Raw genomic sequence first — 111608 nt, 5'->3', positions numbered from 1 at the left:
GCCTCGCGGCCACCTGTTCCATCCTCGCGGTCGAAGAGGTCGATCTCGCCCGTCAGCCGGTCGAGCGACGAACGCGCGGTCTTTTCATCGGCGCTGCCGCTTTCTGCCGAAACGTCGTGGGCGGTAAACCAGCCATCGGGCGTGCCCGATGCGCGGGCCGCCGCGATCAGGATCGGCCAGACGCTGCGCACTTCGGGCCGCTGCAGATGCGCCTGCACCCGGCGGGGAAGCCCGGAATTCCATTCCGCGAGCACCGCTTCCGTGCCGGCGATGACATCGCCCTCGCTCACCGCCTGGCGCCCGTCGTCAAGCGCGCGGCCGGCGGCGCGGTTGCCCAGCAGCCGGACGAGATAGGGCGAGCCGCCCGACATGCGGATGATGAGGGCGCGCGCCGACGGGGCGAACAGCATGCCGGTCGCATCCTCGGCCCGTTCGAGGATTTCGGCCAGTTCCGCCTCGGCCATCGGGCCGACATGCAGCCCCACGATGTTGCGCCGGATCGATGGGGTGAAGCCGATGAGCTCGTCGAGGTTGGACGCTACGCCGGTAAGGATCAGCTGCACCCGTGCGGCCCTGTCGGAGAGGTTCTTGATCAGCTCCGCGATGTCGCGCCGGAAGGCCTGGTCGGCGACGCGGTCATATTCATCGAGGATGAGGATGACCCGCGTTCCGACGATGCCGGAGAAGATTTCCGCCAGTTCGCGCGGACCGACCGGGCCAGGCCCGATGAGGTCGGAGAAGCTGCGGTTATGCTCCCTCTCGTCGGCAGTCGGGGATACGGCGGCATGGTAGAGCAGGGGGATCTGCTCCGCGAAGGCGCGGAACATCTCGTCGAATTTCGCTTCGACACCGCAGCTTCCGTAGAGCACGAGATAGCGTGCTTCCTCGGCGGTTTCGGTGAAGACATGGATCAGGCTGGTCTTGCCGATGCCGCGCTCGCCATAGAGCACCACATGGGCGCGCTGCTGCTCGATCGCGGCGATCAGTGCGGAAAGCACATCGTGCCGGCCGGCAAAGCGGCTGCGGCTGGTGACGGGCTGCGAAGCGGACAGCGCATCGGCAAGCGCCAGACGCGCCCGCTGGGGCGTCTGGCCGGGCAGGCCTGCGGCGGCGTCGCCCACCTCGTCGGTTGCGGCAACGGCAAAGCGGGGCAAGCCGCCGCCCGAGGCGCGCTCGCCATGGGCGGCACGGGCGCGGGCCTGGCCGAAAAGGCGGCGGCCGCCCTTGTCTTCCTGGCGGGCGCCCTGTCCGCTGATATCCTGGCCGGGGCCGCCGCGATCGCGTCCGAAGATCATGCCGTCATCTCCGCCTGCTGGTCGATGCATGCGACAGCGCCTGGCTGGTGCCGCGGTGTCGTGATGCTGTTCGGTTTCAAGGCGAGATCTCCCGTTCGTTCCGTGCGCGCCATGCTTCGCCGGGGTTCATTCCCGGCACGACTCCGGCATGCGGTCAAACCGCCCCGCCGGAACTGCCCCTCTACCTGCCATTAACATGTTCGCAGCCAAAGCCCATATGTTGGCCGCGCAACAATGTTTCGCCTTTTGTCAGGCTCAACGCCTTTTGATTCGCGATCCGTGAAAGGCTATGGAAAAGGGCGTGGAAGACGGCGCTGCGTCTGGGTTTTTCTTGCCTGGTATTTCGTTACCGGGCCGTGACTTGCCGGCGCGGACAGGTTAACAATTCCATCCGGGCAGTCTGCCGCGCTTGCGGCGTGCCTGCTTTCGGGGAGAGGCGCCGGTGCATCCGGCCTGACTGGGGTCGTAGCGTGAATGACAAGCAAGGGGAATTCGGCATGGCGGTTTCGCGGGCGATGAATGTGGACATGGCCTGCGGGAAAATCCGCGCCTTTGCCGGGCTGCCGCTGATGATGGGTATTGCCGGCCTGCTGGGCGCCGGTGCTGCGCATGCGCAGACCCTGCCGCAATCGACCGCGCCCACCGGGGTCGAGATCGATCCGAACCGCGTGTTCGGCGATGATGCGCCCAGCGCGCGCGGTCTCGATGTGCTGGCCGGCTTTGGTCTTGGCGTTTCGGCCTCGCTCGTCACGGAATGGAGCGACAACGTCGTCCGCCGTTCGGATGAGCTGCAGCTCCAGGGCGGCTATGAATCGCGCTCGGACTGGGTGTTCCGCCCCAATCTCAGCATTAGTGCCGGCCGACCCATCGGGCGGCAGCAACTGTTTGCGAACCTGAGCGTCGGCCGCGACTTCTATGCCCGCAACACCATTCTCAACCGCAGCCGGGCCGATGTGAATGGCGGTGTCGCCTGGAATCTCGGCGTGCGCTGCAGCGGCCGGGTGCAGGGCGGTTATGCCACCCGCGGCACGCAGTTCGACCTGTTCGAGGATGTCGTCCCATCCACACAAAATACGGTGAATTTCTTCGCCAACGCCAGCTGCAGCACACCTGGCGGCCTGACCCCGAGCATCAGCTATGACTGGTACAAGACCAGCAACAAGACTGACAGCGGCTTCCTGGACAGGGATTTCGCCGATGTCCGTTCGCAGGGAATTTCGGCTGGCCTCGGCTATCGTCTCTCCACCCGGGGCGAAGTGGGCATCCAGGGTCAGTGGCGCACCCTGACCTATCCGAACCAGTTGCTCATCACGGGTGAAACCAACGGAACCAAATACTGGGGCGGCAGCGCCTATGCCAATTACCGCATTGGTCCGTCCCTGTCGTTCAACGGCAGCCTTGGTTTCACCAAGGTCGATCCGAAATCGGAATTCTCGGACGATTTTTCCGGAACGACCTGGAATGTCGGCCTCAATTACAGCGGGCCAAGGCTGGGTGCGAGCATTTCGGGTGGCCGCAGCGTCAGCGGGTCCAGCGGCGGTTTTGCCAATTACCAGATCGCCACGAGCTATGGCGCCAATGTCAGTTACAAGGCCGGCACACGGATGGGCGTGTCGGCCGGCTTCAACAAATCACAGACCGAAAGCCGCGGCGCTCAGGACATTCCGCAGTCACAGTTTCTCACAGAATATGATCTCGATCGCTGGTATGCTGGCATCGACTGGCGCTTCAACCGGCTGCTGTCGGCGAGCCTCGATCTGAACCATCAGAAAAGGACGTCCGTGCCCGCGGATTTCAACTATGATGCGACGACCGTGTCGCTTGGCCTCCGGGCGAGCTTCTAGGCGGCTTTCGCCGGCCTTGCCGGCAGTGCGTAACATTTCGCCGGCCTTGCCGGCGGGGGATGGAGAGCAGGACATGACAAGGACAAGAACCGGAACGGCAGGCTTGGCAAGCTGGATGCTTGCCCTGTTCGGCATGATCGCGTTGGCCGTTTCGGCGGTCTCCGGGGCGCCCGCTGCGGCACAGGGGGCGCAGGGTTCTGTCGCTTATGTGCTTGGGCCCAATGACGGCATCAACGTCATCGTTTACGGCCAGAGCGAATTCAACGTCCAGACCCGCGTGAAGCCCGATGGTTCCATCGTGATGCCGCTGATCGGGAAGGTTCAGGCTGAAGGGCGCACCGTGATCACCCTCGCCGACGAGGTGACCCGGCGCCTGGTGTCGGGCAACTTCCTCAAGGATCCGATCGTCAACGTCGAGGTTACCGATTACGCCAGCCGCTATGTTCGCGTGGCCGGCAAGATTTCCCAGCCCGGCCTCATTCCGCTCGAGCGTTCGAACCGCATCCTCGACGTGCTGCTGCGCGCCGGCTGGGTGCGCGAAGGCGCCTCGCAGTTCGTGACGCTCAGGCGTGCGGCCGATGGCAAGGAAGTTCGCATCGACACCGATGCGCTTGGCCGCGGCCAGTCCGACGACATCGCGCTTCAGGCGGGCGACACGCTCTTCGTGGCCGATGCCGAGCTTGTCTATCTTACCGGCCAGGTCAACCGTCCCGGCCCGATCCAGCTCCGCCCCGGCATGACCGTGAGCGAGGCGCTGGCCATGGCTGGCGGTGTCGGCGCGAGCGGCTCCTCCAATCGTGTCGGGCTGCGCCGCGAGGGCGAGAAGGAGCGCGATGTCGACCAGCAGACCGAACTCAAGGCTGGCGACATCATCAATGTCCGCGAGCGGCTCTTCTAGGAGGCAGGACCCATGAGCTTCATTCAGTTTCTCCGGATCCTCGCCGCACGCTGGCGGCTGATCCTCGGCACCATGCTGGCCTGTTTCCTGGTTGCCACGGTTGTCGCCAACCTTCTGCCCAAGCGGTATCCGGCAAGCGCGCGCGTGCTGCTCGACATCGTGAAGCCTGACCCGGTGACGGGCGAGATGATCGCCGGGCGCGATGCCCGTGCCTATGTCCGCACCCAGGTCGAGCTGATCCGCGACATGCGGGTTGCCGGCAACGTGGTCGACCGGCTGGGTCTCGCCAATGATCCGGCGACAATCGCCGCTTATGAAGCCAGCGGACGTTCCGCTGCGGACGGCGGTATTCGCCGCTGGCTCGGCCAGCAGATCATCAACAACACGAGCGCAGGCCTCGTTTCGGCATCGAACATCCTGGAAATCCAGTACCAGGCGTCCGATCCGGAGCGGGCGAAGCAGATCGTCGCCGCCATCCGCGAAGCCTATGTCGACACGGCGCTTCAATTCCGCACCGATTCCGCCGGCCGCACCGGCGAATGGTTTGGCGAGCAGGCCGAGAAGGCCCGCCTGCGTCTCGACGAAGCCGAAACGACGCTTTCGGAATTCATGACGAAGAACAACCTCGTCATCGTGGGTGGCGTCGATAGCGAAACGGCAAGGCTGGCCTCGCTCCAGGCGGCGCTCCAGCAGATCCGTGGCCAGCAGACCACGACCGACGTTGCCGTTGCCGGACGCCTTGCCAACGATCCGGTCGTAGATCAGCTTCAGGTGCAGCTGTCCACCGTGGAAGACGAGCTGGCGCTTGCCGGTTCGCGTCTTGGAACGGCGCACCCGACCTACAAGGCCATCGAGGCGCGGCGGAACACGCTGCGCAACGAAGTGGCGCAGGCCCGTGCCAAGTCGCAGTCCGGCGTGTCGGCGCTCTCTGGTGCCGTGCGTCGTTCGGCCGCCGAAATCGAGCAGGAACTCGCCGCCCAGGAGCAGAAGGTGCTGGCCCGCAAGCCGGTCCTCGATGAGCTGGTTCGCCTGAACCGGGAAGTCGAACTGCGGCGCGCCCAGTATGAGCAGGCCAATGCGCGCACTGCCTCGCTGCGTCTGGAGGCCGATGTGTCCGAGGCCGGGCTTGTCATCCTCGGTGACCCGACGTCCTCGACGACTCCGTCCTTCCCGAAGGTGGGGATCATCATGGGCCTGTCCGCCGTGTTCGGCCTTGGCCTTGGCGTGCTCGCGGCGGTCATCTTCGAATTCATCGCCCGCCGGGTGCGTGGCGAGGAAGACCTGGCGCATGCCACCGGTGTCCCGGTGATGGTGACGGTGGGGGCCTCCTCGGCCTCGCCGCTCCGCATCCGGCTCCAGAAACTCCTTGGCCGCCGCGGTCCCGCGGATGGCGAAGGCGAAATGCAGGCGATCTGACCATGAGCGACATCGAAACCATCCCGGCGGATCCCGCCACCTCCGACGCCCTGCTCCAGACGGGCGCCCTGACCGATGATCAGGCGCGGCTCGTGGCCGAGCACCAGGCGCGGACCGGCCAGTCCTTCGATCAGGCCGCCGTGGCGCTCGCGCTCGCCACCGAAGAGGATGTGGCGCTTGCCCGCCAGGCTGTGCAGGGCAGCCTCGCGCTGCAGCTCAGCCCGTCCTCCTCGATCTCGGAAGAGATCGTCGTGATCTCGGACCCGGCCAGCCCGCGGTCCGAATCGCTCAGGCTGCTTCGCACGCAGATCATCGCGCAGCATGTGGGCGCCGGCCGCCGCGCCTTTGCAGTGACCGGGGCGACCGATGGCGCCGGGGCGAGCTTCATCGCCGCCAATCTGGCGGCGGCCCTGTCCCAGGTGGGCATCAAGACCCTTCTGGTCGATGCCAATCTGCGCAATCCCCGCATTGATGCCATCTTCGGCATCGATCCCAACGGGCCGGGCCTTTCGACCTATCTGTCGATGGAAGCGAACCGGCCCGAGCGTGTCGTCTATGCCAATGTGCTGCCCAATCTTTCGGTCGTGCCGGCAGGCCCGCCGGTCGGGCGGCCGCAGGAACTGCTTTCGGGCGCGCGTTTCCGCACTGGAGTCGATATCCTTCTGCGCCAGTATGACGTGGCGATCTTCGACACGCCGGCCACCAACGAGAATGCCGATGCGCTGACGGTTGCGGGTGTCCTGGGCTATGCGCTTGTCGTCGCCCGCCGCAACCATGCCTATCTGAAGGATGTGCAGGTGCTGACTCAGCAGCTCACCTCTTCAAGGGCCACGGTCATCGGCTCTGTCCTCAATGATTATGACTGAACAAGCCTGACTGCGCAAAGCAGGGGGAGACGCGCTTCACATGACTGCCGCCACCAAGTCCACCAGCGCCGCATTCATGGCGCTGGTCCGGCGCAGCCCTTTGCTGGTGCTGGGTCTGATCGTCACGGGTGTGCCGACCATTCTTGCCATGGCAGGCGAGAGCTGGACGCGCGAATCCGGCGTGCACGGGCCGCTCGTGCTGGCGACGGCCGTGTGGCTCATCTGGCGGCATTGGGACGAGATCCTGGAACAGGCGGAAAATGGCAGCCTGGCCATCGCCTTTCCCGTGCTGCTGCTCTCCGCCGGTTTCTATGTCTTCGGCCGGGCCTATAATTTCCTGCTGATCGAAGTCGGGGCGCTGCTTCTCGGCCTGCTGGCGATCGCCTATGCCTTTGTCGGCCACAAGGTTCTGATGAAGCTGTGGTTTCCCATTGTTTACATGGGCTTCCTGATACCGCTGCCGGGCTGGTTCCTCGATACTCTCACCCAGCCACTCAAGATCATGGTGTCCGATGTCGTCACCTGGATGCTTGCGGCGGTCGGTTACCCGATCACCCAGGTGGGGGTGACACTCTACATCGCCCAGTATCAGCTGCTGGTCGAGGATGCCTGCGCGGGCCTCAATTCCATCATCAGCCTCACGGCAGTCGGCCTGTTCTACATCTATCTCCTGCACAATGCGTCCTGGCGCTACTCGCTCCTGCTTCTGGCCTTTCTGCTGCCGGTTGCGATTGCCGCCAATGTCGTGCGCGTCATCATCCTCGTGCTGCTGACCTATTATGCCGGCAATGAAGTGGCACAGGGCTATCTTCATGACTTCGCAGGGCTTGTGACCTTCGTGTCGGCGCTGCTCCTGATCTTCCTCCTCGACAAGATCCTGACCCCCATTCGCCGCAGGCTGGCGCCAAGCGGTGCGGAGACTGCCCATGCTTCGTAGGCGTGACCTATTGCTTGGCCTGCCGCTTGTGGTGGCGGCGGGCGGGGCCCTTGCCCTGACCCCGCGCGACCGCATGAACCTGCTCGGCGATCGCGACCTCGAAAAGCTCGTGCCGCTGTCCTTTGAAGGCTGGGAGGTGACGCCTTCCAATGCCATGATCCTTCCGGAGGCGGCGGAAGGAAGCCTGGCGGACCAGCTCTACAGCCAGACGGTCAGCCGGCTCTATGTTGCGCCGGACAAGATCCCGGTGATGCTGGTGATCGCCTATGGCAACACCCAGTCCGACCTGTTGCAGCTGCACCGGCCCGAGGCCTGCTATGTCGCCGTCGGTTTCCAGATCAGCGGGTCCGAGCGTGTGGAGATTCCCCTGCGCGGCGATGCCAGGCTGCCGGCGCGGCAGCTGATCGCCACCAGCAATGACCGCACCGAGCCGATCCTCTACTGGACCCGTATCGGGGATTATCTGCCGACGAGCGGAAATGAGCAGCGCGTGATGAAGCTGCGATCCGAAATGCGGGGGGTGATCGCCGATGGCGTTCTTGTCCGCATGTCGACCGTGGGCGACCCGACACCCGAAGCCTTCGCCTCCTTGCGCGCCTTTGCCGGCGCCATGCTCGCGGCGATGGAGGATGATGCCCTTTCAACCCTTATCGGCCGGCCGCTGGCTTCGGAAATGGCTGGGTGAACCTGATGTCCTGCCCGGAACTGCGCAAGATTGCGGAGGGGAATGGCTGTGCGCCGCAAAAAGCGCCGCAAAGGCCGCCGCAAAGGCCGTCGATGGCCATTGCGGCCATCCGGGCGGAAAGCGCCGTTCCGTCAGTCGTCTTTGCTGAAGGGGCGCAGAAAATACTGGATGAAGGCCAGGATTGCGGCAATTCCGGCAACCGAGATGAGATGGTAGAGGATTTCGCCCGTTTCGATCGCGTGGTTGCCGACCTGGTTGATGACGGCGCAGGCTACGGAAGCCGCGAAATAGGGCCACATCTGGTCCCGTTCCGGGCCGACGGATCGCTGCAGGAAAAGAACGATCAGCCCCGCGAAGATTGCCACCGTCACCCAGTCGTACACGGTTTCCATACGCTTTTCCCTCAGCTCCCCACAGAATGGGCCGGCATTGCCCCCTTATCGGGAGCTAGCCGTCACAGAGCCTTGCGGCAACTGCAATATGTGGTGAATGAGATGGCCGAGAATGATGTAACATCTGTTTACGCATTGCGAGCCATGCTCCGGGGGGCTGTCGCAGCGTGAACATCAAGGGCAGCAGTGCGCGGCAACAGGGCGTCGTGCGTCCGGGCAGAATGCCGGGTAGCACCGGCATTCCGATCGATCTCGCCATCTTTGCCGTGCGTGTGGTCGAGTTCCTCACCATCATTCTGGGCGGAATCGTCGCGCTCACCCTGTGGGCCGACAGCATCCCGGTCGATCTCGTGCCCAACTACGGCCGCGCTGTCCTCGGCGGGGCGCTCATCTTCGCGCTCGTGGTGGAAATCATGGGCGGTTATGATGTCGACTGTCACTTCTCCCTTCGGCGTGCCTGGCAACGGGTCACGGGGGCATGGCTTGTCACCGGGCTGTTCCTCATCACCATGGGCTTCCTGCTGCAGCTCACGCAGGATTTCGACCGCGGCTGGTCCGTCACCTGGTTCGTCACATCCGCGGTCATGCTGGGCGGCACGCGCGCGGCCTCCACGCTCTGGATCCGCCGGCTGAAGAGCCAGGGCGTGTTCAACAGCCGGGTCGCGATCTACGGGGCCTCCGCGCAAGGCCAGCGGCTGGCGAAATATATCAGGGGCAATAGCAAGCTCACCATCAGCCTTGTCGGTTTCTTCGATGACCGGCGCGATGGCCGCGTGCCTGTCACGGTGGATGACCTGCCGGTCTTCGGCACGACGGACGACCTCATCGCCATGATTCGCGAAGGGCTGATCGACCAGGTGATCGTGGCGCTTCCATGGTCCGCCGAGGCGCGGATCCAGCAGGTGGTGCAGAAGCTCGCCCTGACGCCGGTGCGGATCCGCCTTGCGCCCGACCTTGCCAGCTTTGCCTATTCCCACCGGCCGCTGGTGCTTCTGGGCGACCTGCCTGTCATCACGCTGTTCGAGCGGCCGATTTCCGGCATGGACGCCATCGTGAAGCGCGCCGAGGATCTCATCCTGACAATCGGCATCCTGGCCTTCATCTGGCCCATCATGCTTCTCGTCGCCATTGCCGTGAAGCTCGACAGCCCCGGCCCGGTCTTCTTCCGTCAGCCACGGGAAGGCTTCAACAACAAGCCCTTCCACGTCTTCAAGTTCCGCTCCATGGCGCATGACAAGTGCGAGACCGATTCCGTGCAGCAGGCGACAAAGGGGGACATGCGGGTCACCCGTGTCGGTCGCATCATCCGCGCCACATCACTCGATGAGCTGCCGCAGTTCTTCAACGTACTGCAGGGCCACATGTCCCTCGTGGGGCCGAGGCCGCATGCGCCCTCGACACGGGCGGCAGGGCGGCTCTTCCACGAGGTGGTGCAGACCTATGCGGGGCGGCACAAGGTGAAGCCCGGCATCACCGGCTGGGCACAGGTATGCGGCTGGCGCGGCGAGACGGATACCGAGGAAAAGCTGATCAAGCGCCTCGAGCATGACCTCTACTATATCGAGAACTGGTCGGTGAGCTTCGACCTCTACATCCTCTTCCGGACAATTTTCGCGGTGATCTTTCCCAAGAACGCCTTCTGAAGCCGGCTCTGCCACAGGCGGCCCTGGTCAGAATGGGCCAGGGTCATTCGGGCCATTTATCAGCGAGGCGGCTTACTCAACCTTTGAGCCCTGCATGGGCGGCCAGCGCGCGGGCGCGGGCTTCGCCATGGTCCACAATCGGTGGCGGATAGCCCTTCCAGCCGCGCGGGAAGGGGCCGTGGACGGCATCGCCCTTCAGCGCCGAAAGCTCCGGCACCCAGCGGCGGATATAGTCGCCCGCGTCGAACTTGCTGCTCTGCCCCAGTGGCGCGAAGATGCGATAATAGGGTGAGCTGTCCACGCCGGACCCCATGACCCACTGCCAGCCCATGGCGTTGTTGGCGAGGTCGGCGTCGACCAGCGTGTCCCAGAACCAGCGTTCGCCTTCGCGCCAGTCGATCATCAGATGCTTCACCAGGAAGCTGCCTGCCACCATGCGCACGCGGTTGTGCATCCAGCCTGTCGCCCACAGCTGGCGCATGCCGGCATCGACGAGGGGGTAGCCTGTCCGCCCCTCGCGCCAGGCACAGAACAGGGCCTTGCCCGCCTGTGTCGAAAGATCGGTCCAGGGCATGCGGTCATATTCCGGCCTGTGCGGTCTGGTGGCGGATTCCGGAAATTGCGCCAGTGTTTCGTGGGCGAAATCGCGCCAGACAAGCTGGCGCACCCATGGCGTGGCGGCCTCGGGGCTATCCGATACGGCGGCATGCCATGCCGTGGCGGCTGAGACTTCCCCGAAGTGGAGGTGCGCCGACAGGCAAGAAGTCGCCGGCTCGGAGGGAAAGTCCCGCCGTTCGTCATAGGCAGGCAGGCGCGGCAGGAAGGTTTCGAGCGCTGCTTGCGCCCCGTCCTCGCCGGGCTGGTGGATGGAAAAGCCCGTAGCCCAGTCAGGCTTCACGGGCAGAAGGCCCCAGTCTTCAAGCCTTGCGCCGGCAAGCGCCGCATCATCCGGCCATGCCGCAAAGGCAAGGCTGGCCGGTGCGGGGCGGGGCAGGGGGGGGGCGCCATGGGCCTGGTGCTGGCGCCAATAGGGCGTGAAAACCCTGAACCGCCCGCCAGTCTTCGTGCGCAGGATGCCCGGCGGCACCAGTGAACTGCCTTCGTGCAGGGCAAGGCGCTGGATGCCGCTTTCGATGGCCGGCCACCAGGGTTCCGGCTGGCGGATGGCGTGGATGGCGCTGGCCCCGGTTGTGGCAGCCAGCCTCTCAAGCATGGGCGCGGACTGGCCGCGCAGCAGCAGGAGCCGTCCGCCGCGTGCGCCAAGCGCTGAATCGAGCGCCTTGAGGCTGTGGTGAAGCCACCAGCGGCTGGCGCCCCCCGGTGGGCGAACACCGGGGCTTTCCTCGTCCAGGATGTAGACGGGCAGGACAGGCCCCGATGCGGCTGCGGCGATGAGGGCGGCCTGATCCTTCAGACGCAGGTCGTTGCGGAACCAGAGAATGGCGGGTGCGGACATGCCTCTTTCCTTGCCGAGGTGATTGCGCAGGGCAACTGCGGCTTCTAATCCCACCCCATGCCTGCCCTTGCCTATGTGAATGGCCGCTACGCGCCGGTCTCAGATGCTGTCATCCCTGTCGAGGATCGCGGCTTCCAGTTCGCCGATTCGGTCTATGAGGTGGTCGCCTTCCTCAACGGCCGCTTCCTCGATCCTGAAAAGCATCTATGGCGGCTGCGCCGGAACCTCGCCGCGCTGCACATCGAGGGGGTGGCCGGCGATGCGGCGCTGCTATCCATCGCGAAGCGGCTGGTGGCGCGAAGCCGGCTGCGGGATGGAATTCTCTACATCCAGGTGAGCCGGGGTGTCGCGCGCCGGGATCATCCCTTTCCCGCCGCCACCCGGCCGACGCTGGTGATGGTGGCCCGCCGCTTCGATTTCGCCCAGCGAATAGCGCAGCAGAAGCTGGGCGTGGCGGTGATTTCCCTGCCGGAGCAGCGCTGGGCGAGGGCCGATCTCAAGACCACCGGATTGCTTCCCGCCGTGCTTTCGAAGCAGGAAGCGCGCGATGCGGGCGCCTTCGAGGCGATGCTGGTGGCCGGCGACGGCAGCGTGACGGAAGGCGCTTCGACCAACCTCTGGATGGTGGACAATGCCGGCTGCATCCGCACTCACCCGCTTTCGGCGCGCATCCTGCCCGGTGTCGCCCGGGATACGCTGATGGCGCTGGCCCGTGCCGACGGGCTTCGGATCGAGGAGCGGGCATTCACGCTGGAAGAGGCACGGTCCGCCGCCGAACTCTTCCTGACATCGACAACCGCCCCCATATTGCCCATCGTGAGCCTTGACGGGGCGCCGGTGGGAACGGGGGTGCCGGGGCCTGTGGCGGCGCGGCTTGCGGCGCTGACATGGACCGAGATCAGCCGCCAGACCGGCTGGGGCCAGGCCGGACCTGCCGCCTGAATGCCCGGCGGGCCGCGTTTGAGAGGGGAGCACGCATGACCATGGTCGTTCATCACAATCCGAAATGCGGCACTTCGCGCAATGTGCTGGCCGCCATTCGCGCCACCGGCCAGGAGCCGGTGATCATCGACTACATGAAGGAAGGCTGGACGCGGCCGCAGCTTCTGGGTCTGTTTGCCGCTGCCGGCATTACCCCGCGCGAAGCCCTGCGCGACAAGGCGCCCGAAGCCGAAGGGCTGGCGGATGCGGATGACGAGGCGCTGATCGCCGCCATGATTCGCCACCCTGTCCTGGTGAACCGCCCCATAGTCTGCTCGCCGCGCGGCGTTCGCCTCTGCCGCCCTTCCGAACGGGTGATCGACCTGCTGGAAGCCCCGCTTCCCGGTGACTTCGTGAAGGAAGACGGAAAGCCGATGCTGGCTGCTGGTGCTGCCAGATGATGGTGCCGTTCAGCCCTTCGGCCTGGCGTCTTGCTCCCGCTGCCGTTCTGGCCAGCCTTGCAGTGGCGGGGTGTATCGCCCCGTCCGGCTCCGGCAACAGCGCGGCTGCAACGGGGCTTGCAGCTGACAGGGCCTTGCCTGCCGCCGGCGCCCAGCCAGCCGGTGCTACAGCCCTTCCGGCGCGGGCGGAATCGCGGCAACCGGTGCAACAGGGGGCGCCGGTTTCCGAATCGGCGCCACTGCCCCAGACTTCGACCAACGCCTTCGGTGCGGAGCATGCGCCCGCGCCAGACCCCGCCGCCGATCCACTGGGCCCGGAGCCCGCCCCCGACGCCCCGGCCCTGCCGCCCGGCGAAGGGCCAGATTGAAGGAGCCTGCATGTCCACCACCTTCACGCTCGACACATCGACGTCGCGTGCCCACCCTGTGCCGGAACCCGTGCGCCGCCTGACCGTGCCATCCATCCGGGGGCGAAAGAAGAATGGCGAAACGGCCGAGCCGATCGTCATGCTCACGGCCTATACCGCGCGCATGGCGCAGCTGCTGGACCCTCACTGCGACATGCTGCTCGTGGGCGACAGCCTGGGCCAGGTGATATATGGTCTCGACACGACCGTGCGCGTTACCCTTGACCTGATGGTGGCCCATGGCGCGGCCGTCGTTCGTGGCAGCTACCGGTCCGTCGTGGTGGTCGATCTTCCGTTCGGAACCTACGAGGCTTCGCCCGAACAGGCCTTCGAATCTGCATCGCGCGTGCTCAGGGAAACGGGCTGCGCCGCCGTGAAGCTGGAAGGCGGTGAAGTGCTGGCCCCGACCATCGCCTTTCTGGTCCAGCGCGGCATTCCCGTTGTCGCCCATGTCGGGCTGACGCCGCAGGCCGTGAACGCCCTGGGCGGCTATGGCGCGCGCGGCCGCAGCGAGGCGGAGGCCGCCAAGATCCGGGCCGATGCCCGCGCGGTGGCCGATGCTGGCGCCTTTGCAGTCGTGATCGAGGGCGTGATGGAACCGCTGGCCCGTCAGATCACCGGCGAACTTTCCTGCCCCACCATCGGCATCGGCGCATCGCCGGCCTGCGACGGGCAGGTGCTGGTGGTGGATGACATGCTCGGCATGTTCGAGCGTGTGCCGCGCTTCGTGCGCCGCTTCGATGATCTGGCCGCGCGCATCGACACGGCGGCGGCAAGCTATGCCGGGGCCGTCCGTGACCGCAGCTTTCCCGGGGAAGCCGAACTTTACATCCCGAAGGCGAAAGCGGCTGGCTGAGCCGGGCATTCATCGCCGCGCAAGCCGCCTGCGGGCACGGCTGATTGCGGCTGTGCCGGGGGGCTTTGCGCTTTGGCCGCGGCCTCTCTAAAGGAAGCGACGAGGCGCCGGCCCGATGGCATGGCGCACAGGAACTCAGGGATCAGAACTTGGCCAGCAATCCGCCTTCCTCTCCATCACCCGGCAAGCCCGCCGACCCGCGGGACGACGCCTTCATCCGCGAAGTCGACGAAGCCTATCGCGAGGACGAGCTGAAGAAATTTGCCAGCCGCTACGGCCGCTGGATCATCCTCGCCGTGGGCCTGATCCTCGCGGCTGTCGGCGCCACCCTTTTCTGGAAGTCGGAACAGACACGCAAGGTCGAGACGATCTCGGAACAGTTCAGCGAGGCCCTCAACAAGACCGAAAGCGGTGCGACCACCGAGGCGGCCGAGCAGCTGGACGCCATCATGGAAGGCGGCAACCCCGCCTACAAGGCGCTTGCAGCCTTCACCCGGGCCGGCATCGCCATGAACGGTGGCAACCGCGACGAGGCGCTAGCCCTTTACCGTGGCGTTGCCGACGACAAGGCGGCGCCGAAGGCCCTGCGCGATGCCGCCACGCTGAAGCTGGTGCGGCTGGAATTCGATACGGTGGAACCCGCCGAAATCCTGAAGCGCATGGCGCCCTACATCGAGGGGGACAGTCCCTGGTTCCCCATCGCCGGCGAAACGGCTGCCCTTGCCCATCTCAAGGCCGGAGACCGCGACAAGGCCGGCGCGCTGTTCCTGCGTATCGCCTCCGACGCGCGTGCGCCCGCATCCCTCAGGGCACGGGCAGAGCAGATGGCCGCCGGGCTCGGGCAGGACGTGAGCCGCCTTGCCGAGCAGCTGGCGAAGGCAGGCGAGGATGCAGCGGACCCGAATATGGCGACCGCACAGGATGCGGCAGCCCCGGCCGCCGAAGTGGAGACTGGTGAATGACGCGCGCGGACGAGAGCAACATGACCGCGCGGACGGGCAGCAGGCTGCCGACCGCCATGCTGCTGCTGGCGGCGACGGCGCTTCTGGCGCTGCCGGGCTGTGGCGTCTTCAAGGGCGACGGCGGCAAGAAGCCCCGCACCCTTGGCGAGCGCATCGCCGTTCTCGATTTCGAGAGTCAGGTGGAGGCAGAGCCCGAGCTGCAGGGCGTCGACGTCCTGCTGCCGACGGCCGAGGTCAACCCGGACTGGACCCAGCCCGGCGGCAATGCAGCATCGAACATGGGCCATCTCGTACTGTCGGCCGAGCCTTCTCGCCAGTGGCGGGTTTCGATCGGCGCCGGTTCGGACAAGACGCGGCGCCTGAATGCGACCCCGGTGATCCAGGAAAACCGCCTCTTCGCCATGGACAGCGAAGGCCGTGTCTCCGCTTTCGAAGCGTCCAGCGGCCGCTCCTTGTGGAGCCGCAGCCTCGAGGTCGAGGGGCAGAGCCGCCGCGCCGCCTTCGGTGGCGGTGTCAGCCTTGGCGAGGGCAGGCTTTATGCCACCACCGGCCATGGCGTCGTGGCAGCGCTCGACCCGGCGACCGGCGCTGAAATCTGGCGTGTGACCATGCCGACGCCGCTGCGCGCGGCCCCGGCTGTCGATGGCGGACGCATCTATGTCAGCAGCATCGACGGGCAGCTTTCCGCGCTCGACGCCAGCAGCGGCGCGACACTGTGGCAGGTCAATTCCACTGTCGAGCCGGCGGCGATCCTGGGCGCCGGCGCGCCCGCCGTCGCCCTCGACACGGTGGTCGCCGGCTTCGCTTCGGGCGAGCTCTTTGCCCTTCGGGTCGAGAATGGCCGCACCGTCTGGCAGGATCAGCTTTCCCGCACCGGCCGCACCACGGCGCTAGGTTCGCTGGCCGGCATCACCGCCGCCCCCGTCATCGACCGTGGACGCGTTTTCGCGATCGGCCATGGCGGCCGCATGGCGGCGCTGGAACTGGCAACCGGCCAGCGCGTCTGGGAGCGAGAATTCGCCGGTGTCAACACGCCCTGGGTCGCGGGGGACTGGGTCTTTGCCGTGACGGTCGATGCCCAGCTCGTCGCCATGTCGCGGGCGGACGGGAAGATCCGCTGGGTCACGCAGCTCGACCGCTGGGAAAAGCCAAAGTCGAAGAAGGGCGCCATCGAATGGTTCGGGCCGGTCCTCGCCGGCGACAGGCTCTATGTGGCTTCCTCGGGCGAAAGGCTCGTTGCCGTTTCGCCTGCCAGCGGTGCCGTCCTCAGGACCATCCGGCTTGATTCGCCGGCCTATCTTTCACCGGTCGTCGCCAACGGGATGCTTTACATCCTGACGGATGACGGAAATCTCGCGGCCTTCAGATGACCAGGCCGGGGCTTCCCAGGGTCGTCATTCTCGGCCGGCCGAATGTCGGCAAATCCACGCTGTTCAACCGTCTGGTCGGCAAGAAGCTGGCGCTGGTGGATGACCAGCCCGGCGTGACCCGCGATCGCCGGGAAGGCCATGCGCGCCTGTTCGACCTGGAGTTCACCGTGATCGACACGGCCGGGCTTGAGGAAGCGGAGGCCGGCAGCCTTTCTGACAGGATGCGCGCGCAGTCCCGCGCGGCGCTGGACGGGGCTTCGGCCGCGCTGTTCGTGATCGATGCCCGCGGCGGCCTGACGGAGGCCGACAGGCATTTCGCCCGCTGGCTGCGGCAGGAAGCGCCGGTTCCGATCGTGCCGGTTGCAAACAAGTGCGAGGGCAGGGCCGGGGAAGCCGGGCTGATGGAAGCCTTCGAACTGGGGCTGGGCGACCCGGTGCCGCTTTCGGCCGAGCATGGCGAGGGGCTTGCGGACCTTTTCGAAGCGCTCATGCCGCTTCTGCCGGGGCCCGGCGAGGTGGACGAAGCGGTGGAAGCGGAAGACAACCCCGACGCACCGCTGAAGCTTGCAATCGTCGGCCGGCCAAATGCCGGGAAATCGACCCTGATCAACCGGTTGCTGGGGGAAAACAGGCTGCTCACCGGCCCGGAGGCCGGGATCACGCGGGATTCCATCGCCATCGACTGGACATGGCGCGACCGTGCCGTGAAGCTGATCGACACGGCCGGGATGCGCCGCAAGGCGAAGGTGCAGGACAAGCTGGAAAAGCTGGCTGTGGCCGATGCCCGCCATGCCGTCGATTTCGCCGAGGTGGTGGTGCTGCTGCTGGATGCCACGCTTGGCCTCGAAGCGCAGGACCTGCGGATTGCCGACATGGTGCTGCAGGAAGGCAGGGCGCTGATCATCGCCCTCAACAAATGGGATTCGGCCGAGGACCAGAGCCGCCTGTTCAACGGCGTGAAGAAGGCGCTGGACGAGGGCCTCGCCCAGGTGAAGGGTGTGCCCTTGCTGACGGTTTCCGCGCTTACGGGCAAGGGGCTCGACACGCTCATGGAAGTCGCCTTCGAGACGCGGGCGCGCTGGAGCCGGCGTGTGCCGACGGCAGCCCTCAACCGCTGGTTCGAAGCGGCTCAGGAGCGCAACCCCCCTCCGGCGCCCGGCGGAAAGCGGATCAAGCTGCGCTACATCACCCAGGCCCGTAACCGGCCGCCGAGCTTCATCGTCTTCGGCACCCGGCTGGAACTCCTGCCCGACAGCTATTCCCGCTATCTGGTGAACAGCCTGCGCGACGATCTTGACCTGAAGGGCCTGCCGATCCGCATGACCATGCGCTCGAGGGCCAATCCATTCGACAGCTGAGATGCAGCGGATCGACCAACTTCTGGGGCGTGGCGCCCCGAATGCCCCGGCGCTCGTCGACCGGGACCGTAGCCTCGACTATGGCGAGATGGCCGCCCGGGTGGCGGCGATTGCCGGCGGCCTGTCGGCCCATGCGGCCCCCGGTGACAGGGTCGCCATCTGGCTGCCCAAGGGCCTCGAGGCGGTGCTGGCGCTCTTTGCTGTTTCGCGCGCGGGCTGCGTCGCGGTGCCGGTGAACCCGGTGCTGCGCGGCCAGCAGGTGGACCATATCCTCGCCGATTCCGGTGCGGCGCTTCTGCTGACGCATCGGCAGCGCGCCGCTGCGCTGGCGGCCCCGCCTTGCCCGCTGCTGCTGGTGGAAGAGGACTGGGATGCGCTGGAAGCCAGCCCCCCCGCAGGGGACGATGCGCCGGGCGGCGACAGGCTTGCGGCACTACTCTATACCTCGGGATCAACCGGCCTGCCCAAGGGCGTGATGGTCACGCATGCCAACATGCTGGTGGGCGCGCGCAGCGTTGCCACCTATCTTGGCACCAGGGCCGATGACCGCGTTCTGGCCGTGCTTCCGCTCAGCTTCGATTTCGGGCTGTCTCAGGTGACGACGGCCTTTCATGCCGGCGCCTGTGCCGTGCTGCTCGATTATCTGATGCCACGCGATGTGGTGCAGGCCGTTGCGCGGCATGGCATCACCCAGCTTGCGGCCGTCCCGCCGCTCTGGGTGCAACTGGTTGCGCTGGAATGGCCGGTTGGCGCGGTGGCGGGCCTGAGGACATTGTCGAACAGCGGCGGCCGCCTGCCCGTGCCCACGGTGCGCGCGCTGCGGGCACTTTTCCCCCATGCCCGGCTTCACCTGATGTATGGGCTGACAGAGGCGTTCCGATCCACCACCCTGCCGCCCGAACTGGCGGACAGCCACCCCGACAGTATCGGCCGGGCGATTCCCGATGCCGAGATCCTCGTCGTGCGGCCCGATGGCAGCCTGACGGACGATGGCGAACCGGGAGAGCTGGTGCATTGCGGCCCGCTTGTCAGCCTGGGCTATTGGCAGGACCCGGAGCGCACGGCGCAGCGTTTCCGCCCGGCGCCGCCCGCTTCCCGGCTGGGGGGCATGGCCGTCTGGTCGGGCGATACCGTTGTGCGCGATGCGGACGGGCTGCTGCGGTTCGTGGGCCGCGAGGACGAGACCATCAAGACAATGGGGACGCGCGTTTCCCCGACGGAAATTGAGGAGCTTGCCTATCAGAGCGGCGCCGTGGCCCAGGTGGTGGCGCTGGGCGTTGCCGATGACATGGCCGGCCACAGGATCCGGCTGGTGGCAAGCCCGGCCAAAGGCCTTTCGCCGGTGCAAGCCGAAAAGCAGCTGAAGGCTCATATGAAGCGCGAGGCCGCGCCCTATATGCAGCCGGCCAGCATCATCTGGCTGGAGCAATTGCCCGTATCCGCCAATGGCAAGCTCGATCGCGCGGGATTGCGATCAGCCTATGCGCAAACCATTGCCAGCGCGCGAAGAGGTTAGAGCAGGGCTTTAGGGGGCCAGATATCAGGGCCGGTAGGTGATGGGCCGGCAGGATGGTTCCGCCATGCTCGTGTGTCAGCCGCCGCGGATCCTGTCTCCAAGGGACGTGCCCTCGGTATGGCTGTTGGATGGCATCAGCAGCATGGCCGTTGCAGCGCCCGCAACAACGCCCAGCGTCAGGCCGATCAGCCATACAAGGACGACATTGCGCAAGCCTGTTTTTGGGCCTTCTGTCATGTGCCTTCCTTGTCCGCTCATGCGTTCTTTGTTGCTCGACTGCGACCTTCGTAATAGTATGCAACTATCGTGCCATAGTAATAAAACAAATTAAATCAGCATGTTGAAGATTTTGCGGCGCTGTGAATTGTAAAATCTGGCGACAGTTCAGCCATAATGCGCGCCGGTAAACCATAATCCGTCCGGCGGGGCGTTGAGGCGCAGCCTGGCGCGGTCGCGTGCCTCCAGCGCCGCCTTCACGGCATCGGGCATGGAATGGCCTTCCCCCACCATCACGAGCGCACCCACCATCGAGCGCACCTGGTGGTGCAGGAAGGACCGCGCGGCGGCATGCACATGCACCTCCCGCCCCCAGTCCGCCTCCGCTTCCACGACATCCAGCCGGTCCAGCGTCTTGACGGGTGAGGCAGCCTGGCAGTGGACATGGCGGAATGTGGTGAAATCATGCCGCCCCACCAGATGCTGGGCTGCTGCCCGCATCGCTTCGATGTCGAGCGGTTTCGGCCGCCGCCAGACAAGCCCCTGCTGGTGGGTCAGCGGGGCGCGGCGGCACAGGATGCGATAGGTGTAGCTGCGGCCGATACAGGAAAAGCGGGCGTGGAAATCCGGCGGCGCCGGGACGCAGTCGAGCACGGCAACAGCCGCGCCCGCCATCCGCAGCCGCGCGTTCATGGCCTCCATCAACCGGAAGGGCGCGATGGCCTTTGCGATGTCGGCGTGGGCTGTCATGGCGCGGGCATGGACGCCGGCATCGGTTCGGCCGGCTGCATGCACGGCGACATCTTCGCCGGTGATTTCGAAGATCGCCGTTTCCAGCGCCTGCTGCACCGATGGCCCATGGGCCTGGCGCTGCCAGCCCATGAAGGGCCTGCCGTCATATTCCAGCGTCAGCCGGAACCGCTGGCTCACAGCCGGTCGCCCACGGCAAGCCGCCGGCCCCGCCACCAGTCAGCCGCCGGCATGGCCCCCTTGCCGCCGGGCTGGACCGTGACAAGGCGGACAGCGCCCCGGCCGGTGGCGATCACGCCTTCGCCGAGCACCGTGCCCGGCTCGCCCGCGCCTTCGGCCAGGGTGGCCGACAGCAGTTTCACCCGCTGGCCCTGCGCGTTGAACCAGGCGCCGGGGCTGGGCTGCATGGCGCGTACCAGCCGGCATATGTGCTCGGCAGGCGCGTCCCAGTCGATCCGGGCTTCGGCCTTGTCGATCTTGTGGGCATAGGTGACGCCGTCGTCCGGCTGCGTTTCGGCCTGCACGTCGGGCAGGCGGGCCAGCACGTCCAGCATCAGGCGCGCACCGATCACAGCCAGCCGCTCTGTCAGTTCGCCTGCAGTTTCATCGGTGATGGCAATGGAGGCCTTTGCAAGCATCGGCCCGGTATCGAGCCCGCGTTCCATCTGCATGATGGTGACGCCGGTTTCATGATCACCGGCAAGGATGGCGCGCTGGATGGGGGCAGCGCCACGCCAGCGGGGCAGAAGCGAGGCGTGGATGTTGAGGCATCCGTGGCGTGGCGACTCGAGGATGGCGCGTGGCAACAGCAGGCCATAGGCCGCCACCACCGCCGCATCGAGGTCGAGTTCGGCAAAAGCCGCCTTTTCCGCATCGGGCTTCAGACTGAGCGGTGTGCGCACGGGAAGCCCCAGCGCTTCCGCCCGCTGGTGCACGGGGGTCGGGGTCAACCGGCCACGGTTGGCGGGGCGCGGCGGCTGGGTATAGACCGCCGCGATGTCGTGGCCGGCCTCCACCAGCGCATCGAGCGCGGTGACGGCAAAGTCGGGGGTTCCCATGAAGGCTAGTCGCATGGCAGGGACCGTTAGCTTCGATTGCGCATGGACAAAAGCCGCGTGGATGACGCCCTTGCAAACCTGACTGCCCTGATAGCCCGCCTGCCGGGCCTTGGCCCGCGTTCGGCGCGGCGCGTTCTCCTTTATCTGATGAAGAATCGCGAGACCATGCTGAAGCCGCTTCTCGCCGCGCTCCAGAAGGTGGACAGCAGCCTGGTGAGTTGCGTGGTTTGCGGAAATCTCGACACGACGACCCCGTGCCGGATCTGCACCGACCAGAAGCGCGACCCGGCGCTGCTGTGTGTCGTTGCCGATGTCTCCGACCTGTGGGCGCTGGAGCGCGGACGGCTTTTTCCCGGCCGCTATCATGTGCTTGGCGGGACGCTTTCGGCCTTTGATGGTGTAGGGCCGGAGGAGCTTGGCATCGACCGCCTGCTGGCCCGGCTTCCCGGGCCGCCGCCGGTGGAAGAGGTGGTGCTGGCCATGAACGCCACGCTGGAGGGTCAGACCACGGCCCATGTGATCGCCGAACAGCTGGAAGGCCGGGGCGTGAAGGTGACGCAGCTGGCCCATGGCGTGCCCGTGGGCGGGGAGCTTGATTATCTGGACGAGGGCACGCTGGCGCAGGCGCTGCGACTTAGGCGCCCGCTGGGCTGAAAGCGGCGTCCCCCGGCTTCATGGCTGGCCAGGCCGGCACCCAGGCCGACACCCAGGCCGACACTCTGGCCCACATCTTGACCGGCGGGGGCCTCGTGCCTAGCTATTCTGCATGGCTATCCTCCCCATCCTCGAAGTTCCCGATCCGCGCCTTCGCCGCATCTCGGAGCCCGTGCGCGAAGTGACGGACGAGATCCGCACCCTTGTCGCCGACATGTTCGAGACGATGTACGACGCACCCGGCATCGGCCTTGCAGCGGCGCAGGTGGATGTTCCCCTGCGGATTCTGGTGATGGACCTTGGCGACGGCCCCGAGGGAGAGGATGGCAAGCCCGGGCGCAACCCGCGCGTCTTCATCAACCCTGAACTCTATGACCCTTCGGAAGAGTATAGCGTTTACAATGAAGGCTGCCTTTCCGTGCCGGACCAATATGCCGATGTGGAACGCCCGGCCCGGATCCATGCCCGCTGGCTGGACGAGAATGGCGTGCAGCATGACGAGGCGCTCGACGGGCTGACGTCGACCTGCCTGCAGCATGAGATGGACCATCTGAACGGCGTGCTCTTCATCGACCATCTGTCGCGGCTGAAGCGCGAGATGGTGCTGAAGAAGCTGGAGAAACTGCGGGCCGACAAGGCGCGGCGCAGGGCTGCCTGATGGACAGGCTGGCGGCAGTCAGGCATGGCAAGCCGCCCGAGGACTATGCAGAACAGGAAAAGGCGCTTCAGGAACGTCTGTGGCAGATCCTGACGGCCTATCACCGCCAGAACCGGTCGGCCATCATCATCCTCGAAGGCTGGGACGCCGCCGGCAAGGGCGGGCTCATCAAGCGTCTGACCTATGAACTCGACCCGCGCTTCTTCGAGGTGGTGCCCATAGCCGCCCCGAACGAGATCGAGCGCCGCCAGCATTACATGGCCCGTTTCTGGTCGAAGCTGCCCGCCGCCGGCAACTGGACCATCTTCGATCGCAGCTGGTACGGGCGCGTCACGGTCGAGCGGGTCGAGGGTTTCTCCACGCCGGAGCAGTGGGGCCGCGCCTATGGCGAGATCAACCATGTCGAGGAAGCGCAGGTCAATCATGGCACGCGCGTTATCAAGCTGTTCCTGCATGTTGATCAGGAAACGCAGGACAAGCGCCTGCTCGACCGGCTGGAACAGCCCTGGAAGCGCTGGAAGGTGAGCACGGAGGATTTCCGCAACCGGGGCAAGCGCGACGCCTATATCGAGGCCTATGAGGAAATGTTTGCGCGCACGGACACACCGCATGCGCCCTGGCACATCATCGGCGCAAACCACAAGAAACATGCCCGGATCACCGGGCTCGGCATCATCGCGGACCGCCTCGCCCATGGCGTGGACCTGACGGACCCGCCGCTCGACCCGGCGCTGAAAAAGCTCGCCGAGCGTGAACTGGGGTGCAAGGTTAGCCCGCGCTGAGGCGATCATCAGCCGGGGTAGCGGATTTCCAGGACTTCCAGCTCCCGCTCGCCGGCAGGAAGGCGCACCGTGTGGCACTCGCCCACCCGCGCACCCTTCAGCGCGATGGCGACCGGGCTGTTCCATGCGATGCGCCCATTGCCGGCGTCCGCCTCGTCCCGGCCGACCAGCGTGAGCATCTGCTCATGGTCATCCTCGTCCGCCACGCGCACGCTTGCGCCGAAGAAGACACGGTCACGGTCCGGCTGGCGTGTCGGGTCCACCACGGACAGGGATTTCATGCGTCGTGACAGGTGCGCCAGTTCCCGGTCGATTTCGCGCAGCCGCTTGCGGCCGTAGAGATAATCGCCATTTTCCGAACGGTCGCCATTGCCGGCCGCCCAGCTCACCACCTCCACCATCTTCGGCCGCTCCTCCTGGAACAGCACATCATAGCGGGCCTTGAGCGCGGCCATTCCGGCCGGCGTGATCGGGTCTGTCGCCATGGTGGCCTATTTGTTCTTGAGCCAGCTCGACGCATGCGGCCGTGCGCCTGCGCGCTTGGGTTCGAGCAGGCTGTAGACCACGGCATTCTCGACCACCCGGTGCACATAGGTGCGGGTTTCGGAGAAGGGGATCAGTTCCACCCAGTCGATGATGTCGTCGAGACCGGCCGGGTCGCCATTGGCCGCAAGCCATTTCCGCACATTGCCTGCCCCGCCATTGTAGGCGGCGATGGCCTGCGCCGCCGTTCCGAAATTGTCCCGCCTGAGGCCGATGTAATAGCTGCCCAGCGAGATATTGTAGGCCGGGTCATCGAACAGGCGCTGCACGTCATAGGGAAGCCCGAGGCGGCGGGCGACATCCTGTGCGGTTGCGGGCATCAGCTGCATCAGGCCGCGCGCGCCAGCGTGAGACAGTGCCGTGCGGTCGAAGCTCGATTCCTGCCGCGCGATGGCATGGGCGATGATCCACTGCTCGGCCGGTACCGAGGCGCTGGCGGGAAGCCGCGGGTAGGCGAGGTCGAAGCTGCCGAAGTCGCCGCTCGGACGCGCCGATTTCCACGCCCAGACGCCAAGATCCAGCCGGCCGATCCGCTGCCCCAGTTCGGCGGCAATCCGCGTTTCCACCGGTGTTGCGGCGCTGCTGGCCAGCGCGCGGACGAACAGGGATTCGCGCTGCCTGTCCTCCATGGCGTTCAGCATCAGGAGCGCGCGGGCCAGCGGCGTTGCTTCGAAGCGTGCGCGTTCAGCCTGGCTGATGGCCGGCGGCGTCACGCGGGGCAGGGCCGGTGTTCCGCCCAGTTCCTCGGCGGCGAGCTGGCCATAGAAATAATCGAACTGGGCCGCGGCGCGCTTGAAGGCGGCATTGGCGGCAGCACCATTGCCGCGCGCCTTTTCCGCCCGCCCCAGCCAGTAATCCCCGCGGGACTGGCTGATCGGCGTGGTGACGGCCTGGTTGAAAGTGGTGAAGTGGCGCACGGCATCGCCCGCCCGCCCGATCCTCCGCAGCGCAATCCAGCCAGCCAGCCACTCGGTATCGGACAGGTCGATGCGCTCGGAAAGCGACAGCGCCGAAAGCTCGGTCCCTGCCGGGTAGGCCCTGTGGTTGGCAAGCAGGCGCCAGGCGGTCTGGTCGTCGCCCCGGCGCATGGCCGCGCGGCCCATGGTCAGCCGTTTTTCGAGCCAGGCTTCAGGCCGGCTGACCCCCGGCTCGATATCGCCGCGCGCGAGCAGGGCCTCGGCTTCGGACAGGCGGTTGCGCCGTTCGAGCCACAGGGCGCGATCGAATGTCAGGCCGGCGTCGCGCCGGTAGCGGGCGGGAACCGAGGCGACGCGGGCCTCGGCATCGGCAGCGCCTGTGCGCAGGGCGATTCGTGCCAGAGTGAGCGCGCGGGCTTCATCATCGAGAAGCGACAGAAGCCGCCCGGCAGCCGTGGTCTGGCCTGACCAGATGAGCTGATCGGCACGGCGTGCGTGATCGGCGCGGGTGAATTCGGGGCCGAAGCGCGCAAGAAGCTGTGCTTCCAGTTCCGGTGGAATTCCGGGGCGCACCCAGGCAGCGCGCGCCAGGCGAACGGCCTCCGCACCGGTCGACAGCATGGCAAGGCGCGCTTCCCCGGCCGCCGTTTGCGGTGGCAGCGCCCGGAAATAGACGCGGGCGTCGGCATCCGGGGTTTCAGGCTTCACGGCTTGCGCTTCGGCCCGGCGGCGCATGGCGGAAACGCCCGGCCAGTCGGCATGGGCGGTGATGAAGGCGGCCTGCGCTGCCAGCGGCGGCTCCTGCCCGGCGCGAGCCGGGCGGCGCAGCCATTCCCAGCGCGCGAGCGAGTCGGCCAGGGCGTCGGGCGCCCCGGCGGGGGCGGCACTTCCGCCGGCTGCATAAAGCGAAAATTGGCGGGCAAGCCATGCCCGTGACACGGGGTCGAAAGCGGCCGTCGTGCCGTCAGGCCGTGCAGCGGGGGCTGCCGCCTGTTGCGCGGCGGCTGGCTGAAGCGCCGGCAAAGGTGCAACAAGCGTGGCCAGGACAAGGATCGGAAGCGGAAGGGCCGCCATCAGGCGATGTTGCGCGGTCATGCCATTCTCTCTAGGGCAGAAGGCGGTGGCGCGCCAAGGCCGGTCAACCCGGCCATCGCACCGCCTGGCCTCGCCTCAACCGTCCCGAAGGTTTCGCAATGCTCAGCATCACCGGCTCCATTCCCGCGCTCGTCACGCCCTTCCGCGATGGCCGCGTGGACGAGAAAGCCCTGCGCGCCTTTGTCGAATGGCAGGTGGCCGAAGGATCATCGGGCCTTGTTCCCTGCGGCACGACGGGCGAATCGGCGACGCTTTCGATCGAGGAGCATGACCATGTCGTGGCCGAGACCGTGAAGGCGGCAGCCGGTCGGGTCCCGGTGATCGCCGGCTGCGGTTCGAACGATACGGCGGTCGCCCTGCACCACATGGAAAGCGCCGCGCGCGCCGGCGCGGATGCCGCCCTTGTCGTCTGCCCCTATTACAACAAGCCGGGACAGCGCGGGCTGCTCGCCCATTTCCGGCACCTGGCCGATCATGGCCCGCTGCCCATCATCATCTACAATATTCCGGGCCGCTCCGGCATCGACATGGCAACCGACACCATGGCTGAACTGTCGCAGCACCGGAACATCATCGGCGTCAAGGAATCGACCGGGGACATCAACCGCATCAGCGAGATACGCCATATGTGCGGGCGCGATTTCCTGATCCTGTCCGGCAATGACTACATGACGCTGGGCATCATCGCCCATGGCGGCCACGGCAGCATTTCCGTCACCGCCAATGTCGCGCCGCGTCTGGTGGCCGACCAGACCCGCGCCGCGCTCGAGGGGGATTTCCAGTCCGCGCTCGCCCTGCAGGATCAGCTCTGGCCGCTGCACCAGGCGCTGTTTTCCGATGCCTCGCCCGGGCCGACCAAATATGCGCTCGAACTGATGGGGCGCATGGCGGGCGATACCCGTCTCCCGATTCTGCCGCCCGCGCCGACCGCGCGCGCAATTGTCGATTCCGCCCTTGCCCATGCCGGGATCGCCCCCTGATGGCACGCCCTCGCCCGCAGGGCACCAAGGTCAAGGTAGTCGCGGAAAACCGGCGCGCCCGTTACGAATATGGCATCGAGGATGTGTATGATGCCGGGATTGTCCTGACTGGTACCGAGGTGAAATCCCTTCGTTTTGGCGAGGGAACCATCGCCGAAAGCTATGCCGAGGTGAAGGACGGCGAAATCTGGCTGATCAACGCCAACATCCCGGAATTCGCGCAGGGCAACCGCTTCAATCACGAGCCGAAGCGCCCGCGCAAGCTGCTGCTCACCCAGCGCGAGATCGCGCGGCTGCACGGCGCTGTCGCGCGGCAGGGCATGACGCTGGTGCCGCTTTCGATCTACTTCAACGATCGCGGCAGGGCGAAGGTGGAACTGGCGCTCGCCAAGGGCAGGAAGCTGCACGACAAGCGCGAGGCCGCGAAAGAGAAGGACTGGAAGCGCGAACAGGCCCGCCTGCTGCGCGATCGCGGCTGACAGCGCCGGACTAGCGCCGGAACGAGTGCCACGCGGGGCATCGCGGCTTGCGCGCGCGCCTGCGCGACCACATCTTGATTGTCTTAACTTTGCCGCAAAAGCCCTGCAGCGGGCATGTGGATCTTTGAGGAGGCTCCTGGGGCTGTGACGGGTTGGCTGAAACTGCCGACGCGCGAGGAACTGGAACGCAGCCGCTTGCTGCGCCCCTTTGCCGCGCGCCTGTCCAGCCCGCTCGTCTGGCGGTTGAACAGGCGTGGCGTGGCGCGCGGGGTGGCGCTGGGGCTGTTCGCGGCCTTTGCCGTGCCCGTGGCGCAGACCCCCTTCGCGGCCCTGTTCGCCATGGCGGCCCGCGCCAATCTGCCCGTCGCGGCGGTGTCTACCTTCGTCACCAACCCGCTGACGGTGCCTTTCGTCTATTATCTGGCCTTCATCGTCGGCCGTAGCGTGTTGCGGATCAAGGATGACGCGTTCCTGGCCATCGCGCCCGACGCCGGCGCCGTGGAGCGCAGCCTGACATGGGTCGTCTCTCTGGCAGGGCCGACCTATGTGGGCCTGCTGCTTTTTGCAGCCGTCGGCGCGGCGATCGGCTACATGGGCGTGCATCTGGGCTGGCGGATATGGGTCAGGCTGAGGTGGCAGCGCCGCTGCCGGCGTCGTGGCCGCCCGCAAACGGAGATCATCGCGTGACGGATTTCAACGAAAAGCTGACCGCCGCAAAACAGGCATGGGCGCGGGCAGGGCGCCTGCTGACCGGCAAGCCCGATCCGGACAAGGCCTATCGCCTGCCCCCCGGCCAGCGGCTCGTCACCAACTGGCCGGTGCTCGATCTGGGCGTGCAGCCGCATGTGCCGAAGGAAAGCTGGCGGCTGGAGATCGACGGCCTTGTCGAAAACCCCGCAACCCTCGACTGGGATGCCTTCATGGCGCTGCCGCAGTTCGAGGATGTATCCGACATTCACTGCGTCACCCAGTGGAGCCGCTATGACAACCGCTGGCAGGGCGTTTCCACCCGCACCCTGATCGAACTGGTGCGGCCGCTGCCCGATGCGGATCATGTCGTGCTGCACGGTCATGACGGCTATACCACCAATGTCGAGCTTCGGCATTTCGCCGAAGAGGATTGCCTGATCGCCCACAGCCATGATGGCGCCCCGCTGACGCGCGAACATGGCGCCCCCGCGCGCCTCGTCATTCCGCGCTATTATTTCTGGAAAAGCGCCAAGTGGATTAAGCGTATCGAGTTCCTGGCCGTTGACAGACCCGGTTTCTGGGAGGTCCGCGGCTATCACAATATCGGCGATCCATGGCTTGAGGAGCGTTACGGCTGACGATCCGTCCAGTGCCGGTGCCGGCGCCGAAGCCGGCGCCGGTGCCGCATCGGCTGCACGCCGGACAGCCGATGTCAGAACTGGTGCGGTGGGGCTGTTCGCGGCGGCCCTCGCCCATGATCTCAACAACATGCTGGCTGGCATCCTCGCCATTGCGGAACTGCTGGAAGCCCGCGCGGACCCCGGCAGTGCCGATGCCCGCGATCTCGCCGCCATCATCGATCAGGCAGGGCGCGCCGGCCGCCTGCTCGGGCAGGTTCTGGCCTTCGCCCGGCAGGACGTGCTGCGGCCTGTCTCCGCTGACCTTGCCGCCATGGTGCAGGCGCTCCTGCCGATGCTGCGGGCCCTGGCCGGGCCGGGCCTGAAGCTTGCCATGTCGGGCAGGGGGCCTTTGCCGGTCCGCCTCGATCCGGCAGCACTTGAGCGGGTGCTCACCAATCTCGTGCTGAATGCGCGGGAAGCCATGCAGGGCAATGGCGGCACGATCAGCATCGACCTGTTCCGCATCGACCCCGGCAGCATTCCGCCCGCCGGTCGCGCCTTCATGCCCGCGGCCCGGTATGCCGCGCTTTCCGTGACGGATGAGGGGCCGGGCATAGCGCCGGACATCGCCCACCGAATCTTCGACCCCTATTTCACCACGCGTGCCGACGGGCAGGGCCTGGGGCTGGCCACCAGTTTCGGCCTCGTCAAGCAGTCTGGCGGCTTTCTGCTTCAGGATGCCGGCCCGCGCGGCGGCGCGCGCTTCACCCTGTTCCTGCCGCTCGCGGCCGGCAGCGGCGAATCGGCGGGCCTTGCCGGAAGTGCTCCGGGGCCTGCTGCAGGCGTAGTCCGCGCTGCCGGGCAGGTGATCCTGCTGTGCGAGGATGACCTGCTGCTTCGCCTGTCTGTCAGCCGGGCGCTGGAGCGGCGCGGCTACAGGGTTCGCCAGTCTGCCGATGCGCAATCGGCCCTTGCCCGGCTGGCGCAGGAACGGCCTGACCTGCTGCTGAGCGACATCCGCCTGACAGGCATGGACGGCGTGGCGCTGGCCATGCGGGCGCGGTCCATGCATCCCGGCCTTCCCGTGCTGCTTACCTCGGGCCACGCCGGCCAGGCCCCCCTTGCGGCCATGCCGGGCCTTGATGTCGCCTTCCTGCCCAAGCCCTTCAGCCTGCACGCGCTGGGACGCTGCATCGAGAAACTGCTGTGCAATCCGCCTGCCGCAAGCTGACGGCGCCATCTGTTCTGAACGCCAGGCCGATGGCCCGGGGTGCCCACTTGCAGCAATGGAACAAAAAGGGTACGAGCTGTGCGACTGCCTCCGGCCTTGTGCCGTGGCGGGCCGGGCGGTAACGCTCGGCTTCTGGGTCGATCGCGCGGCGTCTGCCGCTGAAGCAAGGAACGGGAATGGACAGGGAAAAGGCGCTCGAAGCAGCACTGGCGCAGATCGATCGTGCGTTCGGCAAGGGCTCGGCGATGAAACTCGGCCAGCGCGAGACGCTGGAGATCGAATCCATTTCCACAGGCTCCCTCGGCCTCGACATCGCGCTGGGCATCGGCGGCCTGCCGCGTGGCCGTGTGGTCGAGATCTACGGGCCGGAATCCAGCGGCAAGACAACGCTTGCCCTGCATGTCATTGCCGAGGCGCAGAAGGCCGGCGGCATTGCCGCCTTTGTCGATGCCGAACATGCGCTCGACCCGATCTACGCCCGCAAGCTCGGTGTGGATACCGACAACCTCATCGTTTCCCAGCCCGACACGGGTGAGCAGGCGCTGGAGATCACCGACACGCTCGTGCGCTCCAACGCGATCGACATTCTGGTGGTCGATTCGGTTGCGGCCCTGGTGCCGCGTGCCGAAATCGAGGGCGAGATGGGCGACAGCCATGTCGGCCTGCAGGCCCGCCTGATGAGCCAGGCGCTGCGCAAGCTGACCGGCTCCATTTCGCGCAGCCGGTGCATTGTCATCTTCATCAACCAGGTGCGGATGAAGATCGGCGTGATGTACGGCAACCCGGAAACGACGACGGGCGGGAACGCACTGAAATTCTATGCATCCGTCCGTCTTGACATCCGCCGTACCGGCCAGATCAAGGATCGTGACGACATCATCGGCAACACTACCCGCGTGAAGGTGGTGAAGAACAAGGTGGCTCCGCCGTTCCGCCAGGTCGAGTTCGACATCATGTATGGCAGCGGCATTTCCAAGGTTGGCGAGATCCTCGACCTTGGCGTGAAGGCCGGGCTGGTGGACAAGTCGGGCGCATGGTTCTCCTATGACAGCACGCGGATCGGGCAGGGGCGAGAGAATGCGAAGAAGTTCCTGCTGGAAAACCCAGAGATGACGGCCCGCATCGAAGCGGCGATCCGGGCCAATGCGGCAGGCGTTTCCGATGCGCTGATGGCCGGCCCTGATCCGGAAGACGATATCTGAGGACTCTGCCTGCCCGGCGATCATGATCGGGTGAGCGGCCCGTTCGGGTGGTGGCAGGACCCTGTGGTCGGCAGGCGCCGTGCCTGATGGGCATGACGGGGCTGCCGCCAGCCTTCCCGGCCATGTTCTGCATCATGGGTTCGGCTGGCTGCCGGCCCGGTGGCCAGGGGGCTGATCATGGCGGCCCCGGTCCGGGCGGTGAAGTGTGGCCGGTAAAGTCTGGCTGATGAAGTCTGATCTGGGGTAAGCTGGCCCGTGCAGGCTGGCTTTTCAGTGCGGCGGGGCCTCGGTTCCTTGCAGCAATCTGTCTTTTCATGGCCCCCGGGGTGCCATGAGTGGCGCGACAGGGTGGAGTTTATGGCATTTTCATGCTACACAATATCCATCTGAAGCAGGTTCGGCGGATTTTGCCTGAAACCGCAACCGCTTTCCTGCCCAGATGTCGCCAACAGGTGGTGTTTCCCTGGGTCTCGCCGGGTCACCGCCCTGAACAGATGATGTCGTGCGAGACCGGTCTTGCTACTTAACTGCCATGTCTGCCGAAGTGATCCGCCACCCCCCGGCGTGAACCACATGAAGGCTGGCAGGGCATGACCTGCCCCTTTTGCAGGGGCGGGGTGCAGCCGGTTCTTGCCTTCTCAGAAAGGACCAGTCCAGGCCATGGCAACCAACGCGCTCAGCTTCCAGGTGGGTGACAATGTCGTGTATCCCAAGCACGGCGTCGGCCGCGTGATCGAAATCCAGTCCAGCGAGATCGCAGGCACCAGGCTCGAGCTCTATGTCCTCCGTTTCGACAAGGAGCGCATGACCCTCAAGGTTCCCACTGACAAGGCCGAGACTGTGGGTATGCGGAAGCTTTCCAGCGAAGCCACGCTGAAGGATGCATTGCTGACCCTGAAAGGCAAGCCGCGCGTCAAGCGGATCATGTGGTCGCGTCGCGCGCAGGAATATGAAGCCAAGATCAACTCCGGCGATCTCGTCTGCATTGCAGAGGTCGTGCGTGATCTTCACCGTGCCGAGGACCAGCCCGAGCAGAGCTATTCCGAGCGTCAGATCTTCGAAGCGGCGATCAGCCGCCTGGCCCGCGAAGTGGCGGCGATGAAGAATATCGACGAACCGGCAGCCCAGCGCGAAATCGAAAGCGTGCTGAAGGCCGCCTGACAGGTTCGGACAGCACCGGAACAGTTCCACCGGAATTGAAGGGGCGGCTGGCAGCAATGCCGGCCGCCCTTTTCCGTGCATGCCGCTCCTTTTCCTGCTTTTATCAGAGAAGGGAGAGGCCGGCCAGTTCCGCTGCAAGGTGCGGCGGCAGGCTGTCTCCGGCCGCCCGGTCCTCCGGCCAGTCGGCCTCTGACAGATAGCGCCAGCCCTGGTGCGCGCGGCAGGCGCGCGGCACGACCGGGATTGGGCCGCGCGCCAGCCTGATGATGGCGAAGGCGCCGTCCGCGTCCGTCTCCTCCTCCACGCCAAGGATGGGCTGGCGCGCCACGAGCGTGTGGCGAATGATCCAGAAGATGGAGCCGCCCGACAGATCGCGCCGCGGGATACGGCGTGACGTAAGCCTCACATAAGGTCCGTCAGGCCCCTCATGCGTGAAAAGGGCCTGGCGTCTGGCGATGTCTTCCATGGCACTGCAGCCAAAGGCGACGCGGGTCAGGCCGGTCCGTGCCATGCGGCGCTCCTCAGCCGACAAGGCCCGACAGCGTGGCCAGCCCTAGGAAGAGGAGGAAGCCCATCGAATCCGTGACCATGGTGACGAAGACCGATGAGGCGACGGCCGGGTCCACCCCCATGCGCCTGAGACCGAGCGGCACCATTACGCCGGCAAGCCCGGCGACCATGATGTTGAAGAGAATTGCCGTTGCAATCACCGCGCCAAGAAGAGCATCCGAAAAGATGAGGCCGACACCAAGGCCGAGAAAGACGGCCATGGTAAGCCCGTTCAGAAGCGCGATAAGCGTTTCGCGCCGCACCGTGCGTCCAGTGTTGGCATCGGTCATCTGGCCGGTGGCGAGCGCGCGGACGATGACGGCCATGGTCTGGTTGCCGGTGTTGCCGCCGATGGAAGCGACGATCGGCGAAAGGGCGGCCAGCACCACCATCTTCTCGATCGTCGCGCCAAAGGCCGCGATGATGCTGGATGACAGGATGGCGGTGCCCAGATTGGCTATCAGCCACCGGATGCGCGCCTTGTAGCTGTCCGCCACCGGCTCGAAGATGTCGCCGTCGCCGGCGCCCGAAAGCTTCAATATGTCCTCGCCGGCTTCTTCGGCGATGATGTGGACGATGTCGTCGGCGGTGATGACTCCGGCGAGACGGCCGGCGGAATCGACCACGGCGGCCGAAATCAGCGCATATTTCTGGAACCTGAGGGCGACTTCCTCCTGGTCCATGTCCACCGGGATCAGCGTCTGTTCCCGCTGCATCACATCCGATACCGGCAGCCAGCGCGGCGTGGTGAGTACCCAGGATAGCCGCATCGTGCCGACGGGGCGATGATCCGGCGACACGATGAAAATCTCCCAGAAGTCGGTCACCTCGTTCCCGTCGGAGCGCAGATAGTCGATCACGTCGCCGATGGTGAAATGCTCGGGCACGGCGACGAGCTCGCGCTGCATCAGGCGGCCGGCCGATTCCTCCGGATAGGACAGCGCCGTCTCGATCGCGACGCGGTCGTCGGCGGAAAGCTCGTCGAGCACCGCTTCCTTGTCGGCGGGTGCAAGCTCCTCGATCAGGGCGACGGCATCGTCCGTATCCATCTCGGAAACGGCTTCGGCGACCTGCGATGGCGCCAGTTCGCCCACCACCTCGTCGCGCACCCAGTCGTTCATTTCCGTCAGCACATCGGCCGTGAGATCGGGGCCAAGGGCGACGGCAAGTTCGGCGCGGCGGTCCGAGCCGAGCTGTTCGAAGAGATCGGCGATGTCGGCAGGGTGAAGCGGTTTCACCAGCGCGCGGACTTCGCCGTCATCCTGCTGTTCGAGGGCTGCCTCGATGGCGCGCAGAAAGCTCTGCTGGAGCCGGTTGTCGGCCACAGCCGGGCGGTTGATTTCGGTGTCCGCGTCGCTGCTCATCAGTCAGCAGGCTTGGCCCGTGCGGCGAGCGAAGGCAAGGCTTTGCGGCTGCTTTCAGCCCGCCATTCGCGCCGTCTGCAGGAGGATCAGCAGCAGCAGCCCGGCGCCGACGCTTGCCAGAAGCGGCCAAGCGGCCGGAAATCCGCGCTTCCAGCCACCGAGCACGAGGGCGAGCACCGCTTTCAGGAGATTGTTGGCAAGGACCGGAAGCGCCAGAAGCAGGCCGGCCATGCCGGGGGCCAGCGCATCCTTCGGCAAGGCGGTGATGGTGATGAGCGCGGCATCGACATCGGCAAAACCGGTAAGCGTGGCGATGAGGCCCACCCCCATGTCGCCGAACATGGCGGAAGCCCAGCGCGACAGAACCGCCAGCCCGGCAACCAGCGCGACAAGGACGAACGCGGCCTTCAGATCGAGCGGATTGCCCAGATCCACCTGCCCGCCGCCATTGCCGGCGCCCTTGCGCAAGGCGGGCAGGACAGGGATCAGCAATATGGCCCCGGCAGCCAGAAGGACCGGGGCAAGCGTTGCCAGGGCCTGCGGCATCAGCAGCGTGGCGAGCAAGAGGTAGCGCATGGTCATCACGGCGGAAGCAAGCCCGATGCCTGCCACCAGCGCGGGTTCGGCCTCTCCGGCGGCTGGGAGCCGCCTGGCATAGGACGCCGTGACCGCCGTGGACGATACAAGCCCGCCCGCTGCGGCTGCCGCCAGCAGGCCGCGCCCCGGATCGACCCGGCGGCTGATGACATAGCCAGCAAAACTGAGGCCCGAGACCAGCACGACAAGAAACCACAGCTGCCGCGGGTTCCAGGCATCATAGGGGCCGACATGCCCCGACGGGACAAGCGGCAGGATGACGAGCGAAATGATGGCGAATCGGCTGGCGGCCTCCAGTTCGGCCGGGCTGATACCCCGGATGACTTCGTGAAGGCGTGGCCGCATCGCCAGCAGCAGCACCATCACGGCAGCCGCCGCCAGCGCGCCGGTTGCCTGGCCCGACCCGGCAAGCGCGCCAAGCCCCATGGTGAGAAGCCCGGCTATGGCGCTCGTCGCGCTGTGTTCGCGCGCGTTGCTGGAAAGCACATAGCCCGCCAGAAGCGCCAGCGCCGCGCCGCCCAGGATGACGACGCCAAGTGCCAGCGGCAATTGCACCGCCAGACCGCCAAGCAGTCCGAGAAGCCCGAAGGTGCGAAAGCCGGCGACTCTGTGGCCAGCCGGCTCTGCCCGGGCCGTCCAGCCACGTTCCAGGCCAACGAGAAGCCCGATCGCCAGCGCGAGGGCAAGGGACTGGAGAAGATCCGGCATGATCATGGCCGCACGCTAGCGCCTGCGGCGCTGTGCCCCAAGATCAGACTGCGTTGCTGAACCGGCTGGGACCACCGGCACGATAGCTGTCGAAGCAGGCGGCGATGGCGCGGGCATAGGGCACCGCCTTGTCTGCAAGGCGAAGCACGCTGCCTTCGAGATCGCACAGGCCAGCGGTGATGAAGGGCTTCAGCCGCAATTCCGCAAAGCTGTCCGCCGGCAACTGGGAGAGGTCGGCCGGGCGGCCGCACAATATGTCCTCGATCACGAGGCCGCGTTCGCTGTCTTCCGGGCTGCGCATGACTCCAAGCGTCGCAGCCGGCTGCCCGCTCAGCACGCGCATCTGGTAGCGCCCATTGTTCTTTTCATTCTGGACAATGACACCGGGCAGACAGCTGATCGCCGTTGCCCCGACACCTAGCAGCACATCGGCGGGGTCGTCGGTGAAGCCCTGGAAGTTCCGCCGCAGCCGGCCTTCGCGCGCGGCGATAGCCAGCGGGTCGTCGGGCCTGGCGAAATGGTCGAAGCCGATGGCCTCCATGCCAGCCGCAACCAGCCGGGCATGGCCATCGGCTGCCTGGGCGAAGCGTTCGTCAACGCCGGGAAGGGCCGTGCCGTCGATCTGGCGCTGGCGCGGGATGATGTGTGGCACATGGGCATAGCCGAAGAGGGCGATGCGGTCCGGTTCCATCGCCAGCGCATCATCGAGTGTCCGGGCGAGGATGCCGGATGTCTGGCCGGGAAGGCCGTACATGAGGTCGAAGTTGAGGGAACGGATTCCATTGTCGCGCAGCATCTTCACGGAATCGACGATCATCCGGTGCGGCTGCACCCGGCCGATCGCGGCCTGGATGCCCGGATCGAGGGTCTGGACCCCGAGGCTTGCGCGCTCTGCGCCCACCTTGCCGAGCAGGCCCGCCCAGCCTTCATCGAAGGTGCGGGGATCGAGCTCCACCGAAATCTCAGGGCGCGCGGCCCCGAAGCCCGTCAGGATCCGATCGACGAGGCGTACGAAGCCGACCGGGTCAAGCGCATTGGGGCTGCCGCCACCGAAGGAGATGCGGCCCAGTTCCACCCGGCCCGCCACCTGCCGCACGAGCCAGTCAATCTCTGCTTCCAGGGCTTCCAGATAGGCGCTGACGCGGGACTGGCTGTTGTTGCGGTTGGTGTTGCAGCCGCAATACCAGCAGATGTCCTTGCAGAAGGGAATGTGCACATAGATGGAAGCGACTGTGCCATGGGGCAGGGCCTTCAGCGCATCCAGCATCTGGGAACCGCCCACCGCATCCGAGAATTCGGCAGCCGTCGGATAGCTTGTGTAGCGCGGTACGGGGCGCGCAAGCAGTTCGGGATGATAGGGCCACATTTTGTTACTATGGCCTTTATGCAACAGCGTCGCGTTGATCGAAGTCAAGAGCTTGTTTGGGCATGATCAAGGACCAGATCCCGATGGCCTGCCACAGGGCAGTCACAAATGGCCAGCCAAAGGAGACATAGTGCCATGACGTCCGCACTTCGGAATGCCGCCATCGGGGGGATCGTGGGGCTTGCTGCCGTTGCATCCGCCGTACCTGCCAGCGCCGCCGCCGGCGACTGGATCATCCGCGCCCGCGCCATCGCCGTTGCCCCGCAGGATGATTCCAGCGGCATCACGCCAGCCTTCCCGAACGAGGGCGTTTCGGTGGACACGGCCTATGCCCCCGAACTCGATTTCACCTATATGGCGACCGACAACATCGGCGTCGAACTGATCCTGGCCACCACCAAGCACAGCGTTTCCGGCCGCACCGGCGTGACAGGTGGCGTCGGCAAGCTGGTCGACACCTGGGTTCTGCCGCCGACGCTGACCGTGCAATATCATTTCGCGCCCGACGGCGCCTTCCGCCCCTATGTCGGCGCGGGCATCAACTACACCATCTTCTACTCCGAGCGCGCCTCGGGCAGCCTCGAAGCAGCCGTCGGCGAAACCGATGTGAGCCTGTCCGACAGCTTCGGCTGGGCGCTTCAGGCCGGTGTCGACGTGCCGCTCAACGACAAGCTCTTCGTGAACTTCGACCTGAAGTACATCGACATCGACACCAAGGCGAAGCTCAACACCGCAGCAGCCGGGCTGCAGCGCGTGAATGTCGACATCAATCCGCTGGTGATCGGCATCGGGCTTGGCATGCGCTTCTGAGCGCCTGACATGACGGCCGGGCCGGTGCGCCTCTTGAAGGTGCGCCGGCCCGTCTTCTCATGCGGGCCATGCCAGACAGAAGAAGGCGAGGCGCTGAACGGCTGATGGTGCCGGCTCAGTCCCCGGCGAGGGCCATCAGGCGCTTGCGGTCCTTGATATCGAGCGCACGGCGGCTCGGCAGGTCGATCACGCCGGAGGCCCGCAGCGAGGAAAGCTGCCGGCTGACCGTTTCGATGGTGAGGCCCAGCACGTCCGCGATCTGCTGGCGGTCGAGCGGCAGTTCGAAACTGTCGAGCGGTCCGGCCCCGTTGCAATGTGTTTCCCCGAGCCGCTGCGACATTTCCAGAAGGAAGCTCGCCACGCGCTCCGTCGCGGACTTGCGGCCCAGCAGCAGCATCCAGCGCCGCGCGCGGTCAAGTTCGTCCAGCGCACGGTTCAGCAGACGGTGTTCCAGCTCCGGATGCTCATGGGCGAAGCGGTCGAAGGCGGCGCGCGGGAAGAGGCACACGCGCGAGTCGACCAGGGCCGTCACGCTGTGCTGGCTTCTTTCGCCGAAGGGGCGGCCAATGAAATCCGAAGGATAGACGACGCCGACGATCTGTTCGCGCCCGTCGCTGGTGGAGGTGGAAAGCTTCAGCACGCCTTCGATCACATTGGCGACGAGCAGGGCGTCCTCACCCTCCCACACCAGAGTCTGGCCCTTGCGGACGGTCTGGATACGGCCTTCGCGACCGAGCATCTGCCGGTCTTCCGGCGCCAGCGCAGAGCAGATGGACCGGTTGCGGACGACACAGGTCTCGCAATGCTCGGCTTGCGCAACCATGCGCTGATCATGCACTCCGTTACGCTCCGATTTGGTCTGCTGCACGCAACCGGTTCCTCGCTGCCGCCCGAGGACAGGTATTGGAGAATTTCAGCCCACATGTAAATGACCCGGCTGCCCGCACCTGTCATGGCTGCCATGCCATCCAGCCATAAGGGCCAGCTGAGACCGGCATCAAGGGGAAGTAGCCGAGAAATGCAAAGGGCGGCAGCGATCATTGTCGCCGCCGCCCGATGCTGGTGCGATTTCCTGCGCCGAACCTGTCAGAAAGGCTTCACGGCACCAAGGAAACAGACCGTCGAGATGGTGATCCAGTAGATGTAAGCGGAGATGCGGGCCTGGGCGATTTCCCGCTCGAGGGCTGCTTCCTGCTCGGGGTCATCCCTCATGGCCAGGATGCGGAAGCGTTCGGTCCAGCGACGCATCACGAGCCGGAGAAACAGCCCGATGATGAGCGCGAAGCCGTAAAGCGCCATCTTCGATGGATACCAGTAGCTGCCTTCGCCGGAAACGATCGGGCCGCTGCCGTTGAAGGCAAGGAAGGCCGCTATGAACAGGGCTGCAATGAGCGGATAGCGCAGAAGCTCTTCCGTTCGTGTCACCTTGATGCCCATGTCTGTCTCGCGCTTAAAGAAGGCGGTCCAGGTCATGGCGAGCCAGACGATGAAGAACAGCCACATCCACCAGACACCATTGCCTTCGAGAATGGGCACGAAGCCGAACAGCTTGCCCATATGAAGACCCAGCGGAAGCAGAAGCACGATGCCCGTGCGCGCCAGAATGTCGATGCGATAGGCGGTTTCCATGTGCCTGCGTCGCTCTTCAAGCGAGAGGTTGCGGTTCGTCACATGATAGCTTGTCTGGAAAACGCCCCATTCGCCACCCAGCCAATAGACCATGGCGATGATGTGAACCCAGCGCAGTATGCTGAGTTCGTTGGCAGTGAGGAAATCCATGTCCGGCCCCTTCCTATACCCCGTATCGGCCTAAAGCCTGCCTCGGTCTTAACCTTGTGTCGGCTTTGCCTGTCTTTGCCGCGGTCCATGTCACGGATAATTTGTCTGGACAAATTTAGTGAATACAGCAAAAACCTGAAACTGCAACACCGCGCGTGCCGTGCGGACGGAAAAGGGGATTCAGGATGCAGCATCGCCTGATCGAGGGCCGCCTACGCTACACATCGCGCAAGCCCGGCAGGGAGGGACAGGAGCGCGGCTTCGAAACCTTCATGTTCACCCGCCATGCTGACGGCAAGGTCACCATGCGCGCCCATTGCGAAATCTACGAGCCCGAGCCCACGGTCATGCGGGACATCATCTATTCCATCGACGAGAACAAGCAGCCGATGGACCTGCATGTCCGGCTGACCGTAGGGGACCGCTTCATGGGCAGTGGCTGGCTGCGCTTCGATGGTGAAACAGTGGAATGCGAAAGCCATGGTCCGTCGATCGGCAGGCTTTCGCAGAAGGTTCGTGCGCAGCTTCCGCTGGATGGGTTTGGAACGCATCCGATCGTGTCGGATGGCTATCTTCTTTCAACCAAGCCCTGGAAGGAGGGCGAACGCAAGACCTTCAACCTCTATCTTCCATCCCCCGATCATCGCGGGGCGACGCCGCCGCAGATCGCCCACGTCCGCATGGACGCCATCTTCATCGGTCGCGAAGACGTTACAGTCGAGGCAGGCAGTTTCCAGGCCCGTCACTTCCAGTTTGTGGATGACGGCACGAGCGGCATGGCCGGGGAGCATCCGCCCTACGATCTCTGGATCACCGATGATGAGGACGGCATATTTCTGAAGGGTGGTGTCGGCGGTTACATGATGACCTGGTACGAACTGGTCGAACTCAGGCGCTGATCATGATCTTGCCGATGTGCCGCGCCTGATCCAGCGCGGCAAGGGCTTCCGGCGCCGAATCGAAGTCGAACCGTGCTTCGATCGGCGGCCGGATCCCGGTTCGGGCGACAAGGGCAACAAGATCCGCAAGCATTGCCCGACTTCCGGATGTCAGCCCCTTGAGCGTGATGTTCTTGCCGATCAGGCCTGACATGTTCGGGGCATGGCCGAGCGTGCCGGCAAGGCCGCCGATCAGCGCGATGCGCGCATTGGGGGCAGCTGCGGCCAGTGTCTGTTCGATCTGCGACAGTCCGATCGTGTCCACGATCACGTCTGCACCACGCCCGCCTGTGGCTTCAAGAAGGGCGGCTGCCCAGTCAGGCCTTTTGGCGTAGTTGATGCAAAGGTCCGCGCCGAGCGCGCGGCATCGTTCGAGTTTTTCGTCGCTAGAAGAGGTGATCGCGACAGACGCACCCAGCGCCTTTGCCAGTTGCAGGGCAAAGATGGAGACACCTCCCGTGCCCGGTGCGAGCACGAGGTCGCCCGGACCTGTTTTCGCGAACACGGAAATGGCGTGCCACACGGTTGTGCCGGCAGCGGCAAGCGTGGCGGCCGTTTCCACCGGCATTCCATCCGGCACGGGGACGAGGGATTTTGTCGGCAGGCAGATGTGCCCGGCCAGCCATCCATCCCGCGTAACGCCCAGATCCTGAGCGAAAATGGAGGGGGAGTAGGGGCCATCTGTCCATTGCACGAAATGCGGTGCGATCACCCGCTGACCGGGGGAAAGGCCATGCGACGCGCCTTCGATCTTCTCGATGACGCCCACGCCATCCGACAGGGCGACGCAGTCTTCCCGCTTGCGTGCGCCATACTGCCCGCGGAGTATAAGCAGGTCGCGATGATTGAGACAGGCGGCCTCGACCCTGATCAGCGCCTCACCCATGACGGGTTCCGGAATCGGCTTTTCCACCAGCCTGAGTGATTTCAGGCCATCCTGCGGGCCGAGTGTCCAGGCCTTCATGCAGCGCCCCTTTCTCCATAGGCAGCCAGTGGCAGCGGTGTGCCGCACTGCCTGATCAGCGCCTGCCGGCGGAAGAAGCGCAGGAGGCCGCTGTCACCCATGCGGCTTGGCCCCATGCCCGACATGCCGAAACTGGATTTCTCAGCCTCCCAGACGATCGCCGTGAGGGAGCCGTCATTGAGGGACACTGCGCCGACATTAAGGCGCTTGCCGACTGCTTCCGCTTCCTCGAGCGACCCGGCGAAGACCGCGCCCGACAGCCCGTAGATGCTGTCATTGGCAAGCGTCACGGCCTCGTCCACGCTGTCGAAGACTGTAACCGGAAGAATCGGACCGAAGCTTTCCTCACGGATCACGGCCATTTCGGGGGACACATCGACCAGCACGGTTGGGCGCAGATATTTGCCGCCACCCAGTGTCTCGACCTTGCCGCCCGCAAGCAGGCGTGCACCCCTAGCCACTGCCTCGTCGATGTGCGCCTGTGCGATTTCGGCCTGTCGGGCAAAGATGAAGGGGCCGATGTGGCCTTGATCGATGTCGGGATAGTTGAGTTCGGTTGCCTCGGCATTCCGGACAAGGGCTGCGATGAAGGGTTCGGCGATTTCGCGCGCGACATAGATACGCTCGATCGACTGGCATGCCTGACCGCTGTTGACGACGGAGGCGCGCAGCGCGGTGGCGGCGGCCTTTTCAGGGTCGGCGCTTGCAAGGACCAGCATGGGATCCTTGCCGCCCAGTTCGAGGCTTGCCGGTATGAAGGCGCTGGCCGCCGCTTCGGCGACCTTGCGACCAGTCGGCACAGAGCCGGTGAAGGCGATGTAATCCACCAGCGGCACGAGCGCCCCGCCAGTGGCGCCGTCGCCTTCCACCAGCGCGATAATGTCGGCGAGGTCCGGCACTTCGGCAATGGCTGCCATCAAGGGGCGAACGAAGCGCGGCGTCACTTCGGAAGGTTTGATCAGAACCGCGCAGCCCGCCATCAGGGCCGGGATGGCGTCGATCAGTGCGAGAATGAGCGGAAAGTTCCAGGGCGATATGACACCTACCAGTTGGTAGGGTACCAGCCGCACATCGGTCCGGATGGTCGGGTGTACTGTCTGGAAGCCGCTGACCATATGCCGCTCGATGAGACCGGGCGCCGCATTTGCCCAGCGGTTCAGCGACTGCACGGTGCTCATGACTTCCGTGCGCGAAATGCCGGCTCGTCCCGTATCCGCAGAAAGGGCGGCCGTGATCGCGTCGGAATGGCGGCTGACGGCTTCTGCCAGCGCCTTTAGGATCGTGCCGCGCTCTTCCGGAGAGCGTGCTGCCCATCCTGGCTGGGCCGTTCGCATGCGGGCGGCAAGGGCAGCCAGATCCGGTGGATCGAGCGCGGCGATCCTGTAGTCTGTTCTGCCTGTGCGCGGGTTCGCGATGTCGAGCAAGCGGCTCATGCTTGCGCCTTCCAGCTGTCAAGGATGTCGGAACCGGTCGCGAAGCCGATGGCCTGGTTTCCGGCAAGTCTTCGCACAAGCGAGTCAAAGGCGTCGATCCGGTATGGCAGGCCCATGATATAGGGTGTCAGATGCATCGGCAGCATGCGCCCGCCATGGCTGGCGGCCTCGGTCAGCAACCAGTCGGCTGCGTCTGCTATCTGTTGTGCATAGCTGTCCACCGACTGCTGCTGAACATTGAGGATCTGACGATCGGACAGCTCATGGTTCAGCGGGATGTTGACGATGTCGCCAGAGGCCGTTGAAAAGCGGTAGGGCAGCTCGTCGTTTACCCAGTCGCACATATATTCGACTCCCGAATCGACCAGATGCCGTGGCGTGGCGAAGCTCTGCGAGCGTGCGATGGAGAGCCAGCCGCGCGGCCTTCTGCCCGTCATGCGCTCCAGTGTATCGAGCGATTGCGTGATGATCGCCTTTTCGACATCGTCCGGCATGCCGCTGGCGATCGTGGCGTTCATGTCGGTCGCGTGCGCGATGATTTCATGTCCGCCCGCCAGAATGTCTTCGATCAGGGGCGGATAGCGCTCGGCAATGGCCGAATTGCAGGCGATGCTCACTTTTGCGCCGACTGCCTCGAAGGAATCGAGCAGGCGGTAGATACCGACCCGCGTTCCATATTCGCGCGCAGTATAATGGCGGTAATCCGGATACGCCGTCTGCATGTGACCGGGAGCCCGGAAGGGCTGGTCATTGGGCACCATCGGGAAATATTCGAGGCTGATGAGCGGCCAGATCAGCAGCTTCCTGCCTTCAGGCCACTGGATGGGCTTGCGGTCTGGAAATTTGCTGTACGGATAGTGATCATGGTCCATCCCGCGCCTGCGCATGGGATAGTCGAGATAGGCTGGATCGAGGCTCATGCCTGCTTCTCCCGCGTGATGGCGCCGGCGGCATCGGTGACAGCGCGATAGGCATCGACGATCTCGCCCGCGCGGGCGATCCAGGCCCGCCCGTCGGCCGCAATGTGGCGCAGCACTTCCTCGAATGGCCCGATGCGGTGGGGCTGGCCGATCAGGTAGCTGTGCAGCGGAATGCACATGACGGTGCCGGATGCCTCGCCTTCGCGTGCCAGACGCTCATACTGCCGGATCAGCGTGTCGGCATATTCGCGCGGGCTCATGTTGTAGATGAAGAAGCCATAATGGTCATTCACCTCGAGGCTGTAGGGAATGGCGGTCAGCCTGCCCTTGGCCACCTTGATGTCCGTCGGCTGGTCGTCGTGGTAGAGATCGCAGGTATAATCCAGCCCATAGTCCGCAATCAGGTCAAGCGTCCGAGGCGTATGGGTGAGGGCGGGTGCCAGCCAGCCCCTGATGCGCTGCCCGGTGGCATTCTGGACCGTGCGGATGCTGTCCTCGATGATGGCGCGTTCCTGTGCCTCGTCCATGCCGTAGCTGTAGCGCGTGTTGTAGATGCCATGGCTGAAGAATTCCCAGCCGCGCGCCGCCGCATCCTCGACCACTTCGGGAATATGGTCGCACAGGGCGACGGACAGGCTGACTGAGCCGGGGAAGCCGTGCCTGGACATCACGTCGGCCATGCGCCAGTGCGACACCCGGTTGGCGTGATCGCGATGGCTGTAGCCCACCACGTCCGGGTGTGGCTTCGCCCAGCTCTTGCGATGGGGGTTGGGCGCAGGGTCGAGTTCGTAGAACTCGAGGTTGGGCGCGACCCATACGGCACAGGTCTTGCCGCCTGGCCATTCCAGCTTCGGTCGCCCCCGCCAGGGGGCATAATCATAAAGCCCCGGATCTGATTTGCGTATTTGGCTCATGCTCTCTGTTCCAGCCAGTCGATCACAGCCTGTGCCGGTTCGACATCGGCATATTTCAGCTGCAGGTCGGTCAAATTCGCGAAATGATAGCTTTCATGCTTGTCGGCGCAGGTCTCGATGGGGACGATGGTGCGATAGCCGTGGCTCAGCGCGTCGACGGCGGTCGCGCGCACGCAGCCGGAAGTGGAGCCGCCCGTCACCACGACCGTATCCACCTTGTGCCAGACGAGATAGCTGGCAAGCGGGGTTTCGAAGAAAGCGCTGGGCATGCGCTTGGTGAATTCGAGATCGTCCGGCCCGATTGCGCAGCGCGGGTCATAGGCATGCCGGTCCGAACCGTATTTGATGTTCTGCAGGCTGTCCTCGGTATCGGTCCGCGTCCCCCACACACCGGCATCGCCGGCATCGGCCTTGTAGGCAACGCGACTCCAGATTACCGGCATCCCTGCCGCGCGCGCCAAAGCGGAAATGCGGTTGATCCATGCAATCTGATCCGGGTCAGTCTCATAGGCGGTCCGGAACATGTCGGTGCGGGTATAGGCCTGCTGCACATCCACGTTCACGATGGCGAGCTTCTCGCCGAAACCGAATTTCTTTCGCGCCGGATTGGCCATCACTTCCTCGAAGATCTGGCGGGCCGTCTTTCCGTCGCTGATCATTTTCGTGCCAACAAGTGTCATCTCGTGCGAACTCCTGTCTTGCATCCATTCTGGCCAAGCGTTACCGGGTTGTCCAGATAAATGTCCGGACAAATTATGCCATGCAGATAACCCGTCACTACCTCACCATCTCCACCGCATCCGGCCCGCGCCGTGTGCACTATCGAAAATGTGGCGAGGGGCCGCCGCTCCTGATGGTGCACCAGAGTCCTCGGTCCTCGGCCGAATATGAGCCGCTCATGCGGCAATGGGGTGAGCATTTCACCTGCATCGCGCCAGATACGCCGGGTTTCGGTCAGTCCGACAGGCTGGCGAAGCCTTCGCCCGACATTGCTGACTATGCCGATGCGATTGCCGAATTCGTCACTGCCATGGGGCTCGAGGGCTGCATCGCCTACGGCTTCCATTCCGGGGGAATCATCCTCGTCACGGCGCTGCGGCGCCATTCCGGCCTTTTCCGCGCCCTGGCCATTGGCGGTTATGCGGTCTGGACGGAGCAGGAAGTGTCCCTGTTCGGGAAGAGCTATCTGCCCGCGTTCCTGCCCAGTTCCTATGGCGAGCACCTGACATGGCTATGGAACCGCATGCTTGAGCAGAGCTGGTTCTTCCCCTGGTTCGATACCCGCCCGCAAACGCGGCTTCCGATGGCGCATGATGATCCGGCTCGCGTGCACGAGGCCATTCTCGAGATGCTCGATGCCGGCGATGCCTATCGCGACGGTTATGGTGCAGTCATCAATGCTCCACGGGACATTCCCGACGCCGTGGACAATCCGGCGCCCTGCCTGATCACGGCCTATGATGGGGACCCGCTGCAGGTGCATATCGACCGGCTGGGCGCGTTGCCGCCTGGCTGGGAGGCGCGCAAGGTGACGACGCCTGAAGCGCACCGTGCGGCGAGCATCGATTTCCTCCGGCCCCATGCCGGACCTTTCCGGGCCGACTTCCCGGAAGATGCCGATGCCGGCTTCCTGCCGGTGAAGACGCCGCATTTCGACGGACTTGTCCACTGGTCCGGAAAGCCGGGGGCGGAAACGCTGCTGGTTCATGCGCCCGCGCGTGAAGCGTCCCTGACCAATCATCAGGGTGTGCTTGCGATCGATCTGCCCGGCCACGGGCTTTCTTCCGGATGGGCCGGCCCGGCCCCGGACGACTGGTCTGCCTGGCAGGCCGTGATCGACGCCGCTGCGGCCGCGCTGGGTGCGCGCGCCTGCCAGTTCGAGCCGCTTCCGACGGGCGATCCGGACAGGCTTTATCCTGACCTTTCACCCGACAGGCATGGAAATTATCTGACAAAAGCGTGGAGCATCGCGCGCGCCGAGTGTTTCTTCTCGCCTTGGTATGTGGCTTCGGCTGCAACGGCAATCGCCTTCAGCCCGGTCGATGCCGCGCCCGAGCGGCTGGCGCAGGTTCATCGTGCCCGCCTGCGTGCAACGGCCGCGAAGGCCTGTCACTCGGCCAGGATCGCAGCAGGGCTTTCCTGACAATTCCACTTCATGAGGATCATGGACATGACAGACATCCGCCAGGCCATGCCGCTTCTCGCTCGCCATGAAGGCGTGTGGGATGGGGTTTACAGCTATTTCAATGCGCAGAACGAGAAGGTGGACGAGCATCAGAGCCGCCTGATCTGCCGCTTTCCCGATGAAGGCCCTTTCCCCTATCACCAGACCAACCATTACATGTGGGCTGATGGGCGGCGCGAAACCCGTGAATTTCCGGCCCTCTATCGCGACGGCCGCGTCTGGTGGGACAATGATCTGATCAAGGGCTGGGCCGCCGAGGTGCCGCTCGACGAGTACAAGCGCACTGTCATGCTCTATTGGCAGCGCACCGGCGATCCTTCGCTATACCTCTATGAGCAGATCCAGATTTCCGATTGCGGGCAATATCGTTGCCGCACCTGGCACTGGATCCGCAATGGCATGCTGGAAACCCGGACCGCCATCAACGAGCGTTTCGTGACCAGGGACTGGCACACTGTTGACGCCCGGATGCGGGAGGCCAACGCTGCCTGAGCCCCGAACTCTTTTCGCGAAGATCTGGGACGCGCATGTCATCGCCCCGCTGGGCGATGACGGCGCGATACTGGCGATCGACCGGATCTTCCTGCACGAGCGGACAGGCGCCGCCGCCTTGAACGCCCTTGCCGAGGCCGGGCGCAAGGTGGCGGACCCGTCGCGTGTCTTTGCCGTGACGGACCATATCGTCGATACGCGCCCCGGTCGTACCGACCAGACCCTGATGCCGGGCGGCCAGGCTTTCATCACCGAGACCCGTGCGGCGACGAAGGCGGCCGGCATACGCCTCTTCGACGTGAACGACCCCGATCAGGGCATCGTGCACGTGATTTCTCCCGAACTGGGCATCGTGCTGCCAGGCGTGACCCTGATCGCGCCAGACAGCCACAGCTGCACCCAGGGCGCTTTAGGCGCGCTGGCATGGGGTATAGGTTCGTCCGAGGCTGAACATGCCATGGCAACCGGCACGCTTCGCATGAAGCGGCCGAGTACGATGCGCGTCACGTTCGATGGCAGGCTGGCGCCTGTTGTCAGCCCGAAGGACATGATCCTTGCACTGATTGCAGCCCATGGTGCCGGCGGCGGGGCAGGGCATGCCATCGAATTCGCCGGCGGTGCGGTAGAGGCCCTTTCGATGGAAGGGCGGATGACCCTGTGCAACATGGCAACCGAATTCGCCGCCATGACGGGCATGATAGCGCCGGACCAGACCTGTTTCGATTGGCTGAAGGGGCGTCGGTACGCGCCATCTGGCGCCATGTGGGACAGGGCTGTTGCAAGCTGGCGATCACTGCGCACGGACGCAGGCGCCCGTTTCGATCGCGAGATCTACATGGATGCCGCATCGATCGCCCCGATGGTCAGCTGGGGCACCAGCCCCGAGCACAGCATCCCTGTTGACGGGACTGTCCCGCAAGGGTCCAGCCCGCAGGTTCATGACTATATCGGTCTTGCTCCTGGCCAGCCCGTTTCCGGTGTTCCCATTGACGCCGCCTTCATTGGCAGCTGCACAAACGCACGCCTTTCCGACCTGCGGGTCGCCGCCGCCATCCTGAAGGGTCGCAAGGTCGCGAAGGGGGTCAAGGCCCTTTGTGTTCCCGGCTCAATGCAGGTGCGGCGTGACGCAGAGGCCGAGGGGCTCGACAAAATCTTCATCGAAGCCGGTTTCGAGTGGCGGATGAGCGGATGCTCCCTGTGTTTTTATGCCGGAGGCGAGGGCTTTCCCAGCGGCGCGCGGGTCATTTCCACCACCAACCGCAATTTCGAGGGCCGGCAGGGGCCGGGTGTGCGCACCCACATCGCCAGCCCGGCAACGGTCGCGGCGAGTGCGCTGGCTGGTTGTATCGCCGACCCGAGGGGGATCGCCTGATGGCCGAACCATTCAAGACCCTTTCGGCAGTGCCTGCCCCGCTTTTGCGGGACAATGTCGATACCGACCAGATCATCCCTTCGCGCGAGATGAAGAGCACGGGCAAGACAGGCCTTGCCGATGGGCTGTTCGCTGGCTGGCGATACACGGAAGCCGGCGGTCGGGTCCCCGATCCGGCATTCGTGCTCAACGATCCGCGTTTTGCGCACAGTGCCGTGCTTCTGGCAGGCCGCAACTTTGGCTGCGGTTCCAGCCGTGAGCATGCGGTTTGGGCACTGGTGGAATATGGCGTGCGCTGCGTGATCGCCGAAAGCTTCGCGCCCATTTTCGCAGGCAATGCGGTGCGCAACGGCTTGCTGCCGCTGGCGCTCGACAAGGGTGCGATCGCCGTCATCACTGAAAGCCACGCACCCGTCACCATTGATCTGGCCGTGCAGAGCGTGACGGCGGGTGACGGCAACGCCTGGCATTTCGAGCTGGATTCGGAAGCAAAGGCGATGCTGCTTGAAGGGCTGGATGCAATCGACCTGACCCTGAAGCATGCCGATGCCATTTCGGCCTGGCAGGCATTGGACAGGCAGGAAAGGCCGTGGGTCTATTCCGGCGGCATGGAAGGAGAGGCGGCATGAGCCAGCGAATCCAGATCAGCGAAGTCGGCCCGCGCGACGGGCTCCAGAGCATAGACCGGGTGATGCCGACCGCGGCCAAGAAGGCGTGGATCGATGCATTGGCGGCTGCCGGTGTCAGCGAGATAGAGGTGGGCAGCTTCGTGCCGCCGAAACTTCTGCCGCAAATGGCCGATACGGCCGAAATCCTGACGCATGCGCTTGGAAAAGCTGGCCTTGCGGTCGTTGCGCTGGTGCCCAACCTGAAGGGGGCTGAAAGGGCGATTGCAGCCGGCGCGCACAAGATCTCCATCCCCTTCTCGATGTCCGAGACGCACAGCATCCGCAATGTGCGCAAGGATCATGCCGCGATGCTGGACGAGATCGCCGCTATCGCCACTCTGGTCGCAGAACAGCCCAAAGGGCGGCGCCCGCAGTTCGATGTCGGGCTTTCGACTGCATTCGGCTGCACCATCGAGGGGCCTGTGCCCGAGGATAGAGTTGTCCGGCTGGCTGAGGCGGTGATCGCCCGCGGTGTCAGCGAAGTCTGCCTTTCGGATACTACGGGTTATGCCAATCCGGCGCAGGTGCGCCGTCTCGTGCGGGCCGTGAAGGAGGCTACCGGGGCGGACAGGCTGAACACTCTGCATCTTCACAATACGCGCGGCCTAGGTCTCGCCAATGTGCTGGCCGGCCTGGATGAAGGGATCACCACCTTCGATTCGTCTCAGGCCGGGCTTGGCGGCTGCCCGTTCGCCCCCGGCGCGTCCGGCAATATCGTCACCGAGGATCTTGTCTTCATGCTGGAGGCGATGGGGCTTGATACCGGTATCGACCTCGATCGCCTGATCGCGGCACGCGCCATCATCAGCGAGGCTCTGCCGGGTGAGCCGCTTTATGGTTTCACGCCGGATGCGGGCGTTCCACTGGGCTTCAGAAAGGCCGCACAATGACTGACAGCGATGCCGACATGCCGTCACCCGGAATGACGCAGGCCGGGCCGGCCCCGCTAGCGGGCATACGGGTTGTCGAATTTACTCACATGGTGATGGGGCCGGCGGTTGGCGCCATTCTTGCCTCGCTTGGCGCCGAGGTCATCCGGGTCGAGCCAATCGGAGGCGACCAGACCCGGCGCCTGCTCGGGTCGGGTGCTGGTTATTTCCCGATGTACAACCGCCACAAGCGGAGCATCTGCCTCGATCTGAAGAGCGAGGACGGGCTTGCCGTGGCGCGTGATCTGGTCCGGAATGCCGATGTGCTGGTCGAGAATTTCAGGCCGAATGCCCTCGAAAGGCTCGGCCTTGGCCATGAGGCCATGAAAGCCATCAACCCGCGCCTCATCTATTGCTCGGAAAAGGGTTTCCTGCCCGGCACCTATGAAAATCGCACGGCGCTTGATGAAGTGGCGCAGATGATGGGCGGCCTTGCCTACATGACCGGCCCGCCGGGACGCCCCCTCCGCGCCGGCTCCAGTGTCATCGATGTGACGGGCGGGATGTTCGGCGTGATCGGAATCCTTGCTGCGCTCAACGAGCGACATCGTACCGGCGAGGGTCAGCTGGTGCAGAGCGCCCTGTTCGAGACAACCGTCTATCTCATCGGCCAGCACATGGCCCAGAAGGCTGTCACCGGGAAGGCTGCCGCGCCTATGCCGGCTCGGATTTCCGCCTGGGCCATCTATGATGTGTTCGAGACGAAGGACGACCCCATCTTTATCGGAGTCGTCTCGGACGGACTGTGGGAAAAATTCTGCAGGCTTTTCGCCCTCGATGACCTCTGGGCTGACCAGTCCCTGCGTGCGAACAATGCCCGCGTGCTGGCGCGCGACAGGCTGATGCCGCGCATTCGCGACCTGATCGCCGGTTTCACCCGCCAGGAACTTGTCGACCGGCTGGAAGGCACGGGGCTTCCCTTTGCTCCCATCGCCCGGCCCGAGGACATGTTCGACGACCCGCATCTCAATGCGGGCGGCGGCCTTGAGCCGGTAACGCTCGACAATGGCGCCGAGGCAAGGCTTCCGACATTGCCGATTACCCTGAACGGCCTGCGCCCGGGTTCAGCCAGCACCCTGCCGGAACCGGGCGCCGATACGGGCAGCATATTGCGCGCACTCGGCTATGATGACGAACGGATCGGAACCTTGAAGGTTGCGGGCGCTGTTGGTTGATGCGGCTGGCCAGCTTCGTGCCGCCGCCGCGCTTCAATAGGGCGGTGGCGGCACCCATGGCATGCCGGACAAATATGCCAATTCTGGCGGCAGCACCGGGGAATAGGGGGCATCGAAGCTGAACGGGGCCTCGTCGTCCGTCCAGACGTTGACATGCCGGCCACCGACGAAACGGATCAGGGAGACAGCCCCCCAGCGTGCCCCGAAGGGGCCATGGGCAATGCCAGCCGGCCGCCAGAAATAAGCGCCCGGATACATGGTGCCGTGCGGCCCTGTCAGCGAGCCGGAGATGCAATAGGCCTCCTCGACGACAGGGTGTATTTCCTTCGGTCCCTTGTTCCCCGGAGGGATCGCCTGTGGCAGGATAAGCGACAGGAACGTGCGTTCGCCCGTTTCGGGGTCGGTCCGGAGGTTCTTTCTGCCGATGCCCAGATGTTTCAGATTGGCGTCATTGAGGGCAAGATCCCAGGACATGGCAGTGACATCCAGATGCGGCACCGCTCGGGGCGAGCGCTCTGCGCTGCCGTCGCCAGCCAGCGGCATGAGCGTCGGTTCGCGGTTGTAGAAGGCGAGTATGACGCAGCCCTGCGTCGAATGCATCTCCGAGCGCGTCCAGCCGGCTGGCAGAAATGCATAGCTGTCTGCCGGATAGACATGGCCATCCATCACCAGCGAGCCATCGAGGACATAGAATTCCTCGTCCGCCGCGATATGCTCCGGCCCCAGCCGCGACCAGCCGGGCGGATAGCGCATCAGAACGGAGCAGGCGCCATCCGAGGGGTCGCGGCTCAGCATCCTGTATTCGACATCAGGCCGTGCGAGGCCATGTCCGATGCGCCGCCAGGGGAGCATCTGGGACTGGATGAATTCTATGTGTCCACGGCCTGGCATATGCCCCCTCTCCCATCGTGGTCAGCTTTGGTTCCTGCCCGAAACTAGGGCAGGAAAAAGGCAGCGTCATCCGGGATTTGCTCGCACAATCCCGGGTTGTTCACCATCAATTGCTGGTTGCTGGACTTTGTCCGGACAAAAGCACAGAAATTCATCTGAAACAGCAGGTGTGAGGAAGAGGGATGACGGGGAATCCATCAAGTCTTGTGCGGGCTGCGCTGCTTTCCGCAGCGATGCTCGCCATGCCGGTTCCGGCGGTTGCAGGGCAGCAGGCAGGAGGCGCCGCTGAAGGAAGCGATGCGCGTTCGCAGGCGCCGGAAGCTTTGCGCCTCTGGGTCGATGCGCGTGCCGGTACCGGCAAGCCGGTCCACTGGGTCGCGGAGGGCGGGGTCTATGATTACCCCAGCGGGCGCAAGCTTTTCGGCATGGTGGGCTTCGACAGCAGCAAGGTGATATGGCCTGAAAAGCCGGGGGATCCGATCCTGCACCTCACGCGCAAGACATTCGCCTACACGCACCCGGAAACCGGCGAGATCCTGAAGGAGTGGAACGGCAAGCCGGTCACGCCCATTGCCTACCCCTATCAGTTGATCCGCTATCGCATGGAAGACGGCCGCATCCATGCCGATGTGGAACAGGGTGCGGGTGATGACATCCGCCATATCCGTTCGGGCGAAGGCATGCGGATGCGCTGGATGGGGCGCGACACGCTTGCCGTTACGGCGCCTGTCTTCCTTGACCTGCCGCTGCCGGGTGGCGCGCGCTACGAAGCCTGGGAAAATTATGATTTCTTCCTCCACCGGCCGGGCACGGTCAGCCAGCCCCACCAGATGAGCTGGCAGCGCTATGGCGCGCTTCCGCCCTTCGCCGGCAAGGGCAAGGCCATCTACCACCTGTTGTCATGGCGCGTGGAACGTCATGAGGATTTCCCGCCAGCAATCCTGGAATGGGCGCGCAGGGAAAAGCCCATGTGGCTGGTGCCTCCGGCCGATGTTGCTGAAATCCGCCGTCTGCAGACTGTGAAGGCCGGTGAGGGCTGGGCGCAATGAGCGGTGTCGTTGAAAGCTTCGTTGGCGAATTGCGCTACACCAGTTCAGCGCCGGGCCGCGAAGGCGCCGAGCGCGGGCGCGAAAGTTTCCGCATGGACCTGCACCGCGATGGCTCGCGGGTTCTGGCCGCCCACGCCGAGATTGACGATGCGCCGCCCGTGGTCAGGGACGTGAACCAGCGCATCGGGCCGGATGGCTTGCCGCAGGACAGTTTCGTCCGCATTTTCGTCGATGGCCGCTTCCGCGGAAGCGGCTGGTTCCGTTTCGGCCCGACGATGGCGGAATGCGAGGCCATCACCACGGTGGAAGGGCGGCTTTCGCAGCGGCTGGAACTGGACAGCCCGCTGCTGGCTTTCGGAAACCATGCCATCATCAACGACGGCTTCCTCCTCAGCCTCTTTGATCTGGAGAAGGGGCCGGGTGACCAGCTTGTCGAGCGGCTTTATCTGTCTTCGCCCGATCATCGCGGCGCCACCGGGCCGATGTTCTTTCCGGTTTCGCTGATGATCCGCTTTCACGGCCGGGAAAGCCTGACAGTGGAGGCCGGCACCTTCGATGCGCTCCACTTTTCCTTTCCCGATGTGCCCGGCCTTCCGGAAGAGCATCCGGACTATCACCTCTGGTGCACGGCAGACGGGCATTACATACTGCTGAAGGCTGAAGTCGGTGGTTACATGCAGACGCGCTATGAACTTGGCGTGCTGCATCACATCAGGCACGGTCAGCCATGAACCCTGTCTGGATCCTCGTCGCACATATCGCCGTGCTGGGATACTGGCTCGGCTCCGAACTGGTGATCAATTCCACCTATCGCTACGTGAGCTACAGCAGGTCCATGCCGTTTGACGAGCGTGCGCGGCTGATGGAGCATGTCATGCATGTCGATCAGCATGTGCGCTACGCGCTTGTGCTGCAGGCCATGCTGGGAACCATGCTGGCGGCTGCCTACGGGCTTGTGCCCGGTGGTGACATGCTGTTGTGGGCAGCCCTTGGGGCGGGTCTCGTCTGGCTTGGCTTTGTCGAAGCCGTCCACAGGCTGCGGCACGCGCCCCTTGGCAAGCGGCTCGGCGCTATTGACCGTGGATCGCGCTATGTCCTCATGGCTCTGCTGCTTGCGCTCGCCTTCGGTGTCCTTGGCGGGGGCTGGGGCATGCCCTTGTGGCTTCGGCTTAAGCTGGGCCTCTTTGCCGGCGTGATGGCCTGCGGTGTCGGGATCCGCTTTGCCCTCATTGCCCATTTCCGCACCTGGGCGGAAATGGCGCGCGACGGCGTGACCGATGTCCGCAACCGCGTGATCGAACAGACCTATGTGCGCGCCACCTTGGTGCTGCTGCTGTTGTGGGTCTTCATCGCTGCCATCGTGGTGGTAAGCGTGGTGAAGCCGGCATGACGCAGGGCGCCCTTCTCGACCGTCTGCGCCAGATGTGCGGGGCTGATGCCGTCATTACCGACACCGTCCGGCTGGACGAGGCCCGCCACGATGTGCACCATAGCGGCTGTGCGCCGCTTGCCATTCTGGCGCCAGATGATGCCGACAGCCTGCCGCCCGCCATTGCCGCGATCACGGAGGCGGGGCTGTCGGTCGCGCCACGGGGCGGCGGTCTCAGCTATACCGCCGGTTATCTGCCGCAGACCGGGCGCACCATCCTCGTGGACATGGGCCGCCTGAGCCGCATCCTCGAGATCAGGCCGGATGACATGACGGTGACCGTCGAGGCCGGGGTCACCTGGAAGCAACTTTACGAGGCCCTGGCGCCACATCGCCTGCGCCTGCCTTTTTTCGGAACATTTTCGGGCAAGGGCGCGACTGTCGGAGGAGGCCTGAGCCACGGGGCGCTGTTCTTCGGGTCAGCGCGATATGGTTCTGCGGCAGACATGGTGCTGGGTCTCGATGTCGCCCTTGCTGACGGGCGGCTCATGCGGACGGGGCAGGGCATGTTGAAGGCCGCGCCGGCGAGCTTCCTGCGCAACCATGGGCCTGAACTGACAGGTCTTTTCCTGCACGACGGTGGCGCGCTTGGTGTCAAGCTGCGCGCGACCCTCAGGCTGATCCGCATGCCTGCGGCTTTCGACCACGCCAGCTTTGCGTTCCCCGGCATCGAACATGCCAGCGACGCCCTGTGCGCACTGGCGCGTGAGGGGCTGGCCGAAGACATCTACATCATGGATCCGGCGGCGACCGATCATCTCGATCTCGACAGCGCCGACATGATGCGATCGGCGATGGCGGTGGCCAGGGCTTCGGGCGGCGCCATGGGTGCCATGAAATCCCTAGTCGCGATGGGCAGGGCCGGCAAGTCCGTGATCCCCAGGGGGCATTATTCCCTGCACGTGACGGCCGCTGCCCGCTCGAAGGAGGCTGCCGCCGCCGACATATCGGATGCGGTCCGGATTGCCCGCGCCCATGGTGGCGAGCAGGTCACGGCAACGATCCCCATGGTGGCGCGCGCCGACCTCTTCGCCAATCTGAATGGCGTGCTTGGTCCGGAAGGCGGGCGCTGGGCTGCTCTCAACGCCAAGGTTGCCCATTCGGATGCCCGTCGCCTGATCGCGGCCTTCGATGCCATGATCGAGCCTCATGCTGCCGAAATGGCGGAAAAGGGGGTGCGCTACACGCGGCTTGCATCGGCGCTGTGGAACCATTGTTACAGTTTCGAGCCCGTATTCCACTGGCACGATGCCTGGCTGCCCTTGCATCGACAGGCGCCGGATCCGTCGCATCTTGCACGGCAGGCGGAACCGAAGGCAAATCCGGAAGCCCGCGCGCTTGTCGATCGCCTGCGCCTGGCGACAGTGGAACTGTTCCGGGATATCGGGGCTGTCTCCAACCAGATCGGCCGCGTCTACCCATATCTTTCCGCTCTGGAGGATGGACCACGCGACCTGCTTCTCACCCTTAAGCATACGCTCGATCCGGACAAGCGGATGAACCCTGGCGTCCTTGAATTTCCCTGATCCAGACAGACCCAGCCTGAAGGAGTCACACCATGGCCGACACCGAAAACCAGATCTACGTCATCCACTGCATCGACAGGCCCGACAGCAAGGACAAGCGCATGGAAGGGCTGAAGGCCCATCTGGCGCATGTCGACGAGGTGTTCGACCGCATCCACCTTGCCGGGCCCATGCATGACAGCGCGGGCGGCTTCATGGGGTCCCTGCTTGTAATCAGCGCGAAGGATGAATCCGATGCGCGCGCCTTTCTCGAATCCGACCCTTATTTCAAGGCGGATATCTGGGAGCGCATCACCATCAGCCGCATGGGCGTGAAGCTGGGAAGCTGGGTTGGCGGCAAGCCCTGGTAAGGGCTGTCGCACGCACGGGTTTAAGCCTCAGTCCGCCAGCGCCGCGAGCAGTGCGCGCGTGAGATCGTCCATGTGGGCGCGCTTGCGGCGCATGAGGTAGATGGGTGTCTGCCAAAGGCCATCCGCGAGATCGCGCCACAGGAGTTCCGGCATGTCCTGACAAAGGGAATGCGGCAGGATGGTGAGGTAGCGTGAAAAGCGCAGCGCGTGCAGCGAGAAGAGCACGGACGTCGTCATGATGCCGGGGCGCGGCACGCCGAGCCCCGCATCGACGAAGGACGCGGCAATCCTGTCATCGAGAAGCGCCGTGTTGCGCCCCAGGATCCAGCGGGCGTCGGCGAGATCGGCAAGGGTGCGCGCTTCCGCGAGAAGCCGATTGCTGATGCACCCTGCGACGCCCCAGCGTTCGTGCTGCAAGGGTTCCAGCAATATGCCTTCCGTTTCGGCGCCAAGCTGGGAGGACAGGGCGATATCGAGCTCGCCATGGTTGAGCATGGCAACGAAATCCGTGTCTATGCCGCCTTCCACGTCGATACGAATGGTGGGGTTTGCCTCGCTGAAGCGCGTGACCCGCCGGCCGAGGCTGCTTGCCGCGGCAATCGGACTGAGGCCGACGATGAGTCGTCCGCGCTGAAGCCCGAGTTCAGCCCTTGCGGCATTGCGCAGTCGGCCTGCGTTGGCGATCGTCTGCCGGGCATGCTCTGCAATGGCCTCGCCCAGGCGGGTCGGAACCATTCCGCGCGCTTCGCGTTCGAAGAGGCGGCCGCCCATATCCTCTTCAAGACGGGCAAGGCTTTTCGAAAGGGCCTGCTGTGTTACGCCCACGCGGATGGCGGCGGCGGTGATGCTGCCCGCATCGAGCACCGCGAGAAAATGGGATAGCTGGCGCAGTTCCATGGGTCACTACAAACATGGTTTGTGGATTTGGACAACCATTTGCTGGAATTTGGCCCGTCATTCCGCCTAGGAAAGTCCGGACAAATATTGGATGATCTCAGATCAGCGGGAGAAGACGATGGCGAGTCTGAAAAGTGTCGGCCAGTGGGATGATGTGGTCGATGTTCTGATCTGCGGCTACGGCTGCGCAGGGGCATCCGCCGCGATCGAGGCCCATGATACAGACCCCACGGCGCGCCTTCTGGTCATCGAGAAGGCGCCGCAAGCCTTCGCCGGGGGGAACTGCAGGGTTTCTGGCCAGTCGCTCCTGATTTCCAAGAACAAGGAATCCCTCAAGGATTACCAGCGCCGCATGAGCGCGGCGAACCCGGTGAACGAAGAGATGCTCGACGAATGGGCCGAGCGCATGGTCAACCTCGAGCCCTGGATCCAGCAGGTTGCAGCCGATGCTGGCCAGGAATTCCTGCGCGGAACCGGCTTTTCCAGCCGCGATGCCGTACTTGAATTTCCGGAGTTCGGCGCCCGTGACGCCGTCGCCTATACGGCGACCATTCTTCCCATTCCATCCGGTGTCTGGCTTGCGCTGAAAGCCAATGTCGAGAAACGCGGCGTACCGGTTCGCTTCGACACCCGCATCGTCGATCTCATCCAGGATCCCGACACGCTGGAAGTGTTCGGCGCCTGGGTCGAGGAAAAGGGTGTGCGAAAGGCAATCCGGGCCGAGCGTGGTGTCATCATGGCCGTCGGCGGTTATGAGGCCTCCCCATACATGCAAAAGAATTATTATGGTTTGTCCGATGTCGTGCCGCTGGGCACGCCCTATAATGAGGGCGACGGGGTGCGCATCCTTCAGAAGGCTGGAGCCGAGCTCTGGCATATGCGCAATCAGGGTCAGTCCGGCGGGATCTGGCCCGGCATTCGGCAGCCACATCAGCAGACATGCTATCTGCGCAACTTCTTCCTGCCGGCCTTCAGCTGGTTCGACATCGATAGCACCGGGCGTCGTTTCTACAACGAGGCCAATGAGCTGCAGTTGACCCACTACAAGGAAAAGAAGCACGGCCGTTTTGTCGACGTGCCCCTGCACCATGCCCATCCGGTCCACATGATCCTCGACGAAACCAGCCTCCAGGCCGGCAAGCTGGTTCTGGAAGTGATGACCTGGAGCGCAGTTGTTACGGCCGAACCCTGGAGCGAGGACAACAGCGCCGAGATCGCCTCGGGCCTCATCAGGAAGGCGGACAGCATCGCCGGTCTTGCAGCCCAGATCGGTATCGAGCCTGCCGTGCTGGAAGAGGAAGTTGCGCGCTATAATGCAGCTTGTGCCGCCGGCCGGGATGAAGCCCATGGCCGCAGCGCTGAAACCCTTCAGCCGCTGGCGAACGGCCCCTTCTATGCCGTGCCGATCACTCCGGCGATCGTCTGCACTGGCGGCGGAGCGCGGCGTGACATGGACGGCCATGTGTTCGACCATGACGGCAACAGGATCCCGCGCCTTTTCGAGGCGGGCGAACTCGGCTCCTTCATTTCCGATCTCTATCAGAATGGATCCTACCTCACCGAAGCGATGATTACCGGCCGGGCCGCGGCGCGGTCAGCGCTGGCACTCAAGCCGGTGCGCCTGCCCGAAGCGGCGGAGTAATCCGATGCTGGTCAAAACACCCGCAATCAAGCTGGGCGTGGAAGTGCGCGAGGTGAAGACCGAGGAGGACCGGCTGGTGCTCTCTGGCGTTGCCAATGCCATGCCCTGCACGGTCGAGATTGGCAGCGCGGAACTGGCCGCGCTTGCCGGCATGCTGATGCGGCCTGCGGTGATCGGCCTGGTGCTGAAGTCACTGTTCAGGCGCGATCGGAAGGCCTGACCATGGCGGACTTTCTTTCGGTATATGAACTTCAGATCCTGAAATTCCTGCACATCCTTGCCATGACCTACTGGCTGGGCGGGGAATGGGCGGTATTCCAGACTTCCTACAAGGTGGTGAACCCGGCGTTGAGCGTGCCGGAGCGTGTTCGTCATCTTGATACGGTCTTCCGCATCGATGTCGTTTCCCGGATCGGCATCATCTCGCTTCTGCCGCTGGGCCTGCACATGGGCCATCTGTGGGGCGTGCAGCCTTATGGCGGCACATTCCTGCTGCTGGTCTGGCTTGTCTGGGCTGCCTGGCTGGTCATCACCCTCCTTGCCTTCCGCGACAAGATGCAGAAGCAGAAAACAGTGTTCGGCATGCTGGAAGACTGGTCGCGCTACCTGCTGATCCCGTTGCTGCTGGTCGTGGGAGCAACCACGCTCATGGGCATGGGGCCGTTCGAAAGCGGTGAGGGGCAGAAATGGTATGGCATCAAGATCCTGATCTTTGGCGCCACCATCATTATAGGGCTTGTTCTTCGCCATTATCTGCATGAGTGGCCGGGCATCTTCGCAACGCTTGCAATAGGCCCGAACGAAGCGGCCGAGGCCCGGCTTGCCCAACTCATACGGGCAGCGAGGCGCGTGGCCATCCTCTACTGGATCGCTATCGCTGCCGCCGGCTTTGTCGGGGCGCTCAAATTCATCTGATGGCCATGAACCCGCCACCGGACTCCTGTTTTCATTCTGCCACGCGAGGCGCCCGGCCATTGGCCCGGGCGCCTTTTCGCCTTTCAGTGGCACGCCATGTCACTTTTCCATTCCAGTGCGCAGTCGCGCCGCAGCCAGAGGAACACCGGCATGACTTATCTGACCAGACGCAGCTTCATGGTCGGTCTTGGCTTGAGCGTTGCGGCCTGCGCCACGCCCCGCGCAGCCAGCGGACAGGATGCCGACGTCCTGGTCGTGGGCGCCGGGATCTCTGGCCTTCATGCCGCCCATCTGCTGGAAAAGGCCGGCCTTAAGGTCCTGATTGTCGAAGGCAGTGAGCGGATCGGCGGCCGGGCGCATACACTTTACGATCTGCCCGGGTCTCCGGATGCGGGCGGTGTGCAGATCGGATCCAATTATGCCCGCGTGATCGCAGTAGCAGAGCGTCTGGGCGTCGAACTCCACGAGCCGCCATCGCGCGGGTCCGGGCCGCTTTATCATGTGCGCGGCACTACGCTTACGGCAGAACAATGGCCAGAGTCGCCCGCCAACCGGCTCATGGGCGCGGAACGGGCCACGAGACCTGACAGGCTGCTTTCTTCCTTCATGCGGCATTTCCCGCCACTCGCTGGTGCGGAAGACTGGATGAAGCCTGAAAGTGATGCGCTCGATATCTCCGTTCGCCAGTTTGTCGAAAGCCGGGGTGCTTCTCCGGAAGCCCTGCGGCTCATTGGCTGTAATCTGAATGGTACGGACATGGAGAGGCTTTCGGCGCTGCATCTTGCCAGGAGCAGCGCAGTCTACCGCCAGGGCAGGGGGCCGGTGCGCTTCGTGCGCGGCGGCACGCAGCGACTGACCGATGCGATGTCAGCCGCGCTGGCATCCCCGATCATGACAGGAGATCCAGTCGTGGCCATGGCCGAGGAAGCAGGGCGCGTGCGGCTTGAACTTGCAAGCGGCCGGCGGCTGTCGTCCCGGCACGTCATCTGCACCGCACCTTTCTCGATAGTGCGAAAGATGCGGATCGACGCGCCGCTCAGCCCGCACACGCGGGCCATGATCGCCGAACTGCCCTACACGAAGGCGAGCTTCGCCTATCTTGCGGCCACGGAACCATTCTGGATCACCGATGGCCTGCCGCACGACATGTGGAGCGATCACCCGCATCTCGGCCGCATATTCGCGCTTGGTGCGGATCCGGCGGTTCTGAAGGTCTGGATCAATGGCGCCGATGCAGTGGCGTTGGACCGGATGCCCGACGCGGATGCGGCGGCAGCCATTATTGCCCGCATAGAGGCAGCCCGCCCGTCGTCGAAGGGCAAGCTTTCGCTGATCAGCATGTGGAGTTGGCAGAAGCAGCCATTTGCGCGCGGCATCTATGCCCATCTCGGTACCGGCCAGCGTGCCGCCATGGCAGCGGCTTGCAATGATCGTGCCGGTCGTCTGCAATTCGCGGGTGATCATCTGGGCCGTGCCTACAGCGGTTTCGAAGGCGCAATGGAAAGCGGCGAGGATGCTGTCAGGGCGGTGCTGGCAAGAGCCTGACAGCCCTCGGAAAGCAGATGTGAAAAGGGCAGGCCGTCTGAAGACGACCTGCCCTTTTTCATGCAGTCTTGCCGACTTTCAGGTCAGAAGGAACCGCTCAGGGTGACGCCGAACTGGCGCGGCATGGCAGGCGTGACCGCGAAGCCGCGCTGTGACAGGCCATTGAGCGAAGGGGCTGCGAAGTCGACATAGCGCAGGATCGCATTGGGCGTGTCGTTGTCGAACAGGTTTTTCACCCAGAAGCGCAGGCTGAGATTGTCCTTGCGCAGGCCGGCTGCGAGGTTCACCCGGGTTGCATCGCCCGTTTCAGCCAGGTTGTGGATCTGGGCGAAGAAGGAAGAGCGATAGACGACATCCCCGCGGGCGAAGAATTCGAGTCCGTTGCTTCCGAGCGGTAGATCGAGCGCGGCGCTGAACGATGCCTGGTGCTTCGACACGAGCGGCGGAGTCTTGCCCGAGATGTCGGCAAAGGTGGCGCAGGGCGTGGGCGCCGTTGTGATGGTGCCGTCACCCAGCTTCTGGCCCGGGTTGAGCACTGTCTCGGGGTTGGCGCATCCGCCGGTTGTGGGCAGGAATGCGCCCGGAACCGCCGGGTTTGGCACGAGGCCTGTGCCCGTCGATCCACCCAGCAGGACTGCCTGGTCCACACTGGAGCCACGGGTGATTTCGGCGTCGATGAAGGAGTAGGTGCCCGACAGCGTCAGGAAGTCCGTGATGCGCCATGCAGCCTCGAACTCCAGGCCCTTGATCTCCGTGTCCCCGACATTGTCGCTGTAGGAATCGACACTGCCGTTCGGACGGGTGAAGGTCGTCGAGAGAACCTGGTCGCTATAGTCGATGTAATAGCCGGAAAGATTGGCCGTCAGGCCAGGCAGCGGCTGCGACTTGATCCCCAGTTCGTAATTGCGGAGATTTTCCTCGCCATAGGTTGTCTTGCTTGCGGTAAGCGGGTTGAAACCGCCCGGCGCATTGCCTTCCGAGAACACGCCATAGATCATCAGCGTGTCGGTGGCCTGATAGTTGACGGTGATGCGCGGCAGGAAGGCCGTGTAGCTGGCGTCACGGAATGCGCCATCGCCAAGGATCACGCGATCCGGCTGGGCGGCATTGGGGAACAGGTCGCCGAGAAGATAAGCCGTGCCGGGGCGGGTGCCGATCTCGTCGCGGGCGTAGCGGATTTCCGCCCCGACCGTCAGGCGGCTGGTGATGTCATATTCGGCCGAGGCGAAGGCGGCATAGTTGGTTGTGACCCGCCCTTCCTGAACCTTGTCATAGCCCAGCTCGGTGTGTTTGCGGCCATAGGTGGTGTAACGGCTGCGGTCATCGAAGAAGAATGCGCCGACTTCGTAGCGGAACGCCTTTTCAGCCGGAGACGAAAGACGCAGTTCGACAGAAATGGCCTGCCGTTTAGTCTCGTTGTCCGTATTGAATCCCGACACTCCGAAATTGCAATCCGGCACGAAATTCGCGCAGACGAAGGGCGAGGCGATGAACAGGGCCGTCTGATCATTGTACGTCTGGTCGGTACCGGTCTTTTCGCTGATGTCGCTGAAGCCTGTCAGCACGCTCATGGTGTAACCACTGTCGCCCAGGTTGGCCTTGGCCGTGCCGACGAACCGGTGCGAGTTGCGCAGGATGCCGGGGTTGATCAGGTCTTCGGTATTGAGCGCGAGCCTGCTCGGGAACTTCACCACGCCTTTGTAATAGCCGCGGCTGCCCTCTGTATAGATGTTGTTGAATGACGAATCCTGAAGGGCGATGGCGAAATGATCGTCATCATCGCGGGTGTACAAGTAGGTCAGCCCCGCTTCGAAATCGCTCGAACGGAAACGCAGGCCGGCGGTTGCTGAAATGGTTTCCTGGCTTAGTCTGTCGCCGGTTGTCTCGTCCTTGAAGAATCCGTCAAGGCTGTAATATTTGCCGGCGACAAAGCCGCTGAAGCCTTCACCCAGCGGAATCTCGATGCGGCCCGAAATCTTGTAGTCGCCATATTCGGCGGCGCTCATTTCAAAGCGGCCGCCAAGCTCTTCTGCAAGCGGCTGGCTGACATAGTTGATCGCGCCGGAAAGCGTGCCACGGCCATAAATGGCGCTTTGCGGACCCTTGATGATTTCGACTCGGCGGAAATTCGCGAGATCGAGAGCCGACGTGTCTCCGATGAATGGCACGCCATCGACAAAGAAGCCGACCTTGCCTTCAGAAATCAGGATATTGGACGTACCGCGGATCACCGGCCGGTCCCCGTCACGACCGAAGGCGGACTGCTGCTGGAAGCCCGGCGTGAAGTCCGACAGTTCATCCATGTTCTGGATGTTGGCTTCGGAAATCAATTGTTCACCAAAAACGTTGACCGTCAACGGAACGGACTGGAGGCTTTCTTCCCTCTTGCGCGCCGTGACGATGATCTCGTCGAAGGCCGATGCGCCCGCCATCTTGTTTCCATCCTGCGCGTTGACTGCGGTGCCAGTCAACGCGGTGGCCAGAAGCAGGCCGATTTTCCCGGTTTTCATGCCACGATACTCCCTGAATTTTATTTATTGACCAAGAAAGCGTACTAGAGTGTTATGCAATTTGTCCAGACAAATTTGGGCGTGCAATTGTCGTTATGACTCCAGTGCGGCATGGGCCAGAAGCATCGGGCGTGAGCCGTGTACGAAGGGAAGGAATGTGGCTGATGACGGGAATTCATCGTTCGGCCCAGCCCGGCCCGGCCGGCATGCCCTCACCGCTGAAGGAGCGCGCCTTTCATGCCTGCATATATGATCGTGATTGCCAGTATTGGTGACCGGGAAGCCTTTCTGTCCGGCTATGGCAAGGCGGCCGGACGGCTGGTAGAGCGCATGGGTGGCCGTTACCTCTTGCGAGCCCCCGGAGCCGAACTGCTTGAAGGCGCTTTTGGAAATGACGCTTCGATGGTCATTTCCGAATGGCCGGACAAGGAAGCCGCCCGCACATTCTGGAACAGCCCGGACTATGCCGCGATACGGAAGCTGCGCGAGGGCATAGCCGAATGCCAGGTGCTGCTTATCGAAGCGACGTCCTTGGCATGAGCGCCATTCTCAAGCGCACAACATTGATGGTGCGCGACATCGAGCGCGCTGCCGGCTGGTATGGACAGGTTTTCGGCATGACGCGCTGGCTGGACATGCCCTTCACCCTTTCGGGGACGCAGCTGGCCGCCGGAGCGAAAGGCGATCGCACCCGGCTTGTGGTCATGAAATGCGCGGATGATGTGATCGGCATGATCGGGCTGATGCAGTGGATTGATCCGCCCATGCCCGCACCGGCGGAGTTGCCGGAACGCATCGCCTTCGGAGCACCTGTTTTCGTGATGGCGGTGGATGACGCGCGTGCCACGACAGCACGGGCGCGCGCGCTCGGATCGCGCATCCATGCCGAACCGGAGGCATGGTCTGTTGCGTTACCGGATGGCAGCGTGCGGAAAATGCTGGGCAGCTCCTTCTGGGATCTCGACGGATATTTTTTTGAAGTGAACCAGATTCTGGTGTGAATTCAATCTGCCTTCAGGGCAGGGAAGGAAGCAGGATGAACAAGCCGCAAGTGCGTTTCCAGCGGGCGAATTATGTCGTCAGGGATATCGAGCGCGCACTCACATTCTATCGTGACGTGTTGGGATTCGAGGAAACCTACCGGCTGCCGCATAATCCCGAAAGCTATTCGATAACTGTATTCGACATCCCCCAAGGTGCGACCAACGGCTTTTCCGTGCTGTCGGCCCCCGGTCAGCCCCGCGTGATGGCCCTGACCGAAATCCGTGACGTGTCGATTGCCCCGGTGCCGCCCCCCCATCGCAGCGCCATCGTGCTTGAGGTGGCAGATCCGGACAGGGTGGCCGGGGAGGCCCGCGCGCTTGGCCTCAAGGTGCACCGAGAGGAAGTATTACACGCCCATGACGGCCGGATCGGGCGAGAGATCGGGATCGTGGATTTCGATGGCAACCTCGTGGTGATCTACCTTTTGCCGGATGAAGCCTCATGAGCGGGTTGGATACCGCCAGCAGGGAAGCGCCCTATCCATCGGCGCGAGCGGGTTGGTTTCTCGTGGTGATGCTGACCATTGCCTACATCTTCAGTTTCGTTGACCGGTACATCCTTGGCCTGCTGATAGAGCCGGTAAAAGCTGACCTTGGCCTGACAGACGAACAGATTGGCTGGATCATCGGCCCGGCTTTCGCAATCTTCTATGCCACAATGGGGCTGCCGCTCGGCTGGCTTGTCGATCGCGCGCGCCGGACCTGGATCGTGGCGGCCGGCATATTGGTCTGGTCGTTGGCGACGGCCGCTTCCGGCCTCGCGAAGAACTTCTGGCAGCTGTTTGTTGCCCGGATGAGCGTGGGTGTCGGTGAGGCGACGTTAAGTCCTGCCGCCTTTTCGATGATCGCTGACAGCTTCCCCAGCGAACGGCGGGGCAAACCCATCGCCTTCTACAACGCGGCCCTTACCCTTGGCGGCGGGATTGCCTCCCTCATCGGCGGGATCGTGCTGACATGGGCAAAGACTACGAGCAGCATTGATGTGCCACTGGCCGGCACGATCGCGCCATGGCAGTTGACCTTCTTTATCGTCGGCCTGCCCGGGATTCTGGTGGGCATCTTCTTCCTCCGTATCCGCGAGCCGCAGCGACGTGCCGCCGACCGCGAGGATGCAAGCCTCAAGGGCAATGGGCTGTTCGATGCGCTTGGCTATGCCGGCCGCCATGCCGGCACCTATCTGGCCTTTGTTTCGATGGCATGCGTCATGACCATCGTGGCTTACAGCCACGGCTTTCTGCCAGCCACATTCCAGCGGCGCTGGAACTGGGAGCCGGAATATTTCGCCTTCGTCAACGCTGTCGGCCTGCTGATGATTGGGCCGGCAAATGCCCTGCTGGCCGGTTTTCTTTCCGATCGCTGGAGCCGGCAAGGGCGGGTGGACGCGCCTTTCCGCATCTTCCGTATCGGCTTCATCCTGCTGTTGCCCACCGCAGTGATACCCTATTTCATGCCAGACCCGAAGCTGGCCTATGCAGTGCTGCTTATCAATACGGTAGGCATCGGCATGGTTTCTGCCGTGGGGGTGACGGCACTGTTCCTTATCACGCCGGCGCAGATCCGGGGCCAGATGGTTGCCCTCTACTATATGGCGATCAGCCTTGCCGGTCTTCTGTTCGGCCCGACCAGCGTAGGCATTTTGTCGACCCGTGTTTACGGCGAGACCAATCTCCATCTTGCCATGGCCACGGTTCCGCTTCTCTTCGGGATCGTGCCGCTTCTGCTTCTGCCGGTGACGACGCGTTTGTTCCGGAAGCAGATGGCGCGTTTCGAAGCCTGATGGCCGGACCCCGGCATAACGAGGGGCCGGCTGCCATGCCGGCCCATCAGGACATGAAGGCCCCGCCGCTTACATGAAGGACCGAGCCTGTCATGTAGGATGATGCCGGGCCGAGGAGGAACAGCACGGGGCCGGCCACGTCTTCGGGCGTGGCCATGCGCGCCAGCGGGATCTGGCTGAGATAGGCGTCCATGTCGAAGCGCAGGGGCGCTTCGGGATCGAGGCTGCGCCCGCGGCCGCCACGGAGGAAGGGCGTGTCCACGGCGCCCGGCGAGACGAAGTTGATGCGCACATTGGGCGCGACTTCGCGCGCGACACTCTGGCCCATGGCAACCATGCCGGCCTTGGCGGCGACATAGGGCGCATAGCCGGGCTGCGGGATATAAGCCATGTCGCTTGTGAGCATTACGACGCTGGCCGGACCACCATGAGTGAGAAGCGGGAGCGAGGCCCGCAGGCAAAGGGTCATCAGCCGCAGATTGCCGGCGAAAATCTCGTCGATCTGATCGACCGACCAGTCGCCCAACGGCATCCGCTGGCCTGCAAAGCCGGATGCGATCACCAGCCCATCGAGCCGCGGCATTGCCTTGCCAAGCGCGGTAATGGCACGCTCGACAGACGCCGCATCGAGGCCGTCGAAGGCGATAGCGTGGGCAGCCGGTGTCGGCGCCTCGGAAAGCGAGCGTTCAAGGTCGAGGGCGGCGACCTTGCAACCGGCATCGACCAGTTTCCGGACGATATCGGCACCGATGCCGCCACAGGCTCCCAGAACCGCGATGGAAGCGCCCGCGGGCGGCAGGAAGGTGAAAGTGTCAGTCATGTTCGATGCATTCCACAAGTTCGCCCGCTGGCCCGATGAAGCTGGCGGCGCGCCGTCCGTCATAGGGATGGCCGGGCAGGGCCGAGGGTGGCGAGAGCCAGTCGATCCCGAGGCTGTCGATATTGTCCACTGCAAGCGTGATCAGGGCATTTCCCGGGGGCAGCATGCCGTCATGCCGTGGGCGGACGCAGGCCTCGGCGGGATACTGGTCCACTTCAAGGATCGTCATGCGCCCGTTCTGCACCATGGTCAGGTCGGTGCGGTGACTGTCCGGCAGGCCGAAGGCCTGGTTGATCATCCTATAGGACAGGTTGAAGCTGTCGGCCCGTTGCAGACCGAGCTTTTGTTCATACCAGCGAAGGGTCGCCTCCAGATTGTCGGTGGCGAGTATTGCGATGAAGATGCGATCGACTGGCGAGCGGGCCCGCGGCAGATCGCAATTGGGCATGTCGGCCCGCACCTCGTTCAGGTAGAGCATTTCCCGTCCGCGGCCGAGCACCTGCATGGGCACGAAATAGGCCATGCCTTCCAGTTCCCTGGGCAGGCCCTGGATGTCGAATCCAGAGCCTTCCAGCCTGCCCGGCCAGCCGAACACGTCCTGGACGGTCAGTTCATAGGCTGCCCAGCCGAAGCTGGTTGTGGGCTTGAAGCCGGGGTGATCCGGCTGCTCGACAAGGCGGAGCGCGCAAGGGGCACCACTTGCAGGCCGCAGCACCGCCATCGCCCGACCGGCGCAGCCGGGCGCCCCCCAGCTTGAAGCAAGCAACGGATCGACGACACCCTGTTCCACCAGTTCGAGGCCCAGGATATCACGGTAGTCGGCCATCGACGCTGCCAGATCGGGAACGGTCGACAGGCCGCCGATGATCTTGCCCTGCGGAATCTGGGCCTGTGCCATCCTGTCAGTGTCGGCGCCGCTCACTGGAATATCGCCTTGCGTTTCTCGATGAATGCCGACACGCCCTCCGAGAAATCGGCTCCATCGAAAGCGGCAGAGAAAAGGGCGCGTGTCTCATCATCATCATGCGCCTGCCCGTCGAGCACGCGCCTGACCATCGCCTTCGACATGCGCTGGCTATGGCCCGAGACGGCCGATAGGTCCGCGACCAGCTGGTCGGCAGTGGCATGGGGATCTTCGGCAAGCTCGGTGATGAGGCCGATGCGCAGCGCTTCTTCCGCCGGGATCAGCGCGCCAGTGAACAGGATACGCTTGGCCTGTGAGGGGCCGACGAGATCGACCAGCAGCTTGGTGTCGTGCAATGGATAGACAAGGCCCAGCTTGGCTGGCGTGATGCCGAAGCGCGCTGCCGGGCCAGAGATCCGGAAATCGCAAGCAAGCGCCAGGCCGCAGCCACCGCCGATGCAGTCCCCCTCGACAAGGGCGATGGTTGGCTTGGCGGCCCGGGCAAGTTCATGCTGCACGCGATTGATGGATGCCTGGTTCGCTGCCCGCCAGACCGGGTCGCGCGCGCCGCTCGCGAACTCCTTGATGTCGGCGCCGGCACAGAAGGCCCCGCCGGGATCGGCGGCCCGCAGAACCAGAACCCTGACGGAAGGGTCCGCCATGGCATCGGCCAGAAGGTCAGGGAAGGCATCCCACATGGCCTGGCTGAACGCATTGCGGGCCTGTGCCCTGTCTATCAGCAGATGGGCTGCGGCGCCCTTGTGTTCGAGGCGCAGGCTCATGCCGGGTCAACCTTCGCCAGGTGCTGCGCGATCTGGTGGCGGGTGGTCACCCACACGCCTTCATGCTTGCGGACATGGCGGAAGAATTCTTCCAGCGCCCAGATGCGCCCGGGGCGGCCGATGATCCTGAGGTGGAGCCCAAGCGACATCATGCGGCCGAGGCCCCGCTGGCCTTCACGCAAGATCTGGTCGAAGTTCGCCTTGGCGTAATCCAGCCACTGGTGCGGGGTCAGCGCCGGGTCCGTCCACATCTTCATGTCGTTGTTGTCGAGCTGATAGGGTACGATTGCGATGGGCTTTCCGGGCACGGTCCGGCGGTCCCAGAAGGGCACGTCGCCGGAATAATCATCCATGTGGTAGGTGAAGCCTTCCTCGATCAGCAGGCGCCGGGTGTTGTCCGTATGGAAGTAGCGGGAAAGCCATCCATAGGGTCGCACACCCACTGTCTTTTCGATCGACTGGACCGCCTTGCGGATGAACTCCCGTTCCTTTTCCTCGTCCATCTTGAACTGGTGCACCCAGCGCCAGCCATGGCTGACAGGCTCATGCCCGAGTTCCGCTATCGCCTGAGCAATCTCCGGGTGGTTTTCGAGGCTCAGGGCGGCAACCGTCCAGCTGGCGAGGATGTCATAATCCTTCAGCAGCCGCACGATGCGGGGTGCACCCGCCTTGATGCCATAGAGATAGTTGCTTTCATTGCCATAATTGCGGATCGGCGAGCGGATGTGGATACCCAGTTCGTCCACTGGTTCCATGCCGCGGTCGCCGCGCGCCACGGTCATTTCGCTGCCTTCCTCGACATTGACGACAACCGACAGCGCCATTTTCGCGCCGTTTGGCCAGATGATGCTTTCCTCATTCATCAGTGCATTTCCTCCCCGCCCGAAACATTGAGTGCTTCGCCGGTCACGTAAAAGGCTTCGTCGCTGGCAAGCCATGCGCAGGCAGCCGCCGTGTCGCTGCCAAGGCCGGGGCGACCCATGGGGTTTTTCCGGTGCATGTTCTGGAGATAGGCTTCGACAGATTCAAAGCCGAGAAGCTTCGAGAAATAGGCATTCTGCTGTTCGCCCAGACCCGTCGTCACATGGTTGGGGCATATGGCGTTGACGGTGATGCGGTGGGCGCCGAGTTCGAGCGCTGCCGCCCGTGTCAGCCCGATCATGCCATGCTTGGAGCTGACATAGGCCGGCAGATGCGGGAAAGCGGACTTGGCCGCCTGCGAGGCGATGTTGATGATCCGGCCGCCCTTGCCGGCGGCGGCCATGGCGCGGCCAGCGGCCTGTGTGCAGTAAAAGGCGCCGGAGAGGTTGACGGCGATCACCGTTGCCCAGTCCGCCGGGTCCACTTCAATCAAGGGCTTCATCATGAAGCCGATCCCCGCATTATTGACCAGAATGTCGATGCTGCCGAACCGTTCGACTGCATGATCGACCATGGCCTGGCATTGCCCCGGCTGGGTCACGTCACAGGCGATCGTGGCGACTTCGGCGCCACGGTCGCGCAAATCCCCGGCCACAGCTTCCGCTTCGGCATCAATCGACAGGTCCGAGACGATGCAATTGGCGCCTTCGTCGGCAAAGCGCTGCAGAATGGCCTGCCCCAGTCCCTTCTGTTTTCCCGAGCCAGTGACGACGATGGTCTTTCCGGCGAAACGGCCGGTCATTGCAGGTCCTCCGTCAGGATGAATTGCGGATTGTCTGCGAACTGCTGGAATGGGGCCGCCATCTTCTGGAAGATTTCGGTCGAGATGTCGGCAACAAAGCCATCCATGCTTTCGATGTCGATAACCTCGACATAGTCGTAGGGCGAGGGTGCATCCGAGCCGAACAGGCCTGTCGCCTTGTGAACACTGAAGCGCCTGACGGACCCGAGGGCATTGACGCCGGGAATGTCGGCGTCGCGCGCCCACGCTTCATAGGCGGCCGGATCAACGCCTTCCTTCAGGTTGAACAGCACGATGATGCGCATGGAGGTTCCTTTCTGTGCGGATCCTGAAAGATCAGGGATTGAGAAAATGGGCCGGTGGGCGCCCGGCACGGAGCCTGGCGTCGAGCTGACGGGCGAGTGCGAAAAGCCCGGCTTCATGGCCGCGCCTGCCGATCAGCTGCACGCCAACCGGCAAGCCGTCTTCGGTCCAGCCGGCGGGGAGCGTGATGGCCGGCAGATCGGCCATATTGGCAAGGCAGGTGAAATCCGCCTGGTTCGCCGGTGCTGGCGTGCCATGGGCGAAGGCCGGCTGCGGCGCAGTCGGCAACAGGATGGCCGAGGCTTGCTCAAGGACTGCATGCAGCGCATCCGACGTGCTGGCCATGATGGACCTGTCTTCGGCAAGGCTTTCGGGTTTGCGACGCGTGCCATGGGCGATGAGCTGGCGCAGATGCGGGGAAAGCGCCTCTTCGGCCAAGCCATCGAGCGCCTCGCTCAAAGCCCGGGTCGTGGCGATGAAGCCCGCATAACGGATGCGCGACGGCGAATGGGGCAGGGTGAAGCGTTCATGCACCGCGAGCGCTTCGCAGGCCTTTTCATATGCCGTCAGCACCCGGGGCGCGCATTCCACGTCACCCAGCCCCTCAAGCGTGACGACAGGGCCGTCGATGCCCGCTTCGCCGAACTTGCTCATGATCCGCGCCGCCCGCTCAAGCATGTCGGGGTCGCGCGCAAGCGGGCCGATCACGTCCAGCGATGGTTCCGCGATTTCCAGCCCGTCCTGGCTGACGGCGGATTGGGCCGGTTTGAAGCCCCAGACACCGCAATAGCTGGCCGGTATGCGCACGGAGCCCATGGTGTCGGTGCCCAGCGCAAGATCGCAAAGACCAGCAGCGACGGCCGAGCCGCTGCCGCCCGAGGAACCGCCCGGCGTATGGCCGATGCGGTGCGGGTTTTCCGTTCGCCCGAAGAAGGGGTTGTCCGTCGTCGCCCCCAGGGCTGCTTCCTCCATGTTGAGCATGCCGATGAGGGCGGCCCCGGCATTGCGCAGCGCCGCCACCGTTGTCGCATCCCGTTGGGCGATGCGGTCCCGGTGGAGGGCCATGCCAGCTGTCCAGGGCTGGCCTTTGACCGCAATATTGGCCTTCACGCCCACCGTCACGCCCTTCAGCGGCCCTTCGCCGGGCCTTGCGGAGCGATCGATGCTGGTGAAGGCGTTGAGGGACGCGTTGGCAGCCTCGATCCGGTCGAAGTCGATCAGCGCCTTGTTCACAGGCCGCGCCTGTCGATAAGACGGATCGGCTTCTGCCGCGTGTCGATCTGGGTTTCGGCGGCCGTGTCTCCGGCGCCGACCAGGCGGATGCCGACTTCGATGCCGATTCCCTTGCGGAGAAGGGCTGCGATTTCGGTTTCATCCGTGCCGCCACGGGTTTCGAGAATGACCAGCATCTCATCCCGGCCACCTGCATCCCGGGTCACGTGGCAGATGAATTCGCCCGTCAGGTCGACGCGATTCTCGATCATGGCGCCGATGGCGTGAGGGAAGATGTTGATTCCCCGGAGCTTCACCATGTTGTCGCTGCGGCCCTTGAAGCCTGAAATGCGGCGGAAGACCATTCCAGTCTGGTTCGCGCCGATGATTTCCTCGGTGATGTCGTGGGTGTTGAAACGTATGCAGGGCGCGATGTCGTCCTTGAACAGGCAGGTCACCACCATGTCGCCGGTGGCGCCGGGGGCCACGGCCGTTCCGCCATCGATGTCGAGAAGTTCGAGATATTGCGCGTCTTCCCAGACATAGAGGCCGTCACGGTCCGGGCCTTCTCCGGCGATGGTGCCGGTATCGCCGACGCCATACCAGTCATAGGCTTTCGCGCCCCGCCATGCCTTTTCGGTCGAGGCGCGGTCTTCGGTGCCAAGATGGCCGATGATCATCCGCAGGTTGATGCGGTCGAACAGCTTCTCCGCTTCCGCCACTTCGGCGAGCTTGCGGATATAGTCCACAAAGCCGACCATGCAGGTGACGCCGAAATCGGCCATCAGGTGCACCTGGTTGACCGAACGCGTCTCGATGCCCGTTCCGGCGCTCAGGAAAAGCGAATTGGTGTAGTGGGTGACTGCCTCGCGGATGTAGTGGCCGCCATTGATCATGCCATGGCCATAGACCGACTGGACGACATCGTTCCGGCCAAGGCCCATCCAGCGGTACATGCGCCCGACCAGAAGATTGGTGATCTCGCGGCCTTTCGGCCCGAACATCAGCGGCTGCGGTCTTCCCGTGGTGCCGCTCGTGGTGTGGAAGATGACCGGTGTGTCGCCGCGTCCATCGAAATCGCCATAGGGGGGGTGGGTGTTCACCGAGGCCATCAGGTCCGACTTGTCGTAGACCGGCAGCTTCACGATATCCTCGAGGCTGCGGATGTCGCCGGGCTCGATCCCCTTTTCACCCCACAGCCGCTGATAGAAGGGAATTTCCCAGCCGCGCTTCATGACCTTGAGAAAGCGGGCATTCTGCAGCGCATGCAGTTCATCGCGCGACATGCGTGTGTAGCGATCCACGAACGCCTCGCCGACCGGGTAGTCCTCCAGCATCTGCCGGGCATCGAAGGTTTCGAAATAGGTGGGGAAGGTCATTGTGGCTCCGTTGCGTAAAAGAGGGAGGCATCGAAGATGCGAGGGTCAGCGTCCGGTGCGAGGGCGCGGCACAGGTCGAGCTTTGCAGCCGTCTGGCGAGCGTCCATCGGGGCTTCGGGGCTGCCGAGATTGGCGCTGATGCAGCGCTCGACCACAGTCCCATCGGCAAGGGTGACGACCAGCCGCTGCGGTGACAGCGCATTGGCGTCAGGGTTGCCATCGAGTACGACTTCGACCTTTTCCGCCAGTGCGGCAATGGAGGTGTCGATGCGTGGGTCGATCAGGCCGTCGCGCAGCATCAGGGGCGCGAGAAACGCCAGGCAGAGCCTGTTGTAGGATTGCGGTGCACCGGACTGCCAGGGCCGCCCGACGAGGCGGTGGATGAGGGGCGGCGCATGAAGCGTGATCCGCGCCACATTGTCCGCCGTGACCAGCCCTTCCTCGCGCAGCGTCCACAGCGCCCCGAGCGCACCATGGCTTGCCCGGCCGGAAGGGTAGGGCTTGATGCTGACTTCGCCGATCCTCCAGTCTTTTCCGAGGCCGGATGTATAGGATTCGATGTCGATAGGCTCGATGAGCGCCTTGTAGCCGAAGGGGCCGTCAAGGATGTCACGCGGTCCGTCCAGCCCGGCCCTCGCGCAATCGACCGCCATGATCGCGGCGCGCGCGGCATTTGCGATCTGCAGCGGCAGCGCCACGGATGCCTCGACATGCGCCTGCATGGTGCCTGAAAGGAAACTGTAGGCAAGGCCGGCTGCATTGGCCATCTGCGGCCGGGAAAGCGCTTCCAGACGTGCGACGGCCAGCGTTGCACCAATGACCCCGGCGGTTGCCGGACGGAAGAAGCGCATGGCACCAGTAGCGGCAAGGCCAAGGCCACTGGCGATATCAACCCCGACAGCGAGGGATGCAAGAAATGTTTCCCTGTCGGTCCCGCCCTGCCGGTCGGAAGAGGCGAGAAGGGCGGCCGTCACCACGGACAGGGCATGAACCACTGCTTTTTCATGCACGGCATCCCATTCGAGGCAGTGGATGGAAAAGCCGTTGAAGAAGGCCGCCGAGGGTGCAGGCAGGCGTTTGCCGCCCAGGCTCCGTGCTTCCGTGCCCGCACCCCAGCCATGAACCGCAGCGCACAGTTTCACTGCTTCCGGAGAGGCAGCGCCTGCTGCCCCTGCCGCCAGCGTATCGGCCAGCAGCCGTTCGGCATCGGCACGGATGGCATCGGGAAGCCGGTGGGGTGCGGCTGCAAAATCCAGTATGTCGTGCATGCTGTTCATGACAGCCAGTCTTCCAGAAGGGCAGGGATGGATGCCGTGTCAGTGCCTTCAAGGGCGATTGCGATGGCGCGGTCCGCCTCGGCGGGGGGCAGGCCACCCCAGGCGATGAGTGCGCGCAGCTTGGCGATGATGCCGTCAACGTCGAGCGGCCGCTCCGGGTCGCCCAGCGTGTCGATCCTTTCGCAGCTTTCACCACCGCATTGCACACGGGCGCCGAAATGCGTCGGATAGCGTGCGGTGAATTCGGCTGACTCCACCAGCTTCACGCGTGTGCGGCTGGCAGCGGCTTCAGCGATGGCGGCCGGCTCGAAATCGGCCAGCGCTGGCTCGCCCTTGTCTGCGACGAGGGCGACGGCATGCTGGATGGAGAATTTCGCCTGGATCACGCTGTCCGGGGCCGGACGGTCGCAGAAAGTCAGGGCGTCGGCATAGGTCTCCACAAGGATTTCACCTTCAAGCGTGCCGAGCCTCTCCTTGAGACCAAGAGCCGCATCGATGGCCGGATGGGCATGTCGGCAGGCTCCCCAGGGCTTGAAAGATACATCATGCATTCGCCAGCCGTCTTTCAGATGCAGGGGGCGCGGCTCGGCGCATGTGGCGGCGTGAAGTCCCTGCGGTCCTTCCAGAATGAAGCGCGGGCCACCTGCGCCGGCCCTGGCCGCGCGCGCTGCATCAAGGCCGCAGCGCGCGGCGTTCGCCACATGCCATTGCTTGGCGTCACAAGGCTCATGGCGCATCTGCCAGAGACCGCCGGTGACGGAGCCGGCAAGACCCATTGCATCGGCGAGCATGTCCTCACTGGCGTCGGGGGCTTCCACGCACAGTGCGGCCACGGCCGCCCCGAAGGCACCTGCAGTCGCCGTATTGTGCCAGAAAGCATAATGGCGCGCATCGAAGGTGGAACCGATGGCGATCATCGCCTCATAGCCACGCACGGCGGCATCCAGCAGGGAATCCATGCCACCATTGCCATGAGCCGCAAGGCACACGGCCCAGACTACGGGACCGGGGTGGAGGATGGCCGCGCGATGGACATCATCCATTTCCAGCAGGTTCGCGAGCCACGCGGCACGAAGCGACGGGCCTGCCGAATGGCTGCGCGCAATGGTCGCGGTGCGGGACAGGCGCGCGCCTGCCACACAGGCAAGCCAGTCAAGAAGATGAAGTCGCGCTCTAGCGCGGTCGGTTTCCTCGATCCGGCGCTTCAGATGTCCGGTCAGCCTCTTTGTCAAGCCAGCTTGCATCATGCTGCACGGCCCATTAGGCAATGAGAACTGTTTCGCCTTCTGGCGCAATAATCCTTTGCAGCAATCGGCAAGAAAAAGGCATGGCGAGCAAGAAAAACACTAAGCCCCGATACGTTCTGCTGGCTGATGAACTTCGGCAGGCGGTTCTGCGCGGCGATTTTGCCGACGAAGGAAGCTTTCCGACAGAGTCGGTCCTCTGTGAAAAACATGGTGTCAGCCGTTTTACAGTGCGCGAGGCGCTGCGGCTTCTTACGGAGGAAGGGCTGATTACCCGTTTGCGCGGCTCGGGCACCAAGGTGCAGCCGGCGTCGGCCCGGGCTGGCGCGTTGCACCAGCCTCTGTCGAACGTCGGCGAGATCCTTCAATATGCCAAGGACACGCGCATCAACTTCGAGCCGCGCGGAATGAGCGAGATTGACCCGGATATTGCCGAGCACATCGGTGTTGCCGTTTCCGGCGAATGGTTCGCCTTCCGTGGCATCCGACGAAAGCAGGGGCGCCGCCGTCCCATCGCCCTTACCGATGTGTGGCTGCATCCTGACCTTGCCGATGCCGTTGCAAGGTTCGATGACGCCAGCCCCACCCTCTTTGCGCAGATCGAAGTCTATTCCGGGCGCAAGGTGAAGCGCATCACCCAGGACATTCAGGCGATCGCCGCCAGTGAAGAAGTGGCGGAAATTCTCGGAATCGAACCTTCTGGGCCAGTGCTCAGGATCCTGCGGGCCTATTTCGACAAGCGTAACGAATTGTACGAGATTTCCGTGAACTATCACCCTGGCGAACGCTTCGCCTATTCCATGCACATCGAGGCGGACGGATAAACGCATCAGCCGGCTTCGCTGTCGCGGTTGCGCCAGTCCGGCGTGTCGGACATGCGGATGGCGGGTGCAATCTGATGGGCGCCACCATGCTCGAACATCAGGCCGCGTTCCTTCAGGAAGGGCTGGTCGAAGGCTTCGCGGAAATCGAGCACAGGGGAAAAGGCTACATCCTTGTCGGCGAACCAGTCTTCCCATTCCGCTCGCGTGCGGCTCGAAAATGTGTCCTGCAGAAAGGCGATGAGCAAATCCTGCTGCCCCGCCGGCTGGTCCGCCATGGCGATCAGATCCTCACGGCCGAGCGCGACAAGTAGGGTGCGGACAAATTTGGTCTCGCGCCCGCCCAGCACCACATGCCGGTCATCCTTCGTGCGATAGACATGGTAGAATGCCGCGCCCCCCAGTGAGCGCTGGGCACGCGAAACGGGCGATGGTCCGCCGGCAATCGCGGTTCCGGCAATATGTGCGCACCATGGCAGCAGGCTTTCGAACATCGCGATGTCGAGATACTCGCCGCGCCCTGTGCGCTGCCGGCCAATCAGCGCCATCAGAACGGCGGAGAGGCCGGTAAGTCCTGCTGCCATGTCGGCAGAAGGCACGCCGGGGACTACGGGCGTTCCGTCGGCCCCGTCGTTGACGGACAGGAAGCCGGCCAGCGACTGGACAGCCATGTCATGGGCCGGATGCTCCGCCATGCTGCCAGTCTGTCCGAATGCCGAGATCGAGCAGTATATGATGGCAGGGTTGCGCGCCGATACAGCCTCGTAACCAAAGCCAAGCCGCTCCATGACACCTGGCCGGAAACCTTCGACCAGCACGTCTGCGTCGGCCAGATGCGCCCAGAGGGCCTCCCGTCCGGCCTCCGTCTTCAGATCGAGGCGGGTGCAGCGTTTTCCGCGATTGAGGTTGCGGAACCATACGGACTGCCCGGCTTCCATGGGCTCCATGGCGCGCGCCGGATCACCCGTTGGCGGTTCGACTTTCATGACGTCGGCGCCCTGATCCGCCATCATCAGCGTCAGCATGGGGCCCGGCAGAAAAAGCGAAAGGTCAACGACGCGAATGCCCGCGAGTTTGCTCATGTCCTGTTCCTAGATCACGCCGTCCGATTTCAGTCGCGCGCACGCGGCATCATCATAGCCAAGCTCTTTGAGAAGGGATTCGGTATTTTCGCCCAGCAGCGGCGCTGCCTGCACAGGAAGGCGCCTGCCATCCACCTTGATAGGGCTTGTCAGCACCTTCAGGCCTTTTCGATCCGGATGGTCGACCGTCTGGATCATGCCGGTTTCGCGCAGGAAAGGGTTGTCGAGCGCCTCGTCCAGGCTGTTGACTGCAGCGACGGGCATATGACCTTCGAGAAGGTCAAGCCAGTGGCGTGTCGGGCGTGTGGAGAGGATTTCGTCCAGCACTTCGGTCAGCGTATCCCGATTGGCAAGTCGATCGGCAGGGGTCACGAAGCGCGGGTCCGCAGCCAGTTCGGCATGCCCGATGCGCTCGCACAATATGGTCCAGAACTTGGGCAGCTGGGCCATCACGAAGATCCAGCCGTTTTTCGTGCGGAACAGCTGGCTGGGCGTGACGGACGGATGGGCCGAGCGGGCGACGCGGGTCGTGATGTCGCCCTCGTTCATGTACCAGATGGCCGGGTAGCTGGTCTGGTGAACAGCAGCCGAGAGAAGGTCGACGTCCACATCCCGGCCCCTGCCACTGCGCTCCGCGTCCAGAAGGGCGGCGAGGAGCCCGACGGACATCATCGTGCCAGTCATGAAATCGACCATGGACAGACCGAAGCGCGCCGGAGGGCTGTCGGGTTCGCCTGTCAGGCTGAGGAAGCCGGCCTCGGCCTGCATCAGATAATCATAGCCGGGCCATTTGGCGCGCGGATTGTCCCGGCCGTAGGCGGACAGGTGCACACAGACGAGCGCGGGATTCACATCCTTCAATGCCTCGTAGGTGAGGCCCAGCTTGCCGGGAATGTCGCCGCGCGCATTGTTGGCGACGACATGGGCGGTGGCGGCAAGCTTTCGGAAGATTTCCTGGCCTTCGTCCGTCCCCAGATCGAGGGTCAGGGACTTCTTGTTGTAATTGAAGGTCTGGAAATAGAGGCTTTCGCCCTTGCGCAGGAAATGCGGGCCGACGGCGCGCGCCGTATCGCCGCCACCCACGCCATCCCTGGCTGGCGGCTCGATCTTGATGACCTCGGCGCCGAGCTGGGCAAGGAACAGGGTGCCGTAGGGCCCGGCCCCATATTGTTCGACTGAAAGGATGCGGTAGCCGGCCAGCGGCAGGGAAGGGCTGTCGCTCATGCCGGGTTCCGCTTGACCCACTGCCTGGCGATGATCATGCGCTGCATTTCATTGGTGCCTTCGCCGATGCACATCAGGATCGAATCCCGATAGAAGCGCTCGATGTCATATTCCTTGGAATAGCCATAGCCACCGTGGATCCGCAGCGCTTCCTCGCTGTTGCGGACAGCTGCTTCAGAAGCGAAGAATTTCGCCATTCCCGCTTCCATGTCGCAGCGGTCACCAAGATCATAGGCCCTGGCTGCATCGAGCATGAGCAGCCGTGCGGCCCGGGCATTGGTAACCATTTCCCCCAGCTTCAGCTGGATGGCCTGATGCTCGGCAATCGGCTTGCCCATGGTGTGGCGCAGCTGGGCATATTCTGTGGCGAGCCGCAGGGCGCCCTCGGCAAGGCCGACACCGCGCGCGGCGACATTGATGCGGCCCAGTTCCAGTCCGCCGGTTGCCTGGAAGAAACCCTTGCCTTCGACGCCGCCGATGAGGTTTTCGGCGGGAATGCGGTAATCGTCGAACATCAGTTCAGCACTGTCGATCGACTTGTAGCCGAGCTTGTCAAATTTCTTGCCCACGCTGAAGCCTTCGCCCTTGGGGGCGATCATCAGGCTCATGCCCTTGTAGCGCGGGTCGGCGTTCGGGTCGGTCTTGACCAGCAGGGCGAAGCAGCTGCCCTGGATGCCGTTGGAGATCCAGGTCTTGGTGCCGTTGATGACATAGCTGTCCCCCTCTCGGCGGGCGATGGTGCGGATCGCCTGCAGGTCGGTGCCCGCATTCGGTTCGGTCAGGGCAAGACCGCCGCGGATTTCGCCGGTCGCGAATTTGGGCAGCCACTTCGCCTTCTGGTCTGGCGTGCCGAAACGCTCGACGGCTGCCGCCATGATCAGGTGCGAATTGACGATGCCGGTGATCGCCATCCAGTAGGAGGAAATATGCGCGATTATCTTGGCATAGGTTGTCGCCGGAAGGCCGAGGCCGCCATACTCCTGGCCGATCGTTGCGCCGAACAGCCCCATTTCCGTCATCTGGGCAACGAGCTTTTCCGGCCAGATGTCGCTATGGTCATGCTCCTTGACGACAGGCGCGACTTCTTTCTGCACCCACTTCTCGATACTGTCGAGGAGGGCTGCCTCTTCGTCCGGATCAATTGTCCTCGGTTCGAATTCCTGTGACGTCGCCATTGTGTTTCTTCCTGATCGGGCTTGTCATTCAAGCTGGTGCGTGAAGCCTGCCGGCGGGCGCTCAGACCCGCCGCGCCTGTCGTTCGGTCGGGTTCTCAGTCATCCATCGGCCCGAAGCCGCGCTTCCAGACCAGCATCGTCCGCTTGAAACTGCATACGATGTCGCCATGCTGGTTCTTGCCAATTGTCTTGACGGTCACGACCCCCTGTTGCGGTCGCGACGCGGACTCGCGCTTGTCCAGCACTTCGCTTTCCGCATAGAGCGTGTCGCCGGGAAACAGCGGGTGAGTAAGGCGGATCTCGTCCCAGCCCAGGTTCGCCACAGCCTTCTGGCTCACGTCGGACACGCTCATGCCCACCATCAGCGCGACTGTCAGCGGCGAGCAGACGAGCGGCTTGCCGAACTCGGTCTTCTTCGCGAACTCATAATCGAAGTGCGCCGGATGCGTGTTCATCGTGAGCAGGGTGAACTCGACATTGTCGGCGTCGGTGATCGTCCGGCCGGGGCGATGTTCGTAGATGTGACCCACTACGAAATCCTCGAAATACCGGCCGAAGGTTTCCCTGAAACGGCCGGGGGCAACTTCGATGACGCCTTCACGCATGTACCTGTCCTTTCGATCCTGTGTGCTTCTTGATTGTCGTTCCGGGCAGAGCCCCTCGGCCGGCGGCGCGCAGGATCTGCCGGTATCGTTGCATCACCGGCTCTTCCAGCATCCGCCCGCGGAAGGCGATGGCCTTGCCTCCGCCGGCTGCAAAGGCCGCCTCGGCCGCTTCTGCCTCGGCAATCTCTGCGTCCGTCGGGCGCATCGCCTCGGCGATGACAGGAAGCTGTGCCGGATGAATTGCGGCCTTGGCATGAAAGCCCAGGCTGCGCGCCGCCAGGCATTCGACGCGCAGGCCTTCCTCATCCTTCAATGACAGATAGGGAACGTCGATCGCCATCACCTGTGCCGATGCGCAGGCCATGATGAAGGCGCTCCGCGCCGCCAGAAGCGGCGTCCATTCCAGCTTGACGCCAAGCTGCGCCGAAAAATCCCCGCCACCGAACATCATCGCTCCGGTGCCCGGGACGGCGGCAATGGCATCAGCCTGCCTGAGGCCGCGCACTGTCTCGATCAGCGGCACGATGGGGGGGCACGTTTCGCCGAGCATGCGGGAAAGCAGTTCCGGTTCGGCGGCGCTTTCAACCATGGGGAGGAAAAGGGCGGCCGGCCGGATGTCCCGTTCGGCAATCGCAACCATGTCCCGCCAGCCAGCGCGCGTTGACATTCCGTTGACGCGCAGGGCGAGGCGCGCTTCGGCTTCGGTTCCCCGCGCAGCGGCGATCGCTGAAAGGGCAGCTTCGCGCGCACTGTCCTTTTCCGATGCGGGCACCGAATCCTCGAGATCGATGCACACCAGTTCGGCGCCGCTCGCCAATGCGCCAACTATGCGATCCGGTCGATTGCCGGGCACGAAAAGGAAATGTGTGAAACCAAGCATGATGTTTTGACCAAATGCCCCTTCCGGGCTAATTTGTCCGGACAAATGCGAAAGTCAAACAATTTCTGGCGAAAGGGAGTTGCCGTGATGAAGTGTATAGCTGGCTTGTGTTCCAGATTGGCGGCGGGGGTTGCGCTGGCGGGGCTTGCGTGGGGAGCCGCGCTTGCGCGCGATCTGGATCCGGCTGTTCCCGCTGATGCCGTGGAGATATCGAAGCGGATGCAGTGCGGTGCGGCTGACGGGGAGCCGGCCGTGTTTCACTGGTCCGGCAGGGTCTATTCCCGTGTCCAGGGGGAGCCGGACAGGCTTCTGTTCAGGGGCGAGGGAATGAATGTGCGGCGTTGCGTCGCTGTGGAAGATCCGGTGCGCGGAAAAGGCTATCGCATGGTCAGCCGCGAGATCATGCTTTTTCTCGATCCCAAGACAGGCGAGATCCTGCGAGAATGGAAGAACCCCTGGACCGGCGAGACCGTGGAGGTGATGCAGATCGCCAATGACCCGGTGAACAGCCGGCCCACCTATCCCAGGACAGCGGATGGAAAGCCCTTCAGCATTCCGACATTGATGCGGCAGGGCGACTGGCTGTTCATGCCGATCGAGGTGCCGCTCTTTTATCACAATGTCCTTGGCGGTGATTATCAGGATTATGTCGGCAACAAATATCATGCCATGGAGATTTTTGACTTTGCCGTTCCTGCCAACGACATTCTCGACGCGAGCAAGCCCACTGCCTACCCTTCGATAAGCTGGGTACGCATTTCAGACTGGATGCCCTGGATGAAGATGCGTGGCCGCCAGGGCCAGCTGGTGTTCAATGCTGTCGGCTCGAAGCTGCGCAAGGGTGCTGCGCTGCCTGCAGTTCTCCGCGAGGAAATCGCCCGCAACTATCCAGCCTATACGTCGCCCCCACCGGGTGATGACGACCGCCCGAATGAGACCACCTGGACTGTCTTCAGGAAGCTCGTCGATGAACGTCGGTCTGCCGGAAAGAAAGACTAGGGCAGAGCCTGCCGGATAATGATGCGGGCGGAAGTTTTGCCAGCTTCCGCCCGTTTTCCATGCCATGTTTACCGGCTGTGCAGCCTCTTCAGAAAGGCTTGATATTGCCCAGGAAAGCCGTTCCCAGCAGCAGCAGATAGACCACCCAGACCCAGACGCGCGACTGGTCCATGGTGCGCCTCAGGGGGATTTCGGTCGCATCGGACGAACCTTCGGCAATCAGCTTGCCCAGAAGCGGCCCTACAGGTTTGAACTTAACATCGATCATGATGGCGGCGCCGAAAATCAGGCCGAATAGAAGGGCCTTGGATGCCAGCCAGACGGGTTCCAGCGGCGCTCCACCCAGAAGAGAGGACAGGCCCAGCCCAATATAGAAAAGAGTCAGCGCGATCTTGAGAACGAACTCGATACGGTTGTTGCGCCGGGCGCGTTCGGTCTGGTCGTGCATATGTGCGTCCCAGACCAGCCAGAGCCAGGCGCCGCCGACCAGCCACGCAATCGCGAGGGCCCAGCCCGGCAACTCCCACCAGCCGCCAGCGTCGACCATGCTCAGTGTGAGCGGCACCATCAGCGCCCAGGCAGAACGCGGCACCATGTCGACGTTGACGAGTAGCTGAAGCAGGGCAAGTCTCTGTGGAAGTGTCCATTTTTCACGTTTCCGGAAATGCTGTCCAAGCATGAACACGCCTACATCCGCGCCCAGCCACAGCACGAAGAGCAGCAGGTGGCAGAAGACCAGCCACTGGTAAAAACTGACAGTCATCTCGGGCATCAGCCGATCACTCCTCCATCCCGTATCGGGCCGGTCGAATCCGCGCCCGTGTCATATTTTCGTCTTGCATAAAGAATGTGGCCATGCAAATTGTCCGGACAAATTAAAAAAAGAGGCTGTCCTCAGGAGCGGGAAAGGCAGTTGCTATGCAAAGGGGAACGGGAATGAAAAAAGGGATTTTGTGCTCTGCGGCCATCGTGGCGCTGGCAGCGGGACTGCCTGCCCAGGCGGCACTTGCCGGGCAGGATGCATCCGCGCAGGCCGAATCGGATGAAGGCGGCCTTGGCGTTATCCTTGTGACGGCCCAGCGCCGGCAGGAAAGCGTGCAGGATGTCCCGATTGCCATCAGCGCGTTTGACTCGGCCGAGCTTTCAAGCCGGGGCGTCAGCAGCGCGCTCGATGTAACCCAGTATGTTCCGAACCTGGTGGGTATGAACAACACCGGTCTTGGTTCGGCAAACTCCTATTATCTGCGCGGCCTCGGCAGCACGGAATCCTTCCCGACATTCGACCCGCCGGTTGGAACATATGTCGACGACATCTATCTTTCGCGGCAGAATGCCAACAACCTTTCCCTGTTCGACGTTGACCGGGTGGAAGTGCTGCGCGGGCCGCAGGGCACGCTCTTCGGTCGCAACACGACGGGCGGCGCGGTGGCTGTCTTCCTGAAGGATCCGGGCGATGTCTTTGGCGGCTATGCCGAGGCAGGCTACGGCTCCTATGGTCTCTGGACCCTGCGCGGCTCGATCGACGCGCCGCTTGCCGACAGTTTCTCGGTCAAGCTTTCCGGTTATGTCCAGGATAGCGACGGATATGCCCGCAACACCGTGACCGGTGAGCGTCACAATGAGCAGGATGGCTGGGGTGCGCGCATCGGCCTGAGCGGCACGCTGAGCGACAGCATCAGCTGGCGCGGTTCATACATCCACACGCTTGCCGAGGGCGCCAATCTCGTTAATTTCGATTGCGACCCGGCAAACCCGTCCAATTGCGACGGTCGGTTCATCACGACTGGCATGACACGCGACGGCGACTTCGGCGGCCGCATCACCGGCGAGAAGGATGGCTATGGCCTCGGCGTGCGGACAACCATGGATTTCCTGTCTTCGAACCTGCAGATCGATGGCGAGGATGTCAGCGTCAACATCATCACCGGCTATGTCTACACGACGCAGGATTTCGCACTCGACTTCGCGGATGGTCGGGCGCTTCCCAGTATCAATAACCCCTTTCCTCCCGTAGCCGGCTATACGCTGGGCGGGTTCACCGTCGCCAATGAGGGTGAATATTCCCAGTTTTCGCAGGAGGTGAAGGTCAGCGCGTCGCTGCTGGACGGCTTTGCCGACGTGGTCGGTGGCGTCTATTATTTCGAAGAGGATAATTTCAGCGATTTCGCCGATGTCTTCTCTATCTCATCGCCTGCAACGCCGCCGCCGCTTGGGCTGCCACTGATCCTTGGCGATCGCACGATCACCAACTCGACCCGCGCATGGGCAGGCTATCTGCAAGGCGATTTCAACCTGACCGAAAGGCTGAAGGTCACGGCTGGCATTCGCTACACGGATGAAACCAAGCGCATGTCGGTGCGTGATAACCGGGCATCATGCAACGATGGAACGCTTGAGGCGACTTGCCTTGACAACGCCAACATGTTCGTGCCGTCGAGCGCGATCGTGCCAGGCGGGCGGGCCATCCCGCGCAAGCAGAACGTCAAGATCTGGACGCCCCGCTTCGCCGTCAACTACCAGGCTTCGGATGACATCCTGCTGTTCGCTTCGGCGACCAAGGGCTTCAAATCGGGCGGGTGGAACGCCCGCGGCCTCAGCCCGAGCGAACTTCTGCCCTTCGACGCCGAAAAGGCCTGGAGCTACGAAGGTGGCTTCAAGTCCGAAATGTTCGGCCGCAAGCTTCGGGTGAACATGTCGGCCTATTGGCTCGATGTGTCTGGCCTGCAGACACCTTCGGGCTTCGTTCGCCCCAATGGCGCCATCGGTTTCGTGACCCGCAACTTCGCAGATTACGAGAACAAGGGCATCGAACTGGAAATCAGCGCGGCGCCTGTTTCGGGCCTCAACCTGTTTGCTGCCTTCGGCTACCAGGATGACAAGTACAAGATCTCCGACGATGGAGCCGATTTCGACATCTACGGTGTCCAATCGGTTGCGGCGCAGCTTGAAAACTGCCGGGCGCAACTGGCAGCAGGCCTCGTGCCGGGGGGTGACGCTACCGCCTGCGCCCAGGGGATTGTCGGGGCTGATGGCACGCTTACGTCTCCCGTGCGTACTCCGAAGTTCACGCTTGCCTTCGGCGGAAGCTACACGGCGGAGCTGGGTAGCGGTCTCAGCCTGACACCATCCGTGAATGCAAGCTGGCGGGACGAGAGCCATGTCGGCACCAACAACCTTACTTTCTATGATGACCCGGTAACCAGCTCGAGCGGCACCGTTTATCAGAACAATATCGTGGGCAACGGGGCGCGCCTTGCAGGCTCGCTCAGCCCGGCGCGCTGGCTGGTGAACGGCACACTCACCCTCAAGAGCGAGGATGGCTGGTCCATCTCGGCTGAGTGCCGTAACTGTTTCGATCAGGAAGCGGTCGAGTCCACTCTTGCCAATGTCGAGTATCTGAACGCGCCGCGTACCTGGATGGTGCGGGGACGGTTCGACTTCTGATCCGATGGGCGCGGGCCGGGGCAAAAGGCGCACCGGCCCGCGCCAGGAATGCACTAAGGGACAGGTGAGGCCGGAATGACAGCTAGCGCAAACGCCGGAGGCAAAGGCCGGGGTGAATTCTCGGCCGGATGGAAGGTTCTTCTGGCGGGCGTACTCGGTGTCACCTGCGGGGCATCCCCCATTCCCTTCAACCTGATCGGCTTCACCGTCGAGCCATTGACTGCCGAATTTGGCTGGTCCCGCACGGAAATCATCCTGCCCGCCACGATCTACGGCCTCATCGCCTCTTTCATGGCGCCGGTCTTCGGCTGGCTGGCAGACCGCTACGGAGTCCGGCCTGTCGCGCTCTGGTCCCTGCTGGCCTTCGGCGTCTCGCTGGCCGCTGTCGCGCTCACGCCATTCGAGAATACGCGCGCCACCCTTTATTTCTATTATGCCCTCTGGGTCGTTATCGGGGTCGTTGGAATCGGCTCGACGCCTGTCACCTGGAGCCGGGCGGTCAATCTCTGGTTCTACAGGCATCGGGGCCTTGCGCTCGGCATTCTTCTGATGGGCACCAGTCTTGCCGCACTCTTCGTGCCGCGCATCGCCGTGTGGGCCATTGACGTGCATGGCTGGCGCATGATGTTCGCCTTCATGGCGCTTCTGCCGCTTTCCGTGGCATTGCCGTTTGCGTGGGTCTTCTTCCGCGAACCGCGCCCTGAGGAAAGGCCGCGCGCCATCGAAAGCGCCGACGGCCGGCTTACCGGCCTGACGCTTGGCCAGACCCTCGTCAATTACCGTTTCTACGTGATGTGGGTATCCATCGCGATCGTGGCCGGCTGCTATTCCGGCGCCTTCATCAACATGCCGGCAATTCTCTCTGACAAGGGTATCGGCGCCTCCGCCGCCGCGAGTGTCATGGGAGTTCTGGGCATCGGCATCTTTGCTGGCCGCGTGATCACCGGCGCGCTGCTCGACCGCTTCTGGCAGGGTTTCGTTGCCTTCCCGCTTCTGTGCCTGCCTGCCATAACCTGTGTCATCCTGCTTGCGCCGGATGTCTCCTTCGCCATGGCCGCTGCCGGCGCCTTTTTCCTCGGCTTTGCCGCCGGCGCCGAAAGCGACCTGATCGCCTATCTTGCAGGGCGCTATTTCGGCATGGCGCACTATGGGAAGATCTATGGCATGCTCTACATGCCTTTCGGCATTGCCTCGGCGCTGTCGTCGATCATCTATGCCTATGTGCGCGACGTGACCGGAAGTTACGACCTCATCCTCACGATCGCGATCTTCGGCTTCGTTGTCGGAGGCGCGCTACTGCTGCTGCTGGGCAGATACCCTGCGCATTTCGAGGCCGATGAGCCAGCCGATATGCTGCTGCAAAAGGCCTGACCCGAAAAACATGAAAGGACTGTCATGGCAACGCTTGCCGAAACCAGCCTGATCGAGGCGCTTGGCGCCGGAGGCGCCGAAGTGCTGACCGACAAGGCTTCTCTCGATTTCTATGCCCACGACATCTACTCGCGTGGCGCGGACCTTGCAGCCGTTGTGCGCCCGCATGACACGCAAGCCCTGGCGGCAGCAGTGCGCGTCGCCACGGATCGTGGCCACATGGTGATCCCGCGTGGCGGCGGGATGAGCTATACGGGTGGTTACACCGCACCGGCGCCCGGTGCTGTGCTGATCGATACGGCAGCCATGAACCGCGTGCTCGACATCAACGAGACCGACATGACCGTGACGGTCGAACCTGGATGCACCTGGGCAAAGCTATACGAGACACTGCAGCCGCGCGGCCTGAGGACGCCTTTCTGGGGCTCGCTTTCCGGGCTGCACGCCACAGTTGGCGGTGGCATGAGCCAGAATGCCATATTCTGGGGCACGGGCCGCCATGGAACGGCAGCGCTCAGCTGTGTCTCGCTCGACGTGGTGCTCGCCGATGGCAGCATCATGAAGACGGGCAGTCGTCATGCCCGGCCCTATGGACCCGATCTGACAGGCCTTTTCCTGTGCGATACCGGGGCACTCGGGGTGAAGGCCACCATCACGCTGCGCCTTGTTCCGGAAGCGCGTGCCCATGGCTACGCCAGCTTCACCTTTGAAACCCACGCCCAGGTCATCGAGGCCATGAGCGCCATCGAGCGTGCCGGCATTGCCACGGAATGTTTCGGCTTTGATCCGCGCCTCAATGCCATACGCATGCAGCGCGACAGCCTCGCCAGCGATGCCAGGCAACTGGTGGGCATGATGAAGAAGCAGGGTTCGGTGCTGAAGGCCCTGAAGGAAGGCGCCAGGGTCGTCGCGGCCGGGCGTAACTTCCTGAAGGATGCGCAATTCTCCATGCACGTCATGGCGGAAGCACGGGAGCAACATACAGCCGACGCAGACATCGCCACCGCCCGTGCGATCGTCGCCAGGGCGGGCGGCAAGGAAGTCGAGAACACGATTCCCAAGATCGTGCGCGCCAATCCGTTTGGTCCGCTCAACTCGATGGTTGGCCCACAGGGCGAGCGCTGGGCGCCAATCCATGGCCTGCTGCCACACAGCAGGGCCAAGGCCTTCTATGATGCGGTCGAGGCGCTTTTCGCAGACAATGCGGAGCGAATGGAAAGGCTCGGCATTCATCCCGGAACCCTGGTTGCCATGGTTGGCGGGGCGGGAATCGTGATCGAGCCCTGCCTCTACTGGCCCGACACACGCAACCCGCTGATCGACGCAACCGTCGAGGCCGCCCATCTTTCCAAGTTGCCGGACCATCCGCACGACCCCGAGATCTGGGAAACGGTGCAGGACCTGAAGCAGGCCATCGTCGACCTGTTGTTCGAGCATGGCGCCACCCATTTCCAGATCGCGCGCACCTATCGCTATCGCGACAGCCTTGATCCGGCAGCGGACGCCCTTCTTGTCAGCCTGAAGAAGGCGGTTGATCCGCGCGGGCTGATGAACCCGGGCGCTCTGGGTCTCTAGAGGACAGGCCAATGGTCAGCCGCAGGCATCTTCTGGCATCGGCGGTCATTTCCGCCGGCATCGGCCTGGCCGGCCGGCCAGGCGAACTGCTGGCGGCTTCGGCGGGCATGGATGATGAAGGACAGAAGACAATGAACGCGAATGCCGGGGGCGAAACGCAGGCGGCCATGATCAAGCCCTATTCAGCCGTGGCCATGCAGCTTGCCGCGCAGTCCGTAGAGAAGTCGCCGGACCGCGCGTCGGCACGGCGGCAGATGGCGGCGATGATCGAAACGCTGGAGCCCAAGATCCGCTCCTCGGCAATCTTCATTGCCCAATATGGCGGCAGCCCCGTCAGGCTTGCGGTGCTGCCGGAATATCTCCTCACCAGCTACCCCGGGCGCATTTCCATTCCCGATTTCGCCGAGAAGGCGGCGCTGGAGATCGACGGACCGGAATATGAGGCCCTGGGCGCCATGGCCCAGCGTCTCGGCATGTTCATCGCCGGAAACGCCTATGAGGCCGATCCGCACTTTCCGAAGCTCTATTTCCAGACCTGCTTCATCATTTCCCCCGCGGGCGAGGTGGTGCTTCGGTATCGCCGCCTGAACTCCATGTTCGCGCCGACGCCGCATGATGTCTGGTCGAAATATCTCGACATCTATGGCCTCGATGGCGTGTTCCCCGTGGCCAGGACGGAAATCGGCAATCTGGCGGCGATCGCCTCGGAAGAGATACTTTACCCCGAGATTGCACGCGCGCTTGCGCTGCGGGGCGCAGAGGTCTTCGCGCACAGCTCTTCCGAGATCGGCTCGCCCATCGATACCCCGAAGGATATTGCAAAGCGCGCCCGTGCCCAGGAAAATCTGGCGTATGTCGTCTCGGCCAACACCGCAGGGATAGATTTTTCGGCCATGCCTTTCGCCTCGGCTGACGGCAATTCGATGGTTGTCGACTATAAGGGCAGGGTGATCGCGGAATCCGGCACAGGCGAGACCTTCACCGCCTTTGCCGACATCGACATCGCCGGTCTTCGCGCCCATCGTCGCAAGCCGTCGATGACGAATTTCCTGGCCCGGCAGCGGCTGGAGCTTTTTGCCGCCACCTATGCCGGCCAGTCGCCGCAGCCGGCCAATTCCTTGATGAAGGGCAATGACATTGTCGTGCCGGACCGCGACATGTTTCTGAGAGTGCAGGAGCAGACCATAGAACGCATGGTGAAGGAAGGCCTGATATGAGCAACAAGCGTCCCGACATGGTGCCGCCCTATCGCGCTGTCACGCGGCACGAGATGATGCCGGTGGCCAGCCACGACGAGGCGGCCCGCTTCGACTTTCTGGCGCATTTCAACAAGGTGCTTTCCGGCAATCTTGGGCCGGGCAACAGGATGGCGTATGAGGGCCGTGTGTTGCCGGCCTTCCGCGCGACCCACGGTCGCGACCCGAAGGACCGGTTCGAGATCCGCAACGCGATGAACCGGGATCCCTTCCATCAGCTCTGGTCGGCCTCGCGGCGCAACTCCATGGAAATGCGCCAGCAGAACGGGCGGGCGATGGTGCTGCGCCAGCTCGACGAACTTGACGCAAAGGCGCGCCGGCTGAACGAGGGCAAGGCGACGCTGCAACTCGATCCCTCTGTCGAGGTGCCGCATTATCAGTCGGCTGTGGACATTCATTGCATGCCCGGCAGCTACCATGGCGAGGAGCGCCCGGGCGATGTGTCGGCAGGCGCCAATTACGATGCCGGCCTTTTCGCCACCACGGGCGGCGCACTGGGCGGGCTTTCCGATGGCGGCGGCCAGGCGATCGCGCAGTGGGTGCAGAAGAATTATCCGGGCTGGAAGCCGCGCCGGATGCTCGATCTCGGCTCAACCATCGGCCACAATGTCGTGCCGCTGGCGCTGGCCTTCCCCGAGACCGAATTCTTCGCCATCGACACGGCAGCGGCCTCGCTGCGCTATGGCCATGCCCGCGCGCAGGCGCTGGGCGCCACGAACATCACCTTCATCCAGATGAACGCCGAAGATCTTTCCCGCTGGGATGACGGCTATTTCGACTGGGTGCAGACCACGATGTTCCTGCACGAACTGAGCGGCAAGGCGCTGCCGAAGATCATCCGGGAAGGGTATCGGGTGCTTGGCGAGCATGGCCTGATGCTGCATCTCGAGCAGCCGCAGTACAGCGATGACATGCCGCTCTATGAGCAGTTCATCCGCGACTGGGATGCCTTCAACAACAATGAGCCCTTCTGGTCAGCCATGCATGCGCTGGACCTGAAACAGCAAATGATCGAGGCCGGCTTCAAGGCGGAAGAGTTGTTCGTCACCGGCGTGAAGGCGGTGGTGGATCGCTCCATCTTTCCGGAGGCGCCCACCGACGAAACCGAAGATCACGGCCGCGCGGCAGCCTGGCACGCCTATGGCGCATGGAAGGGAGTCGAACCCAAGTGACGGAGCGCGAAATCGACTGGATGGCGCTGGCCAACCGCAAGCCCAAGGGCAAACGCCCCTCCTTCTTCGACGAGCCGGAAGACGATGTCTTCTATTCCGTGCTGCTGGCCCTCGTGGGGGAGGTATCGGTCATGCGCCACCGTCTCGATACGGTGGAGCGGCTGCTGGAACGCAAGGGCACGATCACCCGCGCCGACATCGAGGCCTTCGTGCCTGATACGGTCGATGCGGCCGAGCGCAGCGACATGACGCGCGAATATATCCTGCGCATCATGCGCGGTCCGATGCAGGCGGTGGAAGCCATGGCCGAGAACGAACCCCCGGTCGAACAGGTCTGCGAGGAACTGCTGAACAGCTGAGGTGAATCCTGAGTGCCGCTGGTTTCATGATGGCCTAAGGTGAAGCCGGTTCGGCGGGCTGCCTTGGCGTGGCGATGGCTGCAGGGGACATCGCCTCATCATCCGGCATTCGCATATGGCAGGTGCCGGAATTTGGTGCTGGACAACGCTCCGCCCCGCCACGCGTGATCAGGCGGAGCGGCTGGCAACCGCTACCTGCGCTTTAGCCAGCCGTTCTGGTCCGAGGCTATTCGCTCCTAGAGGCTGCGGGCGCTCACGCCTCACCTCTGTTTGGGCAGGGCGCTTTCGTGATCTCCGACAAAAACAGAGTTAGTCGTGCCGGCGCGCCAAGCATATGCAATCCTTATGGGCGGGTCGGCTCAACCGGCACGACGTAAGTCCACCCTTACAGGCTCCCGAGGATTCAGAGGCGGCGGCCTCCTGCACGGTCTCGTCTCGTCGGGCGTTGCTGATAGCGGCTTTACCCTCAATTCGCAGGACTGCTTCCTTGGAAGTCCTGGTTTCTCCAAGCTGCCAGCACGCCCTTCAAAATAAATAGAGCTTTGTTTTTATTGGCGGAAGGGGTGGGATTCGAACCCACGGATGCTTGCACATCGGCGGTTTTCAAGACCGCTGCAATCGACCACTCTGCCACCCTTCCGCGCGGCTGGCGTGCCATGTCGCGCCTCCCTATCCGGCGGAGCGGCTGCTTGCAATGCGGTGGGCCGGGGGTGAGGGCGGGCGAAAGGGGATTCACGCGGGAGTCCGCCTGTGGCACTGTTGGAAAATGCCTTTTCTGATGCATCTTGCCCGCCTTGCCGCACCGCTTTCGCTGCTGTCCGTCCTTGCCTTGTCCGCGCCGGCCGGGGCCGATGTCACGCAGCCGGAAGCGGCTTTTCCGGTCTGGCTCGAAAACTACAAGGCTGCCGCCGTTTCGCGCGGGCTGGACCCGGCCTGGCTCGATGCGACGCTGGAGGGCGCGCGCTATGTGCCGCGCGTGGTGGAGCTTGACCGGTTCCAGCCCGATGACAGTGGCCGCCGCAATGTCTTTGCCGATTACCTCCAGCGCCAGCTGACCCCGCAGCGCATCGCCGACGGGCGCGAACGCGCGCCGCTTCATGCCGATGCGCTTGCCCGGATTTCGGCCGATACAGGCGTGCCCGCGCCAGTGATCCTGGCCATCTGGGGCATGGAAACCAGCTATGGCCGCGTGATGGGGGGCTTTGACCTGCCATCGGCCATTGCGACGCTTGCCTTCGATGGCCGGCGCGAAGCCCTGTTCACCCGCGAGCTGGATGCGTTGGTCCGCATCGTGGGTGAGGGGCGGGCGGCGCGGTCGCAGCTGACCGGCAGCTGGGCGGGCGCTTTCGGCCAGTCCCAGTTCCTGCCCAGTTCCTATCTGGCGCTGGCGCGTGATGGCGATGGCGACGGGCGTGTCGATCTGTGGAATTCCACGCCCGATGCCTTTGCCTCCATCGCCCATTATCTGAAGGAAAATGGCTGGGCGCCCGGTGTTGGCTGGGGCTTTCGCGTTGGTGTGCCGCGGGATTTCGACCGCGCATCGGTCGTCAATCCGGAGCCACCGAAAAGCTGCATCCGCCCGCTGGAACGGCACAGCCGCTGGATGACGGCGGTCGAATGGCGTGCGCTTGGCTTCCGGCCGCTGAACGCCCTGTGGCCGGCAGACACGGTGGAAATGACGCTGGTGGAGCCTGACGGGCCGGGCGAGGGTGCATTCCTGACAACCCGCAGCTATCGGGCGCTGATGGCCTATAATTGTTCCAACTTCTATGCCCTGTCCGTCGGCCTGCTGGCCAATGCCCTGGAGCCTGCGACGAAATGATCGCCTGCGACGAAATGTTGGCCTGCACCAAAACGCACAGACGGCATCGGCAGGATCGAGGCCTGGCGGGCAGGCTTGCGCTTCCGCTGGCGCTGGGCATGGCGCTTGTTGTTTCAGCCTGTGCTTCCGGGCCGAAAAAGGCGCCGGCAGCCAGTTCCGCCACAAAGGCCCCGGTGGCGCCCCCGGGCGTCAAGATCGGCAAGCCCTATGCCGTTTTCGGCAAGACCTATGTGCCGGGCGACGACCGCGCCTATGACGAGGTGGGGATCGCCAGCTGGTATGGCCCGACCTTTCATGCCAAGCCCACCGCCAATGGCGAGACCTACAATCAGGATGATGTGACCGCCGCGCACAAGACGCTGCCGATGCCGAGCTGGGTCGAGGTCCATAATCTCGACAATGGCCGCAAGCTGACTGTCAGGATCAATGATCGCGGGCCGTTCGTCGATGGCCGCATCATTGACCTGTCGCGCCGTTCGGCCCAGCTTCTGGGGGTGGACAGGCCAGGCCTTGCCCGCGTGCGGGTGCGACGCGTCTTTCCCGAAGGGGACTGGGCGCGCGTGACACCGCCCATGCTGCCCGGCCAGCGCCCCGCGCAGGTGCAGGTGGCATCCACCGCGCCGGCCAACCGCGCTGCCGCGCCCGCCGCCACTGCCGCAACGCAGCCAGCCGGCGTGCCGATTCAGGCCGGTGGTGTGCCGGCATCGCTTGCCATGGCGGCGGCTCTGCCCGCGCCGGCCATTGCGCCGGCGCCGAGCAGGGCGGAAAACCCGGTCGCGGGCAGCTTCATCCAGGTGGCGGCCCTGTCCGACGAGGGGCGGGCGCGGGCGCTGGCATCGGTGCTTTCGGATTACGGTCCTTCGGCGGCCGTGCCCGCGCCTGGTGGCCTGTGGCGCGTGCGCATCGGGCCGGTGCCGGCGGACCGTTTCGATGCGCTGTTGTGGGAAGTGCGCGCTGCTGGCTACGCCGATGCGCGGCCGGCCCGGTGGTGATAGCGGCGGCACGGGGCCGTTTCATCGCCTTCGAGGGCGGCGAGGGGGCCGGCAAATCCACGCAGATCCGGCGGCTGGCCGAACGGCTGCGCGCGCACGGTGAAGATGTGGTGGAAACCCGCGAGCCGGGCGGCACGCCGGGCGCCGAGGAAATCCGCCAGCTGTTCGTGACTGGCGAGGCCGGGCGCTGGGTGGCCGAGACGGATGCCCTGCTGGTCAGCGCGGCGCGCGCCGACCATGTGGCGCGCCTGATCCGCCCGGCGCTGGAGGCGGGGCGCACGGTGCTGTGCGACCGCTTCGTGCATTCGACGCTTGCCTATCAGGGCCACGGCAAGGGCCTGCCGATGGACGTGCTGCACGCGATCCATGACTTCGCCACCGGCGGCCTGTGGCCCGATGCCGTGCTCTGGCTAGACCTGCCGGTGGAAGAGGGGCTGGCCCGCTCCACCCGGCGGCTGGCGACGGGGGGCGTCGCCGAACAGCGGTTCGAGCAGCTTGATCTGGCCTATCACCAGCGCGTGCGCGAAGGTTTTGCGGCGCTGGCGGCGGCGGACCGGCGCTTTCACCGCATCGATGCCAGCCGCCCGGTCGAGGCGGTGGAAGAGGCTATCGCTGCCGCTCTCGCGGTCTGAGCAGTTCGTCGCTCAGGCCCTTGTCGGTTCCGCACAGACGGTCCCAGAAGCGGAAATAGAGGCCGTAGTTCGACAGATACTGGCTGTGGTGCAGATGATGGTGCGAGGCCGAGATGATGTGTCGCCCGAACCATCCCTCGACCCAGCGGCGCGGGAAGATTTCCCACCCCATGTGGTTGGTGACGCCGAAGAAGGTCATCACCAGCAGCACCAGCATCAGCCCGCCCGCATGGATGGGAATGAGGAAGGCCAGCGCCGGCACCAGCCAGGCGGCCGACAGCGACTCCCAGGGGTGGAAGGCCATGGCGGCCCAGGCCGTGGGCGGGCGGCTTTCATGGTGCACGGCGTGGGCCTTGCGGAACAGCCAGGGCCAGTGGTGCATGGCGCGGTGGGTCCAGTAGAACCAGGCATCATGGATGAAGAGATAGAGGAAGACCGAAACCGGCATCCACCAGAGCGGCATGGCGTGCGGATCGATGTAGATGCGTGTCATGCCGTGGTTCAGCCACAGATGGGCGGTGACGCCCGCCGGCACGCCATAGAAAAGCGCCGCCGTGATCGACCAGCCGATTTCCCGCCGCACCTGCCGGGAAAGCCGGGCGGCCTTTTTCGGATCGGACGGCGCATAGACTTCGGGGCGGATGCGGCGTGCCGCCCATGCAAACAGGCCGGAGGTGGCGAAATAGCGTGCGATGACGATCAGGCACATGCCCGCGACGGAAATGGCAAGGGCAGGGGACGCGAGCGCAAGCATGCGTTTCACCTAGCCGGCGACCGCGCTTCGGGCTAGAGGCGTTGGCGTGGCAAGCGCGCGCAGGTCATCTCCGCATTTCGATATCCTGCTGGCTGGCGGGGGCCTTTCCGCCGGCCTCGTGGCGCTGGCCCTTGCCCGCCACCGGCCCGATGTTTCGGTGGCGATAGTGGAGGAGGGGCCATCCTTCGGGGGCAACCACACATGGTCGAGCTTTGAAAGCGACCAGTCTGCGGAAGGGCAGGCGCTGGCGGAGCGGGTCGTTGCGCACCGCTGGCGCGGCTATGAGGTGCGCTTTCCCGGGCATCGCCGCCATGTCGATGCCGTCTATCAATCCGCCACATCCGAACGGCTGAATGCGGCCATGCGGGAAATCCTGCCGGCCGGGGCATGTTTCACTGGCTGCCGTGTTGCGGAAATGGCGCCCGATGGCATCGTTCTGCAAGATGGGCGGCGGCTTTCGGCCGGCGCTGTCCTGGATGCCCGCGGCCAGCGGGCGACTGGTGCGCTCGACCTCGGGTTCCAGAAGTTTGTCGGGCTTGAACTGGAGCTTGAGGCGCCGCACGGGCTTTCCGGCCCCGTCATCATGGACGCGACCGTCGATCAGGAGGATGGCTACCGCTTCCTTTATACCCTGCCGTTCAGCCCCACCACGGCCCTTGTCGAGGACACCTATTATGCCGATGGCCCGGTGCTCGATCGTGCGGCCGTGGCCGACAGGGTGCATGCCTATGCCCGGGCGCAGGGCTGGCGCGTGAAGCGCATCATACGCGACGAGGACGGCGTGCTGCCGATCGCCATCGGCGGCGATATCCGCGCGCATCTTGGCCATGCGCCCGATGGCATCGCGCCCATCGGCATGGCGGCGGCGCTTTTCCACCCTGTCACGGGCTACAGCTTCCCCGATGCGGTGCGCCTGGCGCTGAAGGTTGCAGCACTGCCCGATCTTTCGGGCGCGGCAATCGACCGCGCAGTGCGCGCCCATGCCATAAAGACCTGGGAAGACCGGGGTTTCTACAGGCTTCTCAATACCATGCTGTTCCGCGCCGCGGCCCCGCACGAGCGGCGGCAGGTGCTGGAACGTTTTTACCGGCTGGATGCGCGCCTTGTCGCGCGCTTCTATGCTGGCCATAGCAACTGGAAAGACAAGGCACGCATCCTGATGGGCAAGCCGCCCATTCCCGTCCACCGGGCGGTGCGGGCCATCATGAAGGGCTGACAGGCGATGGAGCGAACGGCAGCAGTGATCGGGTCGGGCTTTGGCGGGCTGGCGCTTGCCATCCGCCTGCAATCGGCCGGTATCCGCACAACCCTGATCGAGGCGCGCGACAAGCCCGGCGGGCGTGCCTATGTCTATGAGGATCAGGGTTTCGTCTTCGACGCGGGGCCGACCGTGATTACGGACCCGAGCTGCCTTGAAGAGCTTTTCGCCCTGTCTGGCCGGGACATCGCCGATTATGTCGACCTGATGCCGGTCTCGCCCTTCTACCGGCTGATGTGGGAAAGCGGGAACAGCTTCGACTATTCGAACGACGAGCCGGAGCTTCTGCGCCAGATCGCCGCCAAGAACCCCAGGGATGTGGCGGGCTATCAGCGCTTCATGGAATTCTCGGACAATGTTTTCCGTGAAGGCTATCAGAAGCTTGGCCATGAAGCGTTTCTCGATTTCCGCTCCATGCTCGAAGCCGCGCCCAGCCTGATGCGCTACCAGGCCTATCGGTCTGTCTATTCGATGGTGTCGAGCTTCATCGAGGACCCTGAACTCCGCGAGGCGTTCAGCTTCCACACGCTGCTGGTGGGCGGCAACCCGTTCAAGACATCCTCCATCTATGCCCTGATCCACGCGCTGGAGAAGAAATGGGGCGTCTGGTTCCCGCGCGGTGGCACCCATGCGCTGGTCAGGGGCTTGCTGAAGCTTTTCACCGATCTTGGCGGCGAAGTGCGCATGGGCCAGAAGGTGGCGCGGATCGAGGCCGCCGCCGGCCATGTGATGGGCGTGACGCTGGCCGACGGCACGGAACTGAAATTAGATACCGTCGCGTCCAACGGCGATGTCGTCCACACCTACAAGGATCTGCTGGGCCATCATCCGCGCGGGTCGAAGATGTCGAAGTCGATGCAGCGGCGCAGCTTCTCGCCCTCGCTTTTCGTCACCTATTTCGGCCTCAAGGCGCCGCAGCCGCAGGTGGCCCACCACACCATCCTGTTCGGCCCGCGCTACCGCGAGCTGCTGGACGACATCTACAGCAACGGCGTTCTGGCCGAGGACTTCTCGCTCTATCTCCACCATCCGACCGCGAGCGACCCGTCGATGGCGCCCGATGGCTGCTCGGCCTTCTATGTGCTTTCCCCGGTGCCGCATCTGGGCAAGTTCCCGGCCGACTGGGATTCGGTCGCACCAGCCTATGCCGACCGCATCCTCGCCTATCTCGAGCGGCGGCTGATCCCGGGCCTGCGCGACAATCTCGTCACTATGCGGACTTTTACGCCCGAGAATTTCCGCACCGAGCTGAACGCCCATCTGGGCAGCGCCTTCAGCCTGGAGCCGGTGCTGTGGCAATCGGCCTATTTCCGCACCCATAACCGGGACGATGTGCTGAAGAATCTCTATTTCGTGGGCGCCGGCACCCATCCGGGGGCCGGGATTCCAGGGGTCGTCGGGTCTGCAAAGGCAACCGCCAAGCTCATGCTTTCGGACCTTGGCGCCGAATATCCGCAGGCGGGCAGCAATGGCGGGCCGTCCCTGCAGGCAGCGGAATGACTGAGGACAATGTCCTGTCCGCGGCCCAGGAGGCCATTGCAAAGGGGTCAAGAAGCTTCGCGCTTGCCAGCCGCCTGTTCGACGGTCCCACGCGTGACCGTGCGACCCTGCTCTATGCCTGGTGCCGCCATTGCGACGATGTGATCGACGGCCAGTATCTGGGGGAGGGCAGCCATGACTGGGCCGGCGCATGGGGTGGCACCCCGCATCAGCGCCTGGACCGGCTGCGCGACCTGACCGACAAGGCGCTGGCTGGCGCGCCGACTGGCGAGCCCGCCTTCGATGCGCTCGCCCGGGTCGCCCGCGAGACGGAGATGCCCGCCCGCTATCCGCATGACCTGCTGGAAGGCTTCCGCATGGACGTGGACTGGAAGCCGGTGCGCGACATCGACCACCTGCTGACCTATTGCTACCATGTTGCCGGCTGCGTGGGCGTGATGATGGCGATTGTCATGGGGGTGTCGCCAGACGATCATGCGACGCTGTCGCGCGCCTCCGATCTCGGCCTCAGCTTCCAGCTGAACAATATCGCCCGCGATGTTGCGGAAGATGCCGGGCGCGGCCGCTGCTATCTGCCCGCGGACTGGCTGGCGGAGGAAGGGCTGACCGCCGGAACCCACGACCGCCCCGAAAACCGTGCCGCCCTGCATCGCGTTGTGACGCGCCTCGTTGATCTTGCCGAGCGATACGAGGCATCTGCCGCCCATGGCGTGCCGGCGCTGCGCAACCGGCAGGCTTGGGCGGTGCTGTCTGCTGCACACATCTATGGCGACATCGGCCGCAAGGTGCGGGATGCCGGCCCGCTCGCGCTTGAAGGCCGTGCCTACACCCGCCGCCGCGACAAGCTGATCGCGGTGGCCCTTGCCGCGCCCGAGGCGCTGTGGAAGCGCAACATCGGCGTTTCGACCTCCGCCGACCGCAGCGGCCTGTGGACTCCGGACTTCAGCTGACCCGCAAGGCCTCTTCCGCAAACTGCTTCGCAGGCCTGATTTCAGTCGATGCCGCCTGCCATGTTCCGGCCCACGGGGTTTTCGCGCACAACAGCCTTGCCCGTGCGGGCATTCTCGGCAAGCTGCCGCTTGAGCGCCTGTATGGGGGGCGCCCAGATGAAGCCGAAGGAAACCGTGCCGTCGCGGCTTTCCACCACATGGTGCAGACGGTGCGCCTGCACGATGCGCTTCATGTAGGCTGAGCGCGGCACATAGCCGGTTTCGATGCGGCGGTGGACGATGATGTCATGGAAGCCGAAATAGATGGCGCCATAGGCGGTGATGCCGCCGGCCAGCCAGACATAGAAGCTGCCCCAGTTTTCCTGCACGCCCAGCCAGAACAGGCTGATGGCAACCGCCGCCCCCATCACGCCATACCAGTCGTTCGCTTCGAAGAAGCCCTGACGTGCCGTATGATGGGATTTGTGCAGGAACCAGCCCGGCCCGTGCATCACATATTTGTGGCCCAGAATCGCCACCACCTCCATGCCCAGCACGGTGGCGACGAAAAGCAGGATGCCCAGATACCAGGGAATGTCGAACGGCATGAGGCTGCTTTAGCCCCCCGTCGCGCCCCGGAACAGGCCTGATTTTGTCGCGCTGGCCCATGCTGCGGCCCATTGGCTGTCGATCACCGCGCCCCTCGCCATCCTGCTCCGCCATCACTAGATAGCAATCCATGGGCATCGTCATCCGCACCTCGCTCGACGAGATACCTCTTCCCGATGGTTTCGTCCCCAACCGGCCCCAGCGGCCGGAAAAGTCCGAAGGCGGGAAGCGTTTCATTCTGAAGAGCGACTATGAGCCGGCTGGCGACCAGCCAGCCGCCATTGCCGAACTCGTGAAGCAGGCCCGCGCCGGAGAGCGCGACCAGGTTCTTCTGGGCGTTACCGGCTCAGGCAAGACCTTCACCATGGCGAAGGTGGTGGAAGAACTGCAACGCCCGACACTCGTGCTTGCCCCCAACAAGATCCTTGCCGCCCAGCTCTATGGCGAGTTCAAGAGCTTCTTTCCCGACAATGCTGTCGAATATTTCGTAAGCTATTACGATTATTACCAGCCGGAGGCCTATGTGCCCCGGACCGACACCTATATCGAGAAGGAAAGCTCGATCAACGAGGCGATCGACCGGATGCGCCATTCGGCCACGCGCGCCCTGCTGGAACGCGACGACGTGCTCATCGTGGCCTCCGTATCCTGCCTTTACGGCATTGGCTCGGTCGAGACCTATTCGGCCATGACCTTCAGCCTGAAGAAGGGCGACAGTCACGACCCGCGCGAAATCTTGCGGAAGCTCGTCGCCCTTCAATACAAGCGCAATGAAATGAACTTCGTGCGCGGCAGCTTCCGCATGAAGGGCGACACGCTGGAAATCTTCCCCAGCCACTATGAAGACATGGCCTGGCGCATCTCCTTCTTCGGAGAGGAGATAGAGGCCATCACCGAGTTCGACCCGCTGACAGGCAACCGCATCGCCAGCCTGGACAGTGTGAAAATCTACGCCAACAGCCATTATGTAACCCCCGGCCCGACCCTGAAGCAGGCAACCGAAGCCATACGCCATGAACTGGCCGAGCGGCTGAAGGAGCTGGAAGCCGAAGGCAAGCTGCTGGAATTGCAGCGCCTTGAGCAGCGCACTAACTTCGACCTGGAGATGATCGCCGCCACGGGAAGCTGTGCCGGGATTGAGAATTACAGCCGCTTCCTGACTGGCCGCCTGCCTGGAGAGCCGCCGCCGACATTGTTCGAATATCTGCCGGAAAATGCGCTGCTGTTCGTGGATGAAAGCCATGTGACCGTGCCGCAGGTGGGGGGCATGGCCCGGGGAGACCGTGTGCGGAAGGTCACGCTTGCCGAATATGGCTTCCGCCTGCCCAGCTGTGTCGACAACCGGCCGCTGAAGTTCGAGGAATGGGATCTGATGCGGCCGCAGACCGTTTGCGTATCGGCCACGCCCGGCCGGTGGGAGATGGAGCAGACCGGCGGCGTATTCGTGGAGCAGGTGATCCGTCCGACCGGGCTTGTCGACCCGCCGGTCGATATCCGCCCTGTCGAGGACCAGGTGGATGATCTGATCGCCGAGGCAAAGGCAACGGCCGCCAAGGGCTATCGCACGCTTGTCACCACGCTCACCAAGAAGATGGCCGAGGACCTGACCGAGTTCCTGCACGAGGCCGGCCTCAAGGTGCGCTACATGCATTCCGACGTGGAGACGCTCGAACGCATCGAGCTGATCCGCGACCTGCGCATGGGGGTCTATGATGTCCTTGTGGGAATCAACCTGCTGCGCGAGGGCCTCGACATCCCCGAGTGCGGCCTTGTCTGCATTCTCGATGCCGACAAGGAGGGCTTCCTGCGTTCGGAAACCTCACTCATCCAGACCATCGGCCGGGCGGCGCGAAATGCCGAGGGGCGCGTGATCCTCTATGCCGACCACCGCACCGGCAGCATGGAGCGCGCGCTGGCCGAAACCGGGCGCCGCCGCGAAAAGCAGGTCGCCTGGAACATGGCGCATGGCGTCACCCCGACGACTGTCAGGAAGGCGATTGCCGATGTTGTTGGCCATGTGGCGGCGAAGGACCATCTGACCGTCGAAATCGACGAGGACACGCCGCATCTCGTCGGCCACAATCTGAAGGCCTATATCGCCGAGCTGGAAAAGAAGATGCAGAAGGCAGCGGCGGACCTCGAGTTCGAGGAAGCCGCCCGCCTGCGGGACGAGATACGGCGGCTGGAAGCCGACGAACTGGGAATCCCGACCGGGCAGGCCGCCCCCGTGCGGGGCAGGGCGGATGCCGGCCGGCCCGGCACCCGCACCAACAAATGGGGAAAGATGCGGGCCAGGGGCGGCAAGCGCTGATCAGCGCGGCGATGCCGCCAGCGCCTCACCCTTCACAATGTTTCCGCCCTTCATGATGACGAGGAAGGCCTTCCCGGGCTGCGCCACCAGAGAGAGGTCCGCGATCGGGTCGCCATCGACGAGGATGAGGTCAGCGAGCGCGCCTGTCTTCACCACGCCGAGGTCGCCCGGATAGGGGTTGCGCGGGCCTGAAAGTGCCAGAAGGCGCGCATTGTCGTGCGTTACCATCTTCAGCGTTTCAGCCGGCGTGAACCACTGGGTCAGCTTCAGGATATAGCTGTTCTGGTTGGCGTTCATCTCGGGGTGGAAAAGGAAATCCGTGCCCCAGGCCAGTTTCACGCCATGTTTTTTGGCCAGCGCCCAGGCCTGGTCGGAGCCTTTGCGCACTTCCATCTTCTTGGCCAGCCGCTCCGGCGGGTCGTTCGCTGGCGGCGCCGCCAGGTTCTGCAGCGACAGCCAGACACCGCGTTCGGCCATCAGGCGGATCGTTTCCTCATCCAGAAGCTGTCCATGCTCGACGGATTTCACGCCGGCTTCCACGGCCCGGCGTACGGCGCGCGGCGTGTAGGCGTGCACCGTGACATAGGTGCCCCAGTCCTCGGCGGCGGCGACGGCCGCGGAAAGCTCTTCGGGCAGATATTGGGTCACGTCGATGGGATCATAGGCGGAGGATGATCCGCCGCCCGCCATCAGCTTGATCTGGCTGGCGCCGAAGCGCAGATTCTCGCGCGTGGCCGTCAGCACTTCGTCACGCCCGTCGGCGATGAAGGTGGCGCCCAGCTGTTCCGCGCGCGAGGGCTTGCCGAAGAAACGGCGGGATTGTTCGTGCGGGTGGCGGAAATCGCCATGTCCCGAGGTCTGGCTGATGGTCGCGCCCGAGGGCCAGACGCGTGGCCCCCTGTAGCGCCCGCTGTCGATCCCGGCCTTCAGCCCGAAGATGGGGCCGCCCATGTCGCGCACGCTGGTGAAGCCGCGCAGCAGCATGCGCTCGGCCTCCGCCGCGGCTGCCGCCTCGGCTTTGGCGGGCGTGAGGTCCGGCGACATCAGATCGGCTTCGGAGAGCGCCGAAAAGGTCAGGTGGACATGCACGTCAATCAGGCCGGGCATCAGGGTGCGGCCCTGCCCCTCGATCACGCGGGCGCCACTGGCGTCCATGGCGCCGCCGATGGCGGCGATCCTGCCATCACGCACAAGGACATCGGTGGGCGAGGACAGGCGCGCGCTGACTCCGTCAAAGACGCGGACCTGCCGGAACAGGGTTGCTTCCGCGCCCTCTGCCGATTCAGCGGCCTGGGTTGCCGGCGCCGCCACCAGCGACGCAATCAGCGCCCACATAAGCCTGTTGCCTGTCATCCGTATCCCCCTGTTTGCGCACGGCCCTTCCTTGAGGGCCTGTTTACATAGTCTGGCACCGCCAAAGACTGATGGGAAGCCATGTGGCATCGTATCTGCCGGTTCAATCCTGCCCGGGCAGATCGGCAACCGCTTCTGTTGCTTCCTCATGCGCATCCTTCGGCGCCCAGGGCACGCGGCAGTGCTGCACGGGCTTTCCGGCTGCATCAAGGCAGGGCTGGTGCGGCACTTTGCCCGTGCCGGGAAGCGCCCATTCAAGCCCCGCGCGGATGGCCGGCACATAGACGGAGCCATGATCCTCGCCGGGGAATATGCGTGTCTCCAGCTTCAGCGAAGGATAGCCGCGTGCACGCAGGTTACGCGCCAGTTCCTCCATGTCTTCCACCATGGCGTGGCGTGCGCTGGCATGCGGTTCGGTATCCGGGTCGGGCACGGTTTCCTCGCCGCCGATCATGAACAGCACTTCGGCCGGCAGGTCCTTGTGGCGAAGGGCGTAGCCGCGTTCGCGCGCGATCATCAGCCGCCTGCCATACCAGAGCGATGGGCTGATGAGGATGTAGCGGGAAAACAGGCGCGGTTCGCTCAGCAGCACATGGGCGCCGAACAGGCCGCCATAGCTGTGCCCGGCATAGATGCGCCGTGCCGGATCGATGCGGTAGCGCGCTTCCAGGAAGGGCAAGACCTCGTCGCGCAGGTGGCGCATGTAGCCATCCGCCTCGCCATAGCGGACAGGGCGGCCCGGCATGTCGGAGCGGGCGTCGATGTCGCCATGAGGGCTGGGCGTATAATCGCGCCGGCGGCTGTATTGCCGGCTATCGCCCGCGGCATCCCCAAGGCCGACGATGATGGCATCCTCCAGCCCGCGCCCGCCAGCCCTGAGCCGCAGATGCATGGCGCGAATGAGGGCGAAGCTGGTCGGTGCGTCTGTCGTGAAGAGCACGGGGTAACGGCGTTCGGCACTGGCATCATAGCCGGGGGGAAGCGCCACCATCAGCGTGTAATCACGCTGCAGGGCGGCTGCCCTGATCGCGTGCACCTCGGTTCCCGGCAGGCTGTAGGGCGGCGCTGGATCCACAGGCGACTGAGCGGCTACCGCCATCGTGGGAAGCAGGAGGGCCAGATACAGCCAAAGGTGGTTCAGCAAGATTTTCAACGATGCCTGCACTGATTCAGAAACGCAGGCCCACACCGATGGCAGGCCCGTGCAGGCTGGTATCGAAGCTGTAGCCGCTGTCGCTGCGGTAGCTGGTGTTGAGGTAGCGATAACCGGCGAGAAGGCTGGTGCCGGGGGTGACGGCGACCCCGAGCGACAGCATGGCATCGGAACTGAAGCCGGAGCCGCCGCCGCCGAACATGGCCATCGCATTGAGGCTGAACCCGGAGCTTAGCCGGACACTGGCCTTGGCGCCTGCCATGGCATCAGCCCAGGTGGCGCTTTCCTTGCCGCTGTAGGTGGCGGGAATGCCCGGCGGCAACGGCGCGCCGGCTGGCAGATTCCAGGAAAGCCGGCTTTCGACCGACCAGAGCCGAACGCCGGCCAGCAGGTCGAGCGAGCCGCGGCCCTGATCCACCACCCGGTGCTGGATGGCCGCAAGGCCGGTGAAGGTGCGCGCACCGGCATCGACAGGCAGGCCTATGACAGGAAGCCGCCCTTCATCGGACAGGCTGACGTAGAGCGCATCGAGCAGGATGCCCGTGCGGCCGCGCCGTGCCTCGAAGGCAAGCATGCCGCCGACATCGAGGCGCTCGAAGATATCGCGGAAGCCAAGCCCGGCTTCCACGCCGCGCGGCAAAGCCCGGTGGGAGAGGCTGCCTTCGGCGCCCGCTGCCCAGACATAAGGCACCAGATTGAACGACCATTCGTCCTTGCCGGTTTCGTCGGCCCCGGCGAGCGCCGGCGACGTCGCCATGCCCATGGCGAGCAGTGTCACGGCCCCCGGGCGACGTGATTTCCAGATCATGCTTGCCCCCTCCTTGCCACTGCCTGCCTATTCATTGGCATTGCATCATGACGGGCGCTGGAACCTGTTGTCCTTCGGAAAGCCCTGCGGTGCGAGGCGACCGGCGCCGGCGCGCCAGCCACGCCATGGCGTGAGGTCGCTTTCGGTGCGGACCCTGCCGCTGTCGCCGCCCAGTTTCCAGCTCAGCCCATCCTCCATCCTGAGGGTGATGACATCGGACAGGGCGCCGTCCTTGTATTTCTGCAGCGCAACCCCCTGACCGCGCGCCATGACCGGAAGGCCATCGATCGGGAAGACCAGAAGCTTCCGGTTCTCGCCGATGATGGCGACATGGTCATGCCCTTCGCCCACCGGGTGAACGATGGCGAGGCGCGCGTCGCCCTTCAGGTTCATCACCTGCCGGCCCTTGCGCGTCTCGGCCTGCAGCGCCTCGGCTTCGGCCAGGAAGCCGCGCCCGTCGCTTGCTGCCAGCAACAGCTTCTGGCCTGCCTTCACCGGGAAGGCCGCCACCACTTCCTCGCCGGCCGGGAAATCGACCATCAGCGACAGAGGTTCGCCAAAGCCGCGCCCACCGGGCAGTTCATGGGCCGAAACCGTGAAGAAGCGCCCGCCGGACGCCGCTACGAGGATTCGGTCCACCGTCTCGGCGTGAAAGGCGAGCGCCAGCCCGTCGCCTTCCTTGAACTTCAGCCCGTCAAGGGCGCCAAGATCGGCGTGGGCCTTCTGCGCGCGGATCCAGTTGCGCTGCGACAGGATCACCGTCAGCGGCTCGCGCTCGATCATCGCCTCGCGGCTGATCTGGATGCTTGAGGGCGCCTCGCCGAAATCGGTGCGGCGGCGGCCGAGCTCGGTGCCGCCGCCATAATCCTTCATCAGGGCTGCAAGCTGCTTCTTCAGGGCCGTCTTCTGCCGGGCGGGCGATCCGACCAGGGCGTCGAGCTGGGCCTGTTCTTCCAGCAGCCGCTCCTGCTCGCGGCGAAGCTCCATCTCCTCCAGCTTGCGCAGGCTTCTCAGCCGCATGTTGAGGATGGCTTCGGCCTGCCGGTCGTTCAGCTCGAAGCGCGCCATCAGCACGGGCTTCGGCTCGTCCTCCTCGCGGATGATGCGGATCACCTCGTCGAGGTTGAGATAGGCGATGATATAGCCTGTCAGCAGGTCCAGCCGGCCGGCGATCTCGGCAAGGCGGTGCCGGCTCGCCCTGACAAGCACATCCTGCCGGTGGTCGAGCCATGCCGTCAGCAGCGCCCTGAGGCCGAGGACGCGGGGCGTGCGGTCGGGCATCAGCACGTTCAGGTTGATGGAGATCCGGGTTTCCAGATCCGTCATCCGGAACAGGCTCTCCATCAGCAATTGCGGGTCGACATTGCGCGAGCGCGGTTCCAGCACCAGCCGGATCTGCGCGTCGCTTTCGTCGCGGACATCCTCGAGGATGGGCAGTTTCCTGTCCGCGATGAGGCCGGCGATCTGCTCGATCAGGCGGGATTTCTGCACCCCCCAGGGAATTTCGCTGATCACGATCGACCAGGTGCCGCGGCCCAGTTCCTCCTGTTCCCAGCGGGCGCGCAGGCGGACGGCGCCGCGGCCCGTGGCATAGGCTTCCATCAGGCTGTCGCGCGGCTCGACAATGAGGCCACCAGTAGGGAAATCGGGGCCGGGCATGCGGGCCATGAGGTCCACGAGGCTGGTGGCCGGGTCATCGATGAGCAGCGTGGCTGCTGCTGCGATTTCCGCGACATTGTGCGGCGGAATGGATGTGGCCATGCCGACGGCGATTCCGGTCGCCCCGTTGGCGAGCAGGTTGGGGAAGGCCGCCGGCAGGACTTCCGGTTCTTCCTCCTCGCCATTGTAGGTGGGGCGGAAGCCGACGGTCTCGTCGTCCACCCCTTCCATCAGCAGTATGGCCGCTTTCGTCAGCTTCGCTTCGGTGTAGCGCATCGCGGCGGCGTTATCGCCGTCGATGTTGCCGAAATTTCCCTGCCCTTCGACCAGCGGATAGCGCAGCGAGAAATCCTGCGCGAGGCGCACCAGCGCATCATAGACCGCCGTGTCGCCATGCGGGTGGTATTTGCCGATCACGTCACCCACCACCCGGGCGCATTTCTTGGGCGCCGAGGCGGGATCAAGCTTCAGAAGGCGCATCGCCCACAGAAGGCGGCGATGCACCGGTTTCAGCCCGTCGCGCACGTCTGGCAGCGAGCGGGCGGTGATCGTGCTCAGGGCATAGACGAGATAGCGTTCGGACAGGGCGGATTCAAAGGGTGCCTCGATGATTCCGGTCTCGTCGCTCATGGCTCTGGCTTTAGATGCTGCATCGCCCTCTGCCAACCGTTCTTGCGATGTTCCTGCCCTGTTTTGGCTTCGGTTTCCGGCCCGGCTCAGGCCTGCGCCGTTCTTGCAAGCGCACGGGCGCGCAGCCGGTCGAGGCGCGGGTCGGCCAGCCAGTGGCGGGCGAGGAAATGGCCTGACAGGGCAAGCGCCTGGTCCGCTTCGCCCGGCCCGGGCTTTCCGCCCCGCAGCAGAAAGGGTGGCAGCGGCAGCAGCGCCTTTTCCCATGGCTGGCCATGCGCCATCGCGCGGCTCACGGCACGACCGCTGCGCGGGCTGACATGGCCGAGATCGTCCGCCGGCCCGTCAAGCGCGCAGCTGGCAAGATCGAGGCCGAAACCTTCCTCTTCCAGCAGCAGAAGCTCATAGCGGGCAAGGGCCGCACGCGCATCTTCCCCCTGAAGCCCGGCGCCAAGCCCCGAAAGCAGGGCATCGAGCGCCCGGGCAAGCCGCGGGTGGGCCACGCATTCGGCAAGGGCGGCCGCCGTAAGGGCCGTCAGCCAGTGCAGAAGCGCCGCCGCCGCCGGATCGAAGGCCAGAAGGGCGCGGCTTTCGACCAGCTCCGCGCTTGCCACAGGAAGCGAGTTTTCGGCGCGCGCCTTCAGCTTCAGGGCAACCCGGTTGCCGGGGCTGAAAATGGCCCGCCGCGCCTTTCCATGCGCGCCATGCACAAAGCCCGCCCGCAAGCCGCCTGACTGGCCATCCGACTGGCCACCTGACAGGCAGAGAAACCGCACAATCGCGCCATGCTCGCCATGGGGCAGCAGGGTGAGGACGATGGCTTCGTCGGAAAATTCCACCAGCCGCCGCCGGCGCCCGTGTCAGTCCACCCAGTCCATGCCGAGGTCGCGCCAGACATGGCGGTCTTCCGCCCAGCCCGGCCGCACCTTCACGTGCAGGAACAGGTGGATGCGCCGGCCGAGAAGATCCTCCATTCCGTGCCGGGCCGCTTCGCCGATCGATTTGATCCGCGCCCCGCGCGCGCCGACGACAATGCCTTTCTGGCTGTCGCGCTCGACAAGGATCTGCGCGTGGACTGCGGCCGAGCCGTCGGGCCGCTCCTCGAACTTCTCGCAATGGACGGCGGTGGCATAGGGCAGTTCCTGCCCAAGTTGCAGGAACAGCTGCTCCCGAACCAGTTCGGCCGCCATCATCCGTGCCGGCGCATCCGAAAGCTGGTCTTCCGGGAACAGCCATGGTCCCTCGGGCACGGCGCGTGCCAGCGCCGCCTTCAGATCGGCGACGCCATCGCCCGAAAGGGCCGATACCATGAAGGTTTCATCGAAGGGGGCGATGCGGTGGGCTTCGGCCGCGATTTCCAGCAGGCGGGCCTTGTCGGCAACATCCACCTTGTTGAGCACCAGCCAGCGCGGCTCCGGCCGCTGCGCGATGGCTTCGAGAAGCTCCTTCACCTCGCCCCGCAGGCCGGCCTTCGAATCGACGATCGCCAGAACGACATCGGCATCGGCTGCGCCTTCCCAGGCGTTCTGCACCATCGCCCGGTCCAGCCGGCGGCGCGGGCTGAAGACGCCCGGCGTATCCACGAGCAGAAGCTGCGCCTGCCCCTCGATGGCGACACCCGTGAGGCGGACGCGGGTTGTCTGCACCTTGGGCGACACGATCGCGACCTTCTGGCCGACAAGTGCGTTCACAAGGGTCGATTTGCCGGCATTGGGCGCACCGATCAGCGCGACAACGCCGCAGCGCGTGGGCCCGGAAGCGGATTCCGGCGCGAAACCGGTGGAGCGATCAGTTGGCATGGGCATCCAGAAAGGCCTTTGCGGCAAGCGTTTCGGCTTCCTGCTTCGACGCGCCTTCGGCAAGGATCGGGGGCAGGGGAGCGATGGTCAGTTCGACCTGAAACCGGGGATTGTGGTGCGGGCCGGTGCGGCCCAGCAGGCGATAGACAGGGGGCTGGAGCGCGCGCGAGGCCGCCCATTCCTGCAGTTCGGACTTGGGGTGCTTGGGCGCTTCGGAAATGGCGGCGACTTCATCCTGCCAGGCAAGGCGGATGAGCGCATTGGCCATCCTTGGGCCGCCATCCAGATGGGCTGCCCCGATCAGGGCTTCCATCACGTCGCCGAGGATGTTGTCGCTGTCGGCGCCGCCATCGGAGCGGGCCTGCGGCCCCAGCCGAACCTGACCCGGCACGCCCAGCCGGCGCGCGATCCGGGCGCAGGTTTCGCGGCTGGCAAGCCGCGCCATGCGCCGGGTCAGCTTGCCTTCGCTTTCATCGGGGAACAGCTCGAACAGCCAGACTGCCAGAACCGCGCCGAGGATGCGATCGCCGAGGAATTCCAGCCGCTCGTAATTGTCGCGGCCGAAACTCTTGTGTGTCAGGGCGGTGAGCAGGATGGCGCGGTTGCGGAAGCTGGCGCCCAGCTGCGTTTCCGCCCATTCCGCCGGGCCGTCCATCCGCTCGTCCTCGGCAATCGGGTCAGGCGTGGGGGGCGCGGGCTTGCGGCGCGGGCGCGGCCCGGCCGAGGCGCCGGCTTTCAGCCTTTCTCGGGCGGTTTTCTGATCAGTCAAGGCGTGTCCCCACGACGGGCCGGCCACCAC

At 64.3% G+C, this 111608-nt stretch carries 108 protein-coding genes and 1 tRNA gene (2 of these 109 running past the window's edge); 60 read left to right on the top strand and 49 right to left on the bottom strand.

Annotated features, from left to right (window positions below):
* On the bottom strand, positions 1 to 1295 hold the 5' portion of the coding sequence (locus ACUJ46_RS08090; RefSeq protein WP_445389958.1) for an AAA family ATPase. The gene continues 76 nt to the left of window position 1, outside the view; 1295 of the gene's 1371 nt are visible here — the first part of the coding sequence; it begins with the start codon at positions 1293 to 1295; its stop codon lies off the left edge, out of view.
* A gap of 470 nt (positions 1296 to 1765) precedes the next feature.
* Between ACUJ46_RS08090 and ACUJ46_RS08085 the strand changes: the two genes are divergently transcribed.
* The 6 genes from ACUJ46_RS08085 (at position 1766) to epsI (ending at position 7941) form a co-directional block, all read left to right on the top strand.
* Positions 1766 to 3139, top strand: coding sequence for a hypothetical protein (locus tag ACUJ46_RS08085; RefSeq protein WP_445389957.1), 1374 nt, complete (start codon positions 1766 to 1768; stop codon positions 3137 to 3139).
* Positions 3140 to 3212: 73 nt separating this feature from the next.
* Positions 3213 to 4037: a polysaccharide biosynthesis/export family protein gene (locus ACUJ46_RS08080; RefSeq protein WP_445389956.1), complete on the top strand. Its 825-nt coding sequence runs from the start codon at positions 3213 to 3215 to the stop codon at positions 4035 to 4037.
* 12 nt (positions 4038 to 4049) lie between these two features.
* Entirely contained in the window at positions 4050 to 5453 is a 1404-nt protein-coding gene (locus ACUJ46_RS08075; RefSeq protein WP_445389955.1) for a Wzz/FepE/Etk N-terminal domain-containing protein, read from the top strand.
* A gap of 2 nt (positions 5454 to 5455) precedes the next feature.
* Positions 5456 to 6319, top strand: a complete 864-nt coding sequence (locus tag ACUJ46_RS08070; RefSeq protein WP_445389954.1) for a CpsD/CapB family tyrosine-protein kinase — start codon at positions 5456 to 5458, stop codon at positions 6317 to 6319.
* Positions 6320 to 6359: 40 nt separating this feature from the next.
* Positions 6360 to 7256: an exosortase V gene (gene xrtV / locus ACUJ46_RS08065; protein ID WP_445389953.1), complete on the top strand. Its 897-nt coding sequence runs from the start codon at positions 6360 to 6362 to the stop codon at positions 7254 to 7256.
* Positions 7246 to 7941 (top strand): exosortase-associated protein EpsI, V-type, encoded by a 696-nt coding sequence (epsI, locus tag ACUJ46_RS08060; protein WP_445389952.1) that lies wholly within the window; start codon positions 7246 to 7248, stop codon positions 7939 to 7941. Before xrtV ends, epsI begins: the two co-directional genes overlap by 11 nt.
* A 131-nt stretch (positions 7942 to 8072) precedes the next feature.
* On the opposite strand, the gene ACUJ46_RS08055 is transcribed toward epsI, so the two are convergent.
* Complete coding sequence (locus ACUJ46_RS08055; RefSeq protein WP_445389951.1) at positions 8073 to 8333, bottom strand: XrtV sorting system accessory protein; 261 nt, start codon at positions 8331 to 8333, stop codon at positions 8073 to 8075.
* Positions 8334 to 8554: 221 nt separating this feature from the next.
* On the opposite strand from ACUJ46_RS08055, the gene ACUJ46_RS08050 reads away from it, so the two are divergent.
* Positions 8555 to 9976, top strand: a complete 1422-nt coding sequence (locus ACUJ46_RS08050) for an undecaprenyl-phosphate glucose phosphotransferase (RefSeq protein ID WP_445389950.1) — start codon at positions 8555 to 8557, stop codon at positions 9974 to 9976.
* A gap of 76 nt (positions 9977 to 10052) precedes the next feature.
* Here the strand turns inward: ACUJ46_RS08050 and ACUJ46_RS08045 are convergent, their stop codons facing one another.
* Positions 10053 to 11432 (bottom strand): cryptochrome/photolyase family protein, encoded by a 1380-nt coding sequence (locus ACUJ46_RS08045; protein WP_445389949.1) that lies wholly within the window; start codon positions 11430 to 11432, stop codon positions 10053 to 10055.
* A 57-nt stretch (positions 11433 to 11489) separates the two neighbouring features.
* Here ACUJ46_RS08045 and ACUJ46_RS08040 point away from each other — a divergent pair, with 57 nt between their 5' ends.
* From ACUJ46_RS08040 to ACUJ46_RS08010, 7 genes are all read left to right on the top strand, one after another.
* Positions 11490 to 12374 (top strand): D-amino-acid transaminase, encoded by an 885-nt coding sequence (locus tag ACUJ46_RS08040; protein ID WP_445389948.1) that lies wholly within the window; start codon positions 11490 to 11492, stop codon positions 12372 to 12374.
* Positions 12375 to 12409: 35 nt separating this feature from the next.
* On the top strand, positions 12410 to 12814 hold the full coding sequence (locus tag ACUJ46_RS08035) for an arsenate reductase family protein (RefSeq protein ID WP_445389947.1): 405 nt from the start codon (positions 12410 to 12412) through the stop codon (positions 12812 to 12814).
* A 378-nt stretch (positions 12815 to 13192) separates the two neighbouring features.
* The gene (gene panB / locus ACUJ46_RS08030; RefSeq protein WP_445389946.1) at positions 13193 to 14077 is read left to right on the top strand and encodes a 3-methyl-2-oxobutanoate hydroxymethyltransferase; all 885 of its coding nucleotides are present in this window, start codon (positions 13193 to 13195) and stop codon (positions 14075 to 14077) included.
* Between the two features lie 149 nt (positions 14078 to 14226).
* The gene (locus ACUJ46_RS08025; RefSeq protein ID WP_445389945.1) at positions 14227 to 15039 is read left to right on the top strand and encodes a tetratricopeptide repeat protein; all 813 of its coding nucleotides are present in this window, start codon (positions 14227 to 14229) and stop codon (positions 15037 to 15039) included.
* Positions 15036 to 16409 carry an outer membrane protein assembly factor BamB family protein gene (locus ACUJ46_RS08020; RefSeq protein WP_445389944.1) on the top strand — a complete coding sequence of 458 codons (1374 nt, stop codon included), beginning with the start codon at positions 15036 to 15038 and terminating at the stop codon, positions 16407 to 16409. The genes ACUJ46_RS08025 and ACUJ46_RS08020 overlap by 4 nt, the downstream gene beginning before the upstream one ends.
* The gene (gene der / locus ACUJ46_RS08015; protein ID WP_445389943.1) at positions 16406 to 17767 is read left to right on the top strand and encodes a ribosome biogenesis GTPase Der; all 1362 of its coding nucleotides are present in this window, start codon (positions 16406 to 16408) and stop codon (positions 17765 to 17767) included. The genes ACUJ46_RS08020 and der overlap by 4 nt, the downstream gene beginning before the upstream one ends.
* Before the next feature lies 1 nt (position 17768).
* Positions 17769 to 19283, top strand: coding sequence for an acyl-CoA ligase (AMP-forming), exosortase A system-associated (locus tag ACUJ46_RS08010; protein WP_445389942.1), 1515 nt, complete (start codon positions 17769 to 17771; stop codon positions 19281 to 19283).
* Between the two features lie 75 nt (positions 19284 to 19358).
* Here ACUJ46_RS08010 and ACUJ46_RS08005 read toward each other — a convergent pair whose 3' ends face one another.
* From ACUJ46_RS08005 to fmt, 3 genes are all read right to left on the bottom strand, one after another.
* Positions 19359 to 19520, bottom strand: a complete 162-nt coding sequence (locus tag ACUJ46_RS08005) for a hypothetical protein (protein ID WP_445389941.1) — start codon at positions 19518 to 19520, stop codon at positions 19359 to 19361.
* Between the two features lie 147 nt (positions 19521 to 19667).
* On the bottom strand, positions 19668 to 20429 hold the full coding sequence (gene truA / locus ACUJ46_RS08000) for a tRNA pseudouridine(38-40) synthase TruA (RefSeq protein ID WP_445389940.1): 762 nt from the start codon (positions 20427 to 20429) through the stop codon (positions 19668 to 19670).
* The gene (gene fmt, locus ACUJ46_RS07995; RefSeq protein ID WP_445389939.1) at positions 20426 to 21322 is read right to left on the bottom strand and encodes a methionyl-tRNA formyltransferase; all 897 of its coding nucleotides are present in this window, start codon (positions 21320 to 21322) and stop codon (positions 20426 to 20428) included. The genes truA and fmt overlap by 4 nt, the downstream gene beginning before the upstream one ends.
* A 27-nt stretch (positions 21323 to 21349) precedes the next feature.
* Here fmt and recR point away from each other — a divergent pair, with 27 nt between their 5' ends.
* From recR to ACUJ46_RS07980, 3 genes are all read left to right on the top strand, one after another.
* Positions 21350 to 21961, top strand: coding sequence for a recombination mediator RecR (gene recR / locus ACUJ46_RS07990; RefSeq protein WP_445389938.1), 612 nt, complete (start codon positions 21350 to 21352; stop codon positions 21959 to 21961).
* A gap of 112 nt (positions 21962 to 22073) precedes the next feature.
* Positions 22074 to 22619: a peptide deformylase gene (gene def / locus ACUJ46_RS07985; RefSeq protein WP_445389937.1), complete on the top strand. Its 546-nt coding sequence runs from the start codon at positions 22074 to 22076 to the stop codon at positions 22617 to 22619.
* Complete coding sequence (locus tag ACUJ46_RS07980) at positions 22619 to 23401, top strand: polyphosphate kinase 2 family protein (RefSeq protein WP_445389936.1); 783 nt, start codon at positions 22619 to 22621, stop codon at positions 23399 to 23401. Before def ends, ACUJ46_RS07980 begins: the two co-directional genes overlap by 1 nt.
* An 8-nt stretch (positions 23402 to 23409) precedes the next feature.
* On the opposite strand, the gene ACUJ46_RS07975 is transcribed toward ACUJ46_RS07980, so the two are convergent.
* Positions 23410 to 23886 carry a GreA/GreB family elongation factor gene (locus tag ACUJ46_RS07975; protein ID WP_445389935.1) on the bottom strand — a complete coding sequence of 159 codons (477 nt, stop codon included), beginning with the start codon at positions 23884 to 23886 and terminating at the stop codon, positions 23410 to 23412.
* A 6-nt stretch (positions 23887 to 23892) separates the two neighbouring features.
* A complete protein-coding gene (locus ACUJ46_RS07970; RefSeq protein WP_445389934.1) occupies positions 23893 to 25956 on the bottom strand; it encodes a transglycosylase SLT domain-containing protein in 2064 nt (687 codons plus the stop codon).
* A gap of 98 nt (positions 25957 to 26054) precedes the next feature.
* Between ACUJ46_RS07970 and dapA the strand changes: the two genes are divergently transcribed.
* The 7 genes from dapA to ACUJ46_RS07935 all read left to right on the top strand — a co-directional run bounded on the left by dapA (position 26055) and on the right by ACUJ46_RS07935 (position 32319).
* A complete protein-coding gene (gene dapA / locus ACUJ46_RS07965) occupies positions 26055 to 26936 on the top strand; it encodes a 4-hydroxy-tetrahydrodipicolinate synthase (RefSeq protein ID WP_445389933.1) in 882 nt (293 codons plus the stop codon).
* Positions 26936 to 27415, top strand: a complete 480-nt coding sequence (gene smpB, locus ACUJ46_RS07960) for an SsrA-binding protein SmpB (protein ID WP_445389932.1) — start codon at positions 26936 to 26938, stop codon at positions 27413 to 27415. Before dapA ends, smpB begins: the two co-directional genes overlap by 1 nt.
* Before the next feature lie 144 nt (positions 27416 to 27559).
* Positions 27560 to 28102: a DUF2062 domain-containing protein gene (locus tag ACUJ46_RS07955; protein WP_445389931.1), complete on the top strand. Its 543-nt coding sequence runs from the start codon at positions 27560 to 27562 to the stop codon at positions 28100 to 28102.
* Complete coding sequence (locus tag ACUJ46_RS07950; RefSeq protein ID WP_445389930.1) at positions 28099 to 28743, top strand: sulfite oxidase-like oxidoreductase; 645 nt, start codon at positions 28099 to 28101, stop codon at positions 28741 to 28743. Before ACUJ46_RS07955 ends, ACUJ46_RS07950 begins: the two co-directional genes overlap by 4 nt.
* Positions 28724 to 29956: a response regulator gene (locus tag ACUJ46_RS07945; protein WP_445389929.1), complete on the top strand. Its 1233-nt coding sequence runs from the start codon at positions 28724 to 28726 to the stop codon at positions 29954 to 29956. The genes ACUJ46_RS07950 and ACUJ46_RS07945 overlap by 20 nt, the downstream gene beginning before the upstream one ends.
* A gap of 176 nt (positions 29957 to 30132) precedes the next feature.
* Entirely contained in the window at positions 30133 to 31158 is a 1026-nt protein-coding gene (recA, locus tag ACUJ46_RS07940; RefSeq protein WP_445389928.1) for a recombinase RecA, read from the top strand.
* A 660-nt stretch (positions 31159 to 31818) separates the two neighbouring features.
* Entirely contained in the window at positions 31819 to 32319 is a 501-nt protein-coding gene (locus ACUJ46_RS07935; protein WP_445389927.1) for a CarD family transcriptional regulator, read from the top strand.
* 103 nt (positions 32320 to 32422) lie between these two features.
* Here ACUJ46_RS07935 and ACUJ46_RS07930 read toward each other — a convergent pair whose 3' ends face one another.
* From ACUJ46_RS07930 to hemN, 4 genes are read right to left on the bottom strand one after another with little or no spacing between them, the layout of a single operon-like run.
* Complete coding sequence (locus ACUJ46_RS07930; RefSeq protein ID WP_445389926.1) at positions 32423 to 32830, bottom strand: DUF1489 family protein; 408 nt, start codon at positions 32828 to 32830, stop codon at positions 32423 to 32425.
* A gap of 10 nt (positions 32831 to 32840) precedes the next feature.
* Positions 32841 to 34232, bottom strand: coding sequence for a magnesium transporter (gene mgtE, locus ACUJ46_RS07925; RefSeq protein WP_445389925.1), 1392 nt, complete (start codon positions 34230 to 34232; stop codon positions 32841 to 32843).
* 54 nt (positions 34233 to 34286) lie between these two features.
* Entirely contained in the window at positions 34287 to 35543 is a 1257-nt protein-coding gene (locus tag ACUJ46_RS07920; RefSeq protein WP_445389924.1) for an MgtC/SapB family protein, read from the bottom strand.
* 37 nt (positions 35544 to 35580) lie between these two features.
* Entirely contained in the window at positions 35581 to 36903 is a 1323-nt protein-coding gene (hemN, locus tag ACUJ46_RS07915; protein ID WP_445389923.1) for an oxygen-independent coproporphyrinogen III oxidase, read from the bottom strand.
* A 135-nt stretch (positions 36904 to 37038) separates the two neighbouring features.
* On the opposite strand from hemN, the gene ACUJ46_RS07910 reads away from it, so the two are divergent.
* Positions 37039 to 37713, top strand: a complete 675-nt coding sequence (locus ACUJ46_RS07910) for an OmpW/AlkL family protein (protein WP_445389922.1) — start codon at positions 37039 to 37041, stop codon at positions 37711 to 37713.
* 115 nt (positions 37714 to 37828) lie between these two features.
* Here ACUJ46_RS07910 and ACUJ46_RS07905 read toward each other — a convergent pair whose 3' ends face one another.
* Both ACUJ46_RS07905 and ACUJ46_RS07900 read right to left on the bottom strand, forming a co-directional pair.
* Positions 37829 to 38536: a Crp/Fnr family transcriptional regulator gene (locus ACUJ46_RS07905; RefSeq protein ID WP_445389921.1), complete on the bottom strand. Its 708-nt coding sequence runs from the start codon at positions 38534 to 38536 to the stop codon at positions 37829 to 37831.
* A 263-nt stretch (positions 38537 to 38799) separates the two neighbouring features.
* On the bottom strand, positions 38800 to 39492 hold the full coding sequence (locus tag ACUJ46_RS07900; protein WP_445389920.1) for a hypothetical protein: 693 nt from the start codon (positions 39490 to 39492) through the stop codon (positions 38800 to 38802).
* 185 nt (positions 39493 to 39677) lie between these two features.
* Between ACUJ46_RS07900 and ACUJ46_RS07895 the strand changes: the two genes are divergently transcribed.
* Entirely contained in the window at positions 39678 to 40391 is a 714-nt protein-coding gene (locus ACUJ46_RS07895) for a hypothetical protein (RefSeq protein ID WP_445389919.1), read from the top strand.
* Here ACUJ46_RS07895 and ACUJ46_RS07890 read toward each other — a convergent pair.
* Genes ACUJ46_RS07890 through ACUJ46_RS07870 form a run of 5 tightly spaced genes read right to left on the bottom strand, consistent with a single transcriptional unit; the run spans position 40381 to position 45341 of the window.
* Positions 40381 to 41394 (bottom strand): zinc-dependent alcohol dehydrogenase family protein, encoded by a 1014-nt coding sequence (locus tag ACUJ46_RS07890; RefSeq protein WP_445389918.1) that lies wholly within the window; start codon positions 41392 to 41394, stop codon positions 40381 to 40383. The genes ACUJ46_RS07895 and ACUJ46_RS07890 overlap by 11 nt on opposite strands.
* On the bottom strand, positions 41391 to 42827 hold the full coding sequence (locus ACUJ46_RS07885; RefSeq protein WP_445389917.1) for an aldehyde dehydrogenase family protein: 1437 nt from the start codon (positions 42825 to 42827) through the stop codon (positions 41391 to 41393). The genes ACUJ46_RS07890 and ACUJ46_RS07885 overlap by 4 nt, the downstream gene beginning before the upstream one ends.
* Entirely contained in the window at positions 42824 to 43747 is a 924-nt protein-coding gene (locus ACUJ46_RS07880; RefSeq protein WP_445389916.1) for a polysaccharide deacetylase family protein, read from the bottom strand. The genes ACUJ46_RS07885 and ACUJ46_RS07880 overlap by 4 nt, the downstream gene beginning before the upstream one ends.
* Positions 43744 to 44661: a polysaccharide deacetylase family protein gene (locus tag ACUJ46_RS07875; protein WP_445389915.1), complete on the bottom strand. Its 918-nt coding sequence runs from the start codon at positions 44659 to 44661 to the stop codon at positions 43744 to 43746. The genes ACUJ46_RS07880 and ACUJ46_RS07875 overlap by 4 nt, the downstream gene beginning before the upstream one ends.
* Positions 44658 to 45341 carry an isochorismatase family protein gene (locus ACUJ46_RS07870; protein WP_445389914.1) on the bottom strand — a complete coding sequence of 228 codons (684 nt, stop codon included), beginning with the start codon at positions 45339 to 45341 and terminating at the stop codon, positions 44658 to 44660. The genes ACUJ46_RS07875 and ACUJ46_RS07870 overlap by 4 nt, the downstream gene beginning before the upstream one ends.
* Before the next feature lie 80 nt (positions 45342 to 45421).
* Here ACUJ46_RS07870 and ACUJ46_RS07865 point away from each other — a divergent pair, with 80 nt between their 5' ends.
* From ACUJ46_RS07865 to ACUJ46_RS07840, 6 genes are read left to right on the top strand one after another with little or no spacing between them, the layout of a single operon-like run.
* On the top strand, positions 45422 to 46804 hold the full coding sequence (locus ACUJ46_RS07865; protein WP_445389913.1) for an alpha/beta fold hydrolase: 1383 nt from the start codon (positions 45422 to 45424) through the stop codon (positions 46802 to 46804).
* 27 nt (positions 46805 to 46831) lie between these two features.
* Positions 46832 to 47338, top strand: a complete 507-nt coding sequence (locus ACUJ46_RS07860; protein WP_445389912.1) for a DUF3598 domain-containing protein — start codon at positions 46832 to 46834, stop codon at positions 47336 to 47338.
* A complete protein-coding gene (locus tag ACUJ46_RS07855) occupies positions 47304 to 48710 on the top strand; it encodes a 3-isopropylmalate dehydratase large subunit (RefSeq protein ID WP_445389911.1) in 1407 nt (468 codons plus the stop codon). Before ACUJ46_RS07860 ends, ACUJ46_RS07855 begins: the two co-directional genes overlap by 35 nt.
* Positions 48710 to 49339, top strand: a complete 630-nt coding sequence (gene leuD, locus ACUJ46_RS07850) for a 3-isopropylmalate dehydratase small subunit (RefSeq protein WP_445389910.1) — start codon at positions 48710 to 48712, stop codon at positions 49337 to 49339. The genes ACUJ46_RS07855 and leuD overlap by 1 nt, the downstream gene beginning before the upstream one ends.
* Positions 49336 to 50268, top strand: a complete 933-nt coding sequence (locus tag ACUJ46_RS07845) for a hydroxymethylglutaryl-CoA lyase (RefSeq protein ID WP_445389909.1) — start codon at positions 49336 to 49338, stop codon at positions 50266 to 50268. Before leuD ends, ACUJ46_RS07845 begins: the two co-directional genes overlap by 4 nt.
* Complete coding sequence (locus ACUJ46_RS07840) at positions 50265 to 51482, top strand: CaiB/BaiF CoA transferase family protein (RefSeq protein ID WP_445389908.1); 1218 nt, start codon at positions 50265 to 50267, stop codon at positions 51480 to 51482. Before ACUJ46_RS07845 ends, ACUJ46_RS07840 begins: the two co-directional genes overlap by 4 nt.
* Positions 51483 to 51515: 33 nt before the next feature.
* Here the strand turns inward: ACUJ46_RS07840 and ACUJ46_RS07835 are convergent, their stop codons facing one another.
* Positions 51516 to 52373 carry a cupin domain-containing protein gene (locus ACUJ46_RS07835; protein WP_445389907.1) on the bottom strand — a complete coding sequence of 286 codons (858 nt, stop codon included), beginning with the start codon at positions 52371 to 52373 and terminating at the stop codon, positions 51516 to 51518.
* A 182-nt stretch (positions 52374 to 52555) separates the two neighbouring features.
* Here ACUJ46_RS07835 and ACUJ46_RS07830 point away from each other — a divergent pair, with 182 nt between their 5' ends.
* From ACUJ46_RS07830 to ACUJ46_RS07810, 5 genes are read left to right on the top strand one after another with little or no spacing between them, the layout of a single operon-like run.
* Complete coding sequence (locus ACUJ46_RS07830) at positions 52556 to 53422, top strand: hypothetical protein (RefSeq protein WP_445389906.1); 867 nt, start codon at positions 52556 to 52558, stop codon at positions 53420 to 53422.
* Complete coding sequence (locus tag ACUJ46_RS07825) at positions 53419 to 54153, top strand: hypothetical protein (protein WP_445389905.1); 735 nt, start codon at positions 53419 to 53421, stop codon at positions 54151 to 54153. The genes ACUJ46_RS07830 and ACUJ46_RS07825 overlap by 4 nt, the downstream gene beginning before the upstream one ends.
* Entirely contained in the window at positions 54150 to 54812 is a 663-nt protein-coding gene (locus tag ACUJ46_RS07820; RefSeq protein WP_445389904.1) for a hypothetical protein, read from the top strand. Before ACUJ46_RS07825 ends, ACUJ46_RS07820 begins: the two co-directional genes overlap by 4 nt.
* A complete protein-coding gene (locus ACUJ46_RS07815; protein ID WP_445389903.1) occupies positions 54809 to 56377 on the top strand; it encodes an FAD-binding oxidoreductase in 1569 nt (522 codons plus the stop codon). The genes ACUJ46_RS07820 and ACUJ46_RS07815 overlap by 4 nt, the downstream gene beginning before the upstream one ends.
* A gap of 32 nt (positions 56378 to 56409) precedes the next feature.
* On the top strand, positions 56410 to 56727 hold the full coding sequence (locus ACUJ46_RS07810) for a YciI family protein (protein ID WP_445389902.1): 318 nt from the start codon (positions 56410 to 56412) through the stop codon (positions 56725 to 56727).
* 27 nt (positions 56728 to 56754) lie between these two features.
* On the opposite strand, the gene ACUJ46_RS07805 is transcribed toward ACUJ46_RS07810, so the two are convergent.
* Complete coding sequence (locus ACUJ46_RS07805; RefSeq protein WP_445389901.1) at positions 56755 to 57624, bottom strand: LysR family transcriptional regulator; 870 nt, start codon at positions 57622 to 57624, stop codon at positions 56755 to 56757.
* Positions 57625 to 57742: 118 nt separating this feature from the next.
* Between ACUJ46_RS07805 and ACUJ46_RS07800 the strand changes: the two genes are divergently transcribed.
* From ACUJ46_RS07800 to ACUJ46_RS07785, 4 genes are all read left to right on the top strand, one after another.
* Entirely contained in the window at positions 57743 to 59266 is a 1524-nt protein-coding gene (locus ACUJ46_RS07800; protein ID WP_445389900.1) for an FAD-dependent oxidoreductase, read from the top strand.
* A 4-nt stretch (positions 59267 to 59270) separates the two neighbouring features.
* Entirely contained in the window at positions 59271 to 59486 is a 216-nt protein-coding gene (locus ACUJ46_RS07795; RefSeq protein ID WP_445389899.1) for a hypothetical protein, read from the top strand.
* 2 nt (positions 59487 to 59488) lie between these two features.
* Positions 59489 to 60181, top strand: coding sequence for a hypothetical protein (locus ACUJ46_RS07790; protein WP_445389898.1), 693 nt, complete (start codon positions 59489 to 59491; stop codon positions 60179 to 60181).
* Positions 60182 to 60331: 150 nt separating this feature from the next.
* Positions 60332 to 61726 (top strand): flavin monoamine oxidase family protein, encoded by a 1395-nt coding sequence (locus tag ACUJ46_RS07785; RefSeq protein ID WP_445389897.1) that lies wholly within the window; start codon positions 60332 to 60334, stop codon positions 61724 to 61726.
* Between the two features lie 83 nt (positions 61727 to 61809).
* On the opposite strand, the gene ACUJ46_RS07780 is transcribed toward ACUJ46_RS07785, so the two are convergent.
* On the bottom strand, positions 61810 to 64236 hold the full coding sequence (locus ACUJ46_RS07780; protein ID WP_445389896.1) for a TonB-dependent receptor: 2427 nt from the start codon (positions 64234 to 64236) through the stop codon (positions 61810 to 61812).
* A 249-nt stretch (positions 64237 to 64485) separates the two neighbouring features.
* On the opposite strand from ACUJ46_RS07780, the gene ACUJ46_RS07775 reads away from it, so the two are divergent.
* From ACUJ46_RS07775 to ACUJ46_RS07760, 4 genes are read left to right on the top strand one after another with little or no spacing between them, the layout of a single operon-like run.
* Positions 64486 to 64776, top strand: a complete 291-nt coding sequence (locus ACUJ46_RS07775; protein WP_445389895.1) for a DUF1330 domain-containing protein — start codon at positions 64486 to 64488, stop codon at positions 64774 to 64776.
* Entirely contained in the window at positions 64773 to 65237 is a 465-nt protein-coding gene (locus ACUJ46_RS07770) for a VOC family protein (RefSeq protein ID WP_445389894.1), read from the top strand. Before ACUJ46_RS07775 ends, ACUJ46_RS07770 begins: the two co-directional genes overlap by 4 nt.
* Before the next feature lie 35 nt (positions 65238 to 65272).
* Entirely contained in the window at positions 65273 to 65725 is a 453-nt protein-coding gene (locus ACUJ46_RS07765; protein WP_445389893.1) for a VOC family protein, read from the top strand.
* Positions 65722 to 67056: an MFS transporter gene (locus tag ACUJ46_RS07760; RefSeq protein ID WP_445389892.1), complete on the top strand. Its 1335-nt coding sequence runs from the start codon at positions 65722 to 65724 to the stop codon at positions 67054 to 67056. Before ACUJ46_RS07765 ends, ACUJ46_RS07760 begins: the two co-directional genes overlap by 4 nt.
* Positions 67057 to 67102: 46 nt before the next feature.
* On the opposite strand, the gene ACUJ46_RS07755 is transcribed toward ACUJ46_RS07760, so the two are convergent.
* From ACUJ46_RS07755 to ACUJ46_RS07710, 10 genes are read right to left on the bottom strand one after another with little or no spacing between them, the layout of a single operon-like run.
* Positions 67103 to 67876 carry an SDR family NAD(P)-dependent oxidoreductase gene (locus ACUJ46_RS07755; protein ID WP_445389891.1) on the bottom strand — a complete coding sequence of 258 codons (774 nt, stop codon included), beginning with the start codon at positions 67874 to 67876 and terminating at the stop codon, positions 67103 to 67105.
* On the bottom strand, positions 67869 to 68798 hold the full coding sequence (locus ACUJ46_RS07750; RefSeq protein WP_445389890.1) for a hypothetical protein: 930 nt from the start codon (positions 68796 to 68798) through the stop codon (positions 67869 to 67871). The genes ACUJ46_RS07755 and ACUJ46_RS07750 overlap by 8 nt, the downstream gene beginning before the upstream one ends.
* Entirely contained in the window at positions 68795 to 69562 is a 768-nt protein-coding gene (locus ACUJ46_RS07745; protein WP_445389889.1) for an enoyl-CoA hydratase/isomerase family protein, read from the bottom strand. Before ACUJ46_RS07745 ends, ACUJ46_RS07750 begins: the two co-directional genes overlap by 4 nt.
* Positions 69559 to 70425 (bottom strand): polysaccharide deacetylase family protein, encoded by an 867-nt coding sequence (locus ACUJ46_RS07740; protein ID WP_445389888.1) that lies wholly within the window; start codon positions 70423 to 70425, stop codon positions 69559 to 69561. Before ACUJ46_RS07740 ends, ACUJ46_RS07745 begins: the two co-directional genes overlap by 4 nt.
* Positions 70425 to 71225, bottom strand: a complete 801-nt coding sequence (locus ACUJ46_RS07735) for an SDR family NAD(P)-dependent oxidoreductase (RefSeq protein ID WP_445389887.1) — start codon at positions 71223 to 71225, stop codon at positions 70425 to 70427. Before ACUJ46_RS07735 ends, ACUJ46_RS07740 begins: the two co-directional genes overlap by 1 nt.
* Positions 71222 to 71530 carry an REDY-like protein HapK gene (locus ACUJ46_RS07730; protein ID WP_445389886.1) on the bottom strand — a complete coding sequence of 103 codons (309 nt, stop codon included), beginning with the start codon at positions 71528 to 71530 and terminating at the stop codon, positions 71222 to 71224. The genes ACUJ46_RS07735 and ACUJ46_RS07730 overlap by 4 nt, the downstream gene beginning before the upstream one ends.
* Before the next feature lie 31 nt (positions 71531 to 71561).
* On the bottom strand, positions 71562 to 72761 hold the full coding sequence (locus tag ACUJ46_RS07725; RefSeq protein ID WP_445389885.1) for an amidase: 1200 nt from the start codon (positions 72759 to 72761) through the stop codon (positions 71562 to 71564).
* Positions 72758 to 74119, bottom strand: coding sequence for a phenylacetate--CoA ligase family protein (locus ACUJ46_RS07720; protein ID WP_445389884.1), 1362 nt, complete (start codon positions 74117 to 74119; stop codon positions 72758 to 72760). The genes ACUJ46_RS07725 and ACUJ46_RS07720 overlap by 4 nt, the downstream gene beginning before the upstream one ends.
* Positions 74116 to 75396, bottom strand: a complete 1281-nt coding sequence (locus ACUJ46_RS07715; RefSeq protein WP_445389883.1) for an MmgE/PrpD family protein — start codon at positions 75394 to 75396, stop codon at positions 74116 to 74118. The genes ACUJ46_RS07720 and ACUJ46_RS07715 overlap by 4 nt, the downstream gene beginning before the upstream one ends.
* The gene (locus ACUJ46_RS07710) at positions 75393 to 76628 is read right to left on the bottom strand and encodes an MmgE/PrpD family protein (protein ID WP_445389882.1); all 1236 of its coding nucleotides are present in this window, start codon (positions 76626 to 76628) and stop codon (positions 75393 to 75395) included. Before ACUJ46_RS07710 ends, ACUJ46_RS07715 begins: the two co-directional genes overlap by 4 nt.
* Positions 76629 to 76663: 35 nt before the next feature.
* Here ACUJ46_RS07710 and ACUJ46_RS07705 point away from each other — a divergent pair, with 35 nt between their 5' ends.
* Positions 76664 to 77464: a GntR family transcriptional regulator gene (locus tag ACUJ46_RS07705; protein ID WP_445389881.1), complete on the top strand. Its 801-nt coding sequence runs from the start codon at positions 76664 to 76666 to the stop codon at positions 77462 to 77464.
* Between the two features lie 5 nt (positions 77465 to 77469).
* Here ACUJ46_RS07705 and ACUJ46_RS07700 read toward each other — a convergent pair whose 3' ends face one another.
* The 5 genes from ACUJ46_RS07700 to ACUJ46_RS07680 all read right to left on the bottom strand — a co-directional run bounded on the left by ACUJ46_RS07700 (position 77470) and on the right by ACUJ46_RS07680 (position 82400).
* On the bottom strand, positions 77470 to 78543 hold the full coding sequence (locus ACUJ46_RS07700) for a CaiB/BaiF CoA transferase family protein (protein WP_445389880.1): 1074 nt from the start codon (positions 78541 to 78543) through the stop codon (positions 77470 to 77472).
* 9 nt (positions 78544 to 78552) lie between these two features.
* Entirely contained in the window at positions 78553 to 79767 is a 1215-nt protein-coding gene (locus ACUJ46_RS07695) for a CaiB/BaiF CoA transferase family protein (RefSeq protein WP_445389879.1), read from the bottom strand.
* Positions 79764 to 80942: an acyl-CoA dehydrogenase family protein gene (locus tag ACUJ46_RS07690; RefSeq protein ID WP_445389878.1), complete on the bottom strand. Its 1179-nt coding sequence runs from the start codon at positions 80940 to 80942 to the stop codon at positions 79764 to 79766. The genes ACUJ46_RS07695 and ACUJ46_RS07690 overlap by 4 nt, the downstream gene beginning before the upstream one ends.
* A 95-nt stretch (positions 80943 to 81037) precedes the next feature.
* Positions 81038 to 81547 (bottom strand): MaoC family dehydratase, encoded by a 510-nt coding sequence (locus ACUJ46_RS07685; RefSeq protein WP_445389877.1) that lies wholly within the window; start codon positions 81545 to 81547, stop codon positions 81038 to 81040.
* Positions 81540 to 82400, bottom strand: coding sequence for an HpcH/HpaI aldolase/citrate lyase family protein (locus ACUJ46_RS07680; RefSeq protein ID WP_445389876.1), 861 nt, complete (start codon positions 82398 to 82400; stop codon positions 81540 to 81542). Before ACUJ46_RS07680 ends, ACUJ46_RS07685 begins: the two co-directional genes overlap by 8 nt.
* A gap of 9 nt (positions 82401 to 82409) precedes the next feature.
* On the opposite strand from ACUJ46_RS07680, the gene ACUJ46_RS07675 reads away from it, so the two are divergent.
* The gene (locus tag ACUJ46_RS07675; RefSeq protein WP_445389875.1) at positions 82410 to 83426 is read left to right on the top strand and encodes a DUF1838 family protein; all 1017 of its coding nucleotides are present in this window, start codon (positions 82410 to 82412) and stop codon (positions 83424 to 83426) included.
* Between the two features lie 88 nt (positions 83427 to 83514).
* Here ACUJ46_RS07675 and ACUJ46_RS07670 read toward each other — a convergent pair whose 3' ends face one another.
* Positions 83515 to 84198 carry a hypothetical protein gene (locus ACUJ46_RS07670; RefSeq protein ID WP_445389874.1) on the bottom strand — a complete coding sequence of 228 codons (684 nt, stop codon included), beginning with the start codon at positions 84196 to 84198 and terminating at the stop codon, positions 83515 to 83517.
* 164 nt (positions 84199 to 84362) lie between these two features.
* On the opposite strand from ACUJ46_RS07670, the gene ACUJ46_RS07665 reads away from it, so the two are divergent.
* The 6 genes from ACUJ46_RS07665 to ACUJ46_RS07640 all read left to right on the top strand — a co-directional run bounded on the left by ACUJ46_RS07665 (position 84363) and on the right by ACUJ46_RS07640 (position 92603).
* The gene (locus tag ACUJ46_RS07665) at positions 84363 to 86870 is read left to right on the top strand and encodes a TonB-dependent receptor (protein ID WP_445389873.1); all 2508 of its coding nucleotides are present in this window, start codon (positions 84363 to 84365) and stop codon (positions 86868 to 86870) included.
* 75 nt (positions 86871 to 86945) lie between these two features.
* Entirely contained in the window at positions 86946 to 88241 is a 1296-nt protein-coding gene (locus ACUJ46_RS07660; protein ID WP_445389872.1) for an MFS transporter, read from the top strand.
* A 24-nt stretch (positions 88242 to 88265) separates the two neighbouring features.
* Positions 88266 to 89816, top strand: coding sequence for an FAD-binding oxidoreductase (locus ACUJ46_RS07655; protein WP_445389871.1), 1551 nt, complete (start codon positions 88266 to 88268; stop codon positions 89814 to 89816).
* 11 nt (positions 89817 to 89827) lie between these two features.
* A complete protein-coding gene (locus ACUJ46_RS07650; RefSeq protein ID WP_445389870.1) occupies positions 89828 to 91033 on the top strand; it encodes a nitrilase-related carbon-nitrogen hydrolase in 1206 nt (401 codons plus the stop codon).
* Positions 91030 to 92244, top strand: coding sequence for a class I SAM-dependent methyltransferase (locus ACUJ46_RS07645; RefSeq protein WP_445389869.1), 1215 nt, complete (start codon positions 91030 to 91032; stop codon positions 92242 to 92244). The genes ACUJ46_RS07650 and ACUJ46_RS07645 overlap by 4 nt, the downstream gene beginning before the upstream one ends.
* Entirely contained in the window at positions 92241 to 92603 is a 363-nt protein-coding gene (locus ACUJ46_RS07640; RefSeq protein WP_445389868.1) for a hypothetical protein, read from the top strand. The genes ACUJ46_RS07645 and ACUJ46_RS07640 overlap by 4 nt, the downstream gene beginning before the upstream one ends.
* Before the next feature lie 552 nt (positions 92604 to 93155).
* Here the strand turns inward: ACUJ46_RS07640 and ACUJ46_RS07635 are convergent.
* Positions 93156 to 93243 (bottom strand) — tRNA-Ser (locus ACUJ46_RS07635).
* A gap of 126 nt (positions 93244 to 93369) precedes the next feature.
* Between ACUJ46_RS07635 and ACUJ46_RS07630 the strand changes: the two genes are divergently transcribed.
* From ACUJ46_RS07630 to tmk, 3 genes are all read left to right on the top strand, one after another.
* A complete protein-coding gene (locus ACUJ46_RS07630; RefSeq protein WP_445389867.1) occupies positions 93370 to 94425 on the top strand; it encodes a lytic murein transglycosylase in 1056 nt (351 codons plus the stop codon).
* Positions 94426 to 94523: 98 nt separating this feature from the next.
* Positions 94524 to 95417 carry a septal ring lytic transglycosylase RlpA family protein gene (locus tag ACUJ46_RS07625; protein ID WP_445389866.1) on the top strand — a complete coding sequence of 298 codons (894 nt, stop codon included), beginning with the start codon at positions 94524 to 94526 and terminating at the stop codon, positions 95415 to 95417.
* Entirely contained in the window at positions 95417 to 96049 is a 633-nt protein-coding gene (tmk, locus tag ACUJ46_RS07620; protein WP_445390146.1) for a dTMP kinase, read from the top strand. Before ACUJ46_RS07625 ends, tmk begins: the two co-directional genes overlap by 1 nt.
* Here tmk and ACUJ46_RS07615 read toward each other — a convergent pair.
* Positions 96024 to 96803: a sterol desaturase family protein gene (locus tag ACUJ46_RS07615; protein WP_445389865.1), complete on the bottom strand. Its 780-nt coding sequence runs from the start codon at positions 96801 to 96803 to the stop codon at positions 96024 to 96026. The two genes, tmk and ACUJ46_RS07615, sit on opposite strands and share 26 nt — an antisense overlap.
* A 46-nt stretch (positions 96804 to 96849) precedes the next feature.
* On the opposite strand from ACUJ46_RS07615, the gene crtY reads away from it, so the two are divergent.
* From crtY to ACUJ46_RS07600, 3 genes are read left to right on the top strand one after another with little or no spacing between them, the layout of a single operon-like run.
* Entirely contained in the window at positions 96850 to 98019 is a 1170-nt protein-coding gene (crtY, locus tag ACUJ46_RS07610) for a lycopene beta-cyclase CrtY (protein WP_445389864.1), read from the top strand.
* A 6-nt stretch (positions 98020 to 98025) separates the two neighbouring features.
* A complete protein-coding gene (locus tag ACUJ46_RS07605; RefSeq protein ID WP_445389863.1) occupies positions 98026 to 99561 on the top strand; it encodes a phytoene desaturase in 1536 nt (511 codons plus the stop codon).
* A complete protein-coding gene (locus tag ACUJ46_RS07600; RefSeq protein WP_445389862.1) occupies positions 99558 to 100511 on the top strand; it encodes a phytoene/squalene synthase family protein in 954 nt (317 codons plus the stop codon). The genes ACUJ46_RS07605 and ACUJ46_RS07600 overlap by 4 nt, the downstream gene beginning before the upstream one ends.
* A 41-nt stretch (positions 100512 to 100552) precedes the next feature.
* On the opposite strand, the gene ACUJ46_RS07595 is transcribed toward ACUJ46_RS07600, so the two are convergent.
* Positions 100553 to 101098 carry a sterol desaturase family protein gene (locus ACUJ46_RS07595; protein ID WP_445389861.1) on the bottom strand — a complete coding sequence of 182 codons (546 nt, stop codon included), beginning with the start codon at positions 101096 to 101098 and terminating at the stop codon, positions 100553 to 100555.
* 131 nt (positions 101099 to 101229) lie between these two features.
* On the opposite strand from ACUJ46_RS07595, the gene uvrB reads away from it, so the two are divergent.
* Entirely contained in the window at positions 101230 to 103410 is a 2181-nt protein-coding gene (gene uvrB, locus ACUJ46_RS07590) for an excinuclease ABC subunit UvrB (protein WP_445389860.1), read from the top strand.
* Here the strand turns inward: uvrB and ACUJ46_RS07585 are convergent, their stop codons facing one another.
* From ACUJ46_RS07585 to lepB, 8 genes are all read right to left on the bottom strand, one after another.
* Entirely contained in the window at positions 103411 to 104763 is a 1353-nt protein-coding gene (locus tag ACUJ46_RS07585) for an amidohydrolase family protein (protein WP_445389859.1), read from the bottom strand.
* 103 nt (positions 104764 to 104866) lie between these two features.
* Positions 104867 to 105862: an alpha/beta hydrolase gene (locus tag ACUJ46_RS07580; protein WP_445389858.1), complete on the bottom strand. Its 996-nt coding sequence runs from the start codon at positions 105860 to 105862 to the stop codon at positions 104867 to 104869.
* Between the two features lie 70 nt (positions 105863 to 105932).
* Positions 105933 to 106724, bottom strand: a complete 792-nt coding sequence (locus tag ACUJ46_RS07575; RefSeq protein ID WP_445389857.1) for a hypothetical protein — start codon at positions 106722 to 106724, stop codon at positions 105933 to 105935.
* A 45-nt stretch (positions 106725 to 106769) separates the two neighbouring features.
* The gene (gene parC, locus ACUJ46_RS07570) at positions 106770 to 109013 is read right to left on the bottom strand and encodes a DNA topoisomerase IV subunit A (RefSeq protein WP_445389856.1); all 2244 of its coding nucleotides are present in this window, start codon (positions 109011 to 109013) and stop codon (positions 106770 to 106772) included.
* Positions 109014 to 109099: 86 nt separating this feature from the next.
* On the bottom strand, positions 109100 to 109849 hold the full coding sequence (gene recO / locus ACUJ46_RS07565; protein WP_445389855.1) for a DNA repair protein RecO: 750 nt from the start codon (positions 109847 to 109849) through the stop codon (positions 109100 to 109102).
* 21 nt (positions 109850 to 109870) lie between these two features.
* Positions 109871 to 110809: a GTPase Era gene (gene era, locus ACUJ46_RS07560; RefSeq protein ID WP_445390145.1), complete on the bottom strand. Its 939-nt coding sequence runs from the start codon at positions 110807 to 110809 to the stop codon at positions 109871 to 109873.
* A complete protein-coding gene (rnc, locus tag ACUJ46_RS07555; RefSeq protein ID WP_445389854.1) occupies positions 110799 to 111578 on the bottom strand; it encodes a ribonuclease III in 780 nt (259 codons plus the stop codon). Before rnc ends, era begins: the two co-directional genes overlap by 11 nt.
* Positions 111571 to 111608, bottom strand: partial view of a signal peptidase I gene (gene lepB / locus ACUJ46_RS07550; RefSeq protein WP_445389853.1) — the 3' end only. 613 nt of this gene lie beyond the right edge of the window; 38 of the gene's 651 nt are visible here — the last part of the coding sequence; its start codon lies beyond the right edge, outside the window; its stop codon occupies positions 111571 to 111573. Before lepB ends, rnc begins: the two co-directional genes overlap by 8 nt.

This window comes from Sandaracinobacteroides sp. A072, assembly GCF_052616365.1.
The sequence above is the reverse complement of the archived record's forward strand: the minus strand, read 5'-3'. Positions and strand labels throughout refer to the sequence as shown.

Bases quoted from the DNA above. Each gene is read 5' to 3' on its own strand.
- ACUJ46_RS08080 (WP_445389956.1), top strand. From the start codon at position 3,213: ATGACAAGGACAAGAACCGGAACGGCAGGCTTGGCAAGCTGGATGCTT.
- ACUJ46_RS08075 (WP_445389955.1), top strand. From the start codon at position 4,050: ATGAGCTTCATTCAGTTTCTCCGGATCCTCGCCGCACGCTGGCGGCTG.
- ACUJ46_RS08070 (WP_445389954.1), top strand. From the start codon at position 5,456: ATGAGCGACATCGAAACCATCCCGGCGGATCCCGCCACCTCCGACGCC.
- xrtV (WP_445389953.1), top strand. From the start codon at position 6,360: ATGACTGCCGCCACCAAGTCCACCAGCGCCGCATTCATGGCGCTGGTC.
- epsI (WP_445389952.1), top strand. From the start codon at position 7,246: ATGCTTCGTAGGCGTGACCTATTGCTTGGCCTGCCGCTTGTGGTGGCG.
- ACUJ46_RS08055 (WP_445389951.1), bottom strand. From the start codon at position 8,333: ATGGAAACCGTGTACGACTGGGTGACGGTGGCAATCTTCGCGGGGCTG.
- ACUJ46_RS08050 (WP_445389950.1), top strand. From the start codon at position 8,555: ATGCCGGGTAGCACCGGCATTCCGATCGATCTCGCCATCTTTGCCGTG.
- ACUJ46_RS08045 (WP_445389949.1), bottom strand. From the start codon at position 11,432: ATGTCCGCACCCGCCATTCTCTGGTTCCGCAACGACCTGCGTCTGAAG.
- ACUJ46_RS08040 (WP_445389948.1), top strand. From the start codon at position 11,490: ATGCCTGCCCTTGCCTATGTGAATGGCCGCTACGCGCCGGTCTCAGAT.
- ACUJ46_RS08035 (WP_445389947.1), top strand. From the start codon at position 12,410: ATGACCATGGTCGTTCATCACAATCCGAAATGCGGCACTTCGCGCAAT.
- panB (WP_445389946.1), top strand. From the start codon at position 13,193: ATGTCCACCACCTTCACGCTCGACACATCGACGTCGCGTGCCCACCCT.
- ACUJ46_RS08020 (WP_445389944.1), top strand. From the start codon at position 15,036: ATGACGCGCGCGGACGAGAGCAACATGACCGCGCGGACGGGCAGCAGG.
- der (WP_445389943.1), top strand. From the start codon at position 16,406: ATGACCAGGCCGGGGCTTCCCAGGGTCGTCATTCTCGGCCGGCCGAAT.
- ACUJ46_RS08010 (WP_445389942.1), top strand. From the start codon at position 17,769: ATGCAGCGGATCGACCAACTTCTGGGGCGTGGCGCCCCGAATGCCCCG.
- ACUJ46_RS08005 (WP_445389941.1), bottom strand. From the start codon at position 19,520: ATGACAGAAGGCCCAAAAACAGGCTTGCGCAATGTCGTCCTTGTATGG.
- fmt (WP_445389939.1), bottom strand. From the start codon at position 21,322: ATGCGACTAGCCTTCATGGGAACCCCCGACTTTGCCGTCACCGCGCTC.
- recR (WP_445389938.1), top strand. From the start codon at position 21,350: ATGGACAAAAGCCGCGTGGATGACGCCCTTGCAAACCTGACTGCCCTG.
- def (WP_445389937.1), top strand. From the start codon at position 22,074: ATGGCTATCCTCCCCATCCTCGAAGTTCCCGATCCGCGCCTTCGCCGC.
- ACUJ46_RS07980 (WP_445389936.1), top strand. From the start codon at position 22,619: ATGGACAGGCTGGCGGCAGTCAGGCATGGCAAGCCGCCCGAGGACTAT.
- ACUJ46_RS07975 (WP_445389935.1), bottom strand. From the start codon at position 23,886: ATGGCGACAGACCCGATCACGCCGGCCGGAATGGCCGCGCTCAAGGCC.
- ACUJ46_RS07970 (WP_445389934.1), bottom strand. From the start codon at position 25,956: ATGACCGCGCAACATCGCCTGATGGCGGCCCTTCCGCTTCCGATCCTT.
- dapA (WP_445389933.1), top strand. From the start codon at position 26,055: ATGCTCAGCATCACCGGCTCCATTCCCGCGCTCGTCACGCCCTTCCGC.
- smpB (WP_445389932.1), top strand. From the start codon at position 26,936: ATGGCACGCCCTCGCCCGCAGGGCACCAAGGTCAAGGTAGTCGCGGAA.
- recA (WP_445389928.1), top strand. From the start codon at position 30,133: ATGGACAGGGAAAAGGCGCTCGAAGCAGCACTGGCGCAGATCGATCGT.
- ACUJ46_RS07935 (WP_445389927.1), top strand. From the start codon at position 31,819: ATGGCAACCAACGCGCTCAGCTTCCAGGTGGGTGACAATGTCGTGTAT.
- ACUJ46_RS07930 (WP_445389926.1), bottom strand. From the start codon at position 32,830: ATGGCACGGACCGGCCTGACCCGCGTCGCCTTTGGCTGCAGTGCCATG.
- mgtE (WP_445389925.1), bottom strand. From the start codon at position 34,232: ATGAGCAGCGACGCGGACACCGAAATCAACCGCCCGGCTGTGGCCGAC.
- ACUJ46_RS07920 (WP_445389924.1), bottom strand. From the start codon at position 35,543: ATGATCATGCCGGATCTTCTCCAGTCCCTTGCCCTCGCGCTGGCGATC.
- hemN (WP_445389923.1), bottom strand. From the start codon at position 36,903: ATGTGGCCCTATCATCCCGAACTGCTTGCGCGCCCCGTACCGCGCTAC.
- ACUJ46_RS07910 (WP_445389922.1), top strand. From the start codon at position 37,039: ATGACGTCCGCACTTCGGAATGCCGCCATCGGGGGGATCGTGGGGCTT.
- ACUJ46_RS07905 (WP_445389921.1), bottom strand. From the start codon at position 38,536: ATGGTTGCGCAAGCCGAGCATTGCGAGACCTGTGTCGTCCGCAACCGG.
- ACUJ46_RS07900 (WP_445389920.1), bottom strand. From the start codon at position 39,492: ATGGATTTCCTCACTGCCAACGAACTCAGCATACTGCGCTGGGTTCAC.
- ACUJ46_RS07895 (WP_445389919.1), top strand. From the start codon at position 39,678: ATGCAGCATCGCCTGATCGAGGGCCGCCTACGCTACACATCGCGCAAG.
- ACUJ46_RS07890 (WP_445389918.1), bottom strand. From the start codon at position 41,394: ATGAAGGCCTGGACACTCGGCCCGCAGGATGGCCTGAAATCACTCAGG.
- ACUJ46_RS07885 (WP_445389917.1), bottom strand. From the start codon at position 42,827: ATGAGCCGCTTGCTCGACATCGCGAACCCGCGCACAGGCAGAACAGAC.
- ACUJ46_RS07880 (WP_445389916.1), bottom strand. From the start codon at position 43,747: ATGAGCCTCGATCCAGCCTATCTCGACTATCCCATGCGCAGGCGCGGG.
- ACUJ46_RS07875 (WP_445389915.1), bottom strand. From the start codon at position 44,661: ATGAGCCAAATACGCAAATCAGATCCGGGGCTTTATGATTATGCCCCC.
- ACUJ46_RS07870 (WP_445389914.1), bottom strand. From the start codon at position 45,341: ATGACACTTGTTGGCACGAAAATGATCAGCGACGGAAAGACGGCCCGC.
- ACUJ46_RS07865 (WP_445389913.1), top strand. From the start codon at position 45,422: ATGCAGATAACCCGTCACTACCTCACCATCTCCACCGCATCCGGCCCG.
- ACUJ46_RS07860 (WP_445389912.1), top strand. From the start codon at position 46,832: ATGACAGACATCCGCCAGGCCATGCCGCTTCTCGCTCGCCATGAAGGC.
- leuD (WP_445389910.1), top strand. From the start codon at position 48,710: ATGGCCGAACCATTCAAGACCCTTTCGGCAGTGCCTGCCCCGCTTTTG.
- ACUJ46_RS07845 (WP_445389909.1), top strand. From the start codon at position 49,336: ATGAGCCAGCGAATCCAGATCAGCGAAGTCGGCCCGCGCGACGGGCTC.
- ACUJ46_RS07840 (WP_445389908.1), top strand. From the start codon at position 50,265: ATGACTGACAGCGATGCCGACATGCCGTCACCCGGAATGACGCAGGCC.
- ACUJ46_RS07835 (WP_445389907.1), bottom strand. From the start codon at position 52,373: ATGCCAGGCCGTGGACACATAGAATTCATCCAGTCCCAGATGCTCCCC.
- ACUJ46_RS07830 (WP_445389906.1), top strand. From the start codon at position 52,556: ATGACGGGGAATCCATCAAGTCTTGTGCGGGCTGCGCTGCTTTCCGCA.
- ACUJ46_RS07825 (WP_445389905.1), top strand. From the start codon at position 53,419: ATGAGCGGTGTCGTTGAAAGCTTCGTTGGCGAATTGCGCTACACCAGT.
- ACUJ46_RS07820 (WP_445389904.1), top strand. From the start codon at position 54,150: ATGAACCCTGTCTGGATCCTCGTCGCACATATCGCCGTGCTGGGATAC.
- ACUJ46_RS07815 (WP_445389903.1), top strand. From the start codon at position 54,809: ATGACGCAGGGCGCCCTTCTCGACCGTCTGCGCCAGATGTGCGGGGCT.
- ACUJ46_RS07810 (WP_445389902.1), top strand. From the start codon at position 56,410: ATGGCCGACACCGAAAACCAGATCTACGTCATCCACTGCATCGACAGG.
- ACUJ46_RS07805 (WP_445389901.1), bottom strand. From the start codon at position 57,624: ATGGAACTGCGCCAGCTATCCCATTTTCTCGCGGTGCTCGATGCGGGC.
- ACUJ46_RS07800 (WP_445389900.1), top strand. From the start codon at position 57,743: ATGGCGAGTCTGAAAAGTGTCGGCCAGTGGGATGATGTGGTCGATGTT.
- ACUJ46_RS07795 (WP_445389899.1), top strand. From the start codon at position 59,271: ATGCTGGTCAAAACACCCGCAATCAAGCTGGGCGTGGAAGTGCGCGAG.
- ACUJ46_RS07790 (WP_445389898.1), top strand. From the start codon at position 59,489: ATGGCGGACTTTCTTTCGGTATATGAACTTCAGATCCTGAAATTCCTG.
- ACUJ46_RS07785 (WP_445389897.1), top strand. From the start codon at position 60,332: ATGACTTATCTGACCAGACGCAGCTTCATGGTCGGTCTTGGCTTGAGC.
- ACUJ46_RS07780 (WP_445389896.1), bottom strand. From the start codon at position 64,236: ATGAAAACCGGGAAAATCGGCCTGCTTCTGGCCACCGCGTTGACTGGC.
- ACUJ46_RS07775 (WP_445389895.1), top strand. From the start codon at position 64,486: ATGATCGTGATTGCCAGTATTGGTGACCGGGAAGCCTTTCTGTCCGGC.
- ACUJ46_RS07770 (WP_445389894.1), top strand. From the start codon at position 64,773: ATGAGCGCCATTCTCAAGCGCACAACATTGATGGTGCGCGACATCGAG.
- ACUJ46_RS07765 (WP_445389893.1), top strand. From the start codon at position 65,273: ATGAACAAGCCGCAAGTGCGTTTCCAGCGGGCGAATTATGTCGTCAGG.
- ACUJ46_RS07760 (WP_445389892.1), top strand. From the start codon at position 65,722: ATGAGCGGGTTGGATACCGCCAGCAGGGAAGCGCCCTATCCATCGGCG.
- ACUJ46_RS07755 (WP_445389891.1), bottom strand. From the start codon at position 67,876: ATGACTGACACTTTCACCTTCCTGCCGCCCGCGGGCGCTTCCATCGCG.
- ACUJ46_RS07745 (WP_445389889.1), bottom strand. From the start codon at position 69,562: ATGAGCCTGCGCCTCGAACACAAGGGCGCCGCAGCCCATCTGCTGATA.
- ACUJ46_RS07740 (WP_445389888.1), bottom strand. From the start codon at position 70,425: ATGAATGAGGAAAGCATCATCTGGCCAAACGGCGCGAAAATGGCGCTG.
- ACUJ46_RS07735 (WP_445389887.1), bottom strand. From the start codon at position 71,225: ATGACCGGCCGTTTCGCCGGAAAGACCATCGTCGTCACTGGCTCGGGA.
- ACUJ46_RS07730 (WP_445389886.1), bottom strand. From the start codon at position 71,530: ATGCGCATCATCGTGCTGTTCAACCTGAAGGAAGGCGTTGATCCGGCC.
- ACUJ46_RS07720 (WP_445389884.1), bottom strand. From the start codon at position 74,119: ATGACCTTCCCCACCTATTTCGAAACCTTCGATGCCCGGCAGATGCTG.
- ACUJ46_RS07715 (WP_445389883.1), bottom strand. From the start codon at position 75,396: ATGAACAGCATGCACGACATACTGGATTTTGCAGCCGCACCCCACCGG.
- ACUJ46_RS07705 (WP_445389881.1), top strand. From the start codon at position 76,664: ATGAGAACTGTTTCGCCTTCTGGCGCAATAATCCTTTGCAGCAATCGG.
- ACUJ46_RS07700 (WP_445389880.1), bottom strand. From the start codon at position 78,543: ATGAGCAAACTCGCGGGCATTCGCGTCGTTGACCTTTCGCTTTTTCTG.
- ACUJ46_RS07695 (WP_445389879.1), bottom strand. From the start codon at position 79,767: ATGAGCGACAGCCCTTCCCTGCCGCTGGCCGGCTACCGCATCCTTTCA.
- ACUJ46_RS07690 (WP_445389878.1), bottom strand. From the start codon at position 80,942: ATGGCGACGTCACAGGAATTCGAACCGAGGACAATTGATCCGGACGAA.
- ACUJ46_RS07685 (WP_445389877.1), bottom strand. From the start codon at position 81,547: ATGCGTGAAGGCGTCATCGAAGTTGCCCCCGGCCGTTTCAGGGAAACC.
- ACUJ46_RS07675 (WP_445389875.1), top strand. From the start codon at position 82,410: ATGTGTGAAACCAAGCATGATGTTTTGACCAAATGCCCCTTCCGGGCT.
- ACUJ46_RS07670 (WP_445389874.1), bottom strand. From the start codon at position 84,198: ATGCCCGAGATGACTGTCAGTTTTTACCAGTGGCTGGTCTTCTGCCAC.
- ACUJ46_RS07665 (WP_445389873.1), top strand. From the start codon at position 84,363: ATGAAAAAAGGGATTTTGTGCTCTGCGGCCATCGTGGCGCTGGCAGCG.
- ACUJ46_RS07660 (WP_445389872.1), top strand. From the start codon at position 86,946: ATGACAGCTAGCGCAAACGCCGGAGGCAAAGGCCGGGGTGAATTCTCG.
- ACUJ46_RS07655 (WP_445389871.1), top strand. From the start codon at position 88,266: ATGGCAACGCTTGCCGAAACCAGCCTGATCGAGGCGCTTGGCGCCGGA.
- ACUJ46_RS07650 (WP_445389870.1), top strand. From the start codon at position 89,828: ATGGTCAGCCGCAGGCATCTTCTGGCATCGGCGGTCATTTCCGCCGGC.
- ACUJ46_RS07645 (WP_445389869.1), top strand. From the start codon at position 91,030: ATGAGCAACAAGCGTCCCGACATGGTGCCGCCCTATCGCGCTGTCACG.
- ACUJ46_RS07630 (WP_445389867.1), top strand. From the start codon at position 93,370: ATGCCTTTTCTGATGCATCTTGCCCGCCTTGCCGCACCGCTTTCGCTG.
- ACUJ46_RS07625 (WP_445389866.1), top strand. From the start codon at position 94,524: ATGGCGCTTGTTGTTTCAGCCTGTGCTTCCGGGCCGAAAAAGGCGCCG.
- ACUJ46_RS07615 (WP_445389865.1), bottom strand. From the start codon at position 96,803: ATGCTTGCGCTCGCGTCCCCTGCCCTTGCCATTTCCGTCGCGGGCATG.
- ACUJ46_RS07605 (WP_445389863.1), top strand. From the start codon at position 98,026: ATGGAGCGAACGGCAGCAGTGATCGGGTCGGGCTTTGGCGGGCTGGCG.
- ACUJ46_RS07600 (WP_445389862.1), top strand. From the start codon at position 99,558: ATGACTGAGGACAATGTCCTGTCCGCGGCCCAGGAGGCCATTGCAAAG.
- ACUJ46_RS07595 (WP_445389861.1), bottom strand. From the start codon at position 101,098: ATGCCGTTCGACATTCCCTGGTATCTGGGCATCCTGCTTTTCGTCGCC.
- uvrB (WP_445389860.1), top strand. From the start codon at position 101,230: ATGGGCATCGTCATCCGCACCTCGCTCGACGAGATACCTCTTCCCGAT.
- ACUJ46_RS07585 (WP_445389859.1), bottom strand. From the start codon at position 104,763: ATGACAGGCAACAGGCTTATGTGGGCGCTGATTGCGTCGCTGGTGGCG.
- ACUJ46_RS07580 (WP_445389858.1), bottom strand. From the start codon at position 105,862: ATGGCGGTAGCCGCTCAGTCGCCTGTGGATCCAGCGCCGCCCTACAGC.
- ACUJ46_RS07575 (WP_445389857.1), bottom strand. From the start codon at position 106,724: ATGATCTGGAAATCACGTCGCCCGGGGGCCGTGACACTGCTCGCCATG.
- parC (WP_445389856.1), bottom strand. From the start codon at position 109,013: ATGAGCGACGAGACCGGAATCATCGAGGCACCCTTTGAATCCGCCCTG.
- era (WP_445390145.1), bottom strand. From the start codon at position 110,809: ATGCCAACTGATCGCTCCACCGGTTTCGCGCCGGAATCCGCTTCCGGG.